Source organism: Tardiphaga robiniae (genome assembly GCF_013359755.1).
Classification (GTDB): domain Bacteria; phylum Pseudomonadota; class Alphaproteobacteria; order Rhizobiales; family Xanthobacteraceae; genus Tardiphaga; species Tardiphaga robiniae.
This window is the reverse complement of the sequence record NZ_JABMCJ010000094.1, coordinates 626,245-741,587: the sequence shown is the minus strand read 5'-3', so window position 1 is coordinate 741,587 and position 115,343 is coordinate 626,245. Positions and strand designations below refer to the sequence as shown.

Sequence of the window (115,343 nt, the reverse complement as noted above, 5' to 3'; positions counted from 1 at the left end):
GATGAACACCGACCGGCTGGACAGCAGATAGCCGCAAGTACCCATGACGGCGGCAGCGACGCCATTGCCGAGCGAGGCGAAGCGCGCATTGCGCCCCAGCCGTTCGCCGATCCGCAGCGGCCCGACCAGCCCGAGGCTGATGGCGGCGATCGCAGGGCCGAGCACACAGCTCGCCATCGCATGCAACGTCGCTGCCGCGACAATGACGGGAAACACCGGCAGCGCCGCGTAGGCTAGCGCACAGCCGCCGATGGTCGCGACCGCGGCGCCGGCGACCAGCCGCGTCGAGCGCGCCGCATCGATAATCGCGCCACCCGGAATTTGGCCGAGCAGCGCGACGATGCCCCCGATTGACAGCACGAAGCCGATCTCGACCTGGGTCCATTTCTGTGTGGTGAGATAGACCGCAACGAACGGGCCGAATCCTGTCTGCACGTCGGCGAGAAAGAAGATGAACCAGTCGAGCCCGCGCAGGCTCTGCTTCGATGGCTCAGGACTCCGCTGCGGCTCCTGCGGGCCCAGCTCGGACTCCGGCGCAATCCCCGGCGCACAGGCGACCTCGGGCACCGCCGCGACATCGTCGCGGCGGGAGAGATCGGCTGCACGAGTGGTCGCGTGAACCGCCAATTAGCGCTCCTGCATGGTGAGAGGCGGAAACCTCAGCGGCGTCAGCGTGCCGGACGCGCCGAGCACGACGATGGGCTGGTCGTCCTTGTATTCCGGCGCAGCACGCACCTGCTCGCGTGTGAGATCGAGCGTGATGCTGGCGGTCTTGTCGGCCACGTTCCAGAAATGCAGCGCACCCCAATCGACCACGATCTTGCGCGAGCCGACCCCGAGGAATCCGCCGAAGTCGATGACCGCGCCGCGCACTTGCCCCGCGCGATCGACGATCACGTCGGCGATGCGTCCCATATTCTCGCTTGCGGGACTGCGCACGTCGCGGCCGAGAATGCCCTTGGCATCGAAAGCATCGATCACCGTAACCGATGGCGGCTTGGCGACAGGCGCAGGAGGCGCGGACGCGACCGGTGGCGCTGCCGGCTGCACGGCAGCCGCATCCGGTGCGGGCGACGGCACGGACGGCTGCGCTTCAGGGGTGGATTTCTCTGACGACGCGGGCGGAGGCACAGGCGCATCCGCCGCCTGGCACACGGCCACGGCGTTCAACGCCAACGCTACAGCCAATCCGGCAACGATGCGAATTGCAGGCATGGAAACTCCCTCACTCACGCGTTTCGCTGATGGGCACGACCCCAGCGCCAGGCGACGCGTCAATGCGTCAATACGATCGAGACCTGGATCTGACCGCGGGTTCGCAGCACTTCCAGCGACACATCGTTCTCGTGTTTGCGCAGGCAGAGATCGACGCTGGATTCGCCGAGCCGAAGATCACGCAGAATGACGTATTGCAGGAAAGCGGGCAGCCGCGGATTGCGGAAACGAATCTCGCCGCGCGCGACATCGAATTCGATTCCTAGCGCTGCCTCGAGCAGGGTATACGGCGTTGCGCTGGCCCAGGCCTGCGGCGCGCAAGCCACCGGATACAAGGTCGGGCCACGGCGTTTTTCGCGCTGGAAGCCGCAGAACAATTCCGGCAATCGTCGCAAGTCCATATAGGCCGCGGTATCGAACAGGCCCTTGAATACAGCCTCGACCGAATGCTTCAGGCCATAGCGCGCCAGACCGAGTGTGATCAGCGCATTGTCGTGCGGCCAGATCGAGCCGTCATGATAGGACATGGGATTGTAGCGCGCCTCGCCGCGCGCGATGGTACGAATGCCCCAGCCGGTGAAGAAATGCGGACGCATCAGGTCGGCGGCGACCATGCGCGCACGGTCTTCGCGGACGATGCCTGTGAACAGCAACTGGCCCGCATTGGAGGCACGAACCGCGCAAGGCATCTTCTTGCCGTCGAGCGCAAGCGCATAGGTGCCGAGTTCCTCGCACCAGAATGCTTCCTCGAACCGCGCAGCAAGTTGCTCCGCTTCGGCCTCAAGCTGCCGGGCCTTGTCGGGCAGGCCTATGCGCAATGCGAGACGCGACGCCAGATGCTTGGCGGCGAAGACATAGCCTTGCACCTCCGCCAGTGCGATATTGCCCTCAGCGAGCTTTCCATCGGCATGGAAGATGGCGTCATACGAATCTTTCCAGCCCTGGTTCTGCAATCCTTGTTCGGTCGCGCGCTGATATTCGACAAAGCCATCCCTGTCGGGATCGCCCGGACCATCGATCCATCCGAGGGCCGCCTCAACGGCCGGCCACAGCTCGCGCAGGGTTTCATCATCGCCGGTGCGCTCGACATACATCCCAGCGAGCATCACAAAGAGCGGCGTGGAGTCGACGCTGCCGTAATATTGCGCGAACGGGACTTCGCGGAGCGCAGCCATCTCGCCGCCGCGCATTTCGTGCAGGATCTTGCCGGGCTCGGCATCCGCAAGCGGATCGACCGACTTCGCCTGAAATGCCGCAAGCCGTTTCAGCACGCCGCGCGCTACGCGCGGATCGATCCACAACAGTTGCAGCGCCGTGATCAGGCCATCGCGACCGAATGTCGTCGAGTACCAGGGAATACCAGCATAGGGATATCGCCCCTGCGGCGTATTCGTCATCAGGATACTGAGATCGGCCATCGCCTGGCAAAGCACCTCGTTGAAAATATCATTCGAGGTCTCGACCGTCGCCGCACCCTTGCTGAAATTGCGCATCTCGCGGCGGTGCGCGAGCAGCCCACGAAAGAACGGTACAGGCTTGTGGCCGACCTCGGCATTGCAACTGACAGCAACGAACAGTGACGTCGTTTGCTGCGGCTTCAGCTCGAAGTGGTAAGTCGCGGTGTTGGCTGCCAGCCGCGTCGGGCGCGGATCGAAATGCACCATCGTGCTGAGCGGCTTGCCGTCGAGGCCGGTATATTCCAGCGCAACGTCACTGGGCCCGACCAGGCGGCTGGTGGCGATGCCGCGATGCTTGCGTTTTTCGCCGCGCACCTCGAACAGATCGGCAAAGTCATTGTCGAATGACAGCGTCAGATCGAAACTGGCACGGTGTTCGCCATGATTTTGCAGACCGATCCGCTGATAAGCCGCACCACGCCACAGGAAGAACGTGCGCACGATGTGCAGCATATCCTTCTGCAGCACGAGGCGGCCGTTGCGATAGATATCCGGATTAGTCAGATCGACGGTCAGCGACGAGTTGTCATCGCGCAGATTCGAACCGAGCAACAACGGCTGCACGTCGTTCAGCGCCAGCTCCAGCCGCGCGAGATAACGCGTATCGGCATTGAACAGGCCATCCGGGCCGCCCGCGGACGCGCCAATGTCACCATGGCTGTCGAGCACCACGAACGTATCGTCGTGCTTGAGCGCACGCCTCGGGCGCGACGCAGGACCCGTCATCGGAATGTAGAACGGCGACTCGACCGCCTTCTGATCGGCGATAGCGTTCAACTTGGTCGCGGCGGCTTCGATGGGCATGGATGACCTCGGCCGGTTGTAGGGTGAAGACAGGCACGAAGATAAACGCAGCGCCTGGAGAGGATAACTGAGTCGTCAGGCTGCGTGCTGCGCGAGACGGCTCATTTCCTGTGTGACGAGTTCCCGATACGGCCCCTCGCCCTGCATCAGATGATCAGGTTTGCCGTCCTCAATGATCTTGCCGCTCTGCAGCATGACCACGCGATCGAAATTGCGCAGCGTCGCGAGGCGATGCGCGATCGCGATCACCGTGCGACCACGCATCAGACGCGCCAGCGCCTCACGGATCGCCTCTTCCGATTCACTGTCGAGGGCAGCCGTCGCCTCATCCAGCAGCAGAATGGGCGCGTCCTTCAGGAAGGCGCGTGCAATGGCGATGCGCTGGCGCTGCCCGCCGGACAGTTTGACGCCGCGGTCCCCGACCATGGTGTGAAGACCTTCCGGCAGCGTCTCGACGAAGTCGCAACGCGCCGAAATGGCTGCACGCAATACCTCGTCATCCGTCGCCTCGGGACGTCCATACCGGATGTTCTCCATGATGGAGCGATGGAACAATGAGATGTCCTGCGGTACCACGGAGATTGCGTGACGCAGGCTGTGCTGGGTCACGCGTGAAATATCCTGGCCATCGATGGTGATGCTGCCATCCTGGACGTCATAGAAGCGCTGCAACAGCACGAACAGGCTCGACTTGCCGCCGCCGGATTGGCCGACGAGCCCGACGCGCTGCCCGGCATTGAGCCGCAACGTGAACTTATCGAACACCTGCAGACCGCCGGGGTAACGGAACGAGATATTGTTGAAGGCGATCGCTGCACCGGACTTCACCAGCGGCTCGGCCTCGGGATGGTCGCTGAGTTCATGGGGCACCAGCAATGTGGACAGCGCCTCGGACAGTCGCGCAACATGTTGCGTGACATCCACGAGCGCTACCGCAAGATCTCGCGTCGCATGCAGGATCGAGAGACCGAGCGTACAGATCAGAACGACGTCGCCGGTGCTGGCGCCGCCGCGTTGCCACAGCATGATCGCCCAGGCGAGCAGCCCGATCGTGAGCGCGACCGTGATGGCCGCATGCGTCAGGCGCAGGCGCTCAAGATAGCGCAGGCTGCGACCACGGGCGTTCAGCTCGCGATCGACCGTTTCATCGAAGCGGTCATGCTCGAAGCTCAATCCGCAGAATGCGCGGACCAGCGGCATATTGTTGATGACATCGACCATTTCGCCATCGACTGCGGCCGCCTTGCTGGCGAAGTCATCATGCAGTTTCTTGCCGGCCGCGGCCATCTTGAACATCATCACGACGACCGCGCCCGCCACGACCGTCAGTCCCGCCGCCATCGGCAGGCTGACGGTTCCAATCAGCAGGATCGCCGCGAATGTCGCGACGCAGGGCGGCAACACGTTCCAGACAAACATGTTTTCGACCGTGAAGACCGCGTTGGATGTTGCCGTGATACGGCTGGTCAGCATGCCGGGCAGCCGATCCGAGAAGTAGCTCGGTGCGTGTCCGGTCAGATGGCGAAAGATATCGCGCCTGAGATCGCCCGTGACACCAACGAATGTGTAGCTCGCGGTCCAGCTGGCCACGCGCCACAGGAACATGTCTGCCGTGATCAGCGAGATCAGAACGCCAAATGCGATCCAGACGGTATTACCGGCTCCCGAAGGTCCAGATGAGAGGCCATCGACTAAAAATTTAATTCCGTACTGCGTGCCCACCGAACAGGCGACGGCTGCAAGCACGGATATCAGGATGATCAGATGCGATGCAGAACGCATCCTGATGTAGCGCATCACGAAAGCGAAAGGGCGATACGCATATCCGGAAAGACTGTCCATGTGATTGTCAAAACCCGTTGAATAAGAACAAGAATCTCGACGGACAGCGTCCCCGCCCGCTGATGGAGATGATGCCATCCCGAATTTCCCACGCTCTCGCCATCTCGGCGCAACATTCGGGTAGCATTAACACTCCGGAAACCGTGGTTGAACGTGATGGCATCAGCAAGACCACAGTGTGGACGAACTACGCAGATCACATAGGAACCTCGCAGATGCGAGAACGTTCCAGCTTCAGGCATACCGGTACCGACACGTCGTCGCTGAAGTTGTTCATCACTTCCAACATGGGAGATATGTAAAATGCGCATCGCGCAAGTTGCTCCGCTGACAGAAGCCGTTCCGCCGAAGCTCTATGGAGGCACGGAACGCGTCGTCCACTGGTTGACCGAAGAGCTGGTGGCGCAGGGGCATGATGTTACGCTGTTCGCCAGCGGCGACTCTCAAACGTCAGGCAAGCTCGACGCCGGATGGCCGAAGGCGCTACGGCTCGATGGCTCTGTCCGCGATCCCAACGCCCTCCATATGGAAATGCTCGAGCGCGTAAGACAGAAATGTGACGACGACGAATTCGACGTTCTGCATTTCCATCTCGATTACTATCCGTTCTCGCTATTCTCCCGCCAACCCACACCATTTCTCACGACGCTGCACGGCCGTCTGGATCTGCCGGAACATCAGCCGACCTTCACGACTTTCTCCAAGATTCCCGTTGTTTCGATTTCGAACGCGCAGCGGCGCCCGGTACCGCAGGCGAATTTCGTGCGCACGATCTATCACGGCCTTCCCGAGAAATTGCTGACGCCGCAACCGATCACGCCGAGCTACCTCGCCTTGCTCGGGCGTATTGCGCCCGAGAAGGGCGTCGACCGCGCGATCAAGATCGCCATCCGCGCCGGCATCCCGCTGAAAATCGCGGCCAAGATCGACCGCGCGGATGAGGACTATTACGAGCAGGTCGTTCGCCCACTGATGGATCATCCGCTGGTCGAATATATCGGCGAGATCAGCGACCGGGAGAAGCCGGAATTCCTCAGCGGCGCCTATGGTCTGTTGCTGCCGATCGACTGGCCCGAGCCGTTTGGCCTGGTGATGATCGAATCCATGGCCTGCGGCACGCCGGTCATCGCCTATAATCGCGGCTCGGTGCCGGAGATCATCGACGAGGCCCTCACCGGCTTCATCGTCGAGGACGAGACCAGTGCAGTTGCCGCGGTGAGTCGTCTCGCCGGCATGGACCGTACAGCGATCCGCAAGCAATTCGAAACCCGCTTCACCGCCCGGCGCATGGCCCTCGATTATGTGGCCACCTATCGCAGCATGATGGAGCATAGGGTGTCGCTGCGACTAGTCAGCAGCGCAGAGTAGTCTGAAGCGCATAATTAAGGCATCGAAGGGCGGCCCGTCGGGTCGCCCTTTTTTCGTGCTGGCCTGCTGCAAAAGCACTGGCCCGCTGTACAGCCCGTGCGACATTTGCAAGATAGATGACAGACATCAGATCACGGCATTGGCCCGAATCGACGTCCGACCGTTTTTCTCGCATCTCGACAGGCCCTCATGACCGCCGTTTCCCGCTTCGAAATTATCCTGCTGCTGATGGCTGTCATCGTTTTGCTCGACATGATCGCGCGGCGTTTTCAGCTACCGCGCGCGGCTGCACTGATCCTCGGCGGCATCGGCTTCGCACTGATCCCGGGCACCCCGGATGTCGAGATCGACCCCGAGCTGGTGCTCGTGTTGTTTCTGCCGCCGCTGCTGATGTCGAGCGCCTGGTTCACCTCCTGGCGGGATTTCCGCGCCGATCTTCGCATCATATTGCAGCTCGCCGTTGGCGCTGTCTTCTTCACCACCCTCGTGGTCGGCGTCGTCGCGCATCTGGTGATGCCGTCGCTGCCCTGGGCCGCCTGTTTTGCGCTCGGCGCCATTGTCTCGCCGCCGGATTCGGTGGCGGCCAAGGCCGTGCTCCAGAGCGTGCCGCTCCCACCGCGCATTATCGTGCTGCTGGAGGGCGAGAGCCTCGTCAACGACGCATCGGGCCTGGTGCTGCTGCGCTTCGCTATCGCGGCAGCGCTGACCGGCTCGTTCAGCGCCACTGCGGCCACCGTGAGTTTCTTCTCGGTTGCGATCGGCGGCCTGCTTGTCGGCATCGCATTCGCCTTCGCCGCTATCCTGGTGATCAAGCGCATCAAGGAAATCGACCTCGCCATTGCATGGACCTTCCTGGTCGCCTGGATCTCCTATATCGCCGCGGAAAAGCTCCACGTCTCCGGCGTGCTGTCCACCGTCGCCTGCGGCATGATCCTGGGATGGAAGCAGCACGAGTTCTTCGGCGCTGCGACGCGCACCCGCGCCACCGCAGCGTGGAGCGTCGTCGTGTTCGTCCTGGAATCTCTGGTGTTTATCCTGATTGGCCTGTCGCTGCGCGGCGTGCTGTATCGTCTCGGCGGCTATGACGCGCTGGTGGCACTGTTGCCGGCGACAGGCGCAATCATCGCCGCGGTGATCCTCGCCCGCTTTGCCTGGATGTTTCCCGGCACCTATCTGCCGCGCATGCTGATGCCGAAGTTGCGCGCCCGCGACCCCGCCCCGCCATGGACGGTACCGTTCATCATGAGCTGGGCCGGTTTGCGCGGCGTGGTCAGTCTCGCTGCCGCGCTGTCACTGCCGGAGCAATTTCCCGGCCGTGACGTCATCCTGGCAATCACCTTCGCAGTGATCCTGGTGACTGTTCTTGTCCAGGGCTCGACGCTGGCACCGATCGTGCGCCGTCTGATCAAAACCGACAATGTCCGCACACCGCATCACTCCAAACTGAGCGAGGCGCAGGCGCGCGCGCGGGTTGCAACCGCGCAATTTTCTGCCGTCGAAAAGGCGTCACGCAATGATGACGGCACACATCGCCATCCGCGCCTGTTCGAGCAATATACCTATCGCAAGGGCGCCGCGGCGCGCTATGCCGAAGAGGCTGAGGCACTATCGCCGCACCGCATCGACCATTACACGACCGTGCTGGCCGCCATCGAAGCCGGCCGTGCAGAGCTTCTGAAGATGCACCGTGAGGGCGAAATCCACGACAGTGTGCTGCATGCGATCGAGGAAGGGCTCGATCTCGAAGAAGTCAACGCAAGACGTTTTCTGTAAAGGCCACGCTTCCTTTAGCAGCCATTCGCCGTGGCGCCTTCACAGCCGCCACCATCGGCTCTAACCTTGATCGTCAAGCGCCAGACAAGGCGCAAAATCCGGGAGAAAACAACATGCGACTTCAAGGCCTATCCACTATCGTCACCGGCGGCGCATCGGGTTTCGGTGCCGAGATCGCACGGTCTTACGCGCGCGAAGGCGCCAAGGTCGTCATCCTCGATCTGGATGCCGATGGCGCGAAGAAGGTTGCGGCCGAGATTGGCGACAGCGCAATCGCCCTCGGCGGCAGCGTCACCAGCAAGGCCGATGTTGATGCCTCGGTGAAGCTCGCGGTCGAGAAATTCGGCAAGCTCGACGTCGTCGTCAACAATGCCGGCTGGACCTTTCGCAACAAGCCCTTGCTCGAAGTGACCGAAGAAGAATTCGACAAGGCATTCGACATCAATGTGAAATCGATCTTTCTGATGACCAATGCGTGCGTGCCGGTGATGAAGAAGCAGAAGAGCGGCCGCATCATCAATATCGGGTCCACCGCCGGTGTCCGGCCGCGTCCAGGGCTGACCTGGTACAACGCCACCAAAGGCGCGGTGAACCTGATGTCGAAATCGATGGCCGTGGAACTGGCGCCCGATGGCATCCGCGTCAATTGCATCGCACCGGTGATCGGCGAAACCGCACTACTGGAATCCTTCATGGGCGTGCCGGATACGCCAGAGAACCGCGCCAAATTTATCGGGACGATCCCGCTCGGCCGCATGTCGCGCCCCTCGGATATCGCCAATGCCTGCGTTTATCTGGCGGGCGAGGAATCCGAGTTCCTCACCGGCGTGATCCTCCCAGTCGATGGCGGGCGAACAATCTAGAACGAGGAAATTCATAAACCATCGAATCTGGTCAGATTCGATTCACCACGCGCGTTAAGCAGTTCACCGGCCATTCATGCGATGGTCGCGTCATGATCGAGGGACACACCTCGGCAGGGAAGGCGTCAGGGTCAGGCCGGTCAACGGTCTGACCCCTCTCTTTGGGGATCGTCATGGCAGCAAAGAAGAAACCGGCTCCGCGCAAGAAAGCCAGTGCATCGGACGCTGTTCATCCGATTTCTGCAGTCGCGGCCGTTGCAGTCCGCAGCCTTGTCAATATGGCGATTGTGTCCGCATCCTGCGCAACCACCTTGTTGACGCTGATGGCCGTGCTCAAGTTCCAGACTGCCTGAGCGACGATCACTTCATCTCGTTGAGCAGCGTCGGGATCAGTTCCGACACCGTCGGATGGATCGGCACCGCCCATTGCAACTGGGTATAATCGGCGCCGGCATTCATGATGTCGAGAATGCCATGGATCGCCTCGTCGCCTCCGGTACCGAGGATGGCGGCTCCCAAAATCTTCTTCGTTTCAGCATCGACCACAACCTGCATCATGCCCGCCGTCTCGCCCTTCTCGACGGCGCGGCCCACATGGGTCATCGGCCGGTTGCCGATCAGCAATTTCCTGCCTGTGGCCTTTGCCTGAGTCAGCGTCATGCCGACGCGGCCAAGCGGCGGGTCGATGAACAGCGCATAGCCGGGAAGCCGATCGCTGACGCGGCGGCTTGCGCTATCGAGCAGGTTCGCGGCAATGATCTCGAAGTCGTTGTAAGCCGTATGCGTGAAGGCGCCGCGGCCGTTGCAATCGCCCATGGCAAAAATGCCCGGCACATTGGTAGCGAGACCGTCATCGACCTTGATGTAGCCGCGGTCATCCACAGCGATGCCAGCCTTGTCGAGACCGAGATCGTCGGTATTCGGACGGCGTCCCACCGCAAGCAAAACATCACTGCCGATGATCTCCGGCGCGCCTTCGGTGCAGTCGACACCGACAGCCACGCCATCGGGATGTGGCTTGAAGGTGATGCATTCGGCATTGGTTCGGATATGGATGCCTTCGGCGAGCAGGATATCGCGGATCGCTTCGGAGATCTCCGCATCCTCGCGCGAGACCAGATGCGCGCCCTTCTCGACCACCGTCACTTCGGCGCCGAAGCGGCGATACATCTGCGCAAATTCGAGCCCGATATAGCTGCCGCCGATCACCACCAGATGTTTCGGCACGCGATCCAGCTGCAGGATTCCCGTATTGGTCAGATAGGTGACGTCGTTGATCCCCGGCATATCCGGCACGACAGCCCGCCCACCGACATTCAGGAAAATCTTTGGCGCCGTCAGCAACTCATCGCCCACGCGGATCGTATCCGCAGATTCGAACCGCGCATGGCCGTCGATGACCGTGCATTTGTCCATGCCGCGCAACCAGCTTTCGACGCCATTGCGCGAGTCGTGGATCACCTTGTCTGCCCGCGCCTTCACGCGAGCCATATCGATCCGCACCGGCGCGTCAATCATCACGCCATAGTCGCTGCCGCGGCGCGCAAGATGCGCGGCATAGGCGGAGGCGACCAGCGTCTTGGTCGGCTTGCAGCCGGTATTGACGCAGGTGCCACCAAACAGATGGCGCTCAATGATCGCAACCGACATGCCGGCGGACGTAAGCCGACCCGCGAGCGAAGGCCCCGCCTGGCCGGCGCCGATGATGATCGCGTCGAAGCGCATGATTTCAGCTCCCAACCGGCGGAGCCAACGTTCCGCCGCGGCAAGAGACTATCGTTGGAAACGGCATCAGCCAACGGATGACGGAAGTTCCAACGTCGGCAATTCCCGAGCCGCTTAGGGCTTGCCGGCAACCGCAGGGCCGCGCCAGCGCGCCCAGAGCCGTTCAAACAGCGGCAACAGCCCACGCGGCGTCACCAAAATCACCGAGATCACCACGATGCCGTAGATGAAATAATGCAGGCCGGGCAGCGTGCTGCCGAGCTTGCCGCGCAGGATTTCACCAAGTGGCACCAGCAGCAATGCGCCAAGCGCGGGGCCATAGGCGCGGCCGAGCCCGCCGACGGTTGCAAACAGCACGATCTCGATGGTGATCACAGGCGAGATCAGCAGATAGGGATCGGCAAAGGTGAGATAGCGCACATAGGCAGTACCGACGACGGAGGCGAGCATCGCCGAGATCACCATGGCGGTGATCTTGTAGCGCAGGATGTTGACGCCAATCGCCTGCGCCGCCTTCTCGTTGTCGCGGATGGTGCGCAGATAATAGCCGAGCGGCGAATTGAGAATCGCGACATTGACCAGCACGCAGATCGCCGCCAATGCCAGCATCATCCAGAACGCACCGTGACCGCCGCCAAACTGGAACGCCAGGAAATTACCCGTGTCCTTCGGCAGCAGCAGCCCGGATGCACCGCCGAGGAAGTCCCAGCCCTCGACAACGATGCTGCCCATTTCGGCGAAGGCGAGCGTGATGAGTACGAAAGAGAGATGGCCGAGCTGAAAGCGGAAGTCGATCCAGGCGATGACGGCGCCGAGGATTCCGGAGATCACCGCCGAGATCACGAGACCCAGCCACATATTGATGCCGAGCTTGAGCAACAGCGCGGCCGAGAACATCGATCCGATGCCGATAAACAGGCTGTGCGCCAGCGAGATCTGCCCGGCCATGCCGCCGACGATGTTCCACGACGAAGCCAGTGCCACATAGACCAGCGCCAGCGTGAGAATGTGGACGTAATAGCTCGACAGCACGAACGGCATGATGGCGGCGATGACCAGCGCGCCCCACCAGATCGGCGATGCGAGCGTCTTGTAGAATTCGTCTCTCATCGTGCCGAGCTCCAGGTCAGGCCCTTCGGGAGAAACAGCATGATCGCCACGAAGATGATGTATGGCAGCAGCAAGCCGATCGGGCCGTCGAGATAGATCGTGCCGAAGGCTTCGGCGATGCCGATAATCAGGCCGCCGAGCATGATGCCGACGAAATTGGTCATGCCGCCGAGCACCACGACCAGCAGCGTGATCACGGTGTAGCGCAGGCCTTGGGTCGGCTGGATCGGAGTGCCCGGCAGCAGCAGCGCGGCGGCCAGCGCGAGAATACCGATGCCGAGCGCGAAGGTCAGCACCTGGACGCGGCCGACATTGATGCCCATCAGCGCGGCGGCATGGGCATTCTGGTGCACGGCGCGGATCGAGCGGCCGAAGTCGGTCGAGCGCAGCATGATGTAGAGGCCGATGGCGAGCGCAAAGGAAACGACGAAGGCGACGATGTGCGGCACTCGCAGCACCACGTCACCGAGAATGATCAGCTTGGATTCGACGAAGGAGGGCGTCCGCGCCGGCTCGCCGCCGAACACCATCAGGATGCCGTTCTGCAGCACCAGGCTGAGACCGAGCGTAAGCTGCACCACCATCAGGAACTGATGCCCGACCATCGGCCGTATCAGGAAGATGTAGACCAGCGCACCGATGGCGATCATCAGCGGCACCGTGATGATGATCGACACATAGGGGTCCATGGCGAAAGCCGAATACAGCGCGAGGCACATGAACATGCCGAGCGAGATGAAATCGCCATGGGAGAAGTTGACGACACCCGAGACGCCGTAGACGAGCCCCATGCCCAGCGCCAGCAAGCCATAGGTAGCGCCGATCAGAAGGCCTTGGGCGAGAGCCTGATAAAGTTCGGTCACATCACTCTCCGATCACAGACCAAGATAGGCGCTGCGGGTGCGCGGATCGTTTTTCACGGTCTCCGCATCACCCTCGACCGCCACCTGCCCGCGCTCCAGCACGTAGCAGCGCTTGGCGTGGCGCAACGTCAAATTCAGATTCTGCTCCACCAGCAGGATGGTCAGACCGTCGGCATGTAGTTTGTCGATGATCTCGAAAATATACTGCACGAACAGCGGCGACAGACCGAGCGAGGGCTCATCGAGCATCAAGAGCTTGGCTTCCGCCATCAGCCCGCGGCCGATCGCAAGCATCTGTTGCTCGCCGCCTGATAGTGAACCGGCACTCTGGGTCAGCCGCTCGCCAAGCCGCGGAAACAAACCGATGACTTTTTCCATCTGCTGCGGACGATGCTTGCGCGCATGCGCATTGATGCCGCCAAGCAGAAGATTTTCGCGGATGCTCATTTCCGGAAACACCAGACGGCCTTCCGGCACCTGCACGATGCCGAGCTCGACACGAGCCTGCGGCGTCAATTTGCTGATGTCCTCACCCAGAAACAAGATACGGCCGGATATCGGCTTGACCATTCCGGACAGCGCATTGATCAGCGTGGTCTTGCCGGCGTTGTTGGCGCCGAGCAGGCCAACGATCTCACCCGCAGCCATCTTGGCATTGATGTCGCGCAGCACCGGCACGCCACCATAGCCTGCAACCAGGTTATCGATCTCAAGCATCGAGATGATCTCCGAAATAGGCATCGACGACGCGCTGATCCTTGAGTATCTCGTCGGGCGTGCCCTGCGCGATCTTCTCGCCGAAATTGATCACCACCATACGCTGCGCCAGCCGCATGATGACCGGCATCACATGCTCGACCATCACGATGGTGACGCCCTGCTTGTTGAGCTCCTCGATAATCGCGATCGGCGCGGCGGTCTCGGCCATGGTCAGACCAGCCATCACTTCGTCGAGCAGGATGCAGCGCGGATCGGTAGCGATGCACTTCGCCAGTTCCAGCAGCTTCTTGTCCTGCAGCGACAGTGTCGCCGGCGTCTTGTGTTCCTTGCCGCCAAGGCCGACACGCAGCAGCGCATGCGCCGCATAGTCGATCGCCTCGCGCATCGGCCGGCGCGTCAACGCTGCGGTCGTGACGACGTCGAGCGCCGTCATGTCGGCAAAGGACTGGACGATCTGGAAGGAGCGCATCAATCCACGGCGCACCAGCCGATCCGGCGACACCCCGATAATGCTTTCACCGTCATAAACGACGTCGCCCGCACTCGGCGGAATGAAGCCGGAGATCACACCGAACAAAGTGGTCTTGCCGGCACCGTTCGGGCCAATGATGCCGAGAATTTCGCCTTTCTCGACGTCGAAGCTCACCGCGTTCAGCGCGACCAGCCCGCCAAACCGCCTGGTGATGTTGGAGACTTCCAGAAATGCCACAGCCGTCCACTCTTTATGTTGCGCTCAGTCTTACTACAGCGCCGATCAGGACTTCGGCCGCGGCGGCACTTGGGCAAATTCCTTCGGGAATACGACTTGCTGATCCTGCTCGGGAGTCCACTGGATGAACATCGCAGAACCGTCCTTGAGCAGACGGTCTTCCGCGAATTGGAGGCCCTTCGGCTTGGCAATGTAGAGATTCGGATCGCCTGCCGGAATGTTGACGTTCTTCAGCGCCTCGAGCAATGCATCGCTCTGCAGCGACTTGGCATTCTCGAGCACCTGCTGCAGCACGCGCGCCGCCTGGGCATATTGCACCGCGCCCTGGCCGATTTTGTCGAGCTTGGCGACATCGCGCAGTTCCGCGACGATCTTCTGCATTGATTCAATCTTGGCGCCGGCGCTGAAGCCGGTCATACCGAACAGGTTCTTCGTCAGCACGGCCTTGCCGATCTCGGGGCCGAGATCCTTCCAGAGCGACAGATCCGAATAGCCGCCGGTGCCGCCGCAGAAGATGCTGCCGTGATAGTTCAGATTGTAACGCGCCTGATGCAGCAGGATGCCATCGCGCGGCGTCACGAGGCCAACGACGACGTCCGGCTTGAGCGAGCGAATACGGACCATGGCTGCCGTCTGGTCCTGCGCACGAATATCGAGCGCGGCTTCGCCGATGATCTGGATGCCGCTCGCCTTCAGCTTCTCGACCAGGAATTTGTTCGACTGCTGGCCGGCCTCGTAATTCGAATAGGCCATGACGGCGGTCTTGATCGGAAATTTGAAATCATCGCGCAATGAGATGACGAAGTCATGCATGGTCTGCGCATAGCCGCGATCATAGGGATAACCCAGCGTGAACATATAGTTCGACTGCGACCCACCAGCCCAGACCGACAGCGTCGGAATCTTGGCTTCGTCGACCACCGGCGTCAGCGCCAGCATCTGTGCGCTGAGAATGGTGCCAGTCAGAAGCTGCACCTTTTCCTCGGTGATCAGGCGCCGCGCTTCGGCGGCGGTGCGCGCCGGCTGGCTGGTATCGTCCGCCAGCACCAGCTCGATCCTGGCGCCGCCCTTGCTCTTGATGCCGCCTTCGGCATTGATCTTCTTGATGATGTATTCGAAAGCCGGCTGGCCTTCCTGCGCGTAAGCCGCAAGACCGCCGCTCATCGAATTGACCATGCCGATGCGGATCGCCGGCTCGGCGGCGCCTGCGCTACGAACGAAAGGCGCGGCGATCGGCCCCGCCAGAACGGCAGAGGCACCAAGTCCAAACGTGCGGCGGGTCATGGTCATGTCATATCCTCCGATGCGCAACGTCGCTGAAGCGGCGCGCTTTCTTGTTCTGTTACTGGGCGCTGGAGTGTCGAACACCGCGTTGCAGATTGGGAGTCTGCATATCGCAGTCGGGCAGCGTTTTCGGACTTAGCCGCGTTTGCGCAGCTGCGTCAAATTGCGGCGCATGGAAATCGCGAATGAGGGCCATGCATCCGTGACGGGGCTTTCACAGTCGCGCAATCGCAAAGCCTGCACGCGGGAAGTGCACAACCGTCGCGCCGACATCGGGATCCTCACGCCGCAAAGCGGTGCTGTCATGACCCGCAGAAACAAACGCACCGATGACGGGATCGAAACCCCAATCGGTCGGCATGACCGATACCATTACGCCTTCCTTAAACGGCAGACCTTGATCATCTGCAATATCGTTATGAGAAGCAGATGTCGCCATAGGCTGACAGAGCCGCGCTATGTCCAGCGCCTGCTCGGGCGACAGCTCCTCAACCGTTCCGTGCCCCAGCGCAGCAACCCGGTCCATCCAAGCGAGAACGCGCGGATGCTCGGCAAGACCTTCGCTCTCACCGAGATTGCCGCGCGCGTACCAGAGCGGGTGATAGACGGTGAGATCGGCAAGTGACGGCGCCTGGCCAAGCAGGAACGCGTCGCCACGCGCAAGCCAATCGCTGAGCCAGGCTAGATGAATGCGAAACCGGTTGCGGAGCGCAGGAATCTGCTCACGCATCTTCACGCTGTCCCAACCATCGAACTTGCCTGACGTGAAACTCGCGCGATCGGCATGCAGTTCTGGCGGAAAACGATCGCCGTTCAGGCCGAAGACCAGTCCAAGAGCATTGGCAAAGAGCGCGCGATCGGCCCAGGCCGCGATGATATCGGCCTGACCGCGCGTGCCCGTCGGATAAAGCGTCGTCTCGGGAAAACGCCGCTCAAGCTCCGCGAGAATGCGGCGCGTATCGCAATAGACGTCTGCGCCGATCTGCAGCACCGGAACGCGGCGATAGCCTCCGGTGAGCGCCACGAGCTGTGGCTTCGGCGCGATCCGCGGCTGGATCACTGACTGCCAATGCAGGCCCTTCAATCCGAAGGCGACGCGCACTTTCTCGGCAAACGGCGAACGCGGATAGTGATGCAGAACAAGATCGGTCGCCGTCACTGCATCCCTTGCCCGTCAGCTATGTCGCATGCACCGCCGTCGTCGCACCGGCGGAATACATCGCCTCGAATTCGGCAATCGGATGCGGAAGTCCATCCGGGCCGGTGATTTCAACATCCCAGCTGCCGTCATCGAGCAGCTCCCTGGCCTTCTTGACAGCTCCGGCCGCGTTGTCGCGGCGGAGTGAAACAGTCCCTGACGTATCGGTTCCCCTGACGAAAAACGGCAAGTCACGTCCTCCCTGTGTGAGGCGCCCCGCAATGCGAGACCGCGCGCGACGTCTTGATCGCGTCACTCTGCGCATCAGACCACAGGACTCACGGCAATTCCAGCAACTTGCCGTCGCAATCGTCATGGACCTGTTATGCAGCCCCGCGCTGCGCTGCGGGACGCGTCAACACGAAGAAGACGAGGGTGCATACGGTCAGGAATACCGCCATTGAGATTAAAACTGCGGGCAATCCCCAGGCGGCGGCAATCGGACTGGTAGCCGATTGCATCACGGCGGTGCCGAGGAAGAATGACAGGTTTGCCGCAGAGAGCGCTTTGCCAATATTCTCGGCAGCAACGACCTGGCGGATCATCGCATAGACGAGCGGCTGCATCGCGACGAGAAGGCCGATGACCACAAGCAGGCCGGTATCGACTGCCACGGGCATCACAGACAGGCCGAAAAGCGTGGCCAACGGATAGCCCGGCGCACCGAGCGCCATCACGAGCAGCAGCGCGGCGGCGCACAAATGGACCGCAAACAGCAGCATGCGGCGATGACCCAGCTTGCGATCGAGCAGGCCCGACAGCGCCGGCCCAATCACCAGCGCCACCGTAAACAACGCCAGCACATTGCCGGCCTCTATCCGCGACAGTCCCTTGATATTCATCAGCCAGGGACCTGCCCAAAGCCCACGCAACACAAGCTGAACCGCAAGTGACACGAAAGCGAGGATCACGATACCGCGCACTGCGCGGGAGACACCGAGTTGCAGAACCGAAACCATCTCACCCAGAAGCGCGCGCGGCTGGCCTTCGGGACGCGACGACGGAACGATAACCGCGATCAGCATGGCCACGACAATAGCCGCGGCCGCCGCAATCCAGAAACCGGCGCGCCAGCCCCAGTGCTCGACGACGTAAGCAAGCGGACTGGCCGACAATAGCAGCCCCGCATTGCCGAATGACAGAATGATGCCGGACCACAGACCGAACTGCGCTGGTGTCAGCCGCTTGGCCGCGAGCGTCATCGGGCACATCAGCATGCCCGACGTCGCCATGCCGATCGTTGCCTGCGACGCGAAGAACGAGAGCGGCCCGGTCGACAGCGCCGCAATCGCCGCGCCGCAGACCGTACCGGCGAACAGCACGAGCGACACCGTACGGATGCTGTAGCGATCCAGCGCAACGCCGACCGGAATCTGCAGGAGCGCGAAGAAAAAATGATAGGCGGAAGTCAGCGCGGCCAGCGTCTGCGGCGTGACGCCGAGATCGGTCGACATCACATCGATCGCGACCGCAGGCGTGGTGCGCAGCATGTTGGACAGTACATGCCCGCAGGTCAGAATGAGCATCGCGGCCACGAGCGCTACGCTCACGGGCGGATCGATGGCAACGGGCTTGAAGGCAGAAGAGTCGGCAGCACTGGTCATGGCGCTCGCCTACGCGGAAACACGGCGCGCATCAACCGCCACGAAAGCCGTGGCGGTCATGCTCTCTCAATGCTGCGGTGCAGCTTAGGCGACCGATGCCTCGATCCGGATCGGGATCGATTTGTAAGCCGGCGTTCCCGACTTCGCATCATGCTGGTCGAGTGACACGAGCACATTGGCCTCAGGATAATAGGCCGCCACCGATCCTTGTGGGATGTTGTAAGCCACCGCCGTCACCCGACGCAGCGCGCGCGGCGCGCTGTCCGGACGATCCAGCACGATGTCGATCAGATCACCGTGGCTCAGCCCGCGGCGGGCGAGGTCCTGCTCGTTCACGAACACCACATCGCGCCGCCCTGTGATGCCGCGATAGCGATCGTTCATGCCGTAAATCGTGGTGTTGTACTGATCGTGGCTGCGCAGCGTGGTCAGCGTCAACGCGGTCTCGGCGGGGCCGTCCTCATAGAGGCCGGAGAAAACCAGAAATTGCGCCTTCTTGCTCGGCGTCAGCCATTCCCGTTCCGAGGCGGCGTTGCGCAGCCGGAAGCCACCGGGCTTCTTGATCCGTGCATTGTAATCCTCGAAGGCCGGAAAGACCGACTCGATGGCGTCGCGGATCTTGCTGTAGTCGGCGACGTAGTCGAGCCACTTCACCTTTGTATTCGGCAAAGTCGCAATGGCCATATCGACAACGATCGCAGTCTCGGACTTCAGATGCTCAGACGCCGGCTTCAAGCCGCCGCGCGAGGCGTGCACCATCGACATCGAATCTTCCACCGTCACCAGTTGCGGACCCGTCGCCTGCACGTCGATCTCGGTGCGGCCAAGGCATGGCAGGATGATCGACTCTTTCGCGATCAGAAGATGCGAGCGATTGAGCTTGGTGGCGATATGCACCACGAGATCGAGGCTACGCATCGCCGGATAGGTCGCCTCAGGATCTGACATCGCGACAGCGAGATTGCCGCCAAGACAGATCAACGCCTTCGAACGGCCATCGCGGATCGCCTTCACCGACGCGACGGCATCGTGACCATGCGCGCTCGGCGGCTTGAAGTTGAACGTGCGTTCGATACCGGCGAGCAGTGCGGCGTTGGGTACTTCGGTGATCCCCACGGTGCGGTCGCCCTGCACGTTGGAGTGCCCGCGTAACGGCGAGATGCCGGCGCCGGGACGGCCGATGTTTCCGCGCAGCATCAGGAGATTGGCGATCTGCTGCACGTTACCGGTGCCGTGGCGATGCTGGGTAATACCCATGCCGTAATTGATGATCACGCTCTTGGCCCCGGCGTAGATGTTGCCGAGGTTTTCGATATCGGCGCGCGGCAGGCCCGACGATTTCTCGATCGCCTCCCATGAGGTCGCGTCGAGATCGGCGAGCAGTGCATCAATGCCGTTGGTTTGTTCGGCGATGAAGGCGCGGTCGAGCACGCCGGGACCGCCCTGGGCCAGGCTCGCGGCATCGAGCGCCACGACGGTCTTCATCATGCCCTTCAGCACGGCAATGTCGCCACCGACCTTGACCTGGTAATAGGTCGACGAAATCTGCGTAGAGCTCAACGTCAGCATTTCCGCTGGATGCTGCGGGGATGTGAATCGTTCCAGCCCGCGCTCGCGCAGCGGATTGATTGAAACGATGGCAGCACCGCGCTTGGAGCATTCGCGCAGGGTCGTCAGCATGCGCGGATGATTGGTGCCGGGATTGTGCCCGATGCAGAACACGGCATCCGCATGATCGAAATCCTCCAGCGTCACCGTGCCCTTGCCGACGCCGATGGATTCCGGAAGGCCGATGCTCGTGGCCTCGTGGCACATGTTGGAGCAATCGGGGAAATTGTTGGTGCCGAATTCGCGCACGAACAACTGGTACATGAAGGCTGCTTCGTTAGAGCAGCGCCCCGATGTGTAGAACTCGGCCATGTTCGGATCGGGCAAAGCGCGCAAGCCGGCACCGATCCGCGCCATCGCATCTTCCCACGAGATCGGAAGATACTTGTCGCTGGCCTGATCATAAGCCATCGGATGGGTGAGACGTCCCTCGTTTTCTAGGTCGTGATCATGCCAGTCCCAGAGTTCACTCACCGTATGGGCCGCAAAGAATTCCGGCGTCGTGCGCTTGGCCGTTGCTTCCCACGACACCGCCTTGGCGCCGTTCTCGCAGAACTCGAATGATGACGTATGCTTTGGATCGGGCCAGGCGCAGCCCGGGCAATCAAAGCCATGCGGCTGGTTCATCGTCAGAAGGCCATGGGTCTCATTGACGACCGCCATCTGTCCGCGCACCGCGTCGGCCACTGCTTTCAACGCGCCCCAACCTGCGGCGGCACCTTTATAGTCTTCGACGCCCTGAACCTGCTTCTTCGCCATCGCGATCCGTCCTTCGTCGTCAGGGCCCATATGGCCCAACCTAATTCCGCCTCGTAGCATTAAAGGCTGTAATGCAGCGAATAGATGCCATCAACTTTGATTGACCAGGACCTGCGCTGTATTGAACGATACGAATGCCGCGACACCTGTTCACCAAGGCTATCGCCCGATTGATATTTTGAATGGAGCGCCAATGACGTCCTCTTCCCTGTTCCAGCCGCTGCAAGTCGGCCCGTATCGATTGAGCCACCGCGTCGCGATGGCGCCGCTGACGCGCATGCGCGCCGAGAAGACATCTCTCGCTGCATGGACGCTCAATGCCGAATATTACGCGCAGCGCGCGACCGAAGGCGGACTGATCATCGCCGAGGCCTCGCAGGTGATGCAGGAAGGCCAGGGCAACCCGAACACACCGGGCATCTATTCGAAAGAGCAGATCGCCGGCTGGCGTCAGGTCACTGACGCCGTGCATGCCAAAGGCGGCATCATCTTCCTGCAGCTATGGCATGTCGGCCGTGCCTCACATTCCTCGTTCCAGCCCGGCGGCGGGCTTCCGGTCGCGCCGTCAGCCATTGCGATCGACGCTACCACGCGGACGGCTTCAGGCGAGACGGTATCTTACGAAACGCCCCGCGCCCTGGAGACCAGCGAGATTCCGGGCATTATCGACGCCTACCGGCAGGCCACGCGCAATGCCAGGGAAGCCGGCTTCGACGGCGTCGAGGTGCACGGCGCCAACGGCTATCTGCTCGAACAATTTCTGCAGACCCGCAGCAATCGGCGCACCGACCAATATGGTGGCTCCATCGAGAACCGCGCCCGCCTGCTGCTCGAAGTGACCAATGCCGTCATCGACGCCTGGAGCGCGGATCGTGTCGCCGTCCGCCTGTCGCCTTATGGTGTCTCGAATGACTCCGGCGAAGCCGATCCGATGCCGCTCTACAGCTATGTGGTCTGTGAGCTCGACAAGCTCGGCCTCGCCTACCTCCATTTCGTCGAGCCGCGCACCAGCGGCGTCGGCCGCGCGGAAGTGTTTCATAACAATGTGCCTAAAGCCTACGAGCTGTTCCGGCCGATGTGGAACGGCGTGCTGGTCACGGCCGGCGGCTTCGACGGCACCTCCGCCGAGGAGGCCGTCGCTTCCGGTAATGTCGATATCATCGCCTTTGGCCGCCCGTTCATTGCCAATCCGGACCTGCCGGAGCGTATCAAGCGCAAGGCGCCCTTTACACCTTATAGCCGGGCGACGTTTTACGGCGGCGATGTGGCTGGCTACACCGACTACCCGGTGCTGGGCGCTGGCTAGTCTGCGGATTATTCAATAGAAAGCACTTCTGGCGCGCTATAGGCTGTGTATGGCCCGTAGCGGGTCAGGAGTATCGCCCCATGGATTCCACCCTCTCAGCCGCCGAGCTCGACGATCGCATCGCCATCCTTCGCGACAATATCCGGCAGTTGATCGAGCAGGCCACCGCGGCTTCCGGTGAGAGCAACGAGGAGCGCACCGCGGATCGGCTCGCTCAGCAGAATGAGGAGCTGGACCGGCTGATCGCCCAACGCGACGCCCTGGGCAAATAGCCGAGAGGACTACGGACTGGAGGCCTGCCCGGTTGTCGGGCGGGATGCGTAAAACCACGGCTTTTCCTCCAGTAAACTTTTGGCTAGCTTGGCTGCATGAACGTTCAAGCCAAGATCGACATCAAGCACTCCACTTGTCCGCATGATTGCCCCTCCGCCTGCGCCCTCGATATCGAGGTGATCGGCGGGAACACCATCGGCCGGGTCCGCGGCTCCAAGGAGCAAAGCTATACCGCCGGCGTGGTCTGCGCGAAGGTCGCGCGCTATGCCGAGCGCATCCATCATCCCGAGCGGCTGATGTATCCGATGCGCCGCACCGGCCCGAAGGGCTCCGGCCATTTCACCCGCATCAGCTGGGACGAGGCGCTCGACGAGATCGCTTTGAGGTTCAACGAGGCCGAGCGCGACTTTGGCGCGGAGTCCGTGTTTCCCTATTACTATGCCGGCACCATGGGTCTGGTGATGCGCGACGGCATCAACCGCCTCGCCAATGTAAAGAAATATTCGCGCTTTTACTCGACGATCTGCGCAACCATTGCCTGGGCTGGCTTTGCCGCCGGCACCGGCAAGGTCGCCGGCGTCGATCCGCGCGAGATGGCGAAGTCGGACCTGATCGTGATCTGGGGTACCAACCCCGTCTCGACGCAGGTCAATGTGATGACCCACGTCTCCCGCGCCCGGAAAGAGCGCGGCACCAAGCTTGCCGTCGTCGATATCTACGATAACGACACCATGAAGCAGGCCGACATCAAGATCCTACTGCGGCCAGGTACAGACGGCGCCTTCGCCGCCGGCGTGATGCATGTGCTGTTCCGCGACGGCCTGACTGATCGCGACTATCTCGCCAAATATACCGACCACTCGCCCGAGTTCGAGGCGCATCTGGCGGCGCGCACGCCGCAATGGGCCTCCACCATTTGTGGCGTGCCGGCTGCGGAAATCGAAGCCTTCGCGCATCTCGTCGGCGAAAACAAGCGCAGCTATTTCCGCCTCGGCTACGGCTTCACCCGCAGCCGCAACGGAGCCGCGCAGATGCATGCAGCGCTGTGCGTGCCCACCGTTATCGGCGCCTGGCAATATGAAGGTGGCGGCGCTTTCTTCAACAATGCCGCGATCTGGAAATTCGACAAGACGCTGATCGAGGGCCTCGACTTGCTCGACGAGAGCGTTCGGCGTCTTGATCAATCGAAGATCGGCCGCATCCTCACCGGCGATGCGGAGGCCTTGCACAACGGCCCGCCGGTCAAGGCGATGCTGATCCAGAACACCAATCCGATGACGGTGGCGCCGGAACAGGCCTTGGTGCGGCAGGGCTTTACCCGCGAGGACCTGTTCGTCGCGGTGCATGAGCAGTTCATGACCGAGACCGCCATGATGGCCGACATCGTGCTACCGGCGACCATGTTCATGGAGCACGACGATCTCTATTACGCCGGCGGCAACCAGCACATCTCGGTCGGAGCCAAGCTGATCGATGCGCCGGAAGAATGCCGCTCGAACCACGACGCTCTGCAGGGCATCGCCACCCGCCTCGGCGCGAAACACCGCGCGTTCGATATGCATCCGCGCGACATCATCGACGAGACGCTGCAAGTCAGCGGCCGCGGTGGCATCGAAGGGCTGGAGGCCGACAAATGGCGCGATATCCAGCCGGATTTCCGCACCTCGCATTATCTCGACGGTTTCGCCCATGCCGACGGCAAATTCCACTTCAAGGCCGACTGGTCGAAAGTGCCGATGCCCAATGCCGGCCTGATGGGGGCGTGGGACGAGATGCCGTCATTCCCCGACCACTGGGCGGCGATCGAACAGGTCGATGAGGCGCATCCGTTTCGTCTGGCCACCAGCCCGTCGCGCTCATTCCTCAACACCTCGTTCAACGAGACGCCATCATCGCAGGCCCGCGAGGGTGCACCCAGTGTGATGATGCACCCCGTCGACGCGGCGAGGCTCGGCATTGCCGATGGCGATGCCGTGACACTCGGCAACATGCGCGGCGAGACGACACTGACCGCGCGTATCTTCGAGGGCCTGCGGCGCGGTGTGTTGATTGCGGAATCGGTGCACCCCAACAAGGCGCATATCGGCGGCCATGGCATCAATATGCTGACCGGCGGCGAAGCCGTGGCGCCTTACGGTGGGGCTGCGTTTCACGATAACAAAGTGTGGGTGAAGAAGGCGGGGTAGCCCGCCTTCTTACGCCGTCGATACCTGCACCAGGATGTCGGAGAAGGTCGGCGCACGTCCGAGATCGGCCATCGCCGGCGAAGTCAGCGCATGCACCGTTGCACTCTTGCGGGTCGAGCGTTGCCAATAGCCGCTCGGTGCCACCACCACGCCGGGCTTCACATCCGCCGAGATGGTGACGAGCGCCTCGAACGAGCCGCGATCGTTATAGACACGGATCGGCGCGCCCGCTTCGATGCCACGTACTGCAGCATCGTCGGGATGCAGCAGTACGGCCTGCTCGCCGGCATGATGGAGCTGCTTCGGCATATTGCCGAAATTGGAATTCAAGAATGCGTGGCTCTTCGGCGAGATCAGGCTGAGCGGATATCTCTTCGCCAGCTCGGGATTGGTCTGCGGCGATTCTCGTGGTGGAATATAGGACGGCAACGGATCGACCGGCTCGCCGGACTGTTGGCCACCATAGCCCTGCCTGAACAGCGGCACGACGAAATTTCCGCCGGCGGCAATCGAGGACTTGAATTCGCATTTGCCTGACGGCGTGAAAAAATTGCCTTCGCGATGTGGCGCGTATGTATCGGATCCCTCGACTTTCAAGCGCGCATAGCCGGTTTGCTTCAGTTGCTCGATGGTGATGTTTTCCAGCACGGGACTGGTCCAGTCCATCGAATCCGCAATCATCTCGTCATCGCTGCGGAAGAACGACGGATCGTCGATGCCCATGGCGGCGGCGAGCCTGCGAAACAGCTCGGTGTTCGATACGGCTTCACCGAGGGGTTCGATCGCCTGGTTGTTGTAGGACAGATAAAGATGCCCCCAGGAGAACATCAGATCCTTCTGTTCGAGCTGCGTCGTCGCCGGCAACACGATATCGGCAAAGCGCGCGGTGTCGGTCATGAAGTGTTCGCTGACGACGGTAAACAGATCCTCACGCGCCAGGCCAGCCTCGATCTTGCCCTGCTCTGTGACCATGGCCATCGGATTGGCATTGTAGACGCACAGCGACTTGATCGGTGGATCGAAACCAAGCTCGCCGGTGAGCACCGGGCCGAGTTGCCACAGATTCACGATGCGCAGATCCTCTCCTTGTAGGTCCGGGCGCATCAGCACGTCCCATTTCACCGGAAACGCCCAGATCGGCAGCTGCAGCAGACCGCCGCCGACGTGACGCCAGGCACCGATCAGCGCGGGCAGACATGAGATCGCGCGCACGGTCTGGCCTCCGCCGGCATGTCGCTCGACGGCGACGCCGATGCGGATTACCGCGGGCGGCGTGGTGGCATATTCACGCGCCAGCGTGCGGATGTCGTCCGCCGCGATCCCGGTGATTCCAGACACGTAGTCGGGCGTGTAAATCGCGGCACGTTCGGCCAGCTCGTCATAGCCGATCGAATAGTTGTCGACGTAATCGCGATCGATCAGCCCCTCGGTGGTGATGACGTGGATGAGGCCCAGCGCCAGCGCCGCGTCTGTCCCCGGCCTTATAGCGATGTGCCAGTCCGCCTGCTGCGCGGTCCGCGTCCGCACGGGATCGATGACCACAAGCTTGGCGCCGTTCTTCATCGCCTGCTTGATATAAGGCCAGTGATGCGAGTTGGTGCTGAGCGTGTTGCAGGCCCAGAGGATGATGTATTTGGAATGGACGAAGCTCTCCGGATCGGTACCCGGCGTATGGCCTATCGTCATCAGATAGGCAGTACAGGCGCCGGAATCGCAGAACGTACGTTCGGCCACCGTGGCGCCGAGCTTGTTGAACAGGGGATCGCCGACATTGAGGCCGTTGATGATGCCCTGGGTGCCAAGATAGCTGCACGGCAGGATCGCCTTGGCGCCGTCCTCAGCGATGATCGTCTTCCATTTGCCGGCGATCTCGGACAGCGCGGCACCCCATGAGATGCGCGTAAACTGGCCACTGCCCTTCGGCCCCGAGCGCCGCATCGGATAGAGAATGCGCTGGTCGCTATAGACGCGCTCCTGATAATCGTTGACCTTCACGCAGAGCCGACCTTGCGTGAACGGGTGATCCGGATTGCCCCGCACGGACACGGCACGGCCATCTTCGACCGTCGTGATCATGGAGCAGGTGTCGGGGCAATCATGGGGGCATGCACCAATTACGGTTATCTGGGTCAAGCTGGCCTCCGCTGGCTACCGATCTGGGTCGATGCCGAGCATGCTGAGCTGACGGGCTGTTGGCTTTTCCGAGCCTGCTGTTCTGTTTGCAAATCCTGCTGACCACGCGGCGGGTTCCGCCCCGCGCCCATGGCACAGGAATTGAATGTTAAGCGACGATCATTTCAGCGAGTGGGGGTTGGCTATGACGATTGCAGGCCACGGCGCGGAAAAGTATGTCACCGGACATCTCATCGATGGGTCTCAGGACCGGAATTGGCCCCATCTGCTCGCGGAGCGCTGGAGCCATCGGGCCGGCGATCTACCCTCGGTGCTGCCACGAGATACCGAGATTGCCATGTTCCTGCGCGGCAACTCGGTCGTGGAGCGTCAGGGCGGCGGTATGCGGCAACGGACGTCGGGCCATCGCGGCACCATCTGGCTCTGCCCCGCCGGCATTCGCGAAGAATATATCAACGTCTCCGAACCGGTCGCGGACTGCCTGCATATCTATCTTCCCGGCCAGCCCTTTGAGGACACGCTTCTGCAGGATCTGGAAATCGATCCATCACGTATGACCTTGCGCTATGAGAGCGTCGATCATGATCCATTCATCGAACAGGTCGCCGAGCTGATCCTGCAGGAGCTGAATACGGAGACCTCCGCCGGCCGACTGCTGATTGAAACACTCAGCAGTGCATTGTCCGCACATCTCGTTCACAAATATGCGGCGAACGCGATTCCGCTGAAGCCGCCACCATCATCCGACAAGCCATTGGATCAACGGCGGCTGGCGCGGGTAATCGAATTCGTTGACGCCAACATCTCGCGCGAATTCGCGGTCGCCGATATGGCCCGCACGGCCTGTCTCAGCCCGGCGCATTTCGCGCGGGTGTTCAAGGTCCGAACCGGTCTCACACCGCATCAGTTCGTCAGCGAACGGCGGCTGACACTGGCGAAACAAATGCTGGCGGATCTGTATCGACCAATCGTCGATGTCGCCTATACCGCGGGCTTTTCATCTCAAGCCAATTTTACCCGCGCCTTCCGCCGGGCGACCAACATGACGCCCGGCCAGTTCCGCGGCCAGACAGCCGCCTATCGGATGTCCGACGAACTGTAGCGCTGGAGCTCGCAACTGGAGCTACCGCGCATCCTCTAGGATCATATCCGACGCCTTCTCGGCGATCATGATCACCGGCGCGTTGGTGTTACCCGACATCAGGTCCGGCATGATCGATGCATCGATCACGCGCAGACCTTCCAGCCCACGCACGCGCAGGCGCTGATCGACCACCGCTTTCGCATCATTGCCCATCCGGCACGTCGAAGTCGGATGATAGACCGTGCTGCCGCGCTGGCGGCAATAGGCGAGCCATTGCTCGTCGGTCACCGTGCCCGGACCAGGCTCGACCTCCTTGGTCACGAATGGCTTCATCGCCGGCGCGTTCAGCATCTTACGCAGGATTTTCAGGCCTTCGACATTCGCCGTACGATCCGTTTCGGTCGCCAGATAGTTGATGCGGATCGCCGGCGGCACCGAGGGATCAGCGCTCTTGATGCGCAGCGAGCCGCGGCTTTCCGGGCGCAGCTGACAGACCGACGCCGAGAAGCCGGAAAACGGATGCAGTTTCTCGCCCATCTTGTCGGTGGAGAACGGCAGGAAGTGGATCTGGATATCCGGAGACGCCATGCGCGGATCGGTCTTGAAGAAGGCCCCGGTGGTGCCGGCAGCATAGGTCAGCGGACCGGTGCGGAACGCGGCATACTGCAGACCCATCATCGCCCGGCGAACGGGATGATTGACGAAGTCATTGAGCGTGATCTTCTGCGGGCATTCCATCACCATGCGGACCTGCATGTGATCCTGCAGATCACTGCCGACGCCGGGGGCATCAAGAAGGACCTCGATGCCGTGTTCCTTGAGCAGATCGGCGGGACCGACGCCGGAGAGCTGCAGCAGTTGCGGTGAATTATAGGCGCCACTCGACACCAGCACTTCCTTGCGGGCGCGCGCCTTGCGCACCACGCCATGCTGCTTGAATTCGATGCCCACCGCGCGCTTGCCTTCGAACAGGATACGCTGGGCCAGCGCTTCGGTTTCGACGCGGACCTTGCCCTGCTTCTGTGCCGGGCGCAGATAGGCCCGCGCTGTCGAGGCGCGGCGGCCGCCCTTCGTCGTGGTCTGGAACCAGCCGGCGCCTTCCTGCCTCGCGCCGTTGAAGTCATTATTCACCGGAATGCCCGTCTCGGCAGCTGCAGCGATGAAAGCTTCCGACAGCGGATCGGGGCAGCGCGAGTCCGACACCGGCAGCGGGCCGCCAACGCCGTGATACTCGCTCGGCCCACGCGTCTGATTTTCCGCCTTCTTGAAATAGGGCAGCACGTCGTCATAGCCCCAGCCGGTATTCCCGAGCTGGCGCCAGCGATCGTAGTCCTCATGCTGGCCGCGCACATAGAGCAGACCGTTGATAGAGCTGGAGCCGCCGAGCACCTTGCCTCGCGGTTGGAAGACCGAGCGTCCATCGAGGCCCGGTTCGGGCTCGGTCTGGTACATCCAGTTGACGGTCTTTTCCTTGAACAGCTTGCCGTAACCGAGCGGAATGTGAATCCAGATATTGCGATCCTTCGGCCCGGCTTCCAGCAGCAGCACCGAATATTTGCCCGAGGCCGAGAGGCGATTGGCCAGCACGCAACCGGCCGAGCCGGCGCCGACGATGATGTAATCAGCCTCAATGGCGTCAGCCGACGCGCGATGCACCGACGCAGTTTGACCGCTCATGTTTCCCCCAATTGTTTTCAGCAACTGAAAACGGAAATGGCGGGGATGTAAATGGGCGTGGACGGAAGCATGGCACGCATGCGGCTAGAATCGTCGCAATGCGAAAGTGGGAGACTGCGCTAGGTAAGCTCCCTCTCCCCGCAATGCGGGGAGAGGTTAAGAAAGAGCGTTGCTTCAGCTATAGCGGCTGATCGCCAGATCCTTGACGTCCAGCTCCGGCGCCTTGCCGGAGATCTGGTCGGACAGCACGCGGGCGGTGCCGCAGGCCATGGTCCAGCCGAGCGTGCCGTGGCCGGTGTTGAGATGGAGATTGCCGAGATGCGTCGGGCCGACGATCGGCGGACCATCCGGTGTCATCGGGCGCAAGCCGCTCCAGAAGGTCGAGCGTGAGAGATCGCCGGCGGTCGGAAACAAATCGGTCACCGACTTGTCGAGCGGCATACGGCGCGGGGCGGTCGGCACCGGGTGATAATTGCCGACTTCAGCGGTGCCGCCGACGCGGATGCGGTCACCAAGGCGCGTGATTGCCACTTTGTAGCTTTCGTCCATGATCGTCGACTGCGGCGCAACGCTCTCATCGGTGATCGGCACAGTGAGCGAATAACCCTTTACCGGATAGACCGGCGCATCGATACCGAGCGGTCGCAACAGCAGCGGCGAGAAGCTGCCAAGCGCCATCACGTAACTATCTGCGGTGAAGACGCCCTTGTCGGTCGTCACCTGCGCGACGCGGCCACCCGTCACATCCACCGACTTGATGGTCGTCTCGTAGACGAATTTCACCCCAAGTCCGGCCGCGAGCTTTTCCAGCCGCTGGGTGAACAGATGACAGTCACCGGTCTCATCCTCGGGCAGACGCAAACCGCCGACGAACAGATCCTGCACGCCGGCGAGGCCGGGCTCATATTTCACGCAGCCGGCACGATCGAGCACCTGATACGGCACGCCATATTGCTTGAGCACGTCGATATCGCCGCCGGTGGCATCGAGCTGCGACTGCTTGCGAAACAGTTGCAGCGTGCCCTGGCTGCGATCGTCATAGGTGATGCCGGTCTCGGCGCGCAGTGCGCGCAGCTGGTCGCGGCTGTATTCGGCAATGCCGACCATCCGCGACTTGTTCAGCGCGTAGCGCGCGCTCGTGCAGTTGCGCAGCATCTGCAGCATCCAGCGCCACTGGTGCGGATCGGCCTGTGGCCGCACCACCAGTGGGCCGTATTTGTCCATGATCCAGCCGAGCGCCTTCTTCGGCACGCCAGGGCCAGCCCAGGGCGAGGCGTAGCCGGGCGAGACTTCGCCGGCATTGCCGAACGAGGTCTCCAGCGCGGCGCCGGGCTGCCGGTCGATCACCGTCACCTCGTGGCCTGCCTTGGCCAGATAATAGGACGTGGTGACACCGATCACGCCCGCGCCAAGAACCAGAACCTTCATCGCACCGTGCCTCCAGACCGGGCGGTCCACCGCACATCGATCTCATCCGAGTAAATTCTCTCATAGCGCTGACCCAGCGAGGTCAGCATTTCGTAGCCAATCGTGCCCGCGGTTGCGGCCAGCGCATCGAGCGACTGATGCCCACCGATGATCTCCACTTGCGAGCCCCGTGCCAACATGCCGGGTGGTAGATCGCCGAGATCGACGGTCAGCGAGTCCATCGAGACGCGCCCGGCAACCGCCAGCCTCCGCCCGCGGAAATAGACCGCGCCGCCATTGCCGAAGGCGCGCTGCAATCCGTCGGCGTAACCAATGGCCAATGTCGCCAACCGCGTCGGCTTCGTCGCCCGGAAAGTCCAGCCATAGCCGACATGGGCGCCGGCTGCGACCTCGCGCATCTGGAGCACCTGCGCGGTGAGCCGAACCACTGGCAGCATCGGATTGCTTTGCGCGGGATGGGGATTGAGCCCGTAGAGCGCGGCGCCGGGGCGGACGAGGTCATGATGATAGTTGCGCCCAAGGAAAATGCCGGACGAATTGGCCAGAGATTGTCGCGCAGCAGGGAAGCGTTTCGCGAGCGCCTGAAACGCGGCGAGCTGGTGCGCATTGGCCGGATGCTCCGGCATGTCGGCACAAGCGAGATGGCTCATCACCATCTGGATATCGAGAACTGAGGTGTCCTTGCCCGAGAGTTCGGCGACCTCACGCGGCGACATGCCCAGTCGCGACATGCCGCTATCGACCTGAACGACCGCGGGCAGAATCCGGCCGCGTTGCCGCGCCTGATCCGACCAGGCCTCAAGCTGTTCGCGCGAATTGAGCACCGGAATGATGCCGGCTTCCGCGCAGTCACGCTCGCTGCCCGAGGGCAGACCGTTGAGCACGTAGATCGTAACGTCGCGGGCCAGATGGGTCTGGAGATCCAGCCCTTCGTCGAGATGCGCCACGAAGAAGGTGCGGCAGCCGGCCCGATAGAGTGCCGGCGCGACACGATCAGCGCCGAGGCCATAGGCGTCGGCCTTCACTACGCCGGCGCAGGTGACGCCGGGGCCGACCCGCTCGGCCAATAGCCGGTAATTGCGTGAGATGGCTTCGAGATCGATGGTCAGCACCGCGCTCGCATGCCGCGTGCCCGTTCCGCCTGTCCAAGGTGCCAGCATCACATCCCCCGCTACGAATGATCGCAACGGCAGTATCTCACCTTCCGCATGGCGCTTTACGGCGATTCCGGCCGCTGCTACGGTCATAAACGGTGATTATCGGCGTAAATTTACGTCCCTGTAGAGAAATCCTGCAAAACTTTGGCGAGAACCATGGCAAGCGACCTCGATTCGACCGACCGGAAGATCCTTCGCGAGGTTGTCCGGGATGCCCGGATCAGCCAGATGGCACTGGCAGAGAAAGTCGGCCTGTCACCCACCGCCTGTACCCGGCGTCTCACGGCCCTGGAAAAGAAGGGCGTGATCAAAGGCTATGCCGCCGAGATCGACGCATCCGAGCTCGGCTACATGATGACGGTCCACGTCCACATCACGCTCGACAAGCAGAGCGAGGATGCGCTGTCCGCCTTCGAGCGCGAGATCGCCAAATGCCCGGATGTCGTGTCGTGCTACCTGATGTCGGGCAATGACGACTATCTCGTCCATGTGCAGGCGCGCGACATGGAAGACTATGAGCGCATCCACAAGCAGCACCTCTCGCGGATGCCCGGCGTGGCGCGGCTGCATTCAAGCTTCGCGATGCGCAGCGTGGTGAAGCGCGGCGTCTCGGTGTCCGCGCTGACGGGCTGAACTTGCTTAACCTCTCCCGCCTAGCGAAGCTTCGCTTCGCCGGGCGGGGCGAAGGAAACAGGCGCGCTTAATTCGGATGCAAACCCGGCGCTTCCTGGCCGGTACGTTCGACATATTCAGTATAGCCGCCGCCATATTGCTGGATGCCGTCCGGGGTCAGTTCGAGCACGCGGTTCGACAGCGCCGCGAGGAAGTGGCGGTCATGCGACACGAACAGCATGGTGCCTTCGTAATCGCCGAGCGCCTTGATCAGCATTTCCTTGGTGGCCATGTCCAGATGGTTGGTCGGCTCGTCGAGCACCAGGAAATTCGGCGGATCGAACAGCATCTTGGCCATCACCAGACGCGCCTTCTCGCCGCCTGACAACACGCGGCAGCGCTTCTCGACATCGTCACCGGAGAAGCCGAAGCAGCCGGCGAGCGCACGCAGCGTACCCTGCCCGGCCTGCGGGAATGAGTCTTCGAGATTCTGGAAGATCGTGCGCTCGCCATCCAGCAGATCCATCGCGTGCTGCGCGAAGTAACCGAGCTTGACGCTGCCGCCGATGGTGACGTTGCCGTTGTCCGGCTCGGCCGCGCCGGTCACGAGCTTCAACAGTGTCGACTTGCCGGCGCCGTTGATACCCATCACCGCCCAGCGTTCTTTACGACGCACCGAGAAGTCCAGCCCTTCATAGATGGTACGGCTGCCATAGGCCTTGTGGATGTTCTTCAGGCTGACGACGTCTTCGCCCGAACGCGGCGCCGGCAGGAAGTCGAATGACACGACCTCGCGGCGCTTCGGCGGCTCGACGCGCTCGATCTTGTCGAGCTTCTTGACGCGGCTCTGCACCTGCGCGGCATGCGAGGCGCGGGCCTTGAAGCGTTCGATGAACTTGATTTCCTTGGCCAGCATCGCCTGCTGGCGCTCGAATTGCGCCTGCTGCTGCTTCTCGTTCATGGCGCGCTGCGCTTCGTAGAATTCGTAATCGCCGGAATAGGACGTCAGCGAGCCCGCATCGATCTCCATGATCTTGGTGACGATGCGGTTCATGAATTCGCGGTCATGCGAGGTCATGAGTAGCGCGCCCTCGTAGCCCTTCAGGAACCCTTCGAGCCAGATCAGGCTTTCGAGGTCGAGATGGTTCGAGGGTTCGTCGAGCAGCATCACGTCGGGGCGCATCAACAGAATGCGTGCCAGCGCGACGCGCATCTTCCAGCCGCCAGACAGTTTGCCGACATCGCCGTCCATCATTTCCTGCGTGAATGAGAGACCGGCGAGTACTTCGCGGGCGCGGCCTTCCAGCGCATAACCGTCGAGTTCCTCGAAGCGGGCCTGGACCTCACCGTAGCGCTCGATGATTGTGTCCATATTGTCGGCCTGGTCCGGATCGGCCATGGCCGTTTCCAGTTCCTTCAGTTCGGTCGCGACCACGCTGACGGGGCCGGCGCCCTCCATCACCTCGGCAACCGCGCTATGGCCCGCCATTTCGCCGACATCCTGGCTGAAATAGCCGATGGTGACGCCGCGCTCGACCACCACTTGCCCCTCGTCGGGCAGTTCGCGGCCGGTGACCATGCGGAACAGGGTCGTCTTGCCGGAACCGTTGGGCCCAACCAGACCGATCTTCTCACCCTTCAGCAGCGCGCCGGCGGCTTCGATGAAGACGATCTGATGACCGTTCTGCTTGCTGATATTGTCGAGGCGGATCATGGGAACTACGGGCTCACGAGACAGGGATTGAGGCCTGCCAATAAGGCATCCGGCCCGCCCAAGGAAGGATATTTTGCACCGCAAAAGAGCTAAGTGCCTGCCCGCATCTCGCTCAGGCTCTTCATCAGGATTTCCGCGAAAGTCGCCGCGGCTACCGGTAGTGTGCGACCGCGCAGCTGGCACAGCACTAGATCGGCGGTGGGCACATCGCGGGTATCGATCGGGCGGCCGACCAGCCCCATGCCGAGGTTCCCGGTGGGGGCTCCGATCTCGATCTGGAACGAGATCATGTTGCAGCGGAACACCAGCCCGCGCAGCATCTCGAAGGAGTTTGATTCCGCGAGCATGTTGAGGCGCAGATCGCGCCGGGTCGTGACCTCATCGAGAATCTGGCGGCCGCTCAAAGTCCGATCTGGCAGGGCTGCGGGATAATCGACACAATCGGAGAGGCGCAGCATCTTCTTGGCTGCCAGCGGATGATCCGAGCGGGTGATCACCACAAGACGCTGGGGAAGGCTGGCGATGACGCGCAGTGACGGCCACATCGCCGGACGATGCACCAGAGCGAGATCGACGTCGTAAGCCGCCAGCGCGGCCAGCGCGCGCTCGTGATCCATCACCTTGAGGTCGAACACCACTTTCGGATGCTTCTTCTGGAACGCAGCGACGCGCAGCGCCAGAAAATCCAGCGCCAGCGCCTGGCTGCAGGCGATCTGGATCGGACCGCGCCGCAGACCTCTGAGATCCTCGACCTGCGATCTCATCCGCTCGGCATCGGCAATCTGGCTGCGCGCGTAGCGCACGAACATCTCGCCGGCGGTGGTCAGCTTCACGCCCCGCGGCCGGCGCTCGAACAAAGGCGTGCCGATTTCGGCTTCGAGGTCCTGAATGCGCCGGTTCATCGCGGAAGGCGTCAAGTTGAGCAGTTCCGCGGCGCGGCGGATCGAGCCGGTGCGGGCCACTTCGACCACATGGGTCAGCAACCTCAGATGCCTCATTGCCCCTCGCTTCTCAAGTGATGCCTTTTTCACACCGGTCACTGGAAAAGATAGCAGCAGATGTGACCACTCGAATAGGCCTATCCTGATTCACACAGGAAGATAGTCGCGAGAGCGACGTCGCCCACCGACCAATCATGTCACGTTTCGCAACAGGAAAGCATCGATGACCGAACGCCGGGCACTTCGTGGATTACTGACGCTCGTATTAGCCTTGGGCGTAGCCGCAGGAACCTTCACTCTTGCCCAGGCTGCCGGGCCAACCAAGATCAAGTTTACCCTCGACTGGAAAATCCAGGGTCTGCATGCGTGGTACTACTGGGCGAAGGCCAAAGGGTACTTCAAAGATGAAAATCTCGACGTGACGATCGATCAGGGCGAAGGCTCGGCGGCGACCGTTACGCGGATCATGTCGGGCGCTTATGATGCCGGCTTCGGCGATATCAACGCCATCATTCAGAACGCCGCCACCAAGCCGGACGATGCACCGGTGATGGTCTACATGATCTATAACAAGACGCCGTTCGCGCTGCTCAGCAAGGCGGATGGACCGATCAAAACTCTCAAGAATCTCGAGGGATCCAAGCTTGCCTCGCCTTCCGGCAGTGCGTCGCTGAAATTACTGCCGCTGCTCGCCAAGCAGAACGGCATCGATTACAGCAAGATCAGCATTTTGCAGGTTTCGCCGGCCTTGCAGGAACAAATGCTGCTGCAGGGCCAAGTGGATTCAATCGCGGTGTTCGCGGCCACCAGCTATCTCAACCTGGTGTCGCTCAAGGTCGATCCCGACAAGGACTTCCGCTGGAATTTTTATTCTGACTCCGGCCTCGACCTCTATTCCAACGGCGTAATGGTGTCGCAGAAGCTGCTGAAGGAACATCCGGAGGCGGTGAAAGGTCTGCTGCGCGCCATTAACCGCTCGATCAAGGAAACCGTCCAGGCACCGGACGCCGCCATCGACCTGCTCGCCACCGAGGAACCGCTGATCAAGAAGGATATCGAGAAGCGGCGCCTGACCTACGTTTACAACAACTTCATCAACACGCCAGAGGTCGGGGATCTGGGCCTCGGCGAGCTCGATCAGAAGCGCCTGACTTCAGCGATCTCCACCATCGTCACCTCGTTCGAACTGCCGCGAACACCGAAGCCCGACGACGTGTTCAACGATACGTTCCTGCCGGCCAAGCCCGACCGGATGCCCCCGACCATCGCGCCGTAATGACAACGGCTCGCTCCACCGGCGCGCCGCGTCGCATCACCTGCGCTCATGTGCTTGGCCCGGACGGGCCGATGCCCGGCGCGCAGGTGATCGCGCTGCACGACGGCAAGATCCAGTCGATCGCGCGGACAACTGAAGCAGCAGAGCCGATCATGGCGCTGCCCGCTTTGGTCAATGCCCACGACCACGGCCGCGCGGTCCGCACCAGCTCCATCGGCGCCGACGCCAAGCCGCTGGAGTCCTGGATCCACTATCTTGCATTGTTTCCTGCGGTCGATCCCTATGTAGCGGCCTGCGTCGCGTTCGCCAGCAGCGCGCTGGGCGGTGCCGGTATCGTCATGAACCATTACACCCGCGTGCAGGGCTTCACTGATCTGCCGACCGAACTGGCCGAGGTATCGCGCGCGGCACGCGATGTCGGCGTGCGCACCGGCCTCGCCGTGGCAATGAGAGATCGCAATCCTTTGGTCTACGGTCCCTCGGAACCTGTGCTAGCAGCGCTGCCGCCGGACGTTCGGGCGGAGATCGCGCAGCGCTTCACGCGTCCGCCGCTGTCACCGCGCGATTACATGACGCTAGTGGACGAGATTGTCTCCGCCGCCGATGGCCCGACATTCGATGTGCAATATGGTCCCAATGGCGTGCAGTGGTGCAGCGACGCGCTGTTGCAGGCGATCGCCGAAGCCTCGGTACGGACCGGCCGCCGTGTCCACATGCATCTGCTCGAGACCAAGTATCAACGCCAGTGGTGTGACGCCAATTATCCTGGCGGCATAGTCCGCATGCTGGACGAGATCGGTCTGCTGTCCCCACGGCTGACGCTTGCACATTGCGTCTGGGCCCGGCCCGATGAACTCGAACTCCTGGCCGAACGGGGCGTCGTCATTTCGGTCAATACCAGCTCCAACCTGCATCTGCATTCGGGCCTGGCTCCCATGACCCGGATGTGGACCGCCGGATGCCGGATCGCCCTCGGCATCGACGGCAAAGCGTTCGACGACGACAACGATGCACTGCGCGAGCTCCGATTGTCACATCTGCTTCATTCCGGCAGCGGTTTCGATCAAGTCGTGACCCGCCACCGGGCGCTGCATGAGAGCGTAAGCAACGGCCGCTTCGCCGTCACCAATATCGCCAGCGACGGCGGCCTGCGCGACCGCGCCGATGCGGACATGCTGCTGCTGGACTGGAACGCCCTCAACGACGACGCGCTGCGCAGCGATCTCGACCCGATCAATCTCCTGTTCTCGCGGGCAACCGCGCGCCATATCCGGGAGGTGATCGTCGCAGGCCACACGATCGTACGCGATGGGCATGTCACCGGGATCGACTTCACGGCCGCGCGGCAGGAGATTCTGGCTCAGATGCGCGCCGGCCTGCCCTCTGGCCAGAACCTGGCTGGGGCCCTCGCCGCGCTCGACGGCGTGATTGCCGCAAGCTTTTGCGGATGCTGCTGACGTGCCTGCGCCTCGCGGTTCTGCAAGCGCCGGCCCGAACAACGCGTTATCTGGACGATTCCGGTGAGGCCTTTTTTGCACCGCTTAAGCAAAAAGATAGCAGCAGATAAGCGCACTCGGATAGGCTTAACTTGTTCCTGAGGGCGGCCGCAGGCAGAGACACCCCACCGGCCGATCGTGTCACTCTTCTCAACAGGAACACACCGATGACCGGACGCCATGCATTTCGTGGATTGCAGACGCTTGCCCTGACACTGATCGTGACGGCCGGATCGTTTGTCGCCGCGCAGGCCGACACCAAGATCAAGATGGTCCTGAACTGGAAGTATGAAGGTCCGCAGGGCATGTTCTTCCTGGCGCAGGATCGCGGCTACTTCAAAGCTGAAGGCCTCGACGTCAGTTTCGACCAGGGTAACGGCTCTGGTGCGGCGGTGCCGCAGGTCGCCAACGGGGCCTATGACATGGGGTTCGGCGACATCAATGCGCTGATCGAACTTGCCGCCAGGAAGCCGGACGAAGCGCCGATCGGCGTCTACCAGATGTACAACCGCCCGCCCTTCACGGTGGCGGTGAAAGCCGACAGCCCAATCAAGACCCCCGCCGATTTCGTTGGACGCAAGCTCGGCGGTGCGGCCAACGACGGCGCGCTGAAGCTATTCCCGGCGCTCTGCGCGGCGACCAAGATCGACTGCAGCAAGGTCGAGGTTACCAACATGCAGCCGAATCTGCGCGAACAGATGCTGATGAAGGATCAGGTCGATGGCGTGTTCGGCTACATCACCACCATCCGCTTCAGCGCCAGGCTGATCGGCATCGATCCTGAAAAAGAGATTCGCTTCATCAAGTTCGGGGACTACGGCATGGATCTGTATTCCAACGCCATCATTGTCTCGCGCAAGTTTGCCAAGGAAAACCCTGACGCCGTGAAGGGCTTCCTCAAGGCGCTCAACCGCGGCGTCAAGGATGCCATGGCCGATCCCAAAGCCGCCATCGAGGCGGTGCAAAAGCGCGAACCGCTGATCAAGCCGGACATCGAACGCGCGCGCCTGGAAGCCACGCTGTCCGACGAAATGACTTCGCCGGAAATTTCAAAGATCGGCCATGGCGACATCAGCGACGAGCGCATGAGCAAGGCGATCGATATTCTCGTCAGCGCCAAGGAACTGCCACGCACGCCGAAGGTCGGCGACGTATTCGACCGCAGCTTCATGCCGCCGCTGGCCGATCGCCCAACGGCCATCAAGGCCGCGATGTAACGACGAACCGGCCCCTCAGCATCATCACCTCTCAACCGTCATTGCGAGCCCTGGCGAATTGGCGAAGCCAATTCGTTGGGCGAAACAATCCAGTCTTCTTCCGTTCGTGGCTTCTGGATTGCCGCGTCGCCTTCGCTCCTTGCAATCACGTCGAGGGGCCAGAGCAAACGACCCAAGAAAGATAACACCATGAAACTCTCCCTCGAAAACCGCGTCGTCATGATCACAGGCCCCGCCAAGGGTATGGGCGCCTCCATCACCCACGCCTTTGCCGAACAAGGCTGCAAGCTGGCGCTGCTGGGCCGCGATACCTCGGCGATCGAGCCGGTTGCCGCCGACGTGAAAGCCAAGGGCGGCGAGGTGATCGTCATTCCCTGCGATCTCACGAAGTCCGAGCAATGCGAGGCCGCGGCGGAGAAGACCAAGGCGGCGTTCGGCGGGCGCATCGACATTCTTGTCAATGTCGCCGGCGGCTCCGGCCCGATCGGCAAAACGGGGGTGCAAACCACGCCGGAGGAGTTCGACGAGATCGTCACGCTCAATATGAACGGTTGCTTCCACTCCATGCGCGCGGCACTGCCGACCATGATCGATCAGCGCTACGGCAAGATCGTCAATGTTGGCGGCACCTTCGGCATGCGCGGCCGCGCCGGCCGCATGGCCTACTCGGCCTCGAAATGGGGTCTGCGCGGCATCACCAAGAGCTTCGCGCTCGAGGTCGGCCCGCACAACATCAACGTCAATTGTGTGGCGCCGGGCATGGTCGATGGCCCGCGCTTTCGCGACAAGGTCTGCCGCGACATGGCGCTGAAGCTCGGCATCACCGAACAAGAAGCCGCCGAGCGCCACGCCATGGACTACGCGCTGCGCCGCGTCACCGTCGATGCCGACGTCGCCAATGCCTGCCTGTTTCTGGCCAGCGACGTCTCGCGCCAGATTACCGGCGTCGACCTGCCGGTCGATGGCGGTTGGGCCATGCTGTGAGCGAGGGGGCTAACATGAGCGACAAGGTCGATCTGGTCATCAATGGCGGCACCATCGTATCGCCCGATGCAAGCTACAAAGCCAGCATCGCCATCAAGGACGGCGTGATCCACGCTATCGGCGCGCCGGAGGCGATGCCGCCGGCGACGCAGATACTCGACGCCACGGGCCTTCATATTCTGCCCGGCGCCATCGACGTGCACGTGCATTTCCGCGATCCCGGCTATCCGCAGAAGGAAGACTTTGCCAGCGGCACTGCCGCGGCGGCCTTTGGCGGTGTCACCACCGTGTTCGACATGCCCAACACGCTGCCCACCATCAACAATGCGGAAGCACTGGCCGACAAGCACAGGATCGCCTCCTCAAAAGCCTATGTCGACTACGGGCTCTATGCGGTGCTGGGCGAAGACAGCATCGAACATGTCGACGCGCTGATCGATGGCGGCGTGATCGGCTTCAAGCTCTATATGGGCAACACTTTCGGCCGCATCCCCTCGCCGACCACCGGCGCGATGCTCGAAGCCTTCGAAGTGGTGGCCCCGACCGGCAAGCGCATCTCGCTGCATGCCGAGACCAATTCCATCATGGAGCGCCGCGAAGCGCGGCTGCGTGCCAGCGGACGCATCGAGCCGATCGCGCATCTGGCAGCACGGCCCGCCGTCGTCGCCGTCGAGGCCGTCGCTCGCGCGGCGATCCTCGCCGAATGGACCGGTGCGCGCATCCACGTGCTGCACATTTCCTCCGCTGCCGAATTGCAGCCGCTGGCCGAAGCCAAGGCGCGGGGCGTCGACATTACCGGCGAGACCTGCCCGCAATATCTGCTGCTGTCGGAGACCGATTACGAAAAATTCGGCGGCGTCGTGCGCGTCAATCCGCCGGTGCGCGAGAAGCCCAACCAGCAGCCGCTGTGGAACGCGCTGATGGATGGCACGATCGACATGATCGCCACCGACCATGCGCCACATGCACCGGACGAGAAGACCCGGCCGGACATCTGGACGGTCGACTGCGGCTTTCCCGGCGTCGAGACCCAGATGCCGCTGATGCTGACCGAGATCAACAAGGGCCGCGCCACCATCAACGACTACGTGCGCTGGAGCGCCGAGAGCCCCGCCAAAATCTGGGGCCTGTATCCACGCAAGGGTACGCTGACGGTGGGGTCCGATGCCGATATCGCCATCGTCGACCTCAAGCGCGAATGGACCGTCGACGACGCGATGATCCAGTCGCGCGCGAAGATTTCGCCGTGGCATGGCCGCAAGGCCTCGGCACTGCCGATCCATACCATCGTGCGCGGCCGCTTCGCGATGAAGGACCGGATCTTGCAGGAGGAAGCCCGCGGCACCGGGCAATCGGTGCATGCGATCCAGCAGATGCCGCCGGCGATGCCGGCCAACACCGACTCGACCATGGCCGCGATCACCTCCGTGCAGAAAGCCTGACCCCATGAACGCACCGCTCGCCCACCCAAAGCCCCGCGCTGTGGACAATGTGATCGAGCTCGAAAAGGTGCGCGTCACCTTCGGCACGGCGAAGAACGCCGTGACCGCGCTGGCCGAGACGTCGCTACGCATAGACAAGGGCGAATTCGTCGCCCTGGTCGGTCCGTCCGGCTGCGGCAAGTCGACGATTCTGAAACTGGTGGCCGGCACGCTGAATGCGACCCAGGGCAACGTGTTCGTTGCCGGCCGCGAAATCGGCGCGGGTGCAGCGCGCATCGGCATGGCGTTCCAGAACCCCACGCTGCTGCCGTGGCTGAATATCCGCGACAATGTCATGCTGCCACTGAAGATCGTGCCGCCGTTCAAGGAAGCATTCCGCGCCAAGCGCAAGACCGAATATCGCGACCGCGTCGAGGCATCGCTCAAGCAGGTCGGCCTCGGCGGCTTCGGCGACAAGTTTCCCTGGCAGCTATCCGGCGGCATGCAGCAGCGTGCCTCGCTGTGCCGGGCGCTGATTCATGATCCGACCTTGCTGCTGCTCGACGAGCCATTCGGCGCGCTCGATCAATTCACCCGCGAGGAATTATGGGAGATCATGCAAAATCTCTGGATCGAAAAGCGGCCGACGGTGCTGCTGGTCACCCACGACCTCAAGGAAGCCGCCTATCTGGCGTCGCGCATCTGCGTGATGCAGGCGCGGCCCGGCCGCATCGTCGATGACAGCGCGGTGCCGTTCGCGCGGCCGCGCACCATCGACGTGTCGTTCGAGCCGGATTTCGTCACGCTGACCCAGCGCCTGCGCCAGCGCATCGTCGCGGCTCGCGCCGTTCAGGAGATCGTGTCATGAGCGAACGCCTCCGCCGCCAGGTCATGTCCACCGCCTGCATCATCGGCTTCTTCGTACTGTGGGAATTGTTGTGCCTGATGTTCCATGTCTCGGACATCGTGCTGCCGCGGCCGAGCCAGGTGCTTGCGACGCTCTGGACGCGCTTCCCCGCGATCTGGCCGCATGCGCTGCAGACGCTGTACACAACCATGGTTGGGTTCGGCTTCGGCATCGCGATCGGCATTCTCTTGGGCATGCTGATCGGCTCGTCGAAGCTGGCCTATGACGTCGCCTATCCGATGCTGGTGGGATTCTCGTCGATCCCGAAAGTCGCGGTGGTGCCGATCTTCGTACTGTGGTTCGGCGCGGGCACCGTGCCGGCGATCCTCACCGCGATGATCATGTGCATCTTCCCGATCGTCGTGAACGTCGCCACCGGCCTTGCGGCGACAGAGCCCGAATTGCAGGACGTCATGAAGACGCTGCGCGCGACCAAGCTGGAAATTCTGTGGAATGTGGGCCTGCCGCGCACCATGCCGTACTTCTTCGCCTCCCTGAAGGTGGCTGCGACGCTGGCTTTCGTCGGCACGGTGATTTCGGAGACCGTGGCCTCCAATCGCGGCATCGGCAATCTGATGATGATCGCGTCGTCCAGCTTCGATGTGCCGCTGGTGTTCGCCGGCCTGTTCATTCTGGCTGCATTGGGCGTCGGTTTGTATATTGTGTTCTCGCTGATCGAGGCGCGCGTCACCGGCTGGGCCGTGCGCAGCGACAGTTTCGCCGCCGGCGGCTGAACACAGGACATTCCATGACGCAGACACTGCTTCCGAGCCCGACGACCGTTCATTGGGGTTATTTCGACGCCACGCTGAAGCCGATCGCCACCATCGATCCCGGCGAGACGGTCACGATCACAAGCGTCAGCGGCACGCGCGAGAACCTCCCGACAGAAGCGGGCATGACCATCCGCCCCGAACTTGTCGCCATCCTGGATGCCGTCACGCCAGAACTCGGGCCGCATATCCTCACCGGGCCTGTCGCCGTCCGCGGCGCCCAACCGGGTGACGCATTGCGTGTCGAGATCCTTGATGTCCAGCTCGCGGATGACTGGGGCTATACACTCTTCAAGCCCGGCATGGGCACGCTGCCCGACGACTTCGACTATTTCCGCCGCGTCCATATCGGACTTGATCGGGCCAATGGCGTGGTGAAGACGCCATGGGGCATCACGCTAAAGGCGCTGCCGTTCTTCGGCGTGATGGGCACCGCGCCGAAACCTGCGGTTGGCCGGGTCAGCACGACCATGCCCTCGCATTTCGGCGGCAATATCGACAACAAGGAGCTCGGCGCAGGCTGCGTTCTCTATCTTCCGGTCTGGGCCGAGGGCGGCCTGTTCTCCTGCGGCGACGGTCACGCCGTGCAAGGCGACGGCGAAGTCTGCGTCACCGCCGTGGAGACCGGCCTCACTGGCACATTCAAGATCGACCTTGTCAAGAATGCGCAGCTTGAGGCGCCCTATGCCGAGACGAAGGATCACCTCATCTCGATGGCCTTCGATCCCGATCTCGACGAAGCCGCGCGTATCGCGCTCCGCCGGATGGTCAGCATGATCGTCGCACGCACGACGCTGACGCCCGACGATGCCTATATGCTCTGCAGTCTCGCCGCCGATGTCCGCGTCACCCAGCTGGTCAATCTCGACAAGGGCATCCATGTCATGATGCCGCATGCGGTTCTGAACCAGTCGAAGCGCTAGACCGCGCGTTCGGCCGGCTCAAACGCGACCTCTTCGTCGTCGATCTTGTCGACGAAGGTTGCCGGCACCAGGCGCTTGCGATTGATGGTCAGATCGAACACGTCGAAACGATTGTAATAGCCGACCACGTCGTGGAACTGCTTCGGCTCGATGCAGCGGCGCAGGTCGAATTCGGCATAGGCGATGCCCTCCTCGTCCTGCAGCATGTCGCCAAGCACTTCGCCGGTGGGATCGACGAAGAAGCTGGCCGCGCGCTGCGTGCGATCGATCACATCGACCACGTCGGGATCCCGCGCGATCAGGAAGTCGCGCATCGCCTTGTCCATATAGCCGGCGGTGACGATGCCGAAGGCCTTGGCCTCGAAGGAATGCGCGCTGGCGCGAATACGGTTGGCGGCGACATTGTTGAAATTACCGCCGCTGCTCGGCTTACGCGTCGGCCACATTGGCGGCCAGCTCGAAATGTGGATCTGCTCGGCCTGCGCCATCAGCGTATAGCGTGCTAGCGGATTGGTATTCTCGCCACAGATGAGATTGCCGACACGACCCACGGGCGTATCGGCGACACGGAGGCCCGCGCCGTCGCCGGCAGCCCAGATCAGCTTCTCATAGAAGGTCGGCACCAGCTTGCGATGATGGTTGAGAATGCTGCCGTCGGGCCCGATGAGGACATTGCTGTTCCAGATCAGGCCGACGCTGACCGGCGAGCTCTCGCTGATCCCCATCGAAACCGTCACGCCAAGCGCCCGCGCCTCGTTGCGCAAGGCGGCCATTTCCGGACCTGCAATCGAGACCGACTGTTCGGCCATCGTCACGAACAGATCGTGATTCTCGATCGGCGCCCACAGCGCCGCCCAGACCGGAAACGCCGGGATATAGGTTTCAGGAAATGCGATCAGCTGCGCACCCGCGGCCGCAGCCTCGCGAATGATCGAAATCGCCTTCGCCGTGGTGGCCGCGCGATCGAGAAATACCGGCGCAGCATGGACCGCAGCGACTTTAACCTGTGACGACATCGTCATTCTTCCTCTTGCATCGATGCAGCGATGTCTCAGGCTCGTCGGAAGGCCCCGAAACGTCGCTGAACCATGTTCGGGGAGGAACCTATCCATTCAAGGCCGCGGGACCACCGGGCATTTCTGCAACCCGGGCTGCACGGACCACCATGCTTCGAGGATCGACCGGGCCTAGGTCGGCACCTCGCTTCACCACGTCTGATTGCGGGAGTTGTCGCCGATGCCGTAGCCATAGCTGGTCGGCGCACTCGCATAGGAATCCATCGGCCGTACCGGCGGAGCAACGGAAGGAACCGTCGCGCGGGCGGGAGCATGGACACGTCGCTGCTGTACACGGCGGGCTGCGCTGATGTCGGTGGAGAGCCGGGGATCTCCGATCCAGCGATAGGCCTTGTCTGACGCCGCCGAGCTCTCCGCCATAGAGGTCAACATCACGAAAGCCACGGACGCGGGCACCAGGAGCCACCTCCGGGCCGATTTCATCATCGTATTGCGCGCAGACATTTGAGCGATCCTTTCTTGGTGGTTGAGGTGGCGAGACATCTTCGGTTGGAGCGTCGATGCGAACTATTCGTCAAAGGCGGGGCGATCATGCAAGCGTCCGTGGCCCGCTTCTGGATACTCCTCGAGGAGCATCACTGCTGTGTTGCGAGTGCGGACATCATCATGTTGTTGCGGCGCCAGGCATTGGGACTGGCCCCGGTCGCGCGGCGAAACTGGCGGCACATGTGGGCCTGATCGGAGAAGCCACAATCGATCGCGATCTCGCAGAGTGACTTGCTGCTGGATGTCATCAGCTCCATCGCACGCGTCAGACGGCGGGAGACGATATAGGCATGGGGAGACTGGCCAAAGGTGGTCTTGAACGCATTTGAGAAGTAACCGCAACTCAGGCGAGCGAGACTCGCGAGATCCGATACTTGGATCGCCTCATCCAGATTTGAATCAATGTGGCGCTTGATCCGCTCCGCCTGCCAGCGTGCGAGGCCGCCCCTCGCGGGGCTGACGGGCGACGGTTGGGAGGGCGCCTCGAGCAGCGATGCAGCCTGCTTGATGCAGCGAAGAGCCGCACCGACATCCGATCCAATCGCCTGCCGTGCATCTAGCAGGAGCTGGGCGACCGTCGTAGAACTTGCGTCAGACAATACACCGGCAAACGAGTCAGAATTCTGGGACTGTGAATCGAGCAGCATATCGGTCTCCTTTGGGTGGTGAATGACATCGACATCGCGATGACTTCGACGATCCAAGGATGAGAGATTCCGGCCGCGCTAACCATTCTACGAGGATAGAGATTCAAGAAACGAAGGTAATCCCGCCCTATACCAAGGTTTATCCCGGGCGAGATGCCACCGACTTCGGATGACTTCACCATTCCCTGCAGGACGCACGCCCTGCTTCCTATTTTGCGGCTCAAATGACCAATTCTGATCGGGTGCACCGCCCCTCACAGCTGCCCATGGCCATTGCGACAGCTATCCTTGCTGCAGGTATTTTCGCGTTCGACGCCTTCAGCACATTCGAGATCGCCGTCGCGGCGCTTTATATCGTCGTGCTGCTGATGGCGCTCCGTTTCACCAATGTCATGGGCATCATCCTGATCGCCCTCGGCTGCATCGGCCTGACAATCCTCGGCTATCTGATCGGCCACGCGAACGACCCCAATGAGGGAGCAATGCTGCGCGGCGTCGTCAGCGCGCTCGCCATTGCCATCGCCGCCGCGCTCTGCGTCCAGATCAGAATGTCGGACGCAAGGCTTCGGCAGAGCGAAGAGCGCTATCGCAACATCTTTCAGGGCACGAGTGTTGCCATCTGGGAGCAGGACTTCACGGAAGCGGCCAATGCCTGCGCGCCGATCCTGCAACAAGGCATTCCCCGGTTGCGCGATTACTTCATCGCCAACGAGGGCTTCCTCAAGCATTGCCTGTTTCTGGTGCGGACCCTCGACGCGAATGACGCCGCAAAGCAATTGATCGGCGATCTCGACCAAAAGAACGTTCAGCAGTCCTGGGATGCGGCACTCGAGCCGGAGACTTTGGTCGCCTTTCGCGAAATCCTGCTCGCATTCCTTGCGGGAGAAAGCTCTTTCACGATTGAAGCGGCGATCCGTGCCGTCAATGGCGAGTTGCGTACCACCATCGTCACGGCAACCTTTCCCACCGATCGATCTCGTTCGGTCCTGATCAATTCGCTTGATGTCACCGCCAAGATCGCAGCCGAGCAAGCACTCCAGCAGAGCATTGCAGAACTCACCCGCGTGTCGCGCATCGCGACCTTGGGTGCCTTGACGGCATCGATCGGCCATGAGGTCAATCAGCCACTTGCCGCCGTGGTGACCAATGCAGAGGCGGCCTTGCGCTGGCTGTCGCGGGAACGGCCCGATCTCGGCGAGACCACGGCCTGTCTTAAGGAAGTCGTGCAAGAGGGGCGCAGGGCCGGCGACATCATTCACCGCCTGAGGTCGCTCGCCGTGAAGGGCGAGTTGGCGCGCGGCCCGGTCGACGTCAACGCTATAGTCACGCAGGTACTGGCGATGGTTCAGCGCGATCTGACACAGCACCAGATTTCAGCAGTCCTCGACCTGACACCCGATCTGCCCACCATCGCCGGCGACGAGGTGCAGCTTCAGCAGGTACTGATGAATCTCGTCAACAACGCCGTCCACGCCATGAAGGCGACCGCGACGAAAGAGCTGAAGGTATGGTCGGCATTCGACGCGACGAGGGGAATTCTCGTCTCGGTGCGCGATTCAGGATCGGGTATACCGGACGACCATATGCAACGCCTGTTCGCGCCGTTCTTCACGACAAAGGCCGAGGGAATGGGCATCGGCCTCTCGATCTCCCGATCCATCATCGAGTCGCATCACGGGCGTATCTGGGCGGAACGAAACGAGAGTGGTGGAACCACCTTTCATTTCATGATACCGACAGCGACCGCAGAAGGACCCGGCAACCTTGCCTAACGACGCAGAAGCACCTTTGGTCGTCGTCGTGGACGACGAAGCCGCCATCCGCACCGCGGTTGGCAGTCTGCTGCGCTCGGTTGGATATGAAGTCAGTTTCGCCTCCTCTGCGGTCGAGCTTCTCGAGAGCGACATTCTCACCAGGGCCAGCTGCCTTGTCCTCGATATTCGGCTGCCGATCGTCAGCGGCCTTGATTTCCAGAAGCGCCTGGCCGATCTCGGCGGCAATACGCCCATCGTCTTCATGACCGGCCATGCCGATGTGCCGATGACGGTGCGTGCCATGAAGGCCGGAGCCGTCGATTTTCTCGCCAAGCCGTTTCGCGATCAGGAAATGCTCGATGCCGTCGCGGGCGCCGTGGAGCGCGACCGCAAGGCGCGGCAGGAGCGCGATGGACTGGCCGATATCAAGGAGCGTTTCGGCACTTTGAGTGCGCGGGAACGCGAGGTGATGGAATTTGCCACCGCTGGGCTGCTGAACAAACAGATCGCCGCAAAGCTGAACCTCAGCGAAATTACGGTTAAGATCCATCGCGGCAAGATGATGAAGAAGATGGATGCAAAATCCTTCGCCTCTCTGGTGCGCATGGCCGAGGCCATCGGCATGAAACCAGCCCCGGGTACCTCCCGATAAACCTCAGTATGATTTCGCTGCACGGCGATATTTGGCAATATTCTGGGCGAAACGGCTCAACACTGGGGTCGCTGTCAAAGCTGCCGTGTGGAGATTGCGTTGAACTCTGAACATGCCATTGCCATCATCGACGATTCCTCGTCGGTTCGCCGCGCGCTTGAAAGCCTGCTGCGATCGCTGGGCTTTGTCGTCCTCAGCTTCGAATCCGCCGAAGCGTTTCTGACCTCGCCCTTGGTCCGCGGAACGTCATGCGTGGTGACCGACGTCGAAATGCCCGGCCTCACCGGCATCGACCTCTATGAGCGCATGCGCTCGGACAAGAACCAGACGCCGGTCATTTTCATCACGGCCAATTCCGAAGAGAAAGTGCGCGCGCGGCTGGGCAGCACGCCCTGCGTCCTCAACAAGCCGTTCGAAGTCGACGAACTCGCCGCTTGCATCAACCAGGCCATCGCGGCGCCATAGCCGCCGGCACCGCCCTGATCGTCATGGCGCCGATCCCCCATGAATGACGGGCTCGCATGCCCGGCACGCCGTCACGCGGCGGTTTTAACGCGCGCGCGTGTCGGATAGTGTGCGCGCACTTACATGGGGGAATGACATGAGCTTGTCCGGAGTTTTTGCGCGCGTCGTCGCGGTGATCGGCGGCGCTGCGCTGCAATGGCGCCGCCTGCAGGGCACCACATACGCACCCGCCTGGGGCAGCGCGCCGGTGGTGCCGGAGGCGAAGCCGCAAGGCGCCATCCCCACATTGAAGATGCCGACCGCTCAGGGCTGGGCCGCGGGACAGAAGCCAGTTGTAGCGCCTGGACTCAAGGTCAATGCCTTTGCCTCCGGCCTGAAACATCCGCGCTGGATCAACGTGCTGCCCAATGGCGACGTCCTCATCGCCGAGGCGACGCAGGTTGCGGGCCCGGTGCGCAACATGTTCGGCTATGCGATGCAGGCCACGATGCGGCGGGCCGCGGCGCTCGGCGTCAGCGCCAACCGCATCACGCTGCTGCGTGACCGGGATGGCGATGGCGTCGCCGAGACCAGCCAGACCTTCATGGAGGGACTGAACCAGCCGTTTGGCATGGCGCTGCTGAACGACACGTTCTATGTCGGCAATGTCGATGGCGTGGTGGCCTTCCCTTATGTGGCGGGCGCGGACAGCATCACGGCACCGGGCAAGAAACTCACTAATTTCAAATCCGGCGGTCACTGGACCCGGAGCATCCTGCCGAGCCCTGATGGCAGCAAGCTGTATATCGGCGTCGGTTCGCTGAGCAACATCGCCGAAGGCGGCATGGAGGTCGAAGAAGGCCGCGCCGCCGTCTATGAGCTCGATATTGCGACGGGCAAGAGCCGCATCTTCGGCGCCGGCTTGCGCAACCCCGTCGGCCTCGCTTGGGAGCCGACGACCGGCGCGCTATGGACCGTGGTCAATGAGCGCGACGGCCTCGGCGACGAGACGCCACCGGATTATCTGACCTCGGTGCGCGACGGCGGCTTTTATGGCTGGCCCTATTGCTACTGGGGCAAGACGGTGGATGACCGCGTGCCGCAGGATCCGGCACTGGTGGCCACTGCGATCACCCCCGACTATGCGCTGGGCGGTCACACCGCATCGCTCGGACTGTGCTGGCTGCCGGCCGGCACACTGCCGGGATTTCCAGACGGCATGGTCATCGGCCAGCACGGCTCATGGAATCGCAGCACGCTCAGCGGCTACAAGGTCGTCTTCATCCCGTTCGTGAACGGCAAGCCGTCCGGCCCGCCGCGGGATATCCTGTCGGGTTTCCTCGCACCCGACGAGAAGGTGTCCTATGGACGCCCTGTCGGCGTCACGCTCACTCCGGACGGCGCGTTGCTGGTGGCCGACGATGTGGGCGACGTCATCTGGCGTGTGACGGCTGCGGCCTAAGGGCGTGGAATAGACCGGCAGGCTCGTGGAGCACGCGTTAGTCGCGCGCTCCACGCTCTGACTTTACTTCATTGTCGGCATCACGAATTCCGGACCTTGCGCAATGCTCGTTGGCCAGCGGCTGGTGACGGTCTTCAGGCGGGTATAGAAGCGAACGCCTTCCGGTCCGTGCATCGAGTGATCGCCGAACAGCGAGGCCTTCCATCCACCGAAGGAATGGAACGCCACGGGCACCGGGATCGGCACATTGATGCCGACCATGCCGACGCGGATGCGATGAGCGAATTCACGCGCGACGTCGCCGTTTTGCGTGAAGATGGCCGTGCCGTTGCCGTATTCGTTGTCGTTGATCATGCGCGCTGCCGTCGCATAGTCCGGCGTACGCACCACCGCGAGCACAGGTCCGAAGATCTCTTCCTTGTAGATCTTCATGTCCGGCGTCACGTGATCGAACAGCGATCCACCGATGAAGTAGCCACCCTCGTTGGACCGGAAGTCCCGCCCATCGACGACCAGCTTGGCGCCCTGCTCGACGCCGGAATCCACATAGCCGCGCACCTTGTCGAGATGCTGCTGGGTCACCAGCGGGCCCATTTCGGACTCGGCGTTGAAGCCAGACCCGACTTTGAGCGCACGAATCTTCGGCTCAAGCTTCGAGATCAAGGCATCCGCCGTCTTCTCGCCGACCGGCACCGCGACCGAAATCGCCATGCAGCGTTCGCCGGCCGAGCCATAGGCAGCCCCCATCAATGCGTCCACCGCCTGATCGATGTCGGCATCCGGCATTACAACCATGTGGTTCTTGGCGCCGCCGAGTGCCTGGCAACGCTTGCCGGTGCTGGTCGCGGTCGAATAGATGTAGCGCGCGATCGGGGTCGATCCGACGAAGCTGATCGCTGCAACATCGGGATGATGCAGCAGCGCATCGACGGCTTCCTTGTCGCCATGCACGACGTTGAAGACGCCAGCCGGCAGGCCGGCTTCGGCGAGCCATTCAGCAATCAGAAGCGATGCCGAAGGGTCACGCTCCGAGGGCTTCAGCACGAAGGTGTTGCCGCAAGCCAGCGCCACCGGGAACATCCACATCGGCACCATGACCGGGAAGTTGAACGGCGTGATGCCCGCGACCACACCAAGCGCCTGACGTACGCCGTAGCTGTCGACACGCGTGCCAACATTCTCGCTGACTTCGCCCTTCAGCAACTGCGGCGCACCGACGGCGAATTCGACAACTTCGAGGCCACGCTGGATTTCGCCCTTGGCGTCCGACAGGGTCTTGCCGTGCTCCGAGGTGATCACCGCCGCGAGATCGTCGATGCGGTCTTCACAGATGCGCAGGAATTTATTGAGAATACGGGCACGACGCAGCGATGGCGTATCGGCCCAGCTTTCGGCGGCCGCGCTTGCGGCAGCAACCGCGGCGCCCACTTCGGACGTGCTGGCAAGACCCACCTGAGCCGTCTGCTCGCCGGTGGCCGGGTTGAAAACCGGCGACGTCCGGCCGCTGCGACCTGCCACCTGCTGTCCGCCGATATAGTGCTTGATTTCCGAAGCCATCGAACTCTCCTTTGATGCTCCGGCGGTCTTGCGCCGCTTCCCCGGCCCGGACAACGCGAAGTATTGCGGCTTCGATGTGCAGCAAATAGAGTCCGGGGATGGATTGGGACAAAGTTCGGATTTTCCTGGAAGTCGCCCGTACCGGCCAGATTCTGGGCGCCGCCAAGCGGCTCAAGCTCAACCATGCGACGGTCGCGCGCCAGCTCACCGCCCTCGAAAAAGACCTGAAGACAAAGCTGCTGAACCGGCAGACGACGGGCTCGTCACTGACGCCATCGGGGGTTGCGCTGCTCGCAGCGGCCGAGCGCGCCGAATCCGAACTGCTCAAGGTGGGATCGCAGCTGACATCGGCCGCCGATAAGGTGGCAGGCACGGTGCGGATCGGCGCGCCGGACGGACTCGGCAATTATTTTCTGGCCGACAAGCTCGGCAGCTTTGCCGCAGCCAATCCGGATCTTATCGTTCAGCTCGTAGCGCTGCCGCGCACCTTTTCGCTTGCCAAGCGTGAGGCCGATATCGTGGTGACACTGGAGCGCCCGGATGAGGGCAAGCTGATCTGCACCAAGCTCACCGACTATACGCTGAGCGTCTACGCGTCGGAGGATTATCTCGCTCGGTCGACACCGATCCGCGAGCCCGGCGATCTCGCCGACCACCTGCTGATCACTTACATCTACGATATCATCTACAGCCGCGCGCTGGACTATGCATCGACCTTCAGCGAACTGATCACCCGCCGCTTCGAATGCGGCAGCGTGGTCGGCCAGCTTGAAGCAGTTCGTGCGGGCCACGGCGTCGGCATCCTGCACGACTACGCGGCGCAGCTTTATCCCGAGTTGAAGCGCATTCTGCCGGCCAGTCGTTTTACGCGAAGCTATTGGCTGGTCTCGCATCCAGACACGCATGACACGAGCCGGGTCCGCGAGGTACGGCGCTATATCGTCGCCAAGGTGCGCGAGGCCCGCAGCCAGTTCGTCGTGCAATAGCGGGCGTTACGCTCAGCTCGCGGAAACGACTGCGCCGAATTTGGTGAAGAACTCGCCGGCCAGTTTCTTGGCGGTGGAGTCGATCAGTCGCCCACCGAGCTGCGCCAGCTTGCCGCCGATCTGGGAATCCACCTCATAATGCAGGATCGTTTCATTGTCGCCGGCCGCCTCCAGCCTGATTGCTGCGCCGCCTTTGGCGAAACCGGCGACACCGCCGGAGCCTTCACCCGTGATCCTGTAGCCGTTTGGCGGGTCGAGATCACTCAGCGTCACCTTGCCCCCGAAGGTCGCTTTCACCGGGCCCACCTTGATCACGACCGTTGCCGTCATCTCGGTCGGTGACGTCATATCCAGCACCTGACAGCCGGGAATACACTGCTTCAGCACAGCGGGATCGTTGAGCGCGGCCCAAACCTTGTCGCGCGAGGCCGGAACGGTTTGGCTGTCTTTCATCTGCATGGGAGTGACCTGTCTGCAAGCATGCGCGTCAGACCGCGCAATAACGTTCCTGGATTTCCTTGTCGGCAAGCAATGCCGCCGAGCTGCTCTCGTAAACGACCTCGCCCTGGTCCATGATGATTGCGCGATCAGCAAGGCGCAGCGCCCATTCGACATTTTGCTCGACCAGTAACAGCGTGACGCCCTGATCACGCAGCTTGCGGAACAGCACGCCCATCTCCTCGACCAGCACCGGCATGATGCCTTCGGAGGGCTCGTCGAGCAGGATCATCTTGGGCTTGGCTATGGTCGCGCGCGCGATGGCCAGCATCTGCTGCTCGCCGCCGGACATGGTGACGCCTTCCTGATCGAGGCGCTCCTTGAGGCGTGGAAAGCTCTCCGCGATTTCCTCGATCGCGTCTTTCTCGTTGATCTGACCGCGGCTGGCGACGAGACCGAGTTGCAGGTTCTCGCGCACCGTCAGGCCTGGAATGATCCGGCGCTCCTCAGGCACATAAGCAAGCCCTAGCCTGAAACGATCATGGGCGGGCATCGACGTGAGGTCGTTGCCGTCGAAGGTCATGCCGCCCGTGGTTTTCGACATCAACCCCATGACCGAACGGATCGTGGTGGTCTTGCCGGCGCCGTTGCGGCCGACCAGTGCGACGACCTCGCCCTGCGCCACGGAGATCGAGACCCCATGCAGCGTATGGCTGGCGCCGTACCAGGCGTTCAGGTCTTTGGTTTCAAGCATAGCCATCGTTCTGTCCCAGATAGACGCGACGAACCTCGGGGTCCGTCTGAATGTCGTGCGGCGTGCCATCAGCGATCAGCCGGCCATGGTGCAGCACCAGAATCCGGTCGCTGAGGCCGAGGATCATCTTCATCTTGTGTTCGACCAGGAGGATGGTGCGTTCCGCCGCCAGCTTCTCCAGCAGCGCCACCATTTCCTTGGTCTCTTCCGGACCCATGCCGGCGGTCGGCTCGTCCAGCAACAGCACTTCCGGATTGGAGATCAGCGCGATGGCAATCTCCAACGCACGCTGCTGGCCATGGGCTAGAAACTTGGCGGTCTCGTCGCGCTTGGTGACCAGACCGACAGCCTCCAGCGCCGCATCGGCTTTGGCATCAAGCTCTGTGAACTTGTTCCGGTTGGTCCAGATATTGTAGCGCGAGCGACTGGCCTGCGCGGCGACACGAACGTTCTCGTGGACGCTCAGATCGGGAAAGATGTTGGTGATCTGATAGGAGCGCGCGATGCCGCGATGCACGAATTCGTGCTGCTTCGTGCCCTTGAGATCGTCCCCCTTGAAGCGGATCGATCCGCTGGAGGGGGTAAGCACGCCGGACAGCACATTGAAGAACGTACTCTTGCCGGCGCCATTAGGGCCAATGATAGAGGTGACGCGACCCGGCCGGAACTCCGTCGTCACGCCTTGCAGCGCGACGAAGCCGCCGAACCTCACTCCGATATCGTTGACGGCGAGAAGCGGCGCGTTCATCGCATGACCCTTGTGAGAAATGTGCCCCAGATGCCCTTGGGCAGGAACAGCACGAACAGCACGAAGATGGATCCGACGATGATCTGCCAGTGCGACGTCCACAGCGAGAACACGTCTTCCATCACCAGGAACACCAATGCACCAATGAACGGGCCGAAGAAGCTGCTGGCGCCGCCCAGCAGCGTCATCATCACGATCATGCCGGAGGACAGGTAGTGCAGCGAATCCAGTGGCACGAAGGCCAGATGCAGCGCCGACATAGTGCCGCCAAGGGCGCAGATCGTGCCTGACAGGGTAAATGACAACAGCTTGGTGCGCTCGACATTGTAGCCGCAGGTCCGCGCACGACGTTCGTTCTCGCGGATCGCCTCGATAGCTGCGCCGAATGGCGAGTTGAGAATGCGCGAGACGAGCCACAGCGCTAGCGCTGCGAATACCATCAGCACGTAGTATTTGTTGACCGGGTCGAGAAAATTGATCTCGAATCCGAACAGATTGATCTTGTTGACAGTGAAACCGCGCAGTCCGTTCTCACCACCTGTCCAGGACGGTGTCTGGAGCGCCACGTAATAGACCAGCTGCGCGAGAGCAAGCGTCACCATCGAGAAGTAGATGCCGCGCGTGCGCGTGGACAGCGCGCCCATGACGAAGGCCAGCAGCGCACCGCCAATAACACCCATCAGCACCGCGAGATACCAGGGCACACCGAACTGGCCGATGGCGATGCCGGTGATGTACGCCCCGGTGCCGACAAAGGCCGCGTGGCCGAACGACAGCAAACCGGTATAGCCGAATAGCAGATTATAGCCGACGGCGACCGTGCCGTAGATCAGGACGTTCACCGCCAGCGCCTTGGACGGCAGCAGCCACGGCAGCAGGCATAGCGCGAGGATCGACAGCGGGACGCGATATTTGGTCACGAGCGATTTGAAGCGCGCAGGCTTTCGCGCACTGGCGGAAGGAGAAACGGTGAGCGCCGGTGATGTCATGGTCCGCTCCGTTACGCGAGTTTGCCGAACAGGCCCTGCGGCCGGATCAGAAGAACGATGGCCATCAATGCGAACATCACGATGGTCGCCATTTCCGGTGCGAACAGCGCGGTCATGCTGATCACGACACCGACCAGAAGACCCGCGATGATCGAGCCGACCAGCGAGCCGAGGCCGCCGATGACAGTCACGACGAAGGCTTCGGCCAGCACCAAGGCGCCCATTTCCGGATTAACTGACCGCATCGGGCCGGAGAGCACGCCGCCGAGCGAGGCAAGACCAACACCGAGCCCGAACACCAGCAACCAGACCTTGCTGATATCGACGCCGAGCACCTTCATCATGGTCGGATCGCGCGCGCCGGCGCGCACGATCAGGCCGAATTTGGTCTTCTCCAGCCCCAGCCACAACAGCACCACGACCAGGAAGACGACGCCGACAACGAAGATGCGGTAGATCGGAAAGAAACCGACGCCGAGATCGACCACGCCGGTCAGTGACGACGGCGTGGGAAACGGAATGCCGTCACTGCCAAATACAATGCGAACACCTTCGACCAGCACGTAACTGAGACCGAAGGTCAGCAGCAGCGGATCGTCGATCGAACGGCCGTAAAGCGGGCGTATCAGGACATATTCGATCGCCATCCCGAACACGCCGATCATGATGGGGGCAACGAGCAGCCCCCACCAGAAACTGCCGGTCAATGAGGCGACCCATAGCCCGGCATAGGCGCCGACCATGAACAGCGCGCCATGCGCGAAGTTCACCACACCAAGCATGCCGAAAATGATCGACAAGCCGAGCGCGGTGATCACGAGGATCGCACCGAGGGCAACTCCAGAGAAGAGTTGCATCAGAATGAGTTCTGTATCCATGGAAGGCACGGACTTTCGTTAGGCCGGGAAGCCGAGTTCAGTGCAACTGCGCAGCACGTTTTCCGAAGCCGGCTCATTGGCCACGATGCTGAACAGATCGCTGTCGCCCTTCATATCGGCCTTCTTCTTGGACTCGAGCACGAGAACCGACTGGACCGACTGGTGATCGCATTTGCGATAATATTGCGGGCCCTTGGCGACATCGTATTTCAAGCTTTCCAGCGCCGCGATCACCTTGTCGGTGTCGGTACCGCCAGCCACCTGCATCGCCTGCAGCAGCGACGAGACGCCGGTATAGCCATAGGCGCCGTAGTCGGTCGGGATCGCGCCGCCATTGGCCGCGCGATAGGCGTCGTTGAACGTCTTGGCGCTCGGCAACTGGCTCTCAAGGCCCCAATAGTAGTTAGAGCCGCCAACGACCCCTTCGAACACTTCCGGGCTCACCGCCAGCCGCTGGTTATGCAGCAACACTGGCACGACGATCTTGGCCTGCTGCTTGAGGCCGAAATCCACCGCCTGCTTGATCGAATTGGCCTGGTCGCGGCCGAAATTGCTGATGCACAGGATATCCGGACGCATCGAGCGCAGACGCGGCATGAAGGTCGAGTAATCCGCAGCACCGAACGGGTGCATGATCTCGCCGACGGTCTCAGCGCCAATTGTGGCCTGCGCACGCTTGAAGCCGCGCAGCATTTCATGGCCATAGGCATAGTCGGCCACGAGATGTGCGACCTTCGTGCCCTTCTTGAAGGCGTGACGCGCCACCGCGCCTGCGGTCATCGTCGGGTTGAGCGCTTCATGGAAGGTGTATTTGCTGAAGTCCTTCACCTCGTTGATAGTGTCGGACTGACTGATCGAGACATAAAGAACGCCACGCGCACGCGTCACTTCGTTGACCGCGAGCTGCACCGCGCTGGACAGCGATCCGACGATCGCATGGACCTTGTCCTTTTCGATCAGCTCGAGCGTGCGCGTTGCCGCCTCGCCGCCATTGAGCTTGTCGTCGCGCACCAGCAGTTCGACCTTGCGACCGTTGACGCCGCCCTTGTCGTTGAACTGCTTGACGGCGAGCTCTGCGCTCTTAACCTGATCCTTGGCTTCCGCCGCGAACGGGCCGGTCAGCGGTGTCGGAAAGCCGATGCGGATCGTGTCATCGGCCGCGCGTGCGATCCACGGCATGGCGACGACGCTCGCGCCCGTGCCGAGCGCGGCCAGCACATGGCGGCGCGAGATATGATTGCGTTTGGTGTCTCGAATGTCCTTCGTCATGATGTCCTCCGTTTGATTTCTTGTTTGGGTCAGATGTGTCCAAGCGCCTTGAGTATTCGCGCCGGTGTCATTGGTACCTGCGCGACCGTGCGTCCAAATGGCTTCATCGCATCATTCATCGCATTGAGCGCTGCTGCCGATGCCGCAGCCGTACCGGCTTCGCCGACGCCCTTGGCGCCGAGTTGGGTATCCAGCGTCGGCGTCTCGACATGTCCGATTTCGATGTCCGGCATCTCCACCGCCATCGGCACGAGATAGTCTGCGAGCGAGCCATTGGTGAGCTGGCCACTGTCTCCGTAGACACATTCCTCGAAGAACGCCGCGCCAAGCCCCTGCACGACGCCGCCGCGGATCTGCTCGTCGACCAGCAGCGGATTGATGACACGGCCGCAATCCTCGACCACCCACAGCTTGAGTATCTTGACCAGACCTGTCTCGACATCGAGTTCGAGATGACAGGCCTGAACGCCATTGGTGAATGCGAAGGGATAGCCCTGCGGCGCATAGTGATGCGCGACGGACAGCTGCGCCTGGGTGCCGGGCGGCAGTGTATCGGAACGGAAGTAAGCGATGCGCGCGATCTCGGAGAGTTCGATACGCTGCTGGGCGGTCGCGACATCCACGATCCAGCCACTATGAATGTCGAGCTTCTCCGGTTCGTCCTGCAGGATGGCCGCGGCCACCGCCAGCACATTCGCCTTCAGCTTTTTGGCCGCCTGCAACGCCGTTTCGCCGCCGATACCGGCACCACGGCAGGCATAGGTCGCGCCGCCATGCGGTGTAGTGTCCGTATCGCCCGTCATCACCTTGATGCGATTGCTATCGACACCGAGATGTTCGGCGACGATCTGCCCGATGATGGTCTCGGTGCCCTGCCCGAGTTCGGTCACTGAAATCGAGCAATGGACATCCCCCGACGGCGTGATCTTAATGATGGCGCCATCCTGCGACGAGATGCGCGCACCGCCGACACCATAGAAGGCCGGACCGGGATTGGTGATTTCCACAAAGGTGGCAATGCCGATGCCGCGATGAATGCCTTTGGTGCGCAGCTCCGCCTGCTCGGCGCGCAGCCGGTCGTAGTCCATCATCGCCTTCAGCTTGGCCAGACAGGCGTGATGCGACAGCGCCTCGAATTGGTATCCGGTCGGCGACGTGCAGGGATAGGCATCGTCGGGGATCAAGTTGCGGCTGCGAATGTCGAACACATCCTGCGCCGTCTTGTCGGCGATCATGTCCACCAGACGCTCGGTGACGGTGCAGGCCACCGGATGCCCAACGGCGCGGTACTGGCTCATCTGCACCTTGTTCTGGAACACCACTTGGAGATCAGCGCGGTAATTTCTGAACGTGTAAGGCGCGCCCATCAGGCGATAGACCTGATTGCCTTCGACCACGCTGGTGCGCGGATAGGCCGAGAACGCCCCGATGCCGGTGACGTCCTCCACGTCCATCGCCAGGATGTTACCCTCTGCATCGGCCGCCATGCGCGCGCGGACGCGGTGATCGCGCGCATGGATGTCCGACACAAAGGATTCAATACGGTCAGCGACATATTTGACGGGGCGGCCAAGCATCATGCTGAGCCCGACCACCGCCATGTCCTCATGATACATGTGCAGCTTCATGCCGAACGAACCGCCGATATCCGGCGCGATCACGCGGACGCGAGATTCAGGGAGGCCGTAGTGGCGGGCATAGATGTCCTGGAACTGATACGGCGTCTGCGTCGCATGATGCACCGTCAGTTGCCCTTCGCTGGCATCGTAGTCAGCGATGATCGCGCGCGGCTCCATGGTGACCGCCGTATGGCGGCCGAAGTGAAACTCCTCCTCCACCACATGGGCGGCGCCGGCGAAGACATCCTCAACACCGCCGGTATCGATCTTGCCATGGAAACAGAGATTGCTGCCGAGTTCCGGTGAAATCACCGGCGCATCCGGTGCGCGCGCAGCGTCGATATCGACAACGGCGGGCAGTTCATCGAACTCGATATACACCGCCTCCGCTGCATCTTCAGCCAGCGCGCGCGTATCGGCCACGACCGCGACCACCGCCTGCCCGGACCATACGACCTTGTCGATAGGCAGCGGCAATTGCGGCGGCGATTTCATGCCTTTGAAGTGATCCATGGTGCCGATCCATGGCGCGCACAGTTTTGCGAGATCCTCGCCGGTAGCCACCAGTCGCACGCCGGGCATCTCGCGCGCCGTCGTCGCATCAATCGAGACGATGCGGGCGTGCGCATAAGGACTGCGCACATAGGCGACATGCAGCATGCGCGGCAGAGTGATGTCGGTGACATAGCGTCCACGGCCGGCCAGCAACCGCTTGGCGTTGGGGCGCGGCACCGAGCGGCCGATATAGGAATTCGGACGATCCAGTGGGGTTAGCACGCTCATGCGCCAACCTCCTCGGGAGCCGAAGCATTCGCGCCCGCATAACGATCGCGCGCGACCTTCTCGATCGCATCGACGATCGCCTCATAACCAGTGCAACGACAGTAATTGCCCGACAGTGCGTCGCGAATGTCCTCACGCGACGGCACACCTGACTGCGACAACAGGGCGTGGGCTGTCATCAACATGCCGGGCGTACAGAAGCCACATTGCAGGGCGTTACGCTGATGGAACGCCTCCTGGATGTCCGCAATCACCGCCCGATCACTGAGACCTTCTACCGTCTCGATGGCCGCCCCGCTCGCCTGCACCGCGAAGGTCAGACAAGAATGTACGACGCGGCCATCCAGAATAACCAGACAGGCGCCGCAAACGCCCATCTCGCAGCCGGTATGGGTGCCGGTCAGCTCCAGCGTCTGGCGCAGGAAATCCGCTAGCGTGATGCGCGGCGCGATGCTGTGCGACACCTCAGTGCCGTTCACCGTCATGGTGACATTGACGAGATCGCTCATGCGCCCTGCCTCGCGATCTCGCCCAGCAGTCGGCCGAGAAGAACGCGCGCAAGATGGCGCTTCATGGCAGGCGGCGTGTGCTCGTCTTCAGGCGGATCGAGATCGTCGCCGACAACGGCCTGCGCAGCAGCGATTACAGCCTGATCCAGCTTCTTGCCGATCAGAGCTTCTTCCGCCTGCCGGGCGCGCAGCGGCGTGCTGCCTACAGAGAAGAACGCGATACGCACCTGTTTGACGACGTCATCGACGAATTCGGCGAGAATGCCGCAGCCCACCAGCGCAAAATCGCCACGCCGGCGCGCAAGCTCGTGAAAGGCCCAGCGATGGCCGGGCCTGACCACCGGCACATGAATCGCGACAAGAAGCTCGCCCGGTTCGATCGCTGTCTGAAACAGATCGAGGAAGAAATCGTCGGCTGGCACGCGGCGTACGCCGTCGCGGCTAGCAATTTCGAGCTCGGCGCCCAGCGCCAACGTCATCGCCGGGAATTCCGACGCAGGATCGGCATGAGAGATACTGCCGCCGAGGGTGCCTTTGTTTCGTATAGCCGGATGCGCCACATGCGGCGCGGCTTCGCTGTAGAGCGGCGCGTGCTGGCGGATCAATGGATCGGTCAGCACTTCGTGATGGCGGGTGAGCGCGCCGATGCGCAACCAGTCACCTTGCAGGTCGACACCACGAAGCACCGGGATATGCGCGATGTCGATCAGCAATTGCGGCGCTTGCAAACGCAAGGCAAGCGTTGGCACGAGGCTCTGGCCGCCCGCGATGTAGCTCGCGTCGTCCTGTGCATCCTCGAATGCCTTCAGCGCCTCCACCACGGTGGAGGCCTTCACATAGTTGAACGCCCTCGCCTTCAACGTCTTCTCCCTAAACGTCTCGCGGACGTCCAGTTGTGACCATTTGGTCGGAAATCTAGAACACGTCGATTTCCCCGGGTCAACTTAAAATGACCATTTGGTCTCTTTTTCGAATTGAGCTATTCAGAACTCCCGCAACGCGAAGCAAAAATGGCAAAAAAGCCCATCAAATCAGTCGAAAAGCCACCGCGTCGCAACATGCGCGCGGCGGAGCGCGAGCGCTTCATCGTCGATGAAGCCGTGAAATTTTTCGCGGAACACGGCTTCGGCGGGCAGACGCGCGAACTGGCGAAACGCATGGGCATCACCCATTCGGCAATCTATCGCCACTTCCCGAGCAAAGAGGCGCTGATCGAACGCGTCTATGAAGAGATCTATCTCAGCCGCTGGTCGCCGTCCTGGGCCGGCCTGATCCAGGATCGCACGCTGTCGCTGCAGGCCCGGCTGTCGCGCTTCTATCTCGAATATGTCGAGCAGGTCTTCGAATACAACTGGGTGAGAATCTTCGTCTTCTCCGGGATGAAATCGTTCGACATCACCAAACGGTATCTTCAGATCGTCCGCGAACAAATCATCGAGCCCGCCTGTTGCGAACTTCGTCACGAGTTGAAGCTGCCTTCAAGCGATCAGGTCCCGCTGTCGGAGCGCGAAGTCGAAATATTCTGGGGTTTGCACGGCCGCATCTTCTATATGGCCATCCGGCGTTTCGTCTACGACACGCCGACACCGGAGCGACTGGACGACATCGTCAACGACGCAGTGAGGGTGTTTCTTGATGGCTCAAAACAGCTGATGCCTGAGCTTGTACAATCGGCATCATGACATTTGTAGCACAGCCACGCCGGCAGATTGATCAAGCTGCTCGAGCGCATGAAGTGCAGCTACGGAGCTAGGTTCTGCCGCGGCATTGATGTGACCCGGCACCGGCGCACGCATTTTGCGTCGAAAGAGTGAGATCGCGCCACACCGACATTACGGGCTTTCCGAAGTGCGACGCCCGAAATGGGCACCCGAGGTCGGAGAGAAGCTTGCTGTCGTCGTCACGAGTGCAACTGCAGCAGAGGAAAGCGAAACGCGCGTCACCGAGTATCATTTCTCTCAGCGATACTTATGCGCGCTTGTGTAGTTCCTTCACCGCATCGGGACTATCGAAAAATACCGCTGCGAACAGATTGAATCGTTACGCACCGTGCTAACACTTCTCTGATACCAGCCTCCAAGTTTTAGCACAATAAACTCACTGTTTCGTCCGGTGCTGCGACAAACTCCCGCCTCAAACGTAAACAAACGTTAATCCATGGGCGCTTCGATCAAAGCTAACGCAGAACTGTAGTTACATACCTGCATTTACTTTTACGAAGATTCTTGGGGGCCTCGTCAACGTACTACAATACAGGGGAACGGTATTGGCAACATTACACTACGCATCAGGCGACAACATCGACGCACAAGGTAACTTCACCCCAGCTCAAGCAGGCTTCAATCTTGCCGACGTTTCGTCGGTGGAGCAAGTGAACGCTTTGCCGGCAGGCGTGAAGGGCCTCGTCTGGCTCGATCAGGGTGACGGCGTCACCCAGAGCTTCATCGACGCTGTGAAACCTTACATCGGTAATCCCAACGTCTACGGTTTCTTCCTTAAGGACGAGCCAGATCCCACGGGGCAGTGGAATACCCTCGTGACCGCTGCAAACCTGAAGGCTGAGTCCGATTGGATTCACGCCAACGTTCCGGGTGCGAAGACGTTCATCACCATGATGAACATGGGATCTTCGGATAATCCCAGCTTCGCGAATACGTACACCCCGGAGAACACCCATATCGACCTCTTCGGAATCGATCCGTATCCGGTGCGGTCGGATAGCTCGACAGTCGACTACAGCATGATTGACAAGGCTGTCGCTGCCGCCAAAGCCGCCGGAATTCCGGAGGCCAGCATCGTCCCGGTATTTCAGACATTCGGCGGCGGTAACTGGGTCACCGATCAGGGTGGTCACTATGTGATGCCGACCGCCGCGCAGGAACAGCAAATGCTCGACCATTGGGCATCTGTCGTTCCCAATCCGGCTTTCGACTACGCCTACGCCTGGGGATCGCAGAACGGAGACGTGGCGCTGGAAAACTCGCAAGCGCTCCAGAACGTATTCCTGCAGCACAATACGAGCACGACGACGGATTCGACGTCGACTGGAAGCACGACTCCGGTTGACACGTCGAGCAGCAACCCGACGACGCCGGTCGATACGTCGCATAGCGGCACCTCGACGGATACGACGTCTTCGAGCGATTCTTCGACGACGCCCACGGCCTCTCAGCCAACGACGACGGCGCCGACTACCGATACCAGCGGCTCCGGGCACAACCACCATCACAAGGCTGACTCCTCCCAGTCGACAGATGGAAGCACATCGTCCGGTTCCGGAGGTGGACACCATCACCACGGATCCGCGGCAAACGCGTCCGTGAGCACTGCAACGGATACCGCTTCCAGCAGCGTTACCGACACAGCGTCGGTCGACACCTCGACTGCGCCCACGACCACCGAGCCAACGACGACGGCGCCGACCACCAACGCCGGCCACTCCGGGCATAACCACCATCACAAGCTGGACTTCTCCCAGCTGACCGATGGAAGCACATCATCCGGAGGTGGACACCATCACCACGGATCCGCGGCAACCGCGTCCGTGAGCGTTGCAGCGGATACCGCTTCCAGCAGCGTTGTCGACACCTCGACTGCGCCTACGACCACCGAGCCGACGACGACGGCTCCGGCCACCGACGTCGGCAACTCCGGGCACAACCACCATCACAGGCTGGACTTCTCTCATCTCACGGATGGGAACAAATCTTTCTGGGGTGGTCATCATCAGCACGCATCCGCTTCGCCCGCTGCAACCGCAGCAGCGACGGCTGCAACGGATACGGCTTCGAGCGACGTCACCGACGCAACTCTGGCGCCGCATCTGGATCTCGCCAGCCTCCACAACAACCATCACGTGGATCACCATTCGTGGCACTGGTAAACCCGCAGAACTGAGTCTGCGACAAAGAACGACATATGCGCGGTGATCCGCGCATATGAAAGCGACTTGGGGGGCCTTCATGGCCCCCCATTTGGGGATCATCGCGGCCAGTATGGTCGCGAGAGGAATGCCGTCTCGCGCAGTGCGGGATGTGTTGCGTACGAGCCAATTCGCGCTCGCTTCTTCGCATATGGCTTCTCTAACGTTAGCGCCGTCCGATCCGGGCGGCCTGGATGCACACATGTATACTTCAGCAAGACCGCCCGCGCTTGCGGACGCTTTCCGCCAGATACGTCCAGGCCTGCTTGCCGCTGGCGGGCTGTCTATCTTCATAAATCTCCTGGTGTTCGTTTCGCCGCTTTATACGATGCAGATCTACGATCGCGTGCTGACGAGCCGAAACGCGATGACGCTGTTGCTGCTTTCGCTGATCGCGCTCGCGCTTTTCATCAGTTACGCAGCACTCGAGCACTTTCGCAGTCGTGTTCTCGTGCAAACCGGAATTCGCTTCGACCATTTGCTGTCAGGAGAAGCTTTCGAAACGGCTCTCGCGCAGGCAGTGCGCACAGGAAGCTCGCATCATGTTCAGCTGTTGCGCGACGTCGACACATTGCGCGACGTTCTATCCGGCGGCGTGATCACGTCTCTGATGGACGCACCCTGGACTCCGATTTTTCTCGGCATGTGTTTTCTGCTTCATCCGTCGATCGGCATGGTTGCTCTGACAGGCGCGCTGGTCATCCTTGCGCTCGCCTTTCTCAATGAGCGCGCCACCAAAGCGCCGCTGATGGCGGCTTCGTTCAAGAATCTCCACGCTCTGGACCGATTGACGTCCTCGCTTCGTAACGCGGAAGCGATCCGTGGTCTCGGAATGGGCCCCGCCATACGCGCCGCCTGGGGCGCCACGCATGGACAGGCGCTCGTTGAAAGCGCCAAGGCCGGAGAACGCGGCGGAACGCTGCTCGCAATCTCGAAATTTCTGCGGATGGCGATTCAAGTAGCGATTATGGGCGTCGGGGCCTACCTGGCAATTCATCAGGAGATCTCGGGAGGCGTTCTCTTCGCTGCCTCCTTGATCATGGGGCGCGCGCTCGCACCGGTAGAGGCGGCTGTCGCGCAATGGAGAGCGTTCGTGTCGGCGCGGACGTCTTTTTCCCGCCTCGACGAGGCTCTGCGGACGCGGGCGACGGAAAGACAACCGACGCGATTGCCGCCCCCGGTCGGCAACATCTCCGTCGAGGCTTTGACCGTTATGGTACCGGGATCGCAGTTGGCGGCGATTTCCGATGTCAGTTTCCGGCTGTCACCTGGCGAAGTTGTTGCGATCGTCGGTGCGTCCGGTTCCGGCAAATCTTCCCTAGCGCGCGCGCTGGTTGGAGCCTGGCCAGCCGCACAGGGTTGCGTACGCGTCGATGGAAATGACATCCGGCATTTCGAGGCCAGTTTCCTTGGACAAAGTTTCGGTTACTTGCCGCAGGATGTTGAATTATTCGCCGGGACCGTCCGCGACAACATCGCTCGCTTTCGTGACGGCGCGTTGGATGAACAGGTTGTCGAGGCGGCGCAGCTGGCTTCGGCGCATGCCATGATCCAGCGGCTGCCGCAGGGCTACGACACTGTCATCGGGGAAAACGGGGCGGGTCTTTCCGGCGGCCAGCGACAACGCATCGGGTTGGCCCGCGCACTTTTTGGCAGGCCCGTCTTTGTCGTGCTCGATGAACCGAACGCCAATCTGGATGGTGACGGCGATCGTGCTCTGGCTGACGCCATCCAAATGCTCCGTCAACAGCGTGTGACGATCGTGATCATCAATCACAGACCAAATCTCCTTTCATTGGTCGACAAGATTGTTTTCATGCATGACGGGCGCATTGGGCGCGCGGGTACGCGCGAAGAGCTCCTTCCCCTGCTTCTTGGTGAGACCGTTGCGCCCATGCGCCGCGAGCCGCGGATCACAACAGAAAGCCACCGAGTTGACGGGGCCTCACGCCACGCGCCGTTTCCAAGTTCAGTGCGGCCTGTCCATGTCACGAGGCAATGATGAAGATTCCCAAGCTGCGAGCAGAGATTGCTGCTCAGGACGAACTGGCGCGACTCCTCAGACGTTTGAGCGATGGTGGCCACGCGTTTCGCAGGCCTGATGTCTTGCAACGATTTGTGGAGATCAAGGCGCGGTTGCTGATCTGGCTATCAAAGGTATGGCTGTCGATATTCCCGAATCGCGACGCCGGGAACGCAAATGGCGACCCATCGGGCGATTGGCGCACTCCGGCGAGACGCGGCTTTGGCATCGTGTTCCTGACCTTCGTAGTGTTTGGTGGTTGGGCTGGCCTGGCCTCCATCGATGGTGCCGTCGTGGCTGCAGGCTCGATCGTCGTCGAGAGCGACCGTAAGTCCGTTCAGCACCTGGAAGGTGGCATCGTCCAAAGCCTGATGGTGAGGGGCGACGCGCATGTCGAACAGGGACAGGTGCTGTTGCGACTCGATCCAACACAGGACCGGGCGCGGGAGGAGATGGCGCGTTCGGCCGTGTATTCGGCAATCGCGGAAGAGGCGCGCCTGCTTGCGGAAGCCGATGGGGCCGATACGATCACGTTTCCATCCGAACTGACGCAGAAGGCCTCCGATCCCTCTGCGCAGCGTGCCATGGGCGACCAGAAGCGGCGGTTCGAGGAACGCCGCGTCGCGCGAAAGATCGAGGTTTCGATCCTTGAAGAAAAGATCGGACAGGCGCAGCGCCAGATCCAGGGAAACGCTGCGCAAAGCAAGGCTGCACGCGCACAGTTCGACAGCATGGCGCAGGAATATACCAAGCTCAAGCCGCTCGCCGACCAGGGGATCGTTCCGTTCGCGCGGATTGCGACTCTGGAGCGTTCCAAATCCGACCTTGAGGGCCGAATTGGTTCATACGACGCCGACATCGCGCGCTTCGGACGGATCATCGACGAAGCACGGTTACAGATCAATCAGGTCGGGCAGAAAGTTCTGGAGGAAGCCACCGGTAAGCTTGCCGACACCCGCGCTCAGCTCGCTGACGCGCGCGAGAAGCTGCGCATGGCCGCAGACGTTCTCGGTCGGATGGACGTTCGCGCATCTCGCTCCGGACGTATCGTCAATCTGAAAGTCCACACGGTCGGCGCGGTGATCAAGCCGGGCGACGTCTTGATGGAGATCGTGCCGGACAACGACGTCCTCGTGGTTGCCGCGAAAATATCCTCTCTCGACGTCAATCACGTACAAATCGGCATGCCCACAGAAGTGCGGCTTCCCTCGTTCAAGGCTCGCTCGACGCCGATCGCCATCGGCGAAGTTCTTTCGGTGGCAGCCGATGCGCTTCGCGACGAAGCCACGCACCAGCCTTACTACGAAGTCAAAGTTTCAGTGCAAGTGACGAAATTTCCCGACAAAATTCGCGAGAAGCTCAAGCCCGGCATGATGGCCGACGTCCTGATCGCGACTGGTGAACGCACCGTTCTTGCCTATCTCATGCAACCGATGACCGATGCGATACGGCGTGGCATGCGGGAGGACTAAGGAGGCCAACCGGCGTCGCGACTTGCCGAAGCCTCGCCGGCGGCTTGGTTCCGTTCAGCACAACCGTCGTTGCCGCAATGCCAAGACATTGAAGATGTTGGAGCGTTGAATGGCGAGCGGGTGCGAAGGGCAGCTGCGAACTGGTCGCGTTGTCCTGCACTCGTACGCGCGTCGGTCAGGGCGCGGGCCAGTTGCATGCCGTCGCCATCTTGCGTCGGACGGCATTCAAGCCGACCAATTGAAACGTACTTTCATATGGTGGACCTTTCCCAACGTGGACTTTAACGAGAAGTTGGCCACCATCCGGCATTGAGCGGAGCAAGCGAACAACGTCGCCTGGAAAGGCAAGACCTTTCCCCGTTTCTAACGCCCGCCAGCGCTGTTCAACAACTGGCTCTTCGTTGATCCGGTGCGCGACCTTCACCTCGCCATCCGGGACCTGCTTCCAGGATCCCGTTGTGGAAATTATCAACTCCGTGCGATGGGCGCGACAATGGATGGCGAACGCGGAGGCAGCATTTTGCGATGCTGTGCGCGCTGTCATCAGCGCCTCAATCTGCGGCTGATAATCCACCGGAGAGGTGGTCTCGCTGATGATCCAGTTCGGACTTGGAGACGGCGTGGTAGCGTGGGTTTCGGTCATCTCCCCCAACAGCTCATCGACGCACTTCAAGCGCTCCATGCCTTCAAACTGTGAGCAGGTCTTCAGGCGATCTATGGCGCCACCGGTTTGAGCACACACAGTCTGGCTCATAATCAAGAGCACAGCCAGACCGAGAGTACCCGTGTCCTTCATGGGGACCGTCCTGCTGTTACGGCTTGCGGAAGATCAAGCCATTCCTGCGCCGGCTTAAACCGGCCGAGGCTCGGCACGCTGGCCCGCAGATTGACCTCTTTCCATTTCGGATCGAAACCAGGGGACTGCAACCGGTCGAAGCGACCAAACAGGTGATCGACAAGGCGCGCCACGCGCCGGTATCGGTCAGACTGTTGTGGCCAGTTATAGGCCGCAAGAATGGTGGGGACTGCAATCGTCGCTATCCGCTCACCTTTCGGCACCAGACTCGGATAGTCCGCCGCATCGATAGACGATGGAAGATAGTAGTCCTCAAATTTGGCGCCGTATTCGACGGGGAGGAACTTAAATCCGGGATCCCAGCGTCCCTTCAGAAAGGCGTCGACGGGCTTTGACGTCACAAACACAACGGCCGCGATTTCTCCGCGCTTCATTTGCTCCAATGCGACCTGGTGCGGAATGAACATCTTTTCCACGTTTAGTCCCAACCGACTGAAGATCAGCGGACCGGAATAGGCGGCTGCCGTACCTTGCGTATTGAAATTGACCTTTTTTCCCTTGAGCTCTTCGAGCGACCGGATCTCCGGGCGGACGAATATGTGCAGTTCGGACGGAAAGAGGTTCAGAACGTAAACGATGCGCCGTTCGATAGACGGAACTTGAGCTTTATATTCCTCAAGAGCATCCGTGTTGATGATCGCCGCATCAACGCCTCTAAGATACAGCAGCGAATTGACGTTTTCCGTTGCTCCGCGCGTCACGATCGGGAGGACGTGAAGCTTATCCTCCTCGTTTACGACGCGAGCGATCTCTGCCGCGAGACGAAGCGGAGCCCCTTCAATGAGCCCGCCGGCGAGGCCGACAGTCCATGCATTGATGCGCTCTTTCGCGGCCGTTTCGGTCCTTTTCACCGCCGCCATAGCCTGCGTCTCGCGCGTCGGGAGAGATTGGGCATTGGCAGCCAGTTGCAGCCCGAACGCCGCTAATGCCATAGCAAATGAGAACTTGATGAGCGACATGCGAGTCTCCATTCTCGGAATGACCATCTACGCGTCACGAGCTGGCTGCTATTTCAGCGACTCAATCCTCGCCTTCGCATCCTCAATGCCGCCCGCCTGTGCCTTTTCATACAGTTCGAGTGCCTTTCTGGAATCACCGTGGACCCCACGTGCGCTCCACGATTTCAGCACGCGGGCGTCGTAGGTCTCCGCGAGCATAAAGGCGGCTCGCGCGCTACCATGTCCAAGAGCGTGTTCAAGCAATGGGCGCGCCCCGCTGATGTCAGCTTGCCGGAGCAATGCGTTCGCCCGAACAAGCAGTCTCTGTTCGTCCGCCACAGAATAGGGAGCGACACTCGCCAGCACGGTTGCCTCTGATGCCACGGGGACTTTCGGCTCCACACTTGGCACGGCTTCGCGAGCGGTCGACCGTGCTTGCGGTGGCGTTTCCAACACGGACGATCGTTCCGCATATGAAGCGACGGCCTGAGTGGAAGCCCACTGCGGCAAGGCGCTCTTTCCCTCGGTCGTCTTCGCACGGGGCTCCGCCGCGCCTTCGTTCCGGCCAGTAGGGGCGGGTTGGCGCGAAGCGAGAGTCTGAGAAGCACTCACGGCAACAAGCTGCTGGTTTCGAGCCTCCAGTTGGTTCTTAAAAAGAGCAAGCTCCTGCACAAGTGCGTCAGCACGCTCGCGCTCGCTGGCAAGAGCTCGCTTCTGCTCTGCTGCCGTGGTGTTGCTGGCCTCCGTCACCCGAAGCACCTCAGCGTGTGCCGCCGCGAGGCGGCTGGCATGCTCCTCGATCTGCTGACGCGCCGAGGAGAGCTCGCGGGCGACTGCCTCGGTCCGGCTGCGCTCCTTTGCAGATGCGCGCTCTTGTTCGACCTTCGCAGCCTCGACGATCCGCGCAGCCTCCGGCGTCGCGGCACGCGCCGCGTCGAGTTCGGTCCGGAGAGAGATCAATTCACGCTTGAGGGCTTCCGTCCTGTCTTGCTGCTGTTTGAGCTGCTGTTCGAGCGCCTGCTTTTGCTCGATCTCTGCCGCGGTGGCTTTTGCGGCGTCCGAAGCTGCGATCCGCACCGTATCGAGTTCCGCCCGAAGGGAAGCAAGGTCATGGGCGGGCGCGTCTGCCTTCCACCGCTCCTGCTGTTCGAGCGCCTGCTCTTGCTCGATCTCTGCCTCGGTGGCTTGCACAGCTTTCGAAATCACGATCCGCGCCGCGTCGAGTTCGGTCCGAAGGAAGGCAAGCTCACGCATAAGGTCGATTGTTTTGTCTCGCTCCTGTTCGAGCGCTTGCGTTTGTCTGATCCCTACCTCGATGGCCTGGGCAGATTCCTTGCCTGCCACCCGCGCCGTCTCGAGTTCCGCCCGGAGGGTCGCAAGTTCACCCGCAAGGGCGTCTGCCCTAGCTCGCTCTTGATCAAGCGCCTGTCTTAGCGTGGTGCTGGTCGCTTCAGCCGTCGACTGGGCCGCATTGAGTTCTGCTCGGGGGGGCGCGACAAGCACAGGTGCAAGGGCTTCAGCCCTGTTCCGCTCCCGTGTTTGAGAAGATTCGGAGGCCTGTGCGCGGAATTGGCTTTCACCGCATAGCCCATCCTCCGCAGCCCCAATGAGGACCCACAGAATGCAAGCTCCTACTGCAGACGAGGCACGCGCAGCGGTTCTGCTTGTTGCGCGGGAGCCCTCAACAGCTTTGGATCGCGGTAGCCAATGCGATGCTACCTCAACTGCCTGTGACCACATCGTGACAACTCAGGTGAGCTTTTATGTGTGTCCATTTTGATGACACAGCCTTCATCGGCCGTTTGTCGATGTAGCAATGGAAGTAGTCACAACGAGGTAGGCGCACCAATCGCGGCAATTAAGTAGATCACGCCTGCATTGTCTGAACCATTCTTGACCCGCCCGTTCGCGCGCGATTACGCTATCGCGCACACTTGAGCCCGCACTCCCAGCACACTCAAGGAAACAACATGAACAGATCACTCGTCGTCTTCGCCAGCATGGCCGCCGTTGGGAGTATCTTGATGCTGAGCACCCAAACCAGCGGCGCTGTAGAAATCAATACGTCTGCCAAGACTTCTGCCAAAATGAACGCCAACGCCAAGGTGACCACTGCCGCCATCCGAATGCAGCCCCATCGGCTCGTTGTACAGGTTGACGTCAATGACCCCGCGACAATCAATCTCGCTCTCAATAATGTCAGCAACGTAGCTCAGCACTACAGCGAGATCGGTCAAAAGGTTGGGATCGAAGTGGTCGTTTTTGGACCCGGACTGCATATGCTGCGAGATGACACTTCTCCCGTCAAAGCGCGCATCAAATCCATGAGCGAAACCATGCCACAGCTGACCTTTTCAGCATGCGGGAACACCCGCGAGAACATGGCAAAAGCTGAGGCGAAAGATATTCCTCTCATCCCGCAGGCCAAGGTCACCAAATCCGGAGTGGTACGGATCATGGAGCTGCAAGAGCGAGGCTGGAGCTACTTGCGACCTTGATCCAAAGGGGGCCTCTGCGATCTGCATCGCCTCGTTCCAATCTGTTGGATCTGTTGGATCTGTTGGTCGAAGATCAGGAACAGGACGACGTGATCGCGCGTTCGATGACCGGTCGGTTGACGGTCAAATGCGGGTCGATCACGAGATCGAGATGGCCGCCAGCAATCGGAATTACCTCCAGTTTTGCAAACAGAGAGTCCCATCCGAGGTGTGCTGGTGACCCTCGCCGGTTGCAAAGGAATAGCGTTCCGGTAATTGGCAAGCGAGGTTTGGCACTCGCCACCCAGCGGCCGAATTCCTGCATCCGGAGAATCTCCTCAAGCTCCAACTTGAGCATGAAGCGGGTGCCGGCCAAACGCGTCCAGATCCTCGCATCGAGAATTCGACAGAACTTCACCTCCCAGTGGAGTCGAGCAACACATTTTGCGATAGCGCGACACAGCATTCGGTACATCGTAACCCGGTGTGATCTAACTCGTTGCAGCGTACGTGACAGGGTCTCCCGATAGTCACTCCTGCGGGGGCCGATATTCGTATCCAGAATGCCCAGAAATTTCACCGACCGGCCTTCCGCAATCAGCCGGGCTGCCACTTCAAATGCGACGCCGCCACCCAGCGAATAGCCGATCAGACGTATGTCGCCGCGAGGATGAACGGCGTTAATCTGTTCCAGAGCCAACGTCGCCATGTGGTCGACCGAGCCGCATCCGGTCAGGGCAGACGTCAGATCCGGGTAGCGGATCGGGATCACATGAGCCGTCTTGCTCAGCTGCGCCCCGAACGCCGCCAGACTCGGACCGTAACCTATCGAGCCTGGCAACATCACCAGATGAGGCAGGAATTCCCCGGCGGCTTGTTGCCGCTGCGATCGGCCACCTGCAGCGACGATCTGAATCATATCGGCTGCGCTCATGTCCACCGTGAAAGCTTCCATGTTGAGCTCTTGGCCGACCAGCTCTTCCAGCTCCATCACGCATCGCAGAAGCTTGAGGGAATCGCCACCTGCCTCGTCCCAGCGGCTGGCAACGTCGGTCGTACCTAGGATCCGCGTCCATACCTGCGCCACTATTTTTTCGGCTTGCTTCACTTCACCCGCCCCTGGGGGCTGAGGTGGGGCTGCACCTCTTCGGCTCTCGCTATCCAGCACCTTGAGTTTCGCGACGTCTATCTTTCCGCCGGCGAGCCGCGGAAGCTCTGCGATTTCATGCAATCTGGTGGGATGCAATGCGGTCGGAAGTGTCTGCCTGATGACGTCCCGAACGTCAGCCGTGAATGTTGCCTTGGCCTCGACACCTGGCGATGCAAAAATAACCAGCTCGCTTGAATCGGTGACGATGGCGACGGCGTCGCTCACATAGGGAATTCTGCGTACGACGACCTCGAGTTCAGCCGGTTCGACACGCCGTCCATTGATTTTGAGCTGACGCCCCTTTCGTCCCAGCATCTGCATCAATCCGCGCGCATCGACAGTAACAAGGTCGCCTGTCGGGAAGATGCGGCAATGGCTATCATCCGGGTCGGGTAATGCAGGAAGCACCTGACCGTTCTCCCAGTAGCCAAGCAGCACATGCATGCTCTTGATGATCAGCTCTCCGACCTCGCCGGTGGGCACAGGCACCCCGTTGTCGTCGACGACGGCACACGACATTCCGGGAAGCAAATAACCAACCGGGGGTATGCTGAAATCACTTTCCTTGCAGTCGTCAGGAAGAAACCACTGCGTGCCGGTAGTCTCGGTCGACGAATAGCTGATCTGAATGAAGCAGGAGGGCTTCACGACCTTTCGGACGAGCGCGACATCCGTCCACAGCACCTTCTCGCCGCCGATGCGGACAACCCGGAGCGATTCGAAATCACCGGTTTCACTCGCGGTAATCACTGCCCGCAGAAGAGCGGGAACGATGTAGGTGATCGTTATCTGCTGCGATCGGATCTGACGCAACACGCCGCGAAGGCCAAGGGCCTCGACATCCGCCATATGCAATCTTGCGCCGGTCAACAAGGCCGTGAGCATCTCTCTGGTGCCCGCAATGGTCGTAGGGCCGCTCAGAGGCATGAAGACGTCAGTGGCGTCTATGTGGCATGCATCCGCATATTGCTGGACACGCTGGAGCAAGCTGCGCTGGCTATTCACAACACCCTTTGGCTGTCCGGTGCTACCGGAGGTGTAGAGCACAAGGGCAGGTGCATCCACCGAGACTGGCTCAAGCGATGGGGCGTCATCGAAAAGTTCGTTCGCGTGCGTAATATCGATCCAACGCAGGCCGTCTTCGTCGATCCATTTGGTTGAGCTACTGTCCCCCTGGCCGATCAGTACAGAAATCTGTGCATTTGCAACGATGTGGGCAAGTCGCTGGTCCGGATCGCGCGGATTGAGCGGCACCAGGGGGCGCCCTGCGGCCATACATGCAAGCATGGCGATCGGATGCCAGATCGAGTGGCGCAACAACAGGCCGACGGCCCGCCCCTCGGGAGCCACCGCTGCAATCGCCTGGGCCAGCGTCAAAACTCTGATCAGAAAATCCGAATATGTGATTTGGCGGGTGTCATCGCTGATGGCTACGTTGTTCGGAAATCTCTTTGCCACCGCATCCAGATGCGTGATCGCGGGCACGCCGGCAAATTCGACGCCCATACGATTGAACGGGCGATCGACAGGCCCGCCCAGGTCGAGGGGCAATTCGGGAGGTTTCATCCAGAGGGTTTGTGCAGGCTCGCTTGAATCTCCGGAAAGTGCGCGCCCGCCAGCGAACGTCTTCGCGCGTTTCGCCAAGGATCCATCGGGAAATCTCTGAAGTTGCATGACGGTACTCACCGTTGCGGGATGGAGATCGTAGGCCACACGTCGGCTATTGACGTCCTTCGAGTGAATGATAGGGCTGCACCAATTTTCCGGCCTCTATCCAGTTACCGGGCTATTCAGCGGCGGCGGGCCGACGAAACTCCACAAAGGCAAAGAGCAGGCCGGCCGTCATGTTCACGCGTTTGTAGATGTAGATCGCCATTGCCATGTTCCAGGCTACATTCGTCACGGCCGTCGCAACGGCGGCACCCATCACTCCAAAGAAAGCAATGCCGATCGCACAGGCGACAACGTTCATGATGGCTCCGATCGCTGTGATTGCGGCAGCTGCTCGCTCGTGCCCAGTCATAGTCAGAAGATTTTGCTGCGGACCAGTAGCAGCAGCAAAGATCTGTCCGACGACGAGAATTTGGGCGACCGGAGCTGTTGCAACGAATTCCTCGCCAAAAAAGCGGAGTAGCGGTACCGTCAGCAACAAAAGTGGAAGTGCCAGCACGACTGTTCCAGCCAGCGACAGGACAGTTGCTCGGGCAAACAGACTCTGAAGCGCTGCCTCATTCCGATGCGCGTGAAGCTTCGAGACGTTCGGCGAAAAGAAAGTCCCTACTGCCATCCGAGGCAGAACAAGAAAAAGAGCTAAATTCAACCCCAGTGCGAAAATGCCAGCCTCGTGGGCATCGCCGGTCCAGCCGAGGATAATCACGCCGGCGCGGCTCATGAGAACCTCAACTCCAATCAAGATCATGACAGGACAGGCGAGATGCCACCAGTCGCGAGGTGCATAAGCCGGCACCGCCGAGCGTAGTTGTGGCGGCCAAAGCTTCCGCATGCTCAGTCCGACGATGGCAGCTGTGACAGCAGAGCTTGCCATCAAAGCGATCAAAACCGTTGTCGCATCGATTGGCGTGACGTTGAGTGCCACAGCAAGTAGAAGCAGAACCACCATAAGGCCGTCCCGAACGAATCGTTCGGGCGCAATTGCCGAAATGACGCCACCCAGCGCGCGTACCGTAGCGGAACCGAGAACGTAAAGCGCGACCAATGGGACGGTCGCCATGCCAACCGCCAGACTGATAGTCAGCTCCCGATGAAGCGTCTCCGACAGGAATAGTGCGGTGGCGACTCCGCAGATCGCAATCAACATCCCAACCAACAATGATCGTCCGAATGCAAATTGAATAACTCCGCGCGCCAATGGCCACTTTCCGGTCGCGCTATAGGCCGGCACATATCGCAGCAGAACCGTGTTGAACCCGAGTCCCGCGATGTAGGAGAGAAGGGTCGTCCAAGCCAAAACGTATGAATAGATACCGTAACTCGTCGCTCCTATCGTACGGGCAATGACAAGTTGAGCCACGCACGTCAGCCCGGCGCCGCCAACATAGATGACGAATGCCCACAGGCTTGCGCTGGCCATGCGCCGAGCCAGCTCGGGTTGAGCCTGAGCTGTGAAAGTTCCGATCGTCTCGGGCGCCGGCAGGGGTGGCGTGAACTTCTCGGCATAGGGTTCAAAGCTGTTGTCCCCTGGGCCGGGTGACGAACTGACCGCTCCGTTGGGCCTGAACTTACTCGAGACCTCTTCTTCGATACGGTCGAGAGCCCTGGACATCAGGCCGGGATCAAGCGAGTTGATGCAGATCACCCGTTGATGCTCGGCCGCGAGTAATGAGCCAACGTAGTCAGTAATCGGCTTTGCCTTGAGAAAGGTAGCTACGTCAGGCTCGAACCATTTCTCCATGTAGGTTTTTTGGTGTACTCGCTCATGGAGGCGCTTTTCCAACAGCTCCTTCGGAGCATCAAACCGGATCAGCAGATCGGATTGCGTCCTCATGCCGATTGCACGAGCGATCGTCTTCTCGTCTGCTCGGCTAAACAGGGCCAAGGTGCAAACGATCTGCACAAAGCCCTGGTCGAACAAGACGATGCGATCTGACTTGTGCGAATCTCTCCACACGCAGGAAAATCGGACGACGTATTGGCTAAGCCTGATCCTCCAAACGGGATTGTTGGGTGGCATTAGTCGGAGCAGGTCTTTCGCTAGACGCAGCCCTCGGGCATTTGCGATAGGACGGCACAAGATTGCGATGGTGGCGAAGATCGCGAGAGTGACGCGCTGCAGCGCTGGAAGAAATCCACCAAAGTTCAGAAGATGATTGGATAGATGCGGCAACGTAAGTACGAGGTCGACCTCATACCCACGGTCACGCAGGCGTTGAGCGAGTGCCCGACTAAAGGTTGTTTTGCCAGCGCCTGGTGGACCGAAGGTCTCGATAATCATGCTGCCCTCAATCGCTTCTCAACCAATTGCGGGGGTTCAGTTTGGGTGATCCGGAGCGTTTCAGCTCGATTGCGTCTCCGCGCCACGTTCGCCACGTGATTGCTCTCTTCGACCGCCGGCGAAGCGCGCCCCAAATCCTCTTGAACAGCTGCTGTGCACGCTCACCGAACTGGTCCTGCTGTAGCGGCTCGACACGAGTTAAGACCGACGAGAATCTCGTGTTCTGGGCAGGGTTGAGATGTTCTGTCCGAACAAGTTGATGCAGCGCGGTCTGCGCCGCCTCACGATCGGTGCTTCCAGAGTGAATGGCGAACAAAACGTGGTCAGCCCAACTTGCCAGAAGTCTTGCTTCCGGGGCTTCCAGCAGCGAAGGTCCGTCGATGATCACGAAATCATAGGTGTCGCTCAGCTGTCGGAGCAACGAAGGAATCTTGGGGTCGGCGAGAATCCGAAGCCTATGTCCCCCAAACGATGTGGCGGGCAGGTAGTCAATTCCGGACTCATGGATATGTTCGATCGCGTCTGCAAGTGGACGGCCATACGCCAGTACACTGAGTAAGTTGGCGCTCTCGCCACCCGGTCGACGAGTGAATTGGCCAAAGTCAAGGAGTAGAGTGCGCCACCCGAGCCGGGCAGCGTAGAGACCAAGGCTCCATGAAAGTGTCGTCTTGCCTTCCCCACCGATGCTGGAGCTGACGAGGACAACACGCTGCGATCGTGGGGTTGCCGGGTCGGAGGCCAGTATGGATACCAGAATGGAGCGGATTGCTCTGGCATAGTGGCTCGCAGGCTCCTCCAAAACATAATGCGGCTGCTTGCCTGGCTCCAGTGGAATCGAAGGTATCAGTCCGGCGCATGGAATACGCAGAGCTTCAGCGGCGTCGGCTTCCGTGTGCAGGGTCCGATCGAAGTGATTCAATACGACTGCGAGAACACAAGCCAGCAGAGCGAAGATAATTGCCGCAGGAGGAATCATAAGTAGCGGGTGTAATGAGGTCGGTCGTTCTGGCGGTGTGGCCGTGGCGAGAATACTGACGTCTGATTGCGCGGTCAGACCTTTTGCGGTGAGCTCCTGCCGCCGCCGCAGAAGCGTTTCAAACTGTTGCGCCAGCGTGGTGACCTGCCACTCCAGCGCGGCGTTCCGGGAGGGTGAGAGCTGGCCAAGACGGGAGGCTTTTAGTTCCTCCTCCGCCTTTGCAAGGTCACGCTGAACTTTGGATGATTGGGTCGCAAGGGAGCTCAAAGCATACTCCACATCGCTTTGCTTCTGACGCGCGACCTCGTCGACATACGATTGTGCCACCGTATTGGCGATTTCCGCCGCTCGTTGCGGATTGGTGGCCGTAGAAGTAACGGCGATGATTCTGGAGCGCCGCTCCTGACCAACCTTCAAGCTGCGCTTTAGAGCAGCGAGAGCCGACCCGTCATCGGGCTCGTGGTTCTTGCCAAGTAGCAGCTCCTTGGTTGCTGACCATGTACGACCAAAGAGCGTGCGCAAGCTTTGCATCCACGTTCGTGACCCCTTTTCAGCACCGTGCCTCGCATCTTCGAGAGCGCGGAGCGTTGGAAGGAGTCTCCGCAGATAGGCGTCGGAAAGCAGCACCGTGACATGTGTGTCGATGGTGGATTCCTCGGCGGCCGGTGTAGGTGCTGCGGATGCGCCACCGGCATTCAAGGCATCGACGGCGCCGGACTGTCGGACGTCAACAGCAAGTTGTGCCGTCGCCAGATAAGAAGGAGACATAAGAAGGCCGGCTACTCCAGCTAGCAAGGCGCCGACGACAATCATCCTGACGACAAGCCGCTTGTACTTCCGCACACTATCCAGCACGCGATTCAAAGACTGGAGACCGTCATTTGAAGCCAGGGATTGTTCCGCCAGGCGCCGCCCAAGTTCGTCCTCTGCCATATCCGGCGAAAGAGCCTGCAGGGATCGAATACGTCTTCCTACTAACGCTTCCATAGCTCGTTCCTCTACTGTGCGGGCTCGAGGGTATCTGCCGATCGGCACGTACTCTGTTCAACCATCATTCCTAGCCATGATTGCAACATCAGGACGGCCCATAGCATTCGCGAGTGATCGCGATTGCCACTCAGATGATCCTGCCAGCAGCTCTGGACTCGTTGTACGTCCAGCAAATTCTGGCGGTTAAGGCGCGATTCGGAGAGCAGGTCTGCAGCCCATGAGCGCAGGGGGCCTTTCAACCAGGCGCCAACAGGCACGTCGAAGCCCTGCTTGGGTCGATCTATCAAGTGGCGCGGCAAGTAACGGCTGAGAACCTGCCGCAAGATCCACTTGCCCTGTCCGTCGCGCACCTTGGCCGTGTTCGGCAGTCGCCAGGAGAATTCCACGACGCGATGGTCGAGAATTGGACAGCGCGCTTCCAGGCCTGTCGCCATGCTGGCGCGATCGAGCTTCACCAGAATGTCGCCGGGGAGATAACCGATCATGTCCCGCACAATGAAGTCGGATAGAAGATCGTTCAGCGGTGGCACCTTAGCCGAATCGGTTACCTGCTCCGGGGTCAATTGCAGCTCGGAAAGCCGCATAACTTTCCGGTACATGTCGTCGGCGTCATTGCCTGCAAACAGTTGTGCAAGGCGGTTGACCCGGTCGCTTCCGATCATCCGTCGCAGGCGGCCAGGAAGAGGCAACGCGTCAGCGATGTCTTCCCGCAAACCGCGGGCGAGCAATGACACACCCATTGCCGCCGTTCGCCGAAGTGCTCGATTGGAGTTAAGGAGGGGAGCTAGACGGGCGGTTAAAAGATGCCTGGAATATCCAGCAAAACATTCGTCTCCGCCGTCACCGGAGAGGACAACAGTTACATCCCGGCGGGCGAGGCGAGATAGCAGCAGTGTCGGAATCTGCGATTCGTCGGCGAACGGCTCGTCCCAAATACGGGGCAGTTCGGGAATGACATCCATGGCCTCCGAGGGAGTGAGACGTAGCTCCGTGTGGTCCGTGCCGAGGTGACGAGCCACGGCCGCGGCACTGGCCGCTTCGTCGAAGGCGGGCTCGCCGAAACCGATAGTGAACGTACGGACGGGCCGGGTGGATTGGGATTGCATCAGGGCGACGACAGTTGAACTGTCGATGCCACCGGACAGGAACAGCCCGATTGGCACGTCGGCAACCATGCGCTCACCGACAGCCTCGCGAAGTAGGCCATCAAGATGCGACACGAGCTCGCCATCGTCCGCGGAAACGGGGTTTCTTCGGCCGTGCTTTGCGATGTCGGTCAGCGACCACCAAGTGCGCGCCTTTGCCCGAAGCGCTGCAGCATCCCGAGATGCCAGAAGTTCATCGGCGCCGAAAGATAGAATGTTGCCGGGCGGAAGTTTGAAGACATCTTTCCATATACAATGTTCATCCGATAGCCAGCCGCGAGCGAGAAATTCAGCGACCCCGCGCGGATTGATCTCCGGATGGAAATCGGGGAACGCGTCGATCGCCTTCAACTCTGAAGCAAAGACCACGGCATTTCTCGTTCTGGCGACGTATAGGGGCTTCTTTCCCATTCGATCGCGGGCCAGATGGAGCGTACGGGTCTGCCGATCCCAGAGGCCGATTGCGAACATGCCGTTGCAGCGCGCCAGGGCAGCCTCGAATCCCCATCTCTCGATCATCGCGAGCAAGACCTCGGTATCGCTGCTGCCGATGAAGTTCTGGCCGAGGCGTTGAAGCTCCTGTCGCAACGACGGATGATTGTAGATCTCACCATTGAATGTGATGACGAATCGGCCGCTCTCGGAAAGCATCGGTTGTCGCCCCGCGTCGGTGAGGTCAACGATGGAGAGCCGGCGATGCCCGAATGCAATTCCGGCGTCACGATCGCACCACGAACCGTGGGCATCGGGTCCGCGATGGTGCAAACGATTCGTCATTCGGCCGATCGCATCCAGATCGGCGGATCGGGAAGCTTTTGGCATCTGAAGAATTCCGGCGATTCCACACATGATCTAGCTTCCGATACGCGTGTGCGGCGACGGCGGGCGCGCCGATCCAAGGATCAGGCTGAGAGCAAACGCGAACCACACGATGGGATGACGCAAGATGAAATGGCTGATGCTGAAAATGGCCAGCGCAGCGAACAATGCTGCCAGGGCATCGAGCTTCGCGCGGAACATGAGCATGAACGTGCCTGCGAAGAGGCCGCAAACGGCAATCACAGCGAGCAGGCCACCTTGCGTAAATATATCCAGCAGTGTGCTATGGGCTTCGAAAGGAGTTGGAAGCGCCTTGTTATTGGCGACGTTCGGCTTCTCGAGATGCGGGCCTGGCCCCAGCCCGAGCGATCCGGTTTCCAGCCCTCGACGGAGTGCATCTTCCCAGAGTTGCAGTCGCAGGGACGCGGTGCGCTTCGTTGCCTCGCCGCCACGGTCCTTGGCCAGACTGATTGCCAGACCTTCAAACTCATCGGCGGTCGCAACGGCATACGGTGCTAATGCGAGCGCCAGAGGGACGGCGGCGGCGATGACCAGAACCGCGACCACCGACCGGAAATTTAGTCTGTGCTGTGGCGAGGTCAGCCAACTGCGCAAACGCAGCAAAGAAAAGATCGCGGTGGCAATCACCATCGCAACAAGAAATGTATCGCTTTTGGTCAGGCGCCCGACGGCGAAGGTTAGCAGGCAACTGAATGATCCCGCTATGCGGCCAAACCCTTTGGCCGATAGGGCAAGGCTGAGAGACAGCGGCGTCAAAACGGCGCAATAGAGAGCGATCTGATTGGGATTCTCCGCCCAGCCTCGAAATCGATCCCAATACCATGGATCGACCGACGGCAGGCTGATGATGGACCAGCCCGCAGCGATCTGAAGGACCAGTGCGATGTTCCAGAAAGCGAGCAGGAACCATTGGGTTTGACGTAGGGCAGCGTCGGCTTCCATCGTTGCGACGATGAGGCAGGTCAAAGCTGCCACCAACAGATACGCGAAGGTGTCGTGCAACATCGTAGGAAGGTCCAGCTCCTGGCTCAGATAGGCCACGCATGTCCCTATGCTCAGGGCGAGTGCAAGACAGGCCCAAAACGCACCGATTCGGAGCAAAGCTGTCGCGTTGTAAATCTGGCCGGTAACGATGACTCGCAATGAGACGAAGGCTAGCCACAGGACAAGACAGACCTCGCCAACACCCAGCGGAATTCCGGGAAGGCGCAGCTGTGAAGCTGTCGTAAGCACGATGCCAAAAGAAAGAAGCGCATTGGCGATCATGATGACTTCCCGCTGTGCCGGCTAACCCTTCGATCTTCATGGACGTCGCGAGACAAAGCAGCCGGATCTTCGCTTCGCCTCCCGGTGAAAATCAGCTTCCTGTAAAGATCGGCGTAGCGGTCAGCCACGACGTTCAGGTCGAACTCACGGCGCACGAGCGCGATCGAGCGCTGTCCCATGCTCTTTGCGCGGGCAGGATCCTGGAGAAGATCGAGAATGGCTGCGGCGAGCGCACGCGGGTCCCGGGGCGGCACCAAATGACCATTGCAGTTCTCCACCACAACATCGCCGCAGCCTGGCATACGCGTGGCGACAATAGGCACACCCGCCAATCCTGCTTCCAGCAGAACACGGGGGATTCCTTCCCGATACTCCGTCGGGAAGGCAAAGACATTCGCGATTCCGAGAAGCGCAGGAACGTCGGATCGCGCACCGAGAGCGATTACGTGTGGTGCGTATCGATCAATCAAAGCCTGATCCACGGCAAAAGGACCTTCGCTCTCCCTTGGACCGACAAGCAAGAAACGAACGCGGGGCCGCGCTTCGCGGACAATCGCCGCTGCATCCAGAAGCGTGGGTATGCCCTTTTGTACGGTCAGTCGGCTCACAGTCATGACGACTTCGTCGTCACCGAGTCCGAGTTCTGTACGAAGTTGTGCGGTGGACGGCGCCTGAGCCCGCGCTGTGTCGAAAGCATCGACATCGATTCCCGAACTTCCGATCAGTACAGCAGGGCTTTTGCCAAGCAGACGATAGCGGCGGAAAAAGTCGCTGTCCTCCTTGTTCTGAAATACCGTTGCCGAGGTCCAGCAGGCGGCCAACCGCTGCAGCGCTAGGTAGGCTGGCCTGAATGCAAGAGCTTTCAGCTGTGCCGAGGAGAATACCCAACCCATTCCGTTGATGGTGCGCACAATGGGAATTGCGCCTCTCACCGCAAGAGGGGCAAGCAGATTTGGTTTGGTATCGAACGTTTGAACAACGTCCGGTCGAATGCCACGCACAAGCTGTGAGAGCTGGCCGACAGCTAGGCGGTCAGCAACCCGTGCGCCGAATCTATTGAAGTCATAGCGATGATACTCGATGCCGCTATTTGAGAACGGGAGTGCAGCGCCAGTACCGGCAGCGCTCACCCGAAAGCCACGACTGCGCAAAGCTGCCAGAAATGGGATCCGCAGGGCATGATCCTCGCCTCCCACACAAAGCACATGCAACGTCATGCTAATCCTTTCGGTCGCAATCGGAATGCAGCTCAGTCGATCCGGAGAATCGGCTACAGATGAATTTCGATGTCCTCGCGTATGAGCGGACGATGTGAGCTTACGAGGCGATCACAAAGTGTCTTCATTCGTTCGAATGACGGCCGCGTCGGAAGTATTCGGCGATCCTGAAGAATTGAGACATCGACACCAAGAGGATTACTCCGAAGCGCGTTTGGCATCATGCACGCAAGCTGAAGCGTCGTGTCGTCAGATCCAGAATCAGTTCAAACGTCGGAGCAAAGCAGGCCTGTCGGCGACCCGTTTCACTTGCCGCTGTGTTTGTGCCCGGATGAACAAGGCGGCTCGCCTGGGTGCCTATCGTCAGACTCAATTACCGGGAGAAGGCAGGACGGCGACACGCCCGAGTAATGCAACCAGCTCCGCCTGCCGCCGTGTCTGTGTCTTTACGAACAGGGAGGCCAGGTGTGAGCGGATCGTCGTCCGGCTCAGCCGTCGGGCGCGAGCAATATCAAGCAAATTATGGCCGCGCGCCAATTCGACTGCAAGCTGGGTTTCCGCGGCTGTGAAGCCGAACAAACACCGGAGCGCTTGGGGCGTCGGCTCCGGATGAGCGTCGAGATCGAGCAGAATGATGGTGCTGGTTTCATCCGTCCAAACATTGACCATCTGGCTTACAAGGCTGGTGACGCCCTCCTTGAAGGAAGTCGCGAGCCATGATGTCGAGCCAACGGGAATTTGGGCTCCCGCGCGGTTCACCAGCTGCTTGACGGCGCTGTAGAGCGTTTCAGGGCTGGTGGTGAGGTTGCATTCGCGTTCCAATATCGCACGTCCGATTGCACTCACGTCAAGCACACAGCCACGCTTGAGCAGAACTTGCCCGCAGCCAATACGCGCCAAAACCGCGTGTAGGACGTCACGTTGCTCGCCAAGGTCGGGCTTCTTGCCTGGGTCAGCGTCTGGCCGGATAGCGGGAGCACGATTCGAAATGTTGAAGATGGATTCCCTGCAGGGATGAAGCGATGCAATTGCGCCGGGCAATGTGGCACTCTGGTTCAAATTCAACATGTCGTCATTCCCTTCGCCTACTACTTCAATCGAATGACAAGGATTGATCGGAGGGAAAGCATTCCAATTTCGATGAGCCATGTAAATGTTCAAGTTGGGGTAATCCGACTGCACATTTGGCTGAGGCAGTCTACTATTCGTGGGGCCTCTAGCGGTCTGAATGACATGGAGGAAATGTCGGCTGGAAAAGCGATGCGCGCCTCAGCGCGCAGTTTTGTGCAGGCGTCCGGCCAGAGGTCGTAAGCGCGGTATCCTTTGTGGGTACCCCCGCTTGTGCCAATGGCTCAGTTAGATGCGCTGGCTACTCCCGAAGGGCGCAGCGCAACTTCGACCACATCTCCCGGCTCTACATCGAAATCAACTGATGCGACGATCCTGTTCCACTGCTGGCCGACCTTTCGTGCGATCGTTACCTCTGCTCGGAGATCGCTGGTTCCGACAGGTAGTGCTCCCGCACCGCCGACAGGCTGCAATTTTTGACTCAACGCCTGCAATTTAACCCGCAAGTCCGCCATGCGAACGGTTGAATCCTTCAACTCGCGCAACAGATTGATGGTTCGCAGATTGGCGACCCGCTCGATCTGGCGCACGAAGTCGTCGCGCTGACGTTGCAGCCGCATGACTTCGACCATCGTCTGAAGACGCCTTGTCGACGACAACAGAAGAGCGCGTCGGCTTTCCGTAACACGGGGGCTTGGCAATGATCCTGCGCCAAACAACTTGGCTACCCGATCCAGCTCATCCTCATCGGCCTGAACACCCTTTTCCTCACCGTCCTGCTGCTTCCTGAGGGTTACGAGCTGAGCCTCCGATTGTTTGACTGCATCCTCCAGAAAGCTTCGTTCCTTACGATAGTCGATTTGCGCGGTCTTTAGCGACGCCGACTCGGATTGCATGATCGACTCGATGACGGAGACCGGCAAAGATACTTCGCTGGGTATCTTCTGATCGAAGCTGTCATTGCCCTGGAGTTCCGCATTGGTGCGGATCACGTGGATATACTCTTTGATGTACTCGGTCGACAAAGATTGGTAATCGCGCAACAGATCCGCCGGATCGATAGCACCGACCTGACCGCGAGAACGCAACAGGCTAAAGCCACCGGCGACTGCAACGGCTTGGCGTACAGTCATGGACGCGCGATACACCAGCTGTCCGGGCGTAAGAACGTCGCCTGTGACGTAGATCGGTCGATATTCCACGACGCTCGCGATCACGTCCCCAGGCTTGATGACGAGCGCCTGCTCTCGCCCATCCGGTGAGCGCTGACGCAGAATCCTGGACTGCAGCAGCGTCTCCATGCGAGTCTGAAGTTCCGACGGGGTCAGACCTGCAACCGGCACCGTACCGACCCCGGGAAGAGCAATGGTGCCGTCAATCTGGATCTGAGCTCTATTGCGCTGTTCAGGCGCTCCACCGACCGATACCTCGACAGTATCACCAGGCGCGAGGCTGTATTGAGCTCCAAGGCAACCGTCGCTGCCTGCCAAGACAATGATCCCTGCCCAGACGCTGATGGGGACATAGCTGAAAGTCTTACTGCGCCTGTTGCCCTTCATGACGATCTCCTTGCGCTAAGTCGTTTCCGCTGTCTCGATCAGCCCAGTCGATGCGGGAAACAAAATCAAATACCGGCCCGCCTCGTTGCCCCCAGTTGCTCGACCAGATGACTTGCGATCCATCAGGAGAAGGTGAGCCATGCGTTTCGCTCCAATAGTCATACGGAGCATTGCGCGTATGCGCGATACGTCGAAACTCGCCACTGCCATCGATTTTAAGTGCGATAACTTCCTGAGCGAACGGTGCCACTTTCTTGCCGCCGGCGGGAGCGAGCGCGGCGCCGGCATAACTCATGAAGACCCAGCCGGGACGGCGTATCGCTCGCATCGATGCATGCTGAGCTTCTCCATAGGGAGCGAGCGCCGTGACCTGTCCGTCTTGGAGTCTCCGTTTGATGACCTGATACTTGTCGGGCGCCGACTTACTGATGCCGACATAAACTTCATCACCGCCGGCATCGACGGTCATGTCGCCGTGGCCGGGCCGGTGATGCTCTGTCCAGCTCTGCAGGAGATCACCCTCAATGCTGAAGACAAATGCTTGATCTGTGAAGTCAATGAGAGACTGCTGGCAGAATATGTACTTGCCCAGCGGCGAGATTCCGCAATAGCTGTTTTTGCCGGGAATTCGCGCCAGCTCAATATCAGGAAATTTCCGGCGATCCGAAAGATCCATCGCAAATGCGACAAGCGTGCCCTGCCGGCCGATGGCGCGCACCACGATACGGTTACCGTCCCATGAGGGATTTCCCTTGTAAGGGCCGAATTGAAGCTCCCGATATACTTCCGTCTCAAGAATTACATCTTCGGCGTTGCTTCGCGGCGCCCATCGCGAAATGCGACGCCCGGCGACACAAATCATGAGCTCTGGATCTTGCGGATGCCATTCGCATTCACCCCCGCGCTGTCGCCGGAACAGTGGAGCATAGGTGTGCCCATCAAGAAAGCACAGGCCATTGCATCCGTTGACAATCAAAAGCAGGCTCTGGTCGGCGTTCCACGCCTGCGCACTCGAATAGCGATGGGTGCAATAGGAACGCTTGCAAACCATGCCGTTTCCCATCGGACTTTCAGGCGTGGTCACACGAACCAAGGTCGTACCGAGGGACGCATCGACGACTGGCGCGAGATAGCCAGGCAAATCCATGGCGGGCGCCGGGAGGAACTGGGCGTTTGCGAGCGATTCGGTTGAGGCGGGTCTTGAGGAAGCGAGCAAGACAAGGGCGCCACAGCACAGGAGAGCTCGGGCATAACTTAGCCGGGCCATCATGTGATGAAATCCTTTTGCCGCCGGACTTGCTTTCCCGAAAGGCGATGACGCCACCAGTCAACTGTCCGCTCCAACCCTTCCCGCAGCGTGACCTGCGGTGACCATCCCGTTGCATGGACGAAGCGGGTGCAATCAGCGAGCAACGCTCGCACTTCCGAATTTGTCGGTCGCAGACGCTTCTCATCCTGAAGCACAGGCTTGTCGCTGGAAGTAAGGTCGACGATGACATCAATCAGGTCGCGGATCATGATCGCCCGCTGACTACCTGCGTTATATGGCTGGCCGTATTCGATGCCCTCGGCCAGTCCGGCAGCCATGAACGCGGCTGCCGTATCTGCAACGAATGTAAGGTCACGTACGGTTGTTGCATCCCCGATCATGATCGCGGGGCAGGAAGGATCTAACGCCTGCCGTATGATGGCAGCGATGATCGCTCTTTCGCTCTGTCGTGGCCCAAACGTATTGAATGGCCTGAGGATGACGACTGGTACGCCGAACGACTTCGCAAAAGCCCCTGCCATCATGTCCGCAGCTATTTTGGAAGCCGAATACGGCGATTGTCCTTGCAGCGGATGAGTTTCATCGATCGGCATTGTTATGGCTGTGCCGTAGACTTCGCTGGTCGACGTGTGAATGACCCGCTCGGTGCCGCACTGCCGCGCGGCCTCGAGCACATTCAAGGTGCCGAGCACGTTTGTTTCGACATACGATTGCGCAGCGACGTAGGAATAGGGGATCGCGATCAGTGCGGCGAGATGAAAGACGATTTCGTGGCCGGGTACGAGACGACCGACGAAAGCCGCATCGCGGATGTCGCCGCGAACCAGGTTGACTTTCTTTCGGGTCGAATCCGGGAGGTCGTCCAGCCAACCATGGCTATCGAAGGAATTGTACTGGGCAAGAGCTGTAACGTTGGCCCCTGCCGAAACAAGCGCTTCGGTCAGGTGCGAGCCAATGAAACCGTCGGCTCCCGTGACGAGAATTCTGGCACCAAGGTAATTCATGGCCGTCAATGTCCGGTTTGTTGTTTAGATTCTCTCGATTGATTCTTCCGCGTGTATTCGGTCCACGATCCCACCGCGATTGCCCAGGCCGCACGAACAATCCAGCCGAGATCAGAAGCCAGTGTTCGGCGCGGGAAATAAGCGAGATCGATTTTCGCCTTGGTCGGGAACAGAACTTGTCGATAGAAATCCACAGCCGCAACGTCAGCGGGATAGAGCTTGCTTTCATGTCGAAACATGACCTGGCACGGACCAACAAGACCGGGCTTGTGGTCGAGAAGCTTCTCGAAGCCACCGTGAAAGCAGTCGAAGAATGCGAGCGATTCAGGCCGCGGTCCCACGAGCGCCATGTCGCCGCGCAAAACGTTCCAGAGTTGCGGTAACTCGTCCAGCTTGCTCGCGGCGAGGATGCGGCCAATCCTAGTCAGGCGGCCGTCTCCCTCCATTGTGAGCGGACATCCATGCCGGTCGCAATCCGGCCTGAACTTGCGAAATTTGTACATGCGGAATGGTCGTCCATTTTGCCCGAGACGAAGTTGCGAGAACAGAATCGGCCTTCCGCCTTCGATCCAGATAGCAAGTGCTACGATCAGGAAGAGAGGAGCGAGAGTGGCTGTCGCAGCACCGGCAAACAGAATATCAAGGGCGCGCCGCAAGCCCACCTGCGTAACAGGAGTTGACGCCAGGAGCTGGTTCGCTGCCCCGCGCATGGCTACGCGATTGCCCCTAATGGAAACTCCGTGCCAAGTGCGGCGGCAAGAGAATTCACTACCTGTTCCACGTCGGCCGGGTTCATCCGGGGGTGCAGCGGCAGCGTGAGCTCCCGTTGGGCAAACTCCTCGGTGCGCGGCAAGAATGTATCGGGATAGAGTTCTCTGTAGAATGTCAGGTGGTGGACGGCGGGATAGTGAATCGTAGTCTGTATGCCGCGCTTGCGTAGCCGATCGATCACAGGCTGCCGATCGGTTGCCGTCGGCAGGACGACCGGCATCAGATGGTGCGCCGATGGCCAAGGATTCGCGAAGGGTATCATCACCGCTGGGCAATGCTCCGCCATCAACTGACGATAGCACAGTGACAGGCGTCGCCTGGTGTCATTCCATTCCGGAAGTTTCTTGAGTTGGGCAAGGCCAACGGCAGCGCGCAAATCGTCCATACGATAGTTGAATCCGAGGATCGTAACATCGTAATCGGGACGACGACTGGTGAGGCGCTGTCGCGTGCTGCTTGTCATGCCATGAGACCGTGCTCGCTTGATGGTTTCCCTCAAAGCGCGGCTGCGGGCGATAATGGCGCCGCCCTCGGCGGTCGTCATGTTCTTGTTGCCGTAAAAGCTGAATGCTGCCGCCTCGCCATAGGTCCCCACTGCGGGCAGTCCGGGCGCGTGAGCTGCATCCTCGATCAGGAGCAGGCCCTTGCGACGAGCGAAAGCCTGCCAAGTGTCGCGATGCGCGAGGTAACCGGCAAAATGGACGAGAATAATCGCTTTTGTTCTCGATGTGCATTTGGCTTCAGCATCATCCAGCGACATCAACGGAATCTCGGCCGAGTCGATATCGACGAAGACGGGGCGCGCTCCCACATAGAGAACGCTATTGGCCGTGGCGACGAAGGTCAGCGATGGAACGAGAACTTCGTCGCCCGGCCCAATGCCGAGCGCGTGCAGGATAAGGTGGAGGGCTGCCGTGCACGAGCCGACGGCGATCGAATCCTCGGCCTCATGAAGATGAGCGAACGCTTGTTCGAATTCCCGGACCCGGTCTCCCATCGTAACCCAGCCGCTCTCGATGACAGAGGCTAGGGCTGTTTGCTCGTCCGGACCCAGGACTGGCTCTGATACCAATAGCATGTGTTCATCTCCAATCCCGGATTCGGCGATACGTTTGAGATTGCACGAGCAGCAGCCGTGACATGCAGCGTCTTCGTCAGGCCGCGACGGTTGCCACGAATGCCGGGGGCGACTGCTCGTCCCATGCAATATCCTGAGCCTTGAGGAAGTCGTCCACCCGCCCGATATCGAGCCACATGCCGTTGTGCTTGAATACGTTCACGGGTATTTCCTCTTCCAGCATCTGGGCCATCAGATCGTCGAAGCCGAATGGAACACCTGACGGAATGCGGTCCAGCACCGAGGGATCCATGCAGTAGATGCCCATACTCACCAGATGCGACAGTTCGGGCTTCTCGCGGAATCCGGTGACGCAACCGCCCGTCTCGTCGATCACGCCAAAGTCCATCTTGGTAGGACGTGTGGCGGTGGCGATGGTGAGGGGACCTTGGTGTCGGCGATGACAGCTCACGAACTGACTGAGATTCAGGTCCGTGAGCACATCGCCGTTGAGGACCAGAAATGGCGTGTCGAGTTGTTCTCGCAAAAGCGACAGCGGGCCCATCGTTCCAAGCGGTTCCACTTCTTGCGTGTAAACGATCTGCATGTTCCACTGATTGCCGTCGCCGCAAACACTGCGAATAAGGTGGCCCAGATATCCAGTCGTGATGAAGACTTCTCTGATGCCATTTCGCCTGAGCCATTTGAGCAGGAGCTCGAGGACGGGCCGCGATCCGATCGGCATAAGCGGTTTCGGCAAGATGGATGTATGCGGACGCAAGCGCATTCCCTTTCCGCCGCATTGAATGACAGCCTTCATATTATCCTCCTGTGTTACTGAAGCGCGCAATCGTTCATCATATCAACGCGACAGCCCGGCCTACTGCTGATGGCCAAACCGGAATGCCATTGACGAGAAAACTAGACGCTGACTATCCTCGCGTCTTCGTGCGTTTGCATGAGATGTCGGAATGATAGTTGGATTGCACGCGAGCACTGTATTGCAGCGGCAAAGCTACAGCTCGCAGTGGTGCATGATGGGACGTGACAGACCAAACCGGACTTCGGCTGCATCGCTGGCGCGCGATATCGCGAGGCCCGATTGACATCGCCGCGCTTGGAATGACGACGACAGCGCAACGAGCCGGCTTTTCAGAAATCCTGTTAGGAACTGACGCCGGCATCCCTCACGCGCGCGAGCGACATCGCACTAACCGTTGCCCAAGATCGGTGGAATGATTTATTGAAGCGCGTCGCAAGAACACGCGCGATCGTCAGCGCCTCACGCATCCATGTTCGATCGTTCACCGGCGCGAGCGCCACGCTCCGACAACCACCGGTCGGCGCGACTTGCTCGCCTACGCCAACAATCGCTGACTATTTGCCGATTCGTGCCGCGCCGCAGACCTTTCCGTTGATGCCCTTACGGATCAGACCGTCGATGCGCGAGACCTCAATATGATTTGGCTCGTGGTTGATCACACCCAGTGGCACTGGCGTCTCGTTTTTCTTGATCTCGGAGATCATCGCAACGGGATTTGAAAGCCGACCGTTCGAATCGCCAGCTAAAGGCGGAGAGTTGCTGTTTGCCGGTTCTGCCAGTGATCCGTTGTTCATCCCCCAAATCGCTGCCTGTGTCCGATTCTGGACACGGAGCTTGCGAAGGATCGCCTTGACGTGGACTTTTACAGTTGCTTCGGCGATATGGATCGTCCGCGCGATGCTTTTGTTGGAGGCGCCTTCAATCAGGCAGTGCAAAATTGATTTTTCCCGCGGAGAAAGCTGCGGCGTGGTCATATCTTCTGTAGCGATAAGAATCGCCTGCGTCTTGTTTTGGTCGCGCGACCCCGTCTCGCCTGGGTGACTGCCTTCGGGAGCAAGAACAGATGATAGAAATGCCGGAGGAAAGATCGTTTCACCCATCATTATCAGTTCGATGGACTTTATGAATACATCGCAGGTCATAACGTTGACAAAGTAGCCGTTGGCACCTGCCCGAAACGCAGAAGCCAGTTCGTCCATTCGATAATGATCGGCCACGATCGCAATGCGCCCGCCCGGATGGTAGTCCCTGAAAAGTTCGATTTGTTCAATCGCGGCGTCAAAATCATCGCCGGTGTGAGCAATAAGAAGCAGAGGCTGGTGTGCTTGCGGTTGACCCGGGAGCAAATCATCCACGCTTGATACTGAGGCTAGGATACGAAAATTTGCTGAGCGTAAAATCCTGGCAAGACCTTCTCTGAGTAAAGTATTTTTCCCAACGAGAATTGTAAAAAAAGATTGTTGCCTCCGCATCGCGACCCTCCCAACCATACGCAACTGATTTAAAAAAAACTGAGCGATTGAAATTCAGCTCATTCTTGGTGATCTGTCGGCGGTTAAGCCCCGCTTCTTCGGCAGAAATTTTGGCATTGGAATATTTTCAGTCGGCAAGAAACTCTGTCTTTTTAGAAGCATTTCGTCGTCGAATTGAAGACGCCTCCCTTCTCGTTTGCGACGATTTTATGAATGTTAGATGCGAATTCTCGATCTCCCTATATACCTTTAGTTATAGGCGATGGGCCGGTACTGAGGGATGTCGTTCATAATAGTAAACGGGGGATTCACCGCAAACTTCGCAGAGGGAGTGCGTGCTTCGTCATACGGGACGTCTATCCTTGAGTGACAATTTCAGATACGTCCACTCAAAGTTGTTACGTGTTTTCTTTGTTGCGTTGCGATGTAGCGTAACGAATTTGAGCCTCCAGAAAATTAGGCTAAGAAGGGAATATCCGGGGTCGCGTGGAGTTTAAGTTTTGGGGGGCTAGGCTGAGGACCGCCCATGCGTTGCACCAGTGTCGTGATCGCAGACCGCCATCCTGTGGTTCTGCAAGGTTTGACGAGCGTGCTTGAAGCGCAAAACGGCTTCAAGATTGTCGCGTGCTGCAGCACTGGCCCGAGCTGTATCGAAGCGATTCGAAATTTAACGCCGGACATCGCCATTATAGACATCGAAATGCCGGGCCTGACCGGGCTGGAAATCGTTGCCATCGCCAACTCCGAGGGGCTTTCAACGCGGGTCGTCTTTTTCACCGCTGTCGTTGAAGATCGCCAACTGGCTTTATCGGCCGCTGCTGGCGCCTACGGTGTCATCCTGAAGGACATGCCGCTCGAACCCTTGGTGCAGTCCTTGCGGGAGATCGCGGCTGGCCAAAGGCTATTGCCGCTTCCCGCGGTCAATCACGTTATACCTTCCGAGCAAAAGAGTATCGCGATCACGGAGAGTGTTCTGGCGGTGCTGACAGAGCGCGAGCGTCAGATTATGCGCCTGGTCTCTGAAGGGTTGTCAAACAAGGAAATTGGGCGGCGGCTGAATATTGCTGACGGCACCATCAAGCAACATCTCCATCACATCTATCAGAAGCTTGAAATCAACAACCGGACAGTGCTTGCGGCGCTTGCCATATCGCACAACGAACGTGGGGGCTTTCTTGAGGATCGGGCTCTGTCGATTCATTGTGACTGAGCGTCTGCAGTCGCACGCTGGCCCATATGCCATTTCGACGCTGATACGGGCGCTGATTGGCGCACAAGCCTAGTCGGCGATATCCACCTTACCGCCAGCGCGGAGGCTGAAAGGACCCTGATGCGCGACTTCACCACCCTGCGCGACATCGGTGGGCGTTCTTCAGAAAATCGCTGGGGAACCTGCATTGCCAGTCGCGCGGCGCCATGCCCCCGGCGGCAGTCCGGTCGCGGCGGAAAAGACGCGGGTGAAGTGGCTTTGATCGGCAAAGCCGCAAGCCAGTGCGACATCGGCCAACGGCGTATCGGTCTTCATCAGAAGATTCGAGCCAACTCGACGCGCTGGGATAGGATAACTTAGAAAAACGCATTTAGGATCGCGCTCGCGTCCAAATCAGCGCAGATAGCTCGCCAGGTTCAGGCTCTGAACCTTGGCAATCGCGGCGTAGGATGCCGTAAGCTGTGCCTGATAGGTCGATAGTTTCGCGGTGACCGCTGCAACGTCGACACTGGTGAGATCGCTACCGAGCGTCTGGGCATAGGATTGATACTCGGTCTGATAGGCACTGGCCCGCTCGATTGAGGCCGATGCGTTGGATATCCGCGTCTGCACCACACCAAGCTTGTCGATGGAATCGACCGCCAGATCGAGCGCCTCATTGAGCGTGTCGGTCGAAAGCGGCGAATTGCTCGCTACCAGATTCATGGCCCGCATGATCTGCTCGAAAGCGGTATTGTCCGCCGTGACGCCGTAAGAGACCGTCTGGTTGTCCGAGACGCGTACAGCGCGGAGCTGACTGTCGCCCTGATAATAGCTCGTGTCTGCGGTGGACGGCGACGATGCCGCGGCATAGGTCGCACTCGATATGTCCACCGGCGCGGTTTTGGTGGCAGAACCGCCGAACAGATAGCCGCCATTATATTGCGTGTTGAGTAGTGACGCCATCTGCTCCAGCATGTTCTTGGCGCTCTCCGTCACGCTGGCCGCATCCGTGCTCGAAGCGCTCGATGCGCTCGTTAGCAAGGTCCGGAACTGTGTCACCAGATCAGACACCGAATTGACGGCCGAGTACATCACCAGGACCTTGCTGTTGGTCTGCGTGGCGGCATCGATATAGGACTGCGCCCGGGTCACCGAGACCTGAAGATTGAGCACCTGCTGCGCCGATGACCCCAACCCGCCAAAATCCGACGAGATCAGCCCCGAAGCCTCCTGGATCTGCTGATTGGCCATGGTGCTTTGCGTGCGCAAAGCGGATGCGATCATCTGGTCGTTAATCGCAAAGGTGGCAACGCGCATCTGCATCAAGTCGGCTCCCGTCAGCTCGCGCTCTGCACGGCGGTTATCAGTGACGAGAACATCTCGTTGATGACCTGCATGAGCTGGGACGCGGCCGTATACTGGTTCTGCAATGTGCTGATCTTCGCGGTTTCTTCGTCGAGATTGACGCCCGACTGCGACGCCAGCGCATTGGCAAATGACGATTGTGCCGTCGACTTTGATGTATAGGTCGTGGCCGCGAGCGTTGCCTTCGACGCGACATTGGCGATGACCGTGGCCGCGTAGTCCGCAAACGAACCGGTCGATGACCCAAGCCCACCAGACGCGCCAAAGGTACGGGAATCCGTGAGTGCCGCGTAGATCGCATCGACCACGTCGGTCGCGCCGGCGGTGAGTACCTTGGTGCCCGTCGTCAGCGTTGCCGATGCATCGAGGATCGAGACGGCGAACAAACCTGAATTGGCCAGGATGTCGCTGCGCACGGCGATGTTGGATGCCCCGGTTCCGGTCACGAGGTCATTGAGGCCGAAATGGTCGGACAGGCCGATTCCGCTGCAGCCGACGGCGCTCGTCATCTCATTGATGGCGACCCCGTTGCTGCTGCTGGAACTGGCGATCACCACCTTCCCGCTGGCATTGATCGATGAGCTGAGGCCCGAAATGCCGTTGATGGCCGAGACCAGGTCGCCCACCGTCGCATAGGTCGACAGGTCGAGATCGGCATAGGACACCAGACTTCCCGACTGGTCGGCAACGGCAATGCGGACCGTTCCGGTCGCATCCAGCGCAGTCGCCGCCGTGACCGTCGTGGTGCCGGTCAGCGTCGTTGGCGGCGGCAACGACGTGCCCTGATTGCTTGCGGCATTCAGGGTGTCTGCCAGCGTATTGGCAAGCTGGTCGAGCTGCGACTGCGCTGCGGGCAAGACGCTATCGCGCAGGCTGAGCAAAGAGCCGATTTCGCCAGATGTGATCTGCGCAGTGACATCGACGCCGTTGACGGAAATGCCGCTGAGCCCGCTGGACGAACCGGCCGAGTAGCTGGCATTAGCCGTAACGGATGATGCCGCCGTGAAGCTAAGCAGATGCGCGCTGTTGTCCACGAGCGTCTGGCCTGACGCCGTATAAACCTGCATATCCCCCGTCGATGAAATGAAATAGCTGACATTCATCTTCGACGCGACGGTCTGCAGCGCGACATTGCGCTGATCCTCGAGATCGCCCGTCGATTGGCCAGCGGCCGCCGCCTGTTTGATCTGGGCGTTCAAACTGGCGATGGCCTGCAGGCTGGCATTGACCTGATCGACATCGGAGGAAATCGCGGCATCGGCAGTGCAGCGCAGTTGCTGAATTCCCGAGGACGTCTCGCGCAATTGCGATGCGAGGCTATCAAGCGTACTCACCACATTGGCTTGCAGCGAGGCACTGCTGGTCGTGCCGGCGAGCGACGATATGGCGGATTCCAGCGATGCCAGCGTGTTCGCGATCGAAGTTCCGGTGTCTTCTGCACCGGTCGTGCTGCCATACAGTGCCTGCAGCCGGTTGAGATAGTCGTTGTTGGTGTTGGCTGCGCCGAGTTCCGAGGTTGCAGAGATCAGGGACTTGAACAGCAATTTGTCGACGCTGCTGGTGATCCCGGTGATCGACACGCCGGTCCCGGCGCCGCCATTGGTGGTCGCGACCTGATTGGCGGTCTTGACCGTGTAGCCGGTAGTGTCAGCATTCGAAATATTCGACGAGGCGACGCTGATCTGGACCTGACTGGCCATCAGGCTACTGACGGCGATGCTGCGGGCTATCTCCAGCGACACGGTGGCGACCTCATATTACGGCTTGGTTCAGATCCGCACGTTGCGTGCGTAGGATGCCGACTGCGCATTGATGCGACCATTGGCGCCGTAGGGCGCGCTGTCGGATATCTGCTCCCGAATCGCGGCCATCACGGCGTCGATGCGGCGCTGGCTGGCCTCGATCGCGGCGCGCAGGCGGGTAACATTCTCGTCCATCGCGACGCTGAGCTGTTCGAGCCGAGTGAGTACCCGCCCCTGCAACTGGCGATCGGAAGTGCCAAGCAACATGTTCTTGCGCCCGACTTCCTTGACCCAGGCCTCGAACAGCTCCGAAAGCTCCAGCTTGATCGCCGTGTGCTGCGACTGCGAGGCCGGCAGCCCCATCGCCAGAGCGATATTCTCTTCGGTCACGACGTCGATCAGGCGTTCGATCAGTTCAACCAGATCCTCGAGGCGGGATCCGTCATCGGCGCTCGCGGGCTGCAGCGGCGGGCTTCGGGTCATCATGTGGCTACTCCGTGATCGATGGATGGGGCGCGGCTGCCGTGGCGTGCCGCCCGAGCGAGGCTATCCGCGAATATGCCGTCGCCGCTTTGCTGCGCGCGCCAGCGATGTTGAGTTTCTGCGCCAACGCGTCACGGCGCTGCTGCAAAGTGGTACGCAACGTCTTGAGATCGCCCTGCAGCGCCAGGATCATGCGCCGATCGCCGCGGTCGATCCGCTGCGCGGCGGCCAGCAACCGGTCAAGTCGCCGCATTAGCGCGTCATCGTCTGCCTCGGCCACCATCGCGGTCATCTCATGCTCGAGATCAGGGTATCGAACATCTTGTTGACGGCGGTGATCACCTGCGACGCGGCCGAATAGGCCTGCTGCGCGGAGATCATGCTGCTGAACTGCTCGTTGGTATCGGTGGTGCTGGATTCCAGCTCACTGCCAAAAATGGTGCCGGCGCCGTTGGTGCCGGATTCCTGCAAAGCAGCCGTTCCCGATTCTGCCGTCGCCGAATAGAGCCCGTTGCTCTGGGCTTCCAACTGATCGGCAGCGGCAAAGGTCGCCACCGGTATCTTGTAGATCGCGATGGTCTGGCCGTTCGAATATGTGGCGTTGACGATGCCGCTGTCGCCGACCGAGATGTTGCTCAGCTTTCCGAACGCCAGACCATCGGACTCGATGCGGGTAATATTGACCGCAGGCGTGGATAGGCCGGAGGCATATTGCGTCAGCCCATCGGTGCCGCCTACGGTGCCGAGGTTGAGCGTAATGTTGCTGTCCGCCGCCCCTGTGGTCCAACCAGTGATCGCCAGCGTTGCCGGACTGGGATTGGTGCTCGCCAGCGAACCGTCGGTATTGAACGAGACGGACACGGTGCTGGTCGGGGTTGCCGCGGTTGTCGTCGTCGAATCCGACGACAACGTCGGCTGGCCGAAGCTGGCGCTCCAAGTATTATCCGCAGTCTTAGCCCAGGTCACCTGGATCGAGCTCGATGTTCCCAGCGAATCGTAGACCGACATCGACGTAGTGAACGTATCGCCGACCGCGGCATCCGCCGGCAGATTGGCCGAGAAGGTGGTGGTCGCTGTCGCGCTACCGCTGGTCTGCGCCACACTCGTGTCGATTGCCGTGAGATTTCCGCTGCTGGCGCTGCCAATAACATTGCCGGCCGCATCGGTGCGCCAACCCAGAAGATAGGCGCCGTTATTGACGAGATAGCCGTCAGAATCCGTAGTGAACCCGCCGTTGCGCGTGTAGAGCGTCGAGTCGCCGGTCAGCGACGTCGTCACCGGAAAGAAGCCGTTACCCTGGATCGCGATGTTGGTGGAGGTCGACGTTGTCGTCAGCAGGCCCTGCGTCGTGATATTGGACTTCGAGAGCGTCGTCACGCCGCCGGACGAATAGGCCGATGCGCTGGACGAACCCGTCACCAGCGACTCGAACGATGCCGAGTTTGTCTTGTAGCCGACCGTCGATGAGTTTGCGATATTGTCGGAAATCATCGCCAGAGCCGAGCTCTGGGCGTTAAGAGCGGAGATGGCTGAAGACAGCGCGCCGGATAGACTCATAATCAGTACTCCAAAGTAAACTCAGGAAGTGACGCCGATGACGTTGCTGGTGCTCACAGACGTGCTCCCGATATTGAGCATCGGGGTGCCGGACGAGTTGTCGATCGAGGTCACCTTTCCGGTGACGGTCGTGTAGCCGTAGACAGACTGACCAGTGCTATCGGTGGCCGAGACGTTGAGCGTGTACTGGCCCCCGTCGGTCAGCTGGGTGCCGTCCGTCGCCGTGCCGTCCCAGGTGAAGCTGTTGGTGCCCGAGGTCGTGGTTCCACTGCCGGTCCACACCGTGTTGCCGGATGAATCCTTGACGCTCAGCGTGACATCGGAGGCGGCGGACTCGAGCGAATAGCCAAACGAGATCTGGCCATCCTTCAGCGTGCCGGTGTCGGTTTTGGCGGTAACAGTCTGGCCGATATAGTTCGACGAGTTCAGCGTGAGCAGGCTGTTGAGCGACGACACCAGCGTGCCCATATTGCTGTTCAACGTCTGCTGCTGATCGAAGTTGGCGTAGGATGTGAGCTGATTGATGAAGTCGGTCGAATTGGTCGGGTCGAGCGGATTCTGGTTCTGCAACTCGGTCACCAGCAGGTTCAGAAATTGCTGCGACGTAATGGCCGAGGTCACCGACGAGGACGACGCCGTCGAGGCAGTCGTGGTCGTGGTTGACGTCGTTGCAGCTACAGTCATGGCGTGCTCCGGCGGTATCCGCGCGCGTAGCGCTGCGGAATTGCGTCAGTGAGAAGAGTGCTCGTGAAGTCCGTTCCTTATTGAAACGGGTCGTCCCGGCCATTCAGGCAAAGATTCTTTGCAGGCCGCTCCCACCGGTGAGCCATCGCGCCCCATTGCAAGAAAGCGCTGTGCCGCAGGTGTTTTTCACAACTCTAGACGTGATTCACCGACGCCAATGCACGGCAAAAGTTGCCCGCTAGAGCAACCGCCAGAATTTTACGGAGGCTGAAACGGGGGGCAGTCGCACACGGGATTGCCCGCGGGCACTGGCGGGATTAGAGCGACCGCAGCGGAAGCGTCAGCTACTTGCTGTCAGACTTGGTTGCCGGCTTCGCGGGAACCACATCGGATTGCCGAGCTTTCTGCATAATCCGGTCTACCAAGCCATCCGGCGCGTGCACGACGCCCGATGGCAGGGCACGGCGCAGCAATTGCGCCTCGGCCATCGCCGCACGCGCCTGCTCCGACGTCCGCAGCAATGCGAGCGCGGCGTCCCGTCGGTTATCTGGCCAGGTTGACACGTCTTCACCGTGCCGACCCAACAGGTCTTCAAACTCGGGAATGTCCATTCTGGAAACTCGCCCGGCACGCACCTGATCGTACGTTGCATGTCAGCCCTCGCTCGGACTGGCACGCCAGCGTCCTAAGGCAGACCGGGCCGCGAGGCAATGCTGCCCCGACTTTTCAACCACAAAAAGACATCGAACGATCCTAAACTCTGCAGGTGCAATGAATTCACCGTGCCCGCCGGTGTCGATCTGATCAGGCGGGCTTCGCGGCACTCCGGGCGACGACAATCCAGGCGTCACGAAGCTCGGTCAGGCTCGCAATGATCCGGCCATAGCACTGCGCCGCGTTCGGCTGCCCGAACGACCGCAGGCAGGCCATGATCAGCGTATGATAAGTGGTGTGCAGGCCCTCCGCGACCTCGCCTCCGCGATCGAAATTCAGGTTATGGCTCAGCCCGCGCAGGATGGCAGTCGCCCGGATCATCAGATCGTGGCTCTCCTCGAATTTCTTCTCCTCGGACGCCGTCACCGATTTCTGCAATGCCGTAATCGCCCCATCGATCATCATGACCACCGCCCGCAACGGCGGCACCGCGACCGCCGCCTGTCGATAGGCCTGGGCGGCCTGAAAATTCGCTTGATGCTGCATGACTAATCACTCGACGCGTTGAGAAGGGCGGACAGATAATCCAGGGTGGAATTGGCCGACGAGATCGCCGACTGATATTTGGCGTATTGGGTGGTCAGCATTGTACGATAGATCGCGGCGCGCTCGTTGATGTCATCGATCTGCTGCTGCATCCGGTCATCCTGGGATTGTAAATTGGTGATCAGATCCTGCAGTGAACCGCTGGTCTTGTTCGATGCGGCACTCGAGATCGCGTTGATCTGCGCCGCAATCCCGATGGTCGACGTGATGGTCACCGATGCCGATGACGTACTGCTGTAGCTGAAGGCCATGCCGGAATAGATCGTGCCGGCCTTTCCGATGATCGTTCGGCCGGACACGGTAAACAGCGAACTGTCTCCCCCCACCGAGACCGACAATGCACCGGAGCTATCGACCGCAATATCCATCACGAAGGACGATGGCGGCGATGAACTTGTATTGACAACCGCGAGCGCCGCCGACGAACTCGTGGTCTTGGTGGCGAGGAGCGCGATGACACCGTCAATATTGTCGGCCAGGGTTGTGGCGAGCGTGCTCGTATCGAGCACAAGATCGTTCGTGTCCGAGAACGACAGGCCGAGATCGCTCATCGACAGATCGCCCACGATGGAGTTCAGGACCTGCTCCATCTGCGTCGTGACGCTACGCATGGTGCCGTCGCCGAACAGCACCGCACTCGTGTCTGCGGTTCCACTCGACGACAGCGTCTGCTGCGTGGTTACGTAGTCGCGCACAGCGTTGTAGGACGTGACGAATTGCTGCAATGCAGTCTGGATCGAACTTGTATCGACATCGATGCTGATCTTGACTGTCGATCCCGATGGCGTGCTTTGCAGCAGACTAAAGGAGACGCCGCTCAGTACGTCTGTGATGTTATTGGTGTCGCGCGTCAGCGTAATGCCGTCGACGCTGAAAATTGCGGGCTGCGATTCCTGCAGCACGTCGGTGAACGCGCCGGAACTATCTGTCACGCCCAAGGTCGTGAGCACATCGTCGCCCGACACGACACTGGTGGTGATATCCGCATTATCCTTGGTTGCAGACAGGATCATCTCGTACTGATTGCTCGAGATCTGGATGATCGAGGCCTGGACGTTCGTCGTGGACGTCTGTGCATTGATCGTATCGACGAGATCCTCCAGCGTCATCCCGCTGGTGACCGAGATATCGGCACTGGTGCCGCCTTCCAGGCCGATCGAGAAAGTGCCGGTCAGACCGAGATCCGCGCTCTTGTCGGCGACGGCGGTGCCGATCACCTTGTGGGCTGTGGCGATCTGGGTCACCGTGAGCGTGTGATCGCCGGTCGCCGCGCCGTTGCTGATGGCCATCGAGACGGCAGAACTGGCGCTGACGTCGCCAGTGGATGTAATGGTCGCCGATCGCGCTCCATAAGCACTCGACGACAGTGAATTGACGATCGACTTGGAGAGCGAGGTCGTGTCGGTCGTCAGCGTCGTAAGCAGCGTCTGCAACTGCTGATAGGCCGAGATCTTGGCCTCATTCGCGGTGATACTGGTCTGGATCGTGGTCGCGGCTGCCGTCTTGGTGGCAACCTGCGCCTCGATCAAGGCGTCCCAATCGACGCTGGTCGTCGTCTTCGTGCCGGAGGTGGTCGTCGCCAAGGCCGCGGTTGCTGCCGCGGAAGTCGAACTCGTCACCGTCGCCATGCCACCTTACTTTCCTGCACGAGAGTGCGAGCCGGCGTCGCCGCCGGCTCGCGATTGCTGCGGCTTAGCCGAGCAGCTTCAGCAGATATTGCGGCATCTGGTTCGCCGACGATTCTGCGGCGACCGCAGCCTGCACCTTGACCTGCGAAGACGACAGCTTGGCCTGCTCGGCTGCGATGTCGACGTCGGTGATCGCGGAATTAGCGGCCTGCAGGTTCTGGGACTGCGTCGAGATCGAGCTGGCGCTGAAATTGAAGCGCGATTCCTGCGCACCGATCGTCGCGCGGGCGGCGGAGACCGTATCGATGGCAGTGTCGAGCGCGTCGATGGCTGCAGTGGCGCCGGCCTGCGTGCTGACATCGAGCGTATCGACACCCAACGTGGCAGAGGTGAGATCGTCGAGTTTCACGGTGATCGTATCGGCCGACGTCGAGCCTACCAGAACGGACGCACCCGCGGCGAATGCGCTGGTACCATCCAGCAGGCTCTGCCCGCTATAGCGCGTGCCGGTCGCGATACTGTCAATCTGATCGCTCAATGCGGTAAATTCCGAATTGAGATAGGCGCGACTACTGTCGGTCACCGTCGCCGAGGAGGACTGCGATGCCAGCGACTTCATACGCGAGAGAATGTCGCTGATGTTCGAGGCGCCGCCATCCGCTGTCTGCAGGATCGAGGTCGCCTGTGAGGCGTTGGTTGCGGCCTGCTGCAGCGTGGTGACGTCGGATGAAATGCGCGTCGAAATCGCGAGACCGGCGGCGTCGTCGGATGCCTGGGTGATCTTCGAGCCGCTCGACAGCTTTGAGAGTGAGCTCGACATCTGCGACGAGTTGATATTCAGGTAACGGACTGCAGAATTGGCCGCGGTGTTGGTTGAAATAACGGGCATTAAATTGCTCCTTGAATGTGGCCGCGGATGCGGACCGATCGGGGACCTCTGGACGCAGGCCAGCCCCCGTCCATTCGCTAAACGGAATGGCCTTCACAATTCAGGCGCGGTTTATTTCGGGGCTGGGAATTTATAGTTAGCAATCGCTTAACGAGTGCAGGATGTCTGGCTCATGGCGGCGCAGAATTTCGCGCAGCTGCTGCCGCCCGCGCTTGAGCAGCGACTCGACCGCCGACACAGTCGTGTTCATGACTTCGGCGATGTCGCCGTTGCTCATGTTTTCATGGTAGGACAGGATCACCGCGACACGTTGCTGCTCAGGCAGACGTTGCATCGCCGCCTCCAGCAATTTCGCCACCTCATCGCGCTGCATCGTGCTGAATGCATCGGGCTTGATGTCGGCTGGCTCCGGCACGGCATCGACATTGTCGGTGCGTGGCCGACGATGCAGATCGATGCAGCGATTGGTGACAACCCGGTAGAGCCACGTCGAGAATTTTGCGCGGCCGTGCTCCCATTGCCCGCGATGCGTCCAGACCTTCAGCATCGTGTCCTGCACCACATCTTCGGCATCGGCGCGACTGCCCAGAAGCCGAAGCGCAACGCCAAACGCACGATCGATATGACGCTCGACAAGACATCTGAATGCCATCTCGTCATTTGCGGCTAATCTGTCCAGCAGCTCTTCGTCACTATCGCCCGCTGGCTCGCACGCGTCGAGCATCAGAGAATCCTCCGCAGCTTCAAGCTGCACCGGCATTGTTTCGACAGCGTCTGCAATCTGGAGCGCGTACGTCATGCCCTTCTCCCATTTCTCCGCCGACAAACGGCCGTTCTGGTCGACCTCTCACTCTTGAACGGGTGACGCGCGACGATCAGGCGATGAATTTTGCTTATTTTACAAATACTTGATGGGAAAAAGCTGCCTAGAACTAGGCAGAAATTTCTACACTGGCTGTTGCGGCCACGTCGGGCCTGATGGGAACGACTCATCAAAGCATCTCGAAAAATCGCATCGACTGCGGCGAGCGATGCAAAGAATTCTTACGCACACAACGACAACACCTGCAGCGATACGACATCACTCAGCAATCGAAGACCGATGCTGGCTACTTTGCAGCGATGGCTCCGGCAGTGGCAACGTCACACTTTCACTGGGAAATTCTTGCCGAATCGCAATTTGAAAATAGCGGACTGCGTCGTCGGAAAAAGAAAAAACGCTTGCATGCGGCGCTCATCTGCGGCGCATCGCGATCTTTTTTGTTTCAGAACATTGATCGCGTGCATTCAATGCGCACGCGCAATGAAGATACACACAGTAGAAACAAATCGCACCGACCTGAAACATATAGAAGCATATTGCGCTGACGCATCGCAGAGATATCCGCCTGACGACGTCGACTCGTTCGTATCAGTCAAAGCATTCAAACGAACGAGACAGGCGGCGATGAACGACAGCTTGGACGATATCCTCCGGCAGCATGCGCGCGCCCCGCGACTGGGCGCGCTTCAACGTGCACGCTTACGTCAGGTAACGAGCCGGTGCCATGGCATTGTCGACTGGGATGGCGTCAGTGCCGTATCCCAGCCTGGCGCTGCGGTCATTGTGTTCGAAGCGACGCATGCTGTGCGCGTTCAGGCGCTGATCGAATCCCTGCACGAGAATGCAATCGTCATTTTGCTCGTTGGTGAGAACCCAGCCTTCGACGGCCTGAAGTCGAAACTACACGCATACGGGTCACTTGGCGCCGAGGGCGCGGATGCACCGCATCAGGTGTGGTGGGGCGGCGTCAAACCGCTCGCGGTGCCAACCGGATTATATCGAAAGCAGGATACGCTTTTCCTCTCGTCATTCGAGAGCTCAGCCACTCGGGCCGAGGATGTCGGCCTTACCGTAGATCTGAAGCGGCTGGGCCTCGATCACATCGTAACGCGGTTATCACCGGACACCGGCAATGCCCGGCAAGGCATGTCGAAAGTCGATTTCATCATCGAGCAGTGGAGCCAGGCATGCCGCCCGGTGTTCTGGATCGACGCTCAGGCGCGGCTCGCCAATCTTCCGCTGCTTCCGCACGCGCTGGGCTGTGACTTCGCAGTCAACCGTCGCCCGAATGGCGTGATGAATACTGGCGCGCTGTTCTTCCATCAGACCGAGCGCGCCGAAGCGCTGCTCGACATCTGGCGGCGCCTCACCTGCAGCCACTCGAATCTGCCGGAGTCCTTCCTGCTGGATCAGGCATGGGCGCTCACAAATGCGCAGCGGGAGATCGAAACCGCCTGGCTGCCAAACACCTACTGGCAAAAAGATGATGTGAAGCCGCGCGCCGACAGCACGATCCTCGCTCATGCCTGTAACAATGATGATCATCCATTGGAAAAAATCGCTGAACAAATGCAATTGGGGCGCAGGTTCGAACGCCATCAGGCTCCGGAAGCTCACCTCGTCATGAAAGGCGTCGCCGGCGGCCGCGGGCTAATCACAGTCGTGATCAGGGACATCCTTGCAGGCAGCACGACGGACATCGCCGAGTCGGTGGAAGCAGCAGCAGCAGCGTTTGCCGCCGACGATGGCGGATTTTCGCAGATGGAGATTGTGCTCTGCGGCTGGGACGACGAAGTCAGGTCCGTTCTCCAGATCGAGGACTATGCGTGGACACTGATGACCGACGTATCGGAACGTCTGCGGCCGAACTGCTTCAGCACGCTCAAGCGCCGACACGCCAGGCACGATTTACATGCGCTGGAATACACGTCAGAGGATGAGACAGAGGGCAAGATTGCTTCTGCCATTCAGTTGGTCGATCCGTCACTCGGCGCCAAGCTGAAGCGAAGTGGCACGGCCGACCACATCTTTATTCGGAAACCTGCCTAGGCGCGTCCTATCGTTACAGAGGTCCCCAGCGTAAATTAAGCCGGCTCGACCTTGAACAGACAATGATCGTGAGCGCCTTCAGCCTCGCAATAGACCTCCTGCGCCCGCAACTTGACCTCACGACCGGCACTTGCGGCAACATATTCGAGCGAGCCCTCAAGCCAGGACGCAAACATGTAACACACCTTGCGACCACTGTTGCGGCGCTCGCCATCAACCATTGCCGAATTTCGCAAGCGCACTGTCGCCGTCCCTGCTTCCGGCGACACGTCGAGCACATCAAATTGGCCCCATCCGCGCTGCGTGATGCGGCGCATATAGTGACGGAACACATCGACGCCGGACATGCCGTGGAATTCGGCTTCCTTCTCGCACCAGTAATAGGCCGAGCGATGGCCGGCCGGCCGCAGAATGCGCTCCAGCTCCGCAGCTCCCACCGCCGCCTCGATGGCGAAGTGGTTGTTCATATAGAAATGCTGCGGCACCAGAATCATATTGGTCGCGTCGACCGACCAACGCCCGGTCTGGTCATCGACATTGATGTCAACCTGCGGCTTCCCCATCTCAAGCCCCCCAGACGGACTTCAGGAGATTGACCCAATTCTTGCCAATGACGGCCTCGATGCGTGAGGCTTTCCAGCCGCGCTTTTCCATGGCGGCGGTAAGATTCGGCCATTCGCCGATGGTCTTGATGCCTTCGGGATTGATGACGTCGCCGAAATTGGTGAGGCGGCGGCCATATCCCTTGTCATGGGTGATCCAGTCGAAGAATTCCTGGCCATAGCCCTGCGTGAAGTCGGTGCCGATACCGACGCTGTTTTCGCCGCAGATATCGATGACGTATTCTATTGCCTCGACATAATCGTCCACAGTCGATGCCGGACCGCGCTTCAGGAAAGGCGGGAACATGGTGACGCCCACAAAGCCACCGTGATCGACGATGAAGCGCAGTTGCTCGTCGGACTTGTTGCGCGGATGCTCCTTCAAACCGGCTGGCAGGCAGTGCGAATAGGCAACGGGCTGCTTGGAGGCGAGGATGACGTCTTCGCTGGTCTTCGATCCGACATGCGACAGGTCGCAGAGAATGCCGAGGCGGTTCATCTCGGCGACGACCTCGCGGCCGAAGTCGGACAGGCCACCGTCCTTGGACTCGTAGCAGCCGGTGCCGACCAGGTTCTGCGTGTTATAGGCCATCTGGATGATGCCGACGCCGAGCTCCTTGAACAGACCGAGATAGCCGATCTGGTCTTCAATACCGGTGACGTTCTGCCAGCCCAGAATGATGCCAGTCTTGCCTTCCTCTTTGGCCTTCAGGATGTCAGCGGTCGTGTAGACCTGCTTGAGGATGTCGTCGTTGTCTGCGAACCAGCGCTTCCACTTGACCACGTTGCGCATGGTGGCCTCGAAGCCTTCCCAGACGCAGCAGGTGCAGTTGGCGGCGGTCAATCCACCCTTGCGCATGTCCTCGAAGACCGGACGCCCGAAATCCGAGATGATCAATCCATCGACGACGATGGCGTTTTCATGAATGGTTGAGGACATGACGTTTCCTTTCAGATGATAGTCTGACTTTTCGTTATGATGCGGCAGCCATATCAGCTAGCGCGACGTTCTTTCTGATCAGTGCGCTCCACCGAAGTAGGCGCTTTGGACTTCCTCGTTCTTTGCCAGCATCTCGGAGTCGCCCTGGACGATGATCTTGCCTTGCGACAGCACATAGCCGTAATGGGCGATGGCGAGGGTCTGGTTGACGTTCTGCTCGACCAGGAGGACGGTCACACCGGTTTCGTTGAGCCGGCGGACGATGTTGAAGTTCTCCTGCACGAACAGTGGAGACAGGCCCAGCGATGGCTCGTCGATGATCAGAAGCTTGGGATCCGTCATCATTCCGCGGCCGATCGACACCATCGCCTGCTCACCGCCGGACATGGTGCCGGCAAGCTGCTTGGCGCGCTCTTTCAGGCGCGGAAACACCTCATACACCTTGCCAAGGCGCGCTTTGACCGTCTTCTCTGCATTGACGAGATAGGCTCCGACCCGAAGATTTTCTTCGACCGTCATCTTCGCGAAAATCCGGCGCCCTTCGGGAATGCACGCAATCCCGAGACCGACGATCTCATGGGTTGCCATCTGGTCGAGCGTCTTGCCTTCGAAAGCGATCGAGCCGGCGCGCGGCGGCGTCAACCGCAGGATTGAGCGGATCAGCGTCGACTTGCCGGCACCATTGGAACCGAGGATACAGGTGATCTTGCCCGGCTGCACGTCGATGGAAATGCCGGACAGCACGTCGGCCCGATCATAGGCGGTGAAGATGTTCTCGACTGTGAGATGACCGCTCATGCTTGCCCCAGATAGGCTTCGCGGACCACAGGATCAGCCGCGACATCACGGAATTTGCCTTCGCAGATCTTCTTGCCGTAGTTCAGCACGACACAGCGATCGGTGACGCGTTCGATCAAGCCCATCTCGTGCTCAACAATGATGATCGTGAGCCCGCCGAGCGATTTGCGGATGCCGAGAATTTCATCCACCACCTGATCCGTCTCGTCATGGGTCATGCCGGCAGACGGTTCATCGAGCAGCACAAGCTTTGGCTTGCCGATCAATGCGCGGCAGATCTCAACCCTGCGCCGATCGATCATGCCGAGCGAGATCGCCGGATCGAACAGCTTGTCCGGCAGCGCGGGATTGAAGACATGTAGCAGCTCGCGGGCTTCATCCGCGATTTTCTGCGCTTCCGCGGCGAATGATTTCCGCTGCACGATATTGTGCCAAAGGCCATTGTTCAGCGTTCGCTGCGCACCCAGCGCAATATTGTCGAACACCGACAGCGACAGGCATAGGCGCGATCGCTGGAACGTGCGCGACAGGCCACAAGACGAGATGTTGTGAGCCTTCTCGCGGGTGATGTCGATGTCACCCAGCAAGATCTTGCCTGCACTTGCGGAATAGACGCCGCTGATCACATTGAGGAACGTGGTCTTACCTGAGCCGTTCGGCCCGATCAGCCCGAGCACTTCGCCATTGCGGACGTCGATGTTCAGCTCATTAAGTGCGAACAGGCCGCCGAAACGGACCGTCAAGCCGCGGCTCTCGAGCAGCACGTCGCTGGACAAGCTCGTCATGCGCTTGTCTCCGTGTGCAGTTTCCGGACCCGGCGCGCCACGAGACCGTCCGGGCGCATGGTCAGGATCGCGATGACCAGAACGGCATAGAAGATAAGCCGGTATTCCTGGATAAACTGAAGCTTTTCGGGCAGCAGGACGACGATCAGTGCCGCCGGCAGCACGCCCCAGCGATTGCCTATGCCGCCCAGGATCACGATGGACACCATCACCAGCGAGTCGCCGAATGTGAAATTCGCGGGCGCGATGAACCCAGTCATTTTCGCATAGACCGCCCCCATCAGGCCGGCCAGGAAGTTGCCGATCGTGAATGCCAGCACTTTCCAGTAAGCTATCTTTAGTCCGAAAACGGATGCTGCGGTCTCATCGAGGCGCACCACATCGAACCAGACACCGACCCACGAGCGGTCCAGCAGTCCGACAAAGATCATCGCCAGCGCCGTCAGAATACCGGTCAGGATCACGTAGTTCACATAGGACGACAGCACGAGGCCGAAGATATGGATGTCATTGGTGAAGTCCCAGCCGAACAAATTGATGCCGGGAAGCTTCAGGCCTTGCGGACCGCCAAAGAAGTCATTCGCATCGAGAAAGACATTAAACATCACGCCGAACGCCATGGTCGTCAGCGCACCGTAATGTCCGCGGGTGCGCAGCACCGGGAGGATGAGCAGCGAGCCGATGAAGACCGCGACCAAGCCGCCGCAGACCAAAACCAGCGCATCGGGCAGACCGCCCTGCCGTCCGAGCATCGCTGCGGTATATCCGCCGGTGCCGGCGAAAGCCGCGGCTGCAAAGTTGGTCAGGCCAGCATAGCCCATCTGCACAGTGAGGCCGAGGCAGATCGTCGCGTAGATCAGCACCGTTGCCAGCATCAGCAGGCCGAAATTGTCGTCGCGCAGCACGAAGATGACAGCGAGCGAGGCCACCGTTATCAGGCCACGCAGCAGCCAGGGATTTTCCGAAGCGGCGACTTCCATCGCGGCGACGCCTCCGAACCGAGCGGCGCAGAAGCAGACCGCAGCCGTAATCGCCAATGCGGCACCGAGCAATTTCTGGTTTTCGATCAGGACCAGCGCAGTGAGCGCCACTGCAGCGAAGGCCACAGCGACAAACAGCGGCCACACCGGCACCCGTACAAGCGTCCGAGAGGTCGGCGTCATACCCGCTCGCTCCCGCGTTCGGCGAGAAGCCCGGTCGGTCGCCAGGTGATGAGGACGATGATCAGCACGAAAGCGAACACGTTCTTGTAGTCGCTCATCGACGGCATCGCGGCAACGACGAAAGTCTGCAGCCCTGCGAACAGATAGCCGCCGATGATCGCGCCCCAGATGTTACCGAGACCGCCCACGATCGCAGCCGTGAAGCCGATCACGGCCAGCAGCAGGCCCATGCTGTAATTGATCTCGCTGTAATACAGCGCATAGATCATACCGGCAAAGCCGGCGGTAATAGAGCCCAATGCAAAGGTCAGCGGGATGATGCGACCGAAATTGATCCCCATCACACGAGCCGTTTCGGTGTCTTCGGCCACTGCCCGCATCGCGAGGCCGAATTTGGAGTGGTTGATGATCCAGTAAACGGCGCCGATCGAGGCGGCGCCGGCGATAATCAGAATAATAGCGTCCGTACGGAAGAACGACGGACCGATATTGAAGCCTCCGGCCGGCAGCAGTTCCGGAAAGCGTTGCGGATTGGTGCCGTTCGGAAAGAACAGCCGGATGGCTTCGCGGATGGCCGTACCGACCATCATCGTCATCAGCAGCATGTTGAGCGGCGGCGCATTGCGCAGCGGCATGATGAGGAAATGCGAAATGCCGGCGCCGACCACCGCGGTCAGTGCCATTGCCACGCACAGCGCGACAATGAACTGCAGCGGCACCGACAGTCCCAGCGCGTTCGCCGCCCAGACAGCGACCAGGCCTCCGAAGGCGCCGAGCGTGAGCACGTCCCCGTGCGAGAACTTGATCACGTTCATGACGCCGAAGAAGATGGTGAACCCCATGGCGACGAGGCCATAGATCGTTCCTTGCATCAAGCCGTTCAGCAGGTGTTGACCGATCATACCCATGGGATGTCCCGACGATTCGCGCTTACGGCAGGTTCTTGAGCTTGCGCTTGCCGGACACGTATTCGCTTTCTTCCCAGACCACCCACTTGCCGTCCTGGACGACATAACTCGTGGTCAGCGGCGTGATGTTCTGGCCATGGTCGTCGAAGGTGACCGGACCGACGATGGACGGACGGTCCTTCACATCGCCGAGGTCGGCGGTAACCTTGGCGCGATCCGGCCCGACCTTCTCGATGGTCTCCATGACCAGACGGGTGGCGACATAGGCGAACGGTCCGTAAGCTTCCGGCGGTTCGGAATAGCCTGCGGCCTTGTAGGCATCCGCAAACATCTTGCCGCCCGGCATCTTGGACAGCGGCGGGCTGTCGAAGAAGGTCAGCGTGCCTTCGGCGAGCTCCGGACCAGCGGCGTTGACGAACGCGTCGCCCATGATGCCGGAATTGCCCTCCAACTGCGCGTTGATGCCGAACTTGGCCATCTGCGTGCGGAGGCGCGCGCCGAGCGGCGTCAGGCCACCAAAATAGATCACCTCCGGATTGAGCTCCTTGATCTTGGTCAGCTCGGCCGACAGATCCTGCTGATCCGGCGGGACCGAGAAGCTGCCCAGGATTTCATTACCGTTCTCGAGCGTGAACTGGGTGAAGTACTTGTTCATCGACTTGCCGTAGTCGGTGGAGTCGGCGAAGGACACGAATTTCTTGTAGCCGCGTGCCTTCATGAACTGCGCGCCGATGCGGTTCTGGCCGATCAGGATGCCGCTGACGCGGTGCACTTCCGGATACTTCTTGGCATAGGTAATTTCGGGCAGCACTGCCGCCCACACGACCATCGGCATCTTGAAGCGATTGAAGATATCGACGGTGGCAATCGCAGTCGCGGAACAGTAATGCGGGATCGCGGCAATGATCGAACGATCGGACGCGATCTTGGTGACGACCTGCACGCCCACGTTGGGCTTGCATTCGTCGTCAAGCACGACGAGCTCGTACTCATATTTGGTGTTGGGCTCGGCATTCATCAGCTTCACGGCCAGTTCGGCCGAGTTGCGTCCGCCAATACCGTGAGGCGAAATAGCGCCGGTCAGCGGACCCACGAAAGCAATCTTCACCTTGTCCTTGGCGAAGGCCGCGCTGAAGCTGCCAAAGGCCAGTGGCAACACGCTCGCAACGGCCAATGCGGCCAAACCACGCTTGCTAATCGTCCCCATCGCTGATCCTTCCAGGTTGATCCAGCCTGCAACGCTAGTGGTCCGCGAATGCGGCAGATAGGATGCACGCGCGCTGTTGCTTGTAGAATTGCGTCATAACTACCGAATATCGACTGCCTGTTCTTGGTTCGCGCGCCGACTGCTCGTCGGACTATTTTGCGTAGCAAACACAATGATTTCCGCTGCGCTGCAAAATTCATCGCGAAGATCAAATCTTGGCCTGTCGATGCTTTTCAAACGAGCATTCGTCGTCGCATTGCGGGCGCTAGAACACCACCGTTCTGCGTCCATTCAAAAGGACACGACGCTCGAGATGAAGCCGCACGGCGCGCGCCAGCACTCGCGACTCGATGTCGCGCCCAACGGCGACGAGATCGTCCGAGGACGACGCGTGCGTCACCCGTTCGGTCTCCTGTTCGATGATCGGGCCCTCGTCGAGATCCGGCGTCGCGTAATGCGCGGTAGCGCCGATGATCTTGACGCCCCTGTCGTGGGCCTGGTGATAGGGCCGCGCGCCCTTGAAGCTCGGCAGGAAGGAGTGGTGGATGTTGATGACATGACCATAGAGCTTGCTCGACAGGTCGTTCGATAAGATCTGCATGTAACGTGCAAGAATGACCAGATCGGCGCCTTCCTTCAGATACAGCTCATAGAGTTGCCGCTCCTGCTCCGGCTTGGTCTCGTTGCTGACGGGCCAGTGGTAATACGGGATCCCCGCCTTCTCGGCGATCGCTTCGCAGTCGCGGTGGTTTGACACGATCGCGACGACCTCGGCTTTCAGCCAGTCGACTTTAACCTGATAAAGCAGCTGCTCGAGACAATGGTCCGACTTGGAGACCATGATGATCAGCCGGGGACGCGACGCGGCATCGACCAGAACCGCGCTCATCTCAAACCGCGACAACACCGGATTGAGCACCGATTCCAGAGTCTTCCGGCTGATCGAATCCGGCGCCTCGAAAGCAATGCGCATGAACAGGCGGTTGGTCGTCCTGTCCCAGAACTGCGCGCTTTCCAGGATGTTGCTGTCGACATCGGAAATCGCCGTCGCGACGGTCGACACGATGCGCGGGCGATCCTGGCAATAGAAGGTGAGTATCCAGCTCTTCTTCGTCATTTTGCTTGTCTCGGTGGTGGGATCGACCGTGTGGCTACGATCGCCATGGGCTGGAAACATGTCGGTGTGGCTGCCGTGCAGCGGAATCCGCGGACGCCTGCATCACGCGATCTGACGATGCCTGTCGGCGCGGTATCGCGTCAGCTCTATGCCGACACCTTCAAAGATCGCCGTGATCGGCACCTGCGGCTTGTGGACGGTGACGCGCACCGCGCTGGCGCGCGTGAACATTCAGCCCTTGGATGAATATCCCGTCCGCCTGCCCCTCTCCCACACGCTCCATCAAGCGGCCTAATCAGGACCGATAGATCGGGAACGACGCAACCAGCTCGGCGACACGGCCACGTGCTTTTGCCTCGACCTCCGGCGCTCCCTGGTCTGGCGCGCCGGAATTCGCATCCAGGACGGTGGCAATGAGCTTGCCTACTTCTTCGAATTCACC

Annotated in this window: 102 protein-coding genes (2 of these 102 only partly in view); 30 read left to right on the top strand and 72 right to left on the bottom strand. The window is 60.5% G+C overall.

Features of this window, described 5'->3' with window-relative positions; all coding sequences use genetic code 11:
- From HP556_RS29790 to HP556_RS29775, 4 genes are all read right to left on the bottom strand, one after another.
- On the bottom strand, positions 1-540 hold the beginning of the coding sequence (locus tag HP556_RS29790; RefSeq protein WP_338117639.1) for an MFS transporter. Its footprint begins 726 nt before the window's first position; the window shows 540 of its 1,266 coding nt (coding positions 1-540); it begins with the start codon at positions 538-540; the stop codon falls past the left edge of the window.
- An 87-nt stretch (positions 541-627) separates the two neighbouring features.
- Positions 628-1,215 carry a PRC-barrel domain-containing protein gene (locus tag HP556_RS29785; protein WP_175369567.1) on the bottom strand — a complete coding sequence of 196 codons (588 nt, stop codon included), beginning with the start codon at positions 1,213-1,215 and terminating at the stop codon, positions 628-630.
- 59 nt (positions 1,216-1,274) lie between these two features.
- Positions 1,275-3,476: an amylo-alpha-1,6-glucosidase gene (locus HP556_RS29780; protein ID WP_175369566.1), complete on the bottom strand. Its 2,202-nt coding sequence runs from the start codon at positions 3,474-3,476 to the stop codon at positions 1,275-1,277.
- 75 nt (positions 3,477-3,551) lie between these two features.
- On the bottom strand, positions 3,552-5,318 hold the full coding sequence (locus HP556_RS29775; protein WP_089266712.1) for an ABC transporter ATP-binding protein: 1,767 nt from the start codon (positions 5,316-5,318) through the stop codon (positions 3,552-3,554).
- A gap of 303 nt (positions 5,319-5,621) precedes the next feature.
- On the opposite strand from HP556_RS29775, the gene HP556_RS29770 reads away from it, so the two are divergent.
- The 4 genes from HP556_RS29770 to HP556_RS29755 all read left to right on the top strand — a co-directional run bounded on the left by HP556_RS29770 (position 5,622) and on the right by HP556_RS29755 (position 9,675).
- A complete protein-coding gene (locus HP556_RS29770; RefSeq protein WP_175369565.1) occupies positions 5,622-6,686 on the top strand; it encodes a glycosyltransferase family 4 protein in 1,065 nt (354 codons plus the stop codon).
- A gap of 189 nt (positions 6,687-6,875) precedes the next feature.
- The gene (locus HP556_RS29765; protein ID WP_175369564.1) at positions 6,876-8,459 is read left to right on the top strand and encodes a Na+/H+ antiporter; all 1,584 of its coding nucleotides are present in this window, start codon (positions 6,876-6,878) and stop codon (positions 8,457-8,459) included.
- Between the two features lie 113 nt (positions 8,460-8,572).
- Complete coding sequence (locus tag HP556_RS29760) at positions 8,573-9,322, top strand: glucose 1-dehydrogenase (RefSeq protein WP_175369563.1); 750 nt, start codon at positions 8,573-8,575, stop codon at positions 9,320-9,322.
- A gap of 173 nt (positions 9,323-9,495) precedes the next feature.
- Complete coding sequence (locus HP556_RS29755; protein WP_175369562.1) at positions 9,496-9,675, top strand: hypothetical protein; 180 nt, start codon at positions 9,496-9,498, stop codon at positions 9,673-9,675.
- Positions 9,676-9,682: 7 nt separating this feature from the next.
- Here HP556_RS29755 and HP556_RS29750 read toward each other — a convergent pair whose 3' ends face one another.
- The 10 genes from HP556_RS29750 to HP556_RS29705 form a co-directional block, all read right to left on the bottom strand.
- Positions 9,683-11,047 (bottom strand): FAD-containing oxidoreductase, encoded by a 1,365-nt coding sequence (locus tag HP556_RS29750; protein ID WP_175369561.1) that lies wholly within the window; start codon positions 11,045-11,047, stop codon positions 9,683-9,685.
- Positions 11,048-11,161: 114 nt separating this feature from the next.
- Complete coding sequence (locus HP556_RS29745) at positions 11,162-12,157, bottom strand: branched-chain amino acid ABC transporter permease (RefSeq protein ID WP_175369560.1); 996 nt, start codon at positions 12,155-12,157, stop codon at positions 11,162-11,164.
- Positions 12,154-13,020 carry an ABC transporter permease subunit gene (locus tag HP556_RS29740; protein ID WP_175369559.1) on the bottom strand — a complete coding sequence of 289 codons (867 nt, stop codon included), beginning with the start codon at positions 13,018-13,020 and terminating at the stop codon, positions 12,154-12,156. Before HP556_RS29740 ends, HP556_RS29745 begins: the two co-directional genes overlap by 4 nt.
- 12 nt (positions 13,021-13,032) lie before the next feature.
- Complete coding sequence (locus HP556_RS29735; RefSeq protein ID WP_175369558.1) at positions 13,033-13,737, bottom strand: ABC transporter ATP-binding protein; 705 nt, start codon at positions 13,735-13,737, stop codon at positions 13,033-13,035.
- Positions 13,730-14,449 carry an ATP-binding cassette domain-containing protein gene (locus HP556_RS29730; RefSeq protein WP_175369557.1) on the bottom strand — a complete coding sequence of 240 codons (720 nt, stop codon included), beginning with the start codon at positions 14,447-14,449 and terminating at the stop codon, positions 13,730-13,732. Before HP556_RS29730 ends, HP556_RS29735 begins: the two co-directional genes overlap by 8 nt.
- 45 nt (positions 14,450-14,494) lie before the next feature.
- Entirely contained in the window at positions 14,495-15,739 is a 1,245-nt protein-coding gene (locus HP556_RS29725) for an ABC transporter substrate-binding protein (RefSeq protein ID WP_175369556.1), read from the bottom strand.
- A gap of 208 nt (positions 15,740-15,947) precedes the next feature.
- Positions 15,948-16,892, bottom strand: a complete 945-nt coding sequence (locus HP556_RS29720; protein WP_175369555.1) for a glutathione S-transferase N-terminal domain-containing protein — start codon at positions 16,890-16,892, stop codon at positions 15,948-15,950.
- 19 nt (positions 16,893-16,911) lie between these two features.
- Positions 16,912-17,121 carry a hypothetical protein gene (locus HP556_RS29715; RefSeq protein ID WP_068737702.1) on the bottom strand — a complete coding sequence of 70 codons (210 nt, stop codon included), beginning with the start codon at positions 17,119-17,121 and terminating at the stop codon, positions 16,912-16,914.
- A 133-nt stretch (positions 17,122-17,254) separates the two neighbouring features.
- Positions 17,255-18,535: an MFS transporter gene (locus HP556_RS29710; protein WP_120287881.1), complete on the bottom strand. Its 1,281-nt coding sequence runs from the start codon at positions 18,533-18,535 to the stop codon at positions 17,255-17,257.
- An 84-nt stretch (positions 18,536-18,619) separates the two neighbouring features.
- Positions 18,620-20,902, bottom strand: a complete 2,283-nt coding sequence (locus tag HP556_RS29705) for an FdhF/YdeP family oxidoreductase (protein WP_175369554.1) — start codon at positions 20,900-20,902, stop codon at positions 18,620-18,622.
- 193 nt (positions 20,903-21,095) lie between these two features.
- On the opposite strand from HP556_RS29705, the gene HP556_RS29700 reads away from it, so the two are divergent.
- The 3 genes from HP556_RS29700 to HP556_RS29690 all read left to right on the top strand — a co-directional run bounded on the left by HP556_RS29700 (position 21,096) and on the right by HP556_RS29690 (position 24,667).
- Positions 21,096-22,208: an alkene reductase gene (locus tag HP556_RS29700; RefSeq protein ID WP_175369553.1), complete on the top strand. Its 1,113-nt coding sequence runs from the start codon at positions 21,096-21,098 to the stop codon at positions 22,206-22,208.
- A gap of 80 nt (positions 22,209-22,288) precedes the next feature.
- A complete protein-coding gene (locus HP556_RS29695; RefSeq protein WP_081422070.1) occupies positions 22,289-22,480 on the top strand; it encodes a hypothetical protein in 192 nt (63 codons plus the stop codon).
- Between the two features lie 96 nt (positions 22,481-22,576).
- Positions 22,577-24,667, top strand: a complete 2,091-nt coding sequence (locus tag HP556_RS29690) for a molybdopterin-containing oxidoreductase family protein (protein WP_175369552.1) — start codon at positions 22,577-22,579, stop codon at positions 24,665-24,667.
- Positions 24,668-24,676: 9 nt separating this feature from the next.
- Here HP556_RS29690 and HP556_RS29685 read toward each other — a convergent pair whose 3' ends face one another.
- Positions 24,677-26,800, bottom strand: coding sequence for a molybdopterin-containing oxidoreductase family protein (locus tag HP556_RS29685; protein WP_120287878.1), 2,124 nt, complete (start codon positions 26,798-26,800; stop codon positions 24,677-24,679).
- A gap of 184 nt (positions 26,801-26,984) precedes the next feature.
- Here HP556_RS29685 and HP556_RS29680 point away from each other — a divergent pair, with 184 nt between their 5' ends.
- Positions 26,985-27,902, top strand: coding sequence for a helix-turn-helix domain-containing protein (locus HP556_RS29680; protein ID WP_116659374.1), 918 nt, complete (start codon positions 26,985-26,987; stop codon positions 27,900-27,902).
- Positions 27,903-27,923: 21 nt separating this feature from the next.
- Here the strand turns inward: HP556_RS29680 and HP556_RS29675 are convergent, their stop codons facing one another.
- The 3 genes from HP556_RS29675 to alr all read right to left on the bottom strand — a co-directional run bounded on the left by HP556_RS29675 (position 27,924) and on the right by alr (position 32,149).
- Complete coding sequence (locus tag HP556_RS29675) at positions 27,924-29,561, bottom strand: GMC family oxidoreductase (RefSeq protein ID WP_175369551.1); 1,638 nt, start codon at positions 29,559-29,561, stop codon at positions 27,924-27,926.
- Between the two features lie 174 nt (positions 29,562-29,735).
- On the bottom strand, positions 29,736-30,989 hold the full coding sequence (locus HP556_RS29670) for a D-amino acid dehydrogenase (RefSeq protein ID WP_175369550.1): 1,254 nt from the start codon (positions 30,987-30,989) through the stop codon (positions 29,736-29,738).
- Positions 30,986-32,149, bottom strand: a complete 1,164-nt coding sequence (gene alr / locus HP556_RS29665) for an alanine racemase (RefSeq protein WP_175369549.1) — start codon at positions 32,147-32,149, stop codon at positions 30,986-30,988. Before alr ends, HP556_RS29670 begins: the two co-directional genes overlap by 4 nt.
- Before the next feature lie 153 nt (positions 32,150-32,302).
- Between alr and HP556_RS29660 the strand changes: the two genes are divergently transcribed.
- A complete protein-coding gene (locus tag HP556_RS29660) occupies positions 32,303-32,779 on the top strand; it encodes an Lrp/AsnC family transcriptional regulator (RefSeq protein WP_068737711.1) in 477 nt (158 codons plus the stop codon).
- 67 nt (positions 32,780-32,846) lie between these two features.
- On the opposite strand, the gene HP556_RS29655 is transcribed toward HP556_RS29660, so the two are convergent.
- Positions 32,847-34,472 (bottom strand): ABC-F family ATP-binding cassette domain-containing protein, encoded by a 1,626-nt coding sequence (locus HP556_RS29655; protein WP_175369548.1) that lies wholly within the window; start codon positions 34,470-34,472, stop codon positions 32,847-32,849.
- A gap of 89 nt (positions 34,473-34,561) precedes the next feature.
- Positions 34,562-35,470 carry a LysR family transcriptional regulator gene (locus tag HP556_RS29650; protein WP_175369547.1) on the bottom strand — a complete coding sequence of 303 codons (909 nt, stop codon included), beginning with the start codon at positions 35,468-35,470 and terminating at the stop codon, positions 34,562-34,564.
- Positions 35,471-35,636: 166 nt separating this feature from the next.
- Between HP556_RS29650 and HP556_RS29645 the strand changes: the two genes are divergently transcribed.
- From HP556_RS29645 to HP556_RS29610, 8 genes are all read left to right on the top strand, one after another.
- Positions 35,637-36,689, top strand: coding sequence for an ABC transporter substrate-binding protein (locus tag HP556_RS29645; RefSeq protein WP_175369546.1), 1,053 nt, complete (start codon positions 35,637-35,639; stop codon positions 36,687-36,689).
- Entirely contained in the window at positions 36,689-38,146 is a 1,458-nt protein-coding gene (locus HP556_RS29640) for an amidohydrolase family protein (protein WP_175369545.1), read from the top strand. Before HP556_RS29645 ends, HP556_RS29640 begins: the two co-directional genes overlap by 1 nt.
- A gap of 206 nt (positions 38,147-38,352) precedes the next feature.
- The gene (locus HP556_RS29635; RefSeq protein ID WP_175369544.1) at positions 38,353-39,402 is read left to right on the top strand and encodes an ABC transporter substrate-binding protein; all 1,050 of its coding nucleotides are present in this window, start codon (positions 38,353-38,355) and stop codon (positions 39,400-39,402) included.
- Between the two features lie 189 nt (positions 39,403-39,591).
- Positions 39,592-40,386 carry an SDR family NAD(P)-dependent oxidoreductase gene (locus HP556_RS29630; protein WP_175369543.1) on the top strand — a complete coding sequence of 265 codons (795 nt, stop codon included), beginning with the start codon at positions 39,592-39,594 and terminating at the stop codon, positions 40,384-40,386.
- A gap of 14 nt (positions 40,387-40,400) precedes the next feature.
- Entirely contained in the window at positions 40,401-41,828 is a 1,428-nt protein-coding gene (gene allB, locus HP556_RS29625; protein ID WP_175369542.1) for an allantoinase AllB, read from the top strand.
- Between the two features lie 4 nt (positions 41,829-41,832).
- The gene (locus HP556_RS29620) at positions 41,833-42,675 is read left to right on the top strand and encodes an ABC transporter ATP-binding protein (RefSeq protein WP_175369541.1); all 843 of its coding nucleotides are present in this window, start codon (positions 41,833-41,835) and stop codon (positions 42,673-42,675) included.
- A complete protein-coding gene (locus HP556_RS29615; RefSeq protein WP_175369540.1) occupies positions 42,672-43,448 on the top strand; it encodes an ABC transporter permease in 777 nt (258 codons plus the stop codon). Before HP556_RS29620 ends, HP556_RS29615 begins: the two co-directional genes overlap by 4 nt.
- A 14-nt stretch (positions 43,449-43,462) precedes the next feature.
- Positions 43,463-44,410, top strand: a complete 948-nt coding sequence (locus tag HP556_RS29610) for an acetamidase/formamidase family protein (RefSeq protein WP_175369539.1) — start codon at positions 43,463-43,465, stop codon at positions 44,408-44,410.
- Here HP556_RS29610 and HP556_RS29605 read toward each other — a convergent pair.
- The 3 genes from HP556_RS29605 to HP556_RS29595 form a co-directional block, all read right to left on the bottom strand.
- On the bottom strand, positions 44,407-45,426 hold the full coding sequence (locus HP556_RS29605) for a carbon-nitrogen hydrolase family protein (RefSeq protein ID WP_175369538.1): 1,020 nt from the start codon (positions 45,424-45,426) through the stop codon (positions 44,407-44,409). The two genes, HP556_RS29610 and HP556_RS29605, sit on opposite strands and share 4 nt — an antisense overlap.
- Positions 45,427-45,615: 189 nt before the next feature.
- Positions 45,616-45,930, bottom strand: coding sequence for a hypothetical protein (locus tag HP556_RS29600; RefSeq protein ID WP_175369537.1), 315 nt, complete (start codon positions 45,928-45,930; stop codon positions 45,616-45,618).
- A gap of 131 nt (positions 45,931-46,061) precedes the next feature.
- Positions 46,062-46,619 (bottom strand): helix-turn-helix domain-containing protein, encoded by a 558-nt coding sequence (locus tag HP556_RS29595; protein ID WP_175369536.1) that lies wholly within the window; start codon positions 46,617-46,619, stop codon positions 46,062-46,064.
- Positions 46,620-46,885: 266 nt separating this feature from the next.
- Between HP556_RS29595 and HP556_RS29590 the strand changes: the two genes are divergently transcribed.
- From HP556_RS29590 to HP556_RS29575, 4 genes are all read left to right on the top strand, one after another.
- Complete coding sequence (locus HP556_RS29590; protein ID WP_175369535.1) at positions 46,886-48,391, top strand: sensor histidine kinase; 1,506 nt, start codon at positions 46,886-46,888, stop codon at positions 48,389-48,391.
- Positions 48,384-49,025, top strand: coding sequence for a response regulator transcription factor (locus HP556_RS29585; RefSeq protein WP_089266657.1), 642 nt, complete (start codon positions 48,384-48,386; stop codon positions 49,023-49,025). Before HP556_RS29590 ends, HP556_RS29585 begins: the two co-directional genes overlap by 8 nt.
- Before the next feature lie 99 nt (positions 49,026-49,124).
- The gene (locus HP556_RS29580) at positions 49,125-49,490 is read left to right on the top strand and encodes a response regulator transcription factor (RefSeq protein ID WP_175369534.1); all 366 of its coding nucleotides are present in this window, start codon (positions 49,125-49,127) and stop codon (positions 49,488-49,490) included.
- A gap of 136 nt (positions 49,491-49,626) precedes the next feature.
- Complete coding sequence (locus tag HP556_RS29575) at positions 49,627-50,931, top strand: PQQ-dependent sugar dehydrogenase (RefSeq protein WP_175369533.1); 1,305 nt, start codon at positions 49,627-49,629, stop codon at positions 50,929-50,931.
- Positions 50,932-50,994: 63 nt separating this feature from the next.
- On the opposite strand, the gene HP556_RS29570 is transcribed toward HP556_RS29575, so the two are convergent.
- Positions 50,995-52,488 (bottom strand): CoA-acylating methylmalonate-semialdehyde dehydrogenase, encoded by a 1,494-nt coding sequence (locus tag HP556_RS29570; protein WP_120287861.1) that lies wholly within the window; start codon positions 52,486-52,488, stop codon positions 50,995-50,997.
- 98 nt (positions 52,489-52,586) lie between these two features.
- On the opposite strand from HP556_RS29570, the gene HP556_RS29565 reads away from it, so the two are divergent.
- A complete protein-coding gene (locus HP556_RS29565) occupies positions 52,587-53,474 on the top strand; it encodes a LysR family transcriptional regulator (protein WP_175369532.1) in 888 nt (295 codons plus the stop codon).
- A 12-nt stretch (positions 53,475-53,486) separates the two neighbouring features.
- Here HP556_RS29565 and HP556_RS29560 read toward each other — a convergent pair whose 3' ends face one another.
- The 9 genes from HP556_RS29560 to HP556_RS29520 are packed head-to-tail and all read right to left on the bottom strand — an operon-like array spanning position 53,487 to position 62,321.
- Complete coding sequence (locus HP556_RS29560; protein WP_175369531.1) at positions 53,487-53,933, bottom strand: SRPBCC family protein; 447 nt, start codon at positions 53,931-53,933, stop codon at positions 53,487-53,489.
- Between the two features lie 28 nt (positions 53,934-53,961).
- Entirely contained in the window at positions 53,962-54,666 is a 705-nt protein-coding gene (locus HP556_RS29555) for an ABC transporter ATP-binding protein (RefSeq protein ID WP_092140474.1), read from the bottom strand.
- Positions 54,659-55,414 carry an ABC transporter ATP-binding protein gene (locus tag HP556_RS29550; protein ID WP_175369530.1) on the bottom strand — a complete coding sequence of 252 codons (756 nt, stop codon included), beginning with the start codon at positions 55,412-55,414 and terminating at the stop codon, positions 54,659-54,661. The genes HP556_RS29555 and HP556_RS29550 overlap by 8 nt, the downstream gene beginning before the upstream one ends.
- Positions 55,411-56,403, bottom strand: a complete 993-nt coding sequence (locus tag HP556_RS29545; protein ID WP_175369529.1) for a branched-chain amino acid ABC transporter permease — start codon at positions 56,401-56,403, stop codon at positions 55,411-55,413. Before HP556_RS29545 ends, HP556_RS29550 begins: the two co-directional genes overlap by 4 nt.
- 11 nt (positions 56,404-56,414) lie before the next feature.
- The gene (locus HP556_RS29540; protein WP_092140480.1) at positions 56,415-57,281 is read right to left on the bottom strand and encodes a branched-chain amino acid ABC transporter permease; all 867 of its coding nucleotides are present in this window, start codon (positions 57,279-57,281) and stop codon (positions 56,415-56,417) included.
- An 18-nt stretch (positions 57,282-57,299) separates the two neighbouring features.
- Positions 57,300-58,550 (bottom strand): ABC transporter substrate-binding protein, encoded by a 1,251-nt coding sequence (locus HP556_RS29535; protein WP_175369528.1) that lies wholly within the window; start codon positions 58,548-58,550, stop codon positions 57,300-57,302.
- Positions 58,551-58,579: 29 nt separating this feature from the next.
- On the bottom strand, positions 58,580-60,952 hold the full coding sequence (locus HP556_RS29530; RefSeq protein ID WP_175369527.1) for a xanthine dehydrogenase family protein molybdopterin-binding subunit: 2,373 nt from the start codon (positions 60,950-60,952) through the stop codon (positions 58,580-58,582).
- Entirely contained in the window at positions 60,949-61,461 is a 513-nt protein-coding gene (locus HP556_RS29525) for a (2Fe-2S)-binding protein (protein WP_175369526.1), read from the bottom strand. Before HP556_RS29525 ends, HP556_RS29530 begins: the two co-directional genes overlap by 4 nt.
- Positions 61,458-62,321 carry an FAD binding domain-containing protein gene (locus HP556_RS29520; RefSeq protein WP_175369525.1) on the bottom strand — a complete coding sequence of 288 codons (864 nt, stop codon included), beginning with the start codon at positions 62,319-62,321 and terminating at the stop codon, positions 61,458-61,460. The genes HP556_RS29525 and HP556_RS29520 overlap by 4 nt, the downstream gene beginning before the upstream one ends.
- 150 nt (positions 62,322-62,471) lie before the next feature.
- Between HP556_RS29520 and HP556_RS29515 the strand changes: the two genes are divergently transcribed.
- From HP556_RS29515 to HP556_RS29500, 4 genes are all read left to right on the top strand, one after another.
- Positions 62,472-63,143, top strand: coding sequence for a TetR/AcrR family transcriptional regulator (locus tag HP556_RS29515; RefSeq protein WP_246297935.1), 672 nt, complete (start codon positions 62,472-62,474; stop codon positions 63,141-63,143).
- Between the two features lie 584 nt (positions 63,144-63,727).
- A complete protein-coding gene (locus HP556_RS29510) occupies positions 63,728-65,344 on the top strand; it encodes a calcium-binding protein (protein ID WP_175369524.1) in 1,617 nt (538 codons plus the stop codon).
- A gap of 241 nt (positions 65,345-65,585) precedes the next feature.
- Entirely contained in the window at positions 65,586-67,385 is a 1,800-nt protein-coding gene (locus HP556_RS29505) for a type I secretion system permease/ATPase (protein ID WP_175369523.1), read from the top strand.
- Entirely contained in the window at positions 67,385-68,878 is a 1,494-nt protein-coding gene (locus HP556_RS29500; RefSeq protein ID WP_246297934.1) for an HlyD family type I secretion periplasmic adaptor subunit, read from the top strand. Before HP556_RS29505 ends, HP556_RS29500 begins: the two co-directional genes overlap by 1 nt.
- A gap of 175 nt (positions 68,879-69,053) precedes the next feature.
- Here HP556_RS29500 and HP556_RS29495 read toward each other — a convergent pair whose 3' ends face one another.
- The 3 genes from HP556_RS29495 to HP556_RS29485 are packed head-to-tail and all read right to left on the bottom strand — an operon-like array spanning position 69,054 to position 72,016.
- Complete coding sequence (locus HP556_RS29495; RefSeq protein ID WP_175369522.1) at positions 69,054-69,674, bottom strand: type VI secretion system-associated protein TagO; 621 nt, start codon at positions 69,672-69,674, stop codon at positions 69,054-69,056.
- Positions 69,671-70,693 carry a TAXI family TRAP transporter solute-binding subunit gene (locus HP556_RS29490; RefSeq protein ID WP_089266912.1) on the bottom strand — a complete coding sequence of 341 codons (1,023 nt, stop codon included), beginning with the start codon at positions 70,691-70,693 and terminating at the stop codon, positions 69,671-69,673. The genes HP556_RS29495 and HP556_RS29490 overlap by 4 nt, the downstream gene beginning before the upstream one ends.
- A gap of 48 nt (positions 70,694-70,741) precedes the next feature.
- Complete coding sequence (locus HP556_RS29485; RefSeq protein ID WP_175369521.1) at positions 70,742-72,016, bottom strand: coiled-coil domain-containing protein; 1,275 nt, start codon at positions 72,014-72,016, stop codon at positions 70,742-70,744.
- Positions 72,017-72,642: 626 nt separating this feature from the next.
- Between HP556_RS29485 and HP556_RS29480 the strand changes: the two genes are divergently transcribed.
- Positions 72,643-73,170, top strand: a complete 528-nt coding sequence (locus tag HP556_RS29480; RefSeq protein WP_089266626.1) for a DsrE family protein — start codon at positions 72,643-72,645, stop codon at positions 73,168-73,170.
- 73 nt (positions 73,171-73,243) lie between these two features.
- On the opposite strand, the gene HP556_RS29475 is transcribed toward HP556_RS29480, so the two are convergent.
- The 14 genes from HP556_RS29475 to HP556_RS29410 all read right to left on the bottom strand — a co-directional run bounded on the left by HP556_RS29475 (position 73,244) and on the right by HP556_RS29410 (position 93,592).
- A complete protein-coding gene (locus tag HP556_RS29475; protein ID WP_338117634.1) occupies positions 73,244-76,012 on the bottom strand; it encodes an AMP-binding protein in 2,769 nt (922 codons plus the stop codon).
- 73 nt (positions 76,013-76,085) lie between these two features.
- Positions 76,086-78,251: an oligosaccharide flippase family protein gene (locus HP556_RS29470; RefSeq protein ID WP_175369520.1), complete on the bottom strand. Its 2,166-nt coding sequence runs from the start codon at positions 78,249-78,251 to the stop codon at positions 76,086-76,088.
- A gap of 7 nt (positions 78,252-78,258) precedes the next feature.
- Positions 78,259-80,214 carry an AAA family ATPase gene (locus tag HP556_RS29465; RefSeq protein ID WP_175369519.1) on the bottom strand — a complete coding sequence of 652 codons (1,956 nt, stop codon included), beginning with the start codon at positions 80,212-80,214 and terminating at the stop codon, positions 78,259-78,261.
- A gap of 11 nt (positions 80,215-80,225) precedes the next feature.
- Positions 80,226-82,211: an asparagine synthase (glutamine-hydrolyzing) gene (gene asnB / locus HP556_RS29460; protein ID WP_175369518.1), complete on the bottom strand. Its 1,986-nt coding sequence runs from the start codon at positions 82,209-82,211 to the stop codon at positions 80,226-80,228.
- A 3-nt stretch (positions 82,212-82,214) separates the two neighbouring features.
- A complete protein-coding gene (locus tag HP556_RS29455; RefSeq protein WP_093757981.1) occupies positions 82,215-83,468 on the bottom strand; it encodes an O-antigen ligase family protein in 1,254 nt (417 codons plus the stop codon).
- Complete coding sequence (locus tag HP556_RS29450) at positions 83,465-84,685, bottom strand: glycosyltransferase (protein WP_175369517.1); 1,221 nt, start codon at positions 84,683-84,685, stop codon at positions 83,465-83,467. Before HP556_RS29450 ends, HP556_RS29455 begins: the two co-directional genes overlap by 4 nt.
- 369 nt (positions 84,686-85,054) lie before the next feature.
- Positions 85,055-85,834: a helix-turn-helix transcriptional regulator gene (locus tag HP556_RS29445; protein ID WP_175369516.1), complete on the bottom strand. Its 780-nt coding sequence runs from the start codon at positions 85,832-85,834 to the stop codon at positions 85,055-85,057.
- 203 nt (positions 85,835-86,037) lie between these two features.
- Complete coding sequence (locus HP556_RS29440) at positions 86,038-87,312, bottom strand: polysaccharide biosynthesis/export family protein (protein WP_175369515.1); 1,275 nt, start codon at positions 87,310-87,312, stop codon at positions 86,038-86,040.
- A complete protein-coding gene (locus tag HP556_RS29435) occupies positions 87,290-88,579 on the bottom strand; it encodes a hypothetical protein (RefSeq protein WP_246297954.1) in 1,290 nt (429 codons plus the stop codon). The genes HP556_RS29440 and HP556_RS29435 overlap by 23 nt, the downstream gene beginning before the upstream one ends.
- Positions 88,579-89,586, bottom strand: coding sequence for an SDR family NAD(P)-dependent oxidoreductase (locus HP556_RS29430; RefSeq protein WP_175369514.1), 1,008 nt, complete (start codon positions 89,584-89,586; stop codon positions 88,579-88,581). Before HP556_RS29430 ends, HP556_RS29435 begins: the two co-directional genes overlap by 1 nt.
- Before the next feature lie 5 nt (positions 89,587-89,591).
- The gene (locus tag HP556_RS29425) at positions 89,592-90,296 is read right to left on the bottom strand and encodes a sugar transferase (RefSeq protein ID WP_175369513.1); all 705 of its coding nucleotides are present in this window, start codon (positions 90,294-90,296) and stop codon (positions 89,592-89,594) included.
- A gap of 2 nt (positions 90,297-90,298) precedes the next feature.
- Positions 90,299-91,435, bottom strand: a complete 1,137-nt coding sequence (locus tag HP556_RS29420) for a DegT/DnrJ/EryC1/StrS family aminotransferase (RefSeq protein ID WP_175369512.1) — start codon at positions 91,433-91,435, stop codon at positions 90,299-90,301.
- A 76-nt stretch (positions 91,436-91,511) separates the two neighbouring features.
- Entirely contained in the window at positions 91,512-92,234 is a 723-nt protein-coding gene (locus HP556_RS29415) for a sugar phosphate nucleotidyltransferase (RefSeq protein WP_089266608.1), read from the bottom strand.
- A gap of 557 nt (positions 92,235-92,791) precedes the next feature.
- Positions 92,792-93,592 carry a LuxR C-terminal-related transcriptional regulator gene (locus HP556_RS29410; RefSeq protein WP_338117632.1) on the bottom strand — a complete coding sequence of 267 codons (801 nt, stop codon included), beginning with the start codon at positions 93,590-93,592 and terminating at the stop codon, positions 92,792-92,794.
- Between the two features lie 643 nt (positions 93,593-94,235).
- Here HP556_RS29410 and HP556_RS29405 point away from each other — a divergent pair.
- The gene (locus HP556_RS29405) at positions 94,236-94,919 is read left to right on the top strand and encodes a LuxR C-terminal-related transcriptional regulator (RefSeq protein ID WP_120287840.1); all 684 of its coding nucleotides are present in this window, start codon (positions 94,236-94,238) and stop codon (positions 94,917-94,919) included.
- Between the two features lie 162 nt (positions 94,920-95,081).
- Here the strand turns inward: HP556_RS29405 and HP556_RS29400 are convergent, their stop codons facing one another.
- The 12 genes from HP556_RS29400 to HP556_RS29345 all read right to left on the bottom strand — a co-directional run bounded on the left by HP556_RS29400 (position 95,082) and on the right by HP556_RS29345 (position 105,308).
- A complete protein-coding gene (locus HP556_RS29400; RefSeq protein ID WP_120287839.1) occupies positions 95,082-95,234 on the bottom strand; it encodes a helix-turn-helix domain-containing protein in 153 nt (50 codons plus the stop codon).
- Between the two features lie 78 nt (positions 95,235-95,312).
- Positions 95,313-96,224, bottom strand: a complete 912-nt coding sequence (locus HP556_RS29395) for a flagellin (protein WP_175369510.1) — start codon at positions 96,222-96,224, stop codon at positions 95,313-95,315.
- Between the two features lie 14 nt (positions 96,225-96,238).
- On the bottom strand, positions 96,239-98,008 hold the full coding sequence (flgK, locus tag HP556_RS29390; RefSeq protein WP_175369509.1) for a flagellar hook-associated protein FlgK: 1,770 nt from the start codon (positions 98,006-98,008) through the stop codon (positions 96,239-96,241).
- Between the two features lie 27 nt (positions 98,009-98,035).
- Positions 98,036-98,494, bottom strand: a complete 459-nt coding sequence (locus HP556_RS29385; RefSeq protein ID WP_175369508.1) for a flagellar protein FlgN — start codon at positions 98,492-98,494, stop codon at positions 98,036-98,038.
- Between the two features lie 4 nt (positions 98,495-98,498).
- Positions 98,499-98,783 (bottom strand): hypothetical protein, encoded by a 285-nt coding sequence (locus HP556_RS29380; RefSeq protein ID WP_175369507.1) that lies wholly within the window; start codon positions 98,781-98,783, stop codon positions 98,499-98,501.
- Positions 98,780-100,048 carry a flagellar hook protein FlgE gene (flgE, locus tag HP556_RS29375; RefSeq protein WP_120287835.1) on the bottom strand — a complete coding sequence of 423 codons (1,269 nt, stop codon included), beginning with the start codon at positions 100,046-100,048 and terminating at the stop codon, positions 98,780-98,782. Before flgE ends, HP556_RS29380 begins: the two co-directional genes overlap by 4 nt.
- A gap of 21 nt (positions 100,049-100,069) precedes the next feature.
- Positions 100,070-100,732 carry a flagellar hook assembly protein FlgD gene (locus tag HP556_RS29370; protein WP_093757242.1) on the bottom strand — a complete coding sequence of 221 codons (663 nt, stop codon included), beginning with the start codon at positions 100,730-100,732 and terminating at the stop codon, positions 100,070-100,072.
- Between the two features lie 344 nt (positions 100,733-101,076).
- Positions 101,077-101,343 (bottom strand): hypothetical protein, encoded by a 267-nt coding sequence (locus HP556_RS29365; protein ID WP_120287834.1) that lies wholly within the window; start codon positions 101,341-101,343, stop codon positions 101,077-101,079.
- A 193-nt stretch (positions 101,344-101,536) separates the two neighbouring features.
- A complete protein-coding gene (locus tag HP556_RS29360) occupies positions 101,537-101,932 on the bottom strand; it encodes a flagellar export chaperone FliS (RefSeq protein WP_120287833.1) in 396 nt (131 codons plus the stop codon).
- 2 nt (positions 101,933-101,934) lie between these two features.
- The gene (fliD, locus tag HP556_RS29355) at positions 101,935-103,620 is read right to left on the bottom strand and encodes a flagellar filament capping protein FliD (protein ID WP_120287832.1); all 1,686 of its coding nucleotides are present in this window, start codon (positions 103,618-103,620) and stop codon (positions 101,935-101,937) included.
- Positions 103,621-103,684: 64 nt separating this feature from the next.
- Positions 103,685-104,509, bottom strand: coding sequence for a flagellin (locus HP556_RS29350; RefSeq protein WP_089266590.1), 825 nt, complete (start codon positions 104,507-104,509; stop codon positions 103,685-103,687).
- A 136-nt stretch (positions 104,510-104,645) separates the two neighbouring features.
- Complete coding sequence (locus HP556_RS29345; protein ID WP_175369506.1) at positions 104,646-105,308, bottom strand: RNA polymerase sigma factor; 663 nt, start codon at positions 105,306-105,308, stop codon at positions 104,646-104,648.
- Positions 105,309-105,487: 179 nt separating this feature from the next.
- On the opposite strand from HP556_RS29345, the gene HP556_RS29340 reads away from it, so the two are divergent.
- Positions 105,488-105,877 (top strand): hypothetical protein, encoded by a 390-nt coding sequence (locus HP556_RS29340; protein WP_175369505.1) that lies wholly within the window; start codon positions 105,488-105,490, stop codon positions 105,875-105,877.
- 79 nt (positions 105,878-105,956) lie between these two features.
- The gene (locus HP556_RS29335) at positions 105,957-107,381 is read left to right on the top strand and encodes a hypothetical protein (RefSeq protein WP_175369504.1); all 1,425 of its coding nucleotides are present in this window, start codon (positions 105,957-105,959) and stop codon (positions 107,379-107,381) included.
- Positions 107,382-107,416: 35 nt separating this feature from the next.
- Here HP556_RS29335 and HP556_RS29330 read toward each other — a convergent pair whose 3' ends face one another.
- The 10 genes from HP556_RS29330 to glyA all read right to left on the bottom strand — a co-directional run.
- Positions 107,417-107,944 carry a 4-vinyl reductase gene (locus HP556_RS29330; protein WP_175369503.1) on the bottom strand — a complete coding sequence of 176 codons (528 nt, stop codon included), beginning with the start codon at positions 107,942-107,944 and terminating at the stop codon, positions 107,417-107,419.
- Between the two features lies 1 nt (position 107,945).
- Complete coding sequence (locus HP556_RS29325; protein WP_175369502.1) at positions 107,946-108,923, bottom strand: dipeptidase; 978 nt, start codon at positions 108,921-108,923, stop codon at positions 107,946-107,948.
- 78 nt (positions 108,924-109,001) lie between these two features.
- Positions 109,002-109,721, bottom strand: a complete 720-nt coding sequence (locus HP556_RS29320) for an ABC transporter ATP-binding protein (RefSeq protein ID WP_089266582.1) — start codon at positions 109,719-109,721, stop codon at positions 109,002-109,004.
- Complete coding sequence (locus HP556_RS29315; protein WP_120287827.1) at positions 109,718-110,506, bottom strand: ABC transporter ATP-binding protein; 789 nt, start codon at positions 110,504-110,506, stop codon at positions 109,718-109,720. Before HP556_RS29315 ends, HP556_RS29320 begins: the two co-directional genes overlap by 4 nt.
- Positions 110,503-111,669: a branched-chain amino acid ABC transporter permease gene (locus tag HP556_RS29310; RefSeq protein ID WP_175369501.1), complete on the bottom strand. Its 1,167-nt coding sequence runs from the start codon at positions 111,667-111,669 to the stop codon at positions 110,503-110,505. The genes HP556_RS29315 and HP556_RS29310 overlap by 4 nt, the downstream gene beginning before the upstream one ends.
- On the bottom strand, positions 111,666-112,577 hold the full coding sequence (locus HP556_RS29305; protein ID WP_068737795.1) for a branched-chain amino acid ABC transporter permease: 912 nt from the start codon (positions 112,575-112,577) through the stop codon (positions 111,666-111,668). Before HP556_RS29305 ends, HP556_RS29310 begins: the two co-directional genes overlap by 4 nt.
- Positions 112,578-112,599: 22 nt before the next feature.
- Positions 112,600-113,784: a branched-chain amino acid ABC transporter substrate-binding protein gene (locus tag HP556_RS29300; RefSeq protein ID WP_175369500.1), complete on the bottom strand. Its 1,185-nt coding sequence runs from the start codon at positions 113,782-113,784 to the stop codon at positions 112,600-112,602.
- Between the two features lie 265 nt (positions 113,785-114,049).
- Positions 114,050-114,901, bottom strand: coding sequence for a formyltetrahydrofolate deformylase (gene purU / locus HP556_RS29295; RefSeq protein ID WP_175369499.1), 852 nt, complete (start codon positions 114,899-114,901; stop codon positions 114,050-114,052).
- A gap of 102 nt (positions 114,902-115,003) precedes the next feature.
- Entirely contained in the window at positions 115,004-115,132 is a 129-nt protein-coding gene (locus tag HP556_RS30365; protein WP_246297932.1) for a dihydroneopterin aldolase, read from the bottom strand.
- 64 nt (positions 115,133-115,196) lie between these two features.
- Positions 115,197-115,343, bottom strand: the 3' portion of a protein-coding gene (gene glyA, locus HP556_RS29290; protein ID WP_175369498.1) for a serine hydroxymethyltransferase. 1,143 nt of this gene lie beyond the right edge of the window; the window shows 147 of its 1,290 coding nt (coding positions 1,144-1,290); the start codon falls outside the window, past its right edge — the gene reads right to left on this strand; it ends in the stop codon at positions 115,197-115,199.

Bases quoted from the DNA above. Each gene is read 5' to 3' on its own strand.
- HP556_RS29785 (WP_175369567.1), bottom strand. From the start codon at position 1,215: ATGCCTGCAATTCGCATCGTTGCCGGATTGGCTGTAGCGTTGGCGTTG.
- HP556_RS29780 (WP_175369566.1), bottom strand. From the start codon at position 3,476: ATGCCCATCGAAGCCGCCGCGACCAAGTTGAACGCTATCGCCGATCAG.
- HP556_RS29775 (WP_089266712.1), bottom strand. From the start codon at position 5,318: ATGGACAGTCTTTCCGGATATGCGTATCGCCCTTTCGCTTTCGTGATG.
- HP556_RS29770 (WP_175369565.1), top strand. From the start codon at position 5,622: ATGCGCATCGCGCAAGTTGCTCCGCTGACAGAAGCCGTTCCGCCGAAG.
- HP556_RS29765 (WP_175369564.1), top strand. From the start codon at position 6,876: ATGACCGCCGTTTCCCGCTTCGAAATTATCCTGCTGCTGATGGCTGTC.
- HP556_RS29760 (WP_175369563.1), top strand. From the start codon at position 8,573: ATGCGACTTCAAGGCCTATCCACTATCGTCACCGGCGGCGCATCGGGT.
- HP556_RS29755 (WP_175369562.1), top strand. From the start codon at position 9,496: ATGGCAGCAAAGAAGAAACCGGCTCCGCGCAAGAAAGCCAGTGCATCG.
- HP556_RS29750 (WP_175369561.1), bottom strand. From the start codon at position 11,047: ATGCGCTTCGACGCGATCATCATCGGCGCCGGCCAGGCGGGGCCTTCG.
- HP556_RS29745 (WP_175369560.1), bottom strand. From the start codon at position 12,157: ATGAGAGACGAATTCTACAAGACGCTCGCATCGCCGATCTGGTGGGGC.
- HP556_RS29735 (WP_175369558.1), bottom strand. From the start codon at position 13,737: ATGCTTGAGATCGATAACCTGGTTGCAGGCTATGGTGGCGTGCCGGTG.
- HP556_RS29725 (WP_175369556.1), bottom strand. From the start codon at position 15,739: ATGACCATGACCCGCCGCACGTTTGGACTTGGTGCCTCTGCCGTTCTG.
- HP556_RS29710 (WP_120287881.1), bottom strand. From the start codon at position 18,535: ATGACCAGTGCTGCCGACTCTTCTGCCTTCAAGCCCGTTGCCATCGAT.
- HP556_RS29705 (WP_175369554.1), bottom strand. From the start codon at position 20,902: ATGGCGAAGAAGCAGGTTCAGGGCGTCGAAGACTATAAAGGTGCCGCC.
- HP556_RS29700 (WP_175369553.1), top strand. From the start codon at position 21,096: ATGACGTCCTCTTCCCTGTTCCAGCCGCTGCAAGTCGGCCCGTATCGA.
- HP556_RS29695 (WP_081422070.1), top strand. From the start codon at position 22,289: ATGGATTCCACCCTCTCAGCCGCCGAGCTCGACGATCGCATCGCCATC.
- HP556_RS29690 (WP_175369552.1), top strand. From the start codon at position 22,577: ATGAACGTTCAAGCCAAGATCGACATCAAGCACTCCACTTGTCCGCAT.
- HP556_RS29680 (WP_116659374.1), top strand. From the start codon at position 26,985: ATGACGATTGCAGGCCACGGCGCGGAAAAGTATGTCACCGGACATCTC.
- HP556_RS29675 (WP_175369551.1), bottom strand. From the start codon at position 29,561: ATGAGCGGTCAAACTGCGTCGGTGCATCGCGCGTCGGCTGACGCCATT.
- HP556_RS29670 (WP_175369550.1), bottom strand. From the start codon at position 30,989: ATGAAGGTTCTGGTTCTTGGCGCGGGCGTGATCGGTGTCACCACGTCC.
- alr (WP_175369549.1), bottom strand. From the start codon at position 32,149: ATGCTGGCACCTTGGACAGGCGGAACGGGCACGCGGCATGCGAGCGCG.
- HP556_RS29660 (WP_068737711.1), top strand. From the start codon at position 32,303: ATGGCAAGCGACCTCGATTCGACCGACCGGAAGATCCTTCGCGAGGTT.
- HP556_RS29655 (WP_175369548.1), bottom strand. From the start codon at position 34,472: ATGATCCGCCTCGACAATATCAGCAAGCAGAACGGTCATCAGATCGTC.
- HP556_RS29650 (WP_175369547.1), bottom strand. From the start codon at position 35,470: ATGAGGCATCTGAGGTTGCTGACCCATGTGGTCGAAGTGGCCCGCACC.
- HP556_RS29645 (WP_175369546.1), top strand. From the start codon at position 35,637: ATGACCGAACGCCGGGCACTTCGTGGATTACTGACGCTCGTATTAGCC.
- HP556_RS29640 (WP_175369545.1), top strand. From the start codon at position 36,689: ATGACAACGGCTCGCTCCACCGGCGCGCCGCGTCGCATCACCTGCGCT.
- HP556_RS29635 (WP_175369544.1), top strand. From the start codon at position 38,353: ATGACCGGACGCCATGCATTTCGTGGATTGCAGACGCTTGCCCTGACA.
- HP556_RS29630 (WP_175369543.1), top strand. From the start codon at position 39,592: ATGAAACTCTCCCTCGAAAACCGCGTCGTCATGATCACAGGCCCCGCC.
- allB (WP_175369542.1), top strand. From the start codon at position 40,401: ATGAGCGACAAGGTCGATCTGGTCATCAATGGCGGCACCATCGTATCG.
- HP556_RS29620 (WP_175369541.1), top strand. From the start codon at position 41,833: ATGAACGCACCGCTCGCCCACCCAAAGCCCCGCGCTGTGGACAATGTG.
- HP556_RS29615 (WP_175369540.1), top strand. From the start codon at position 42,672: ATGAGCGAACGCCTCCGCCGCCAGGTCATGTCCACCGCCTGCATCATC.
- HP556_RS29610 (WP_175369539.1), top strand. From the start codon at position 43,463: ATGACGCAGACACTGCTTCCGAGCCCGACGACCGTTCATTGGGGTTAT.
- HP556_RS29605 (WP_175369538.1), bottom strand. From the start codon at position 45,426: ATGTCGTCACAGGTTAAAGTCGCTGCGGTCCATGCTGCGCCGGTATTT.
- HP556_RS29600 (WP_175369537.1), bottom strand. From the start codon at position 45,930: ATGTCTGCGCGCAATACGATGATGAAATCGGCCCGGAGGTGGCTCCTG.
- HP556_RS29595 (WP_175369536.1), bottom strand. From the start codon at position 46,619: ATGCTGCTCGATTCACAGTCCCAGAATTCTGACTCGTTTGCCGGTGTA.
- HP556_RS29590 (WP_175369535.1), top strand. From the start codon at position 46,886: ATGGCCATTGCGACAGCTATCCTTGCTGCAGGTATTTTCGCGTTCGAC.
- HP556_RS29575 (WP_175369533.1), top strand. From the start codon at position 49,627: ATGAGCTTGTCCGGAGTTTTTGCGCGCGTCGTCGCGGTGATCGGCGGC.
- HP556_RS29570 (WP_120287861.1), bottom strand. From the start codon at position 52,488: ATGGCTTCGGAAATCAAGCACTATATCGGCGGACAGCAGGTGGCAGGT.
- HP556_RS29565 (WP_175369532.1), top strand. From the start codon at position 52,587: ATGGATTGGGACAAAGTTCGGATTTTCCTGGAAGTCGCCCGTACCGGC.
- HP556_RS29560 (WP_175369531.1), bottom strand. From the start codon at position 53,933: ATGCAGATGAAAGACAGCCAAACCGTTCCGGCCTCGCGCGACAAGGTT.
- HP556_RS29555 (WP_092140474.1), bottom strand. From the start codon at position 54,666: ATGCTTGAAACCAAAGACCTGAACGCCTGGTACGGCGCCAGCCATACG.
- HP556_RS29550 (WP_175369530.1), bottom strand. From the start codon at position 55,414: ATGAACGCGCCGCTTCTCGCCGTCAACGATATCGGAGTGAGGTTCGGC.
- HP556_RS29545 (WP_175369529.1), bottom strand. From the start codon at position 56,403: ATGACATCACCGGCGCTCACCGTTTCTCCTTCCGCCAGTGCGCGAAAG.
- HP556_RS29540 (WP_092140480.1), bottom strand. From the start codon at position 57,281: ATGGATACAGAACTCATTCTGATGCAACTCTTCTCTGGAGTTGCCCTC.
- HP556_RS29535 (WP_175369528.1), bottom strand. From the start codon at position 58,550: ATGACGAAGGACATTCGAGACACCAAACGCAATCATATCTCGCGCCGC.
- HP556_RS29530 (WP_175369527.1), bottom strand. From the start codon at position 60,952: ATGAGCGTGCTAACCCCACTGGATCGTCCGAATTCCTATATCGGCCGC.
- HP556_RS29525 (WP_175369526.1), bottom strand. From the start codon at position 61,461: ATGAGCGATCTCGTCAATGTCACCATGACGGTGAACGGCACTGAGGTG.
- HP556_RS29515 (WP_246297935.1), top strand. From the start codon at position 62,472: ATGGCAAAAAAGCCCATCAAATCAGTCGAAAAGCCACCGCGTCGCAAC.
- HP556_RS29505 (WP_175369523.1), top strand. From the start codon at position 65,586: ATGTATACTTCAGCAAGACCGCCCGCGCTTGCGGACGCTTTCCGCCAG.
- HP556_RS29500 (WP_246297934.1), top strand. From the start codon at position 67,385: ATGAAGATTCCCAAGCTGCGAGCAGAGATTGCTGCTCAGGACGAACTG.
- HP556_RS29495 (WP_175369522.1), bottom strand. From the start codon at position 69,674: ATGAAGGACACGGGTACTCTCGGTCTGGCTGTGCTCTTGATTATGAGC.
- HP556_RS29490 (WP_089266912.1), bottom strand. From the start codon at position 70,693: ATGTCGCTCATCAAGTTCTCATTTGCTATGGCATTAGCGGCGTTCGGG.
- HP556_RS29480 (WP_089266626.1), top strand. From the start codon at position 72,643: ATGAACAGATCACTCGTCGTCTTCGCCAGCATGGCCGCCGTTGGGAGT.
- HP556_RS29470 (WP_175369520.1), bottom strand. From the start codon at position 78,251: ATGATTATCGAGACCTTCGGTCCACCAGGCGCTGGCAAAACAACCTTT.
- HP556_RS29465 (WP_175369519.1), bottom strand. From the start codon at position 80,214: ATGGAAGCGTTAGTAGGAAGACGTATTCGATCCCTGCAGGCTCTTTCG.
- asnB (WP_175369518.1), bottom strand. From the start codon at position 82,211: ATGTGTGGAATCGCCGGAATTCTTCAGATGCCAAAAGCTTCCCGATCC.
- HP556_RS29455 (WP_093757981.1), bottom strand. From the start codon at position 83,468: ATGATCGCCAATGCGCTTCTTTCTTTTGGCATCGTGCTTACGACAGCT.
- HP556_RS29450 (WP_175369517.1), bottom strand. From the start codon at position 84,685: ATGACGTTGCATGTGCTTTGTGTGGGAGGCGAGGATCATGCCCTGCGG.
- HP556_RS29445 (WP_175369516.1), bottom strand. From the start codon at position 85,834: ATGGCTCATCGAAATTGGAATGCTTTCCCTCCGATCAATCCTTGTCAT.
- HP556_RS29440 (WP_175369515.1), bottom strand. From the start codon at position 87,312: ATGAAGGGCAACAGGCGCAGTAAGACTTTCAGCTATGTCCCCATCAGC.
- HP556_RS29435 (WP_246297954.1), bottom strand. From the start codon at position 88,579: ATGGCCCGGCTAAGTTATGCCCGAGCTCTCCTGTGCTGTGGCGCCCTT.
- HP556_RS29430 (WP_175369514.1), bottom strand. From the start codon at position 89,586: ATGAATTACCTTGGTGCCAGAATTCTCGTCACGGGAGCCGACGGTTTC.
- HP556_RS29425 (WP_175369513.1), bottom strand. From the start codon at position 90,296: ATGCGCGGGGCAGCGAACCAGCTCCTGGCGTCAACTCCTGTTACGCAG.
- HP556_RS29420 (WP_175369512.1), bottom strand. From the start codon at position 91,435: ATGCTATTGGTATCAGAGCCAGTCCTGGGTCCGGACGAGCAAACAGCC.
- HP556_RS29415 (WP_089266608.1), bottom strand. From the start codon at position 92,234: ATGAAGGCTGTCATTCAATGCGGCGGAAAGGGAATGCGCTTGCGTCCG.
- HP556_RS29405 (WP_120287840.1), top strand. From the start codon at position 94,236: ATGCGTTGCACCAGTGTCGTGATCGCAGACCGCCATCCTGTGGTTCTG.
- HP556_RS29400 (WP_120287839.1), bottom strand. From the start codon at position 95,234: ATGAAGACCGATACGCCGTTGGCCGATGTCGCACTGGCTTGCGGCTTT.
- HP556_RS29395 (WP_175369510.1), bottom strand. From the start codon at position 96,224: ATGCAGATGCGCGTTGCCACCTTTGCGATTAACGACCAGATGATCGCA.
- HP556_RS29385 (WP_175369508.1), bottom strand. From the start codon at position 98,494: ATGATGACCCGAAGCCCGCCGCTGCAGCCCGCGAGCGCCGATGACGGA.
- HP556_RS29380 (WP_175369507.1), bottom strand. From the start codon at position 98,783: ATGACCGCGATGGTGGCCGAGGCAGACGATGACGCGCTAATGCGGCGA.
- flgE (WP_120287835.1), bottom strand. From the start codon at position 100,048: ATGAGTCTATCCGGCGCGCTGTCTTCAGCCATCTCCGCTCTTAACGCC.
- HP556_RS29370 (WP_093757242.1), bottom strand. From the start codon at position 100,732: ATGACTGTAGCTGCAACGACGTCAACCACGACCACGACTGCCTCGACG.
- HP556_RS29365 (WP_120287834.1), bottom strand. From the start codon at position 101,343: ATGGACATTCCCGAGTTTGAAGACCTGTTGGGTCGGCACGGTGAAGAC.
- HP556_RS29360 (WP_120287833.1), bottom strand. From the start codon at position 101,932: ATGCAGCATCAAGCGAATTTTCAGGCCGCCCAGGCCTATCGACAGGCG.
- fliD (WP_120287832.1), bottom strand. From the start codon at position 103,620: ATGGCGACGGTGACGAGTTCGACTTCCGCGGCAGCAACCGCGGCCTTG.
- HP556_RS29350 (WP_089266590.1), bottom strand. From the start codon at position 104,509: ATGCCCGTTATTTCAACCAACACCGCGGCCAATTCTGCAGTCCGTTAC.
- HP556_RS29345 (WP_175369506.1), bottom strand. From the start codon at position 105,308: ATGACGTACGCGCTCCAGATTGCAGACGCTGTCGAAACAATGCCGGTG.
- HP556_RS29340 (WP_175369505.1), top strand. From the start codon at position 105,488: ATGGGAACGACTCATCAAAGCATCTCGAAAAATCGCATCGACTGCGGC.
- HP556_RS29335 (WP_175369504.1), top strand. From the start codon at position 105,957: ATGAACGACAGCTTGGACGATATCCTCCGGCAGCATGCGCGCGCCCCG.
- HP556_RS29330 (WP_175369503.1), bottom strand. From the start codon at position 107,944: ATGGGGAAGCCGCAGGTTGACATCAATGTCGATGACCAGACCGGGCGT.
- HP556_RS29325 (WP_175369502.1), bottom strand. From the start codon at position 108,923: ATGTCCTCAACCATTCATGAAAACGCCATCGTCGTCGATGGATTGATC.
- HP556_RS29320 (WP_089266582.1), bottom strand. From the start codon at position 109,721: ATGAGCGGTCATCTCACAGTCGAGAACATCTTCACCGCCTATGATCGG.
- HP556_RS29315 (WP_120287827.1), bottom strand. From the start codon at position 110,506: ATGACGAGCTTGTCCAGCGACGTGCTGCTCGAGAGCCGCGGCTTGACG.
- HP556_RS29310 (WP_175369501.1), bottom strand. From the start codon at position 111,669: ATGACGCCGACCTCTCGGACGCTTGTACGGGTGCCGGTGTGGCCGCTG.
- HP556_RS29305 (WP_068737795.1), bottom strand. From the start codon at position 112,577: ATGGGTATGATCGGTCAACACCTGCTGAACGGCTTGATGCAAGGAACG.
- HP556_RS29300 (WP_175369500.1), bottom strand. From the start codon at position 113,784: ATGGGGACGATTAGCAAGCGTGGTTTGGCCGCATTGGCCGTTGCGAGC.
- purU (WP_175369499.1), bottom strand. From the start codon at position 114,901: ATGACGAAGAAGAGCTGGATACTCACCTTCTATTGCCAGGATCGCCCG.
- HP556_RS30365 (WP_246297932.1), bottom strand. From the start codon at position 115,132: ATGTTCACGCGCGCCAGCGCGGTGCGCGTCACCGTCCACAAGCCGCAG.